The 115,343-nt window shown below is 58.7% G+C and carries 103 protein-coding genes, 1 other RNA gene and 1 riboswitch (1 of these 105 running past the window's edge); of the genes, 68 read left to right on the top strand and 36 right to left on the bottom strand.

Going from position 1 to position 115,343, the window contains the following annotated elements; genetic code table 11:
* A protein-coding gene (locus AC0YNU_RS20820; RefSeq protein WP_475760168.1) for a VOC family protein crosses the window boundary here: on the bottom strand, positions 1-427 show its 5' portion. 23 nt of this gene lie to the left of the window's left edge; the window shows 427 of its 450 coding nt (coding positions 1-427); it begins with the start codon at positions 425-427; its stop codon lies off the left edge, out of view.
* A gap of 164 nt (positions 428-591) precedes the next feature.
* Positions 592-936: a DUF3243 family protein gene (locus tag AC0YNU_RS20815; RefSeq protein WP_475760167.1), complete on the bottom strand. Its 345-nt coding sequence runs from the start codon at positions 934-936 to the stop codon at positions 592-594.
* Between the two features lie 236 nt (positions 937-1,172).
* Between AC0YNU_RS20815 and AC0YNU_RS20810 the strand changes: the two genes are divergently transcribed.
* Both AC0YNU_RS20810 and AC0YNU_RS20805 read left to right on the top strand, forming a co-directional pair.
* Positions 1,173-1,703 carry a sigma-70 family RNA polymerase sigma factor gene (locus AC0YNU_RS20810; RefSeq protein WP_475760165.1) on the top strand — a complete coding sequence of 177 codons (531 nt, stop codon included), beginning with the start codon at positions 1,173-1,175 and terminating at the stop codon, positions 1,701-1,703.
* Positions 1,696-2,982 (top strand): hypothetical protein, encoded by a 1,287-nt coding sequence (locus tag AC0YNU_RS20805; protein WP_475760163.1) that lies wholly within the window; start codon positions 1,696-1,698, stop codon positions 2,980-2,982. Before AC0YNU_RS20810 ends, AC0YNU_RS20805 begins: the two co-directional genes overlap by 8 nt.
* A gap of 156 nt (positions 2,983-3,138) precedes the next feature.
* Here AC0YNU_RS20805 and AC0YNU_RS20800 read toward each other — a convergent pair whose 3' ends face one another.
* The gene (locus tag AC0YNU_RS20800; RefSeq protein ID WP_475760161.1) at positions 3,139-4,119 is read right to left on the bottom strand and encodes a LysM peptidoglycan-binding domain-containing protein; all 981 of its coding nucleotides are present in this window, start codon (positions 4,117-4,119) and stop codon (positions 3,139-3,141) included.
* Between the two features lie 242 nt (positions 4,120-4,361).
* On the opposite strand from AC0YNU_RS20800, the gene AC0YNU_RS20795 reads away from it, so the two are divergent.
* From AC0YNU_RS20795 to AC0YNU_RS20780, 4 genes are all read left to right on the top strand, one after another.
* The gene (locus tag AC0YNU_RS20795; protein WP_475760159.1) at positions 4,362-4,802 is read left to right on the top strand and encodes a hypothetical protein; all 441 of its coding nucleotides are present in this window, start codon (positions 4,362-4,364) and stop codon (positions 4,800-4,802) included.
* A gap of 179 nt (positions 4,803-4,981) precedes the next feature.
* Complete coding sequence (locus AC0YNU_RS20790; RefSeq protein ID WP_475760157.1) at positions 4,982-6,028, top strand: GGDEF domain-containing protein; 1,047 nt, start codon at positions 4,982-4,984, stop codon at positions 6,026-6,028.
* Positions 6,029-6,310: 282 nt separating this feature from the next.
* Positions 6,311-7,864, top strand: coding sequence for an MDR family MFS transporter (locus AC0YNU_RS20785; protein ID WP_475760155.1), 1,554 nt, complete (start codon positions 6,311-6,313; stop codon positions 7,862-7,864).
* Between the two features lie 36 nt (positions 7,865-7,900).
* Complete coding sequence (locus tag AC0YNU_RS20780) at positions 7,901-8,524, top strand: acyl-CoA-like ligand-binding transcription factor (RefSeq protein ID WP_475760153.1); 624 nt, start codon at positions 7,901-7,903, stop codon at positions 8,522-8,524.
* A 375-nt stretch (positions 8,525-8,899) separates the two neighbouring features.
* Here AC0YNU_RS20780 and AC0YNU_RS20775 read toward each other — a convergent pair whose 3' ends face one another.
* Both AC0YNU_RS20775 and AC0YNU_RS20770 read right to left on the bottom strand, forming a co-directional pair.
* A complete protein-coding gene (locus AC0YNU_RS20775; RefSeq protein WP_475760151.1) occupies positions 8,900-10,528 on the bottom strand; it encodes a response regulator in 1,629 nt (542 codons plus the stop codon).
* Entirely contained in the window at positions 10,525-12,333 is a 1,809-nt protein-coding gene (locus AC0YNU_RS20770) for a sensor histidine kinase (protein WP_475760149.1), read from the bottom strand. Before AC0YNU_RS20770 ends, AC0YNU_RS20775 begins: the two co-directional genes overlap by 4 nt.
* A 219-nt stretch (positions 12,334-12,552) precedes the next feature.
* On the opposite strand from AC0YNU_RS20770, the gene AC0YNU_RS20765 reads away from it, so the two are divergent.
* The 10 genes from AC0YNU_RS20765 to AC0YNU_RS20720 all read left to right on the top strand — a co-directional run bounded on the left by AC0YNU_RS20765 (position 12,553) and on the right by AC0YNU_RS20720 (position 22,738).
* The gene (locus AC0YNU_RS20765) at positions 12,553-13,932 is read left to right on the top strand and encodes an ABC transporter substrate-binding protein (protein ID WP_475760147.1); all 1,380 of its coding nucleotides are present in this window, start codon (positions 12,553-12,555) and stop codon (positions 13,930-13,932) included.
* An 88-nt stretch (positions 13,933-14,020) separates the two neighbouring features.
* Positions 14,021-14,917, top strand: coding sequence for a carbohydrate ABC transporter permease (locus AC0YNU_RS20760; protein ID WP_475760145.1), 897 nt, complete (start codon positions 14,021-14,023; stop codon positions 14,915-14,917).
* Positions 14,910-15,758, top strand: coding sequence for a carbohydrate ABC transporter permease (locus tag AC0YNU_RS20755; RefSeq protein WP_475760143.1), 849 nt, complete (start codon positions 14,910-14,912; stop codon positions 15,756-15,758). Before AC0YNU_RS20760 ends, AC0YNU_RS20755 begins: the two co-directional genes overlap by 8 nt.
* Positions 15,759-15,837: 79 nt before the next feature.
* Positions 15,838-16,506: an RraA family protein gene (locus tag AC0YNU_RS20750; RefSeq protein ID WP_475760141.1), complete on the top strand. Its 669-nt coding sequence runs from the start codon at positions 15,838-15,840 to the stop codon at positions 16,504-16,506.
* On the top strand, positions 16,507-17,538 hold the full coding sequence (locus AC0YNU_RS20745; protein ID WP_475760139.1) for a zinc-dependent alcohol dehydrogenase: 1,032 nt from the start codon (positions 16,507-16,509) through the stop codon (positions 17,536-17,538).
* On the top strand, positions 17,535-18,290 hold the full coding sequence (locus tag AC0YNU_RS20740; protein WP_475760137.1) for a PIG-L deacetylase family protein: 756 nt from the start codon (positions 17,535-17,537) through the stop codon (positions 18,288-18,290). The genes AC0YNU_RS20745 and AC0YNU_RS20740 overlap by 4 nt, the downstream gene beginning before the upstream one ends.
* On the top strand, positions 18,287-19,444 hold the full coding sequence (locus AC0YNU_RS20735) for a mandelate racemase/muconate lactonizing enzyme family protein (RefSeq protein ID WP_475760135.1): 1,158 nt from the start codon (positions 18,287-18,289) through the stop codon (positions 19,442-19,444). The genes AC0YNU_RS20740 and AC0YNU_RS20735 overlap by 4 nt, the downstream gene beginning before the upstream one ends.
* Complete coding sequence (locus AC0YNU_RS20730; protein ID WP_475760133.1) at positions 19,441-20,307, top strand: amidohydrolase family protein; 867 nt, start codon at positions 19,441-19,443, stop codon at positions 20,305-20,307. The genes AC0YNU_RS20735 and AC0YNU_RS20730 overlap by 4 nt, the downstream gene beginning before the upstream one ends.
* A gap of 201 nt (positions 20,308-20,508) precedes the next feature.
* Positions 20,509-21,537, top strand: coding sequence for a lysylphosphatidylglycerol synthase domain-containing protein (locus AC0YNU_RS20725; RefSeq protein WP_475760131.1), 1,029 nt, complete (start codon positions 20,509-20,511; stop codon positions 21,535-21,537).
* Positions 21,524-22,738 carry a glycosyltransferase family 4 protein gene (locus AC0YNU_RS20720; RefSeq protein ID WP_475760129.1) on the top strand — a complete coding sequence of 405 codons (1,215 nt, stop codon included), beginning with the start codon at positions 21,524-21,526 and terminating at the stop codon, positions 22,736-22,738. Before AC0YNU_RS20725 ends, AC0YNU_RS20720 begins: the two co-directional genes overlap by 14 nt.
* Before the next feature lie 172 nt (positions 22,739-22,910).
* On the opposite strand, the gene AC0YNU_RS20715 is transcribed toward AC0YNU_RS20720, so the two are convergent.
* The gene (locus AC0YNU_RS20715) at positions 22,911-24,383 is read right to left on the bottom strand and encodes a methyl-accepting chemotaxis protein (protein ID WP_475760127.1); all 1,473 of its coding nucleotides are present in this window, start codon (positions 24,381-24,383) and stop codon (positions 22,911-22,913) included.
* Positions 24,384-24,601: 218 nt separating this feature from the next.
* Here AC0YNU_RS20715 and AC0YNU_RS20710 point away from each other — a divergent pair, with 218 nt between their 5' ends.
* The gene (locus tag AC0YNU_RS20710) at positions 24,602-25,198 is read left to right on the top strand and encodes a DUF3889 domain-containing protein (protein ID WP_475760125.1); all 597 of its coding nucleotides are present in this window, start codon (positions 24,602-24,604) and stop codon (positions 25,196-25,198) included.
* A 99-nt stretch (positions 25,199-25,297) separates the two neighbouring features.
* On the opposite strand, the gene AC0YNU_RS20705 is transcribed toward AC0YNU_RS20710, so the two are convergent.
* Positions 25,298-26,233 (bottom strand): LysR family transcriptional regulator, encoded by a 936-nt coding sequence (locus tag AC0YNU_RS20705; RefSeq protein WP_475760123.1) that lies wholly within the window; start codon positions 26,231-26,233, stop codon positions 25,298-25,300.
* A 66-nt stretch (positions 26,234-26,299) separates the two neighbouring features.
* On the opposite strand from AC0YNU_RS20705, the gene aroC reads away from it, so the two are divergent.
* From aroC to AC0YNU_RS20690, 3 genes are all read left to right on the top strand, one after another.
* Positions 26,300-27,355 (top strand): chorismate synthase, encoded by a 1,056-nt coding sequence (aroC, locus tag AC0YNU_RS20700; protein ID WP_475760120.1) that lies wholly within the window; start codon positions 26,300-26,302, stop codon positions 27,353-27,355.
* Positions 27,356-27,518: 163 nt separating this feature from the next.
* Positions 27,519-27,857 (top strand): PadR family transcriptional regulator, encoded by a 339-nt coding sequence (locus AC0YNU_RS20695; protein ID WP_475760118.1) that lies wholly within the window; start codon positions 27,519-27,521, stop codon positions 27,855-27,857.
* Positions 27,858-27,861: 4 nt separating this feature from the next.
* Positions 27,862-28,416 (top strand): DUF2812 domain-containing protein, encoded by a 555-nt coding sequence (locus AC0YNU_RS20690; RefSeq protein ID WP_475760116.1) that lies wholly within the window; start codon positions 27,862-27,864, stop codon positions 28,414-28,416.
* 192 nt (positions 28,417-28,608) lie between these two features.
* Here the strand turns inward: AC0YNU_RS20690 and AC0YNU_RS20685 are convergent, their stop codons facing one another.
* Genes AC0YNU_RS20685 through AC0YNU_RS20675 form a run of 3 tightly spaced genes read right to left on the bottom strand, consistent with a single transcriptional unit; the run spans position 28,609 to position 31,427 of the window.
* Positions 28,609-29,172, bottom strand: coding sequence for an NAD(P)H-dependent oxidoreductase (locus tag AC0YNU_RS20685; protein WP_475760114.1), 564 nt, complete (start codon positions 29,170-29,172; stop codon positions 28,609-28,611).
* Positions 29,173-29,215: 43 nt separating this feature from the next.
* A complete protein-coding gene (locus tag AC0YNU_RS20680; RefSeq protein ID WP_475760112.1) occupies positions 29,216-30,982 on the bottom strand; it encodes a DHA2 family efflux MFS transporter permease subunit in 1,767 nt (588 codons plus the stop codon).
* Positions 30,983-30,986: 4 nt separating this feature from the next.
* The gene (locus AC0YNU_RS20675) at positions 30,987-31,427 is read right to left on the bottom strand and encodes a MarR family winged helix-turn-helix transcriptional regulator (RefSeq protein WP_475760111.1); all 441 of its coding nucleotides are present in this window, start codon (positions 31,425-31,427) and stop codon (positions 30,987-30,989) included.
* Between the two features lie 251 nt (positions 31,428-31,678).
* Here AC0YNU_RS20675 and AC0YNU_RS20670 point away from each other — a divergent pair, with 251 nt between their 5' ends.
* Both AC0YNU_RS20670 and AC0YNU_RS20665 read left to right on the top strand, forming a co-directional pair.
* The gene (locus AC0YNU_RS20670; RefSeq protein ID WP_475760109.1) at positions 31,679-31,957 is read left to right on the top strand and encodes a DUF2277 domain-containing protein; all 279 of its coding nucleotides are present in this window, start codon (positions 31,679-31,681) and stop codon (positions 31,955-31,957) included.
* A gap of 319 nt (positions 31,958-32,276) precedes the next feature.
* Positions 32,277-32,927, top strand: coding sequence for a DUF2306 domain-containing protein (locus AC0YNU_RS20665; protein WP_475760107.1), 651 nt, complete (start codon positions 32,277-32,279; stop codon positions 32,925-32,927).
* Between the two features lie 127 nt (positions 32,928-33,054).
* Here the strand turns inward: AC0YNU_RS20665 and AC0YNU_RS20660 are convergent, their stop codons facing one another.
* Entirely contained in the window at positions 33,055-33,894 is an 840-nt protein-coding gene (locus AC0YNU_RS20660) for a DUF6597 domain-containing transcriptional factor (protein WP_475760105.1), read from the bottom strand.
* A gap of 129 nt (positions 33,895-34,023) precedes the next feature.
* On the opposite strand from AC0YNU_RS20660, the gene AC0YNU_RS20655 reads away from it, so the two are divergent.
* Positions 34,024-34,476 (top strand): SRPBCC family protein, encoded by a 453-nt coding sequence (locus tag AC0YNU_RS20655; RefSeq protein WP_475760103.1) that lies wholly within the window; start codon positions 34,024-34,026, stop codon positions 34,474-34,476.
* A 36-nt stretch (positions 34,477-34,512) separates the two neighbouring features.
* Here AC0YNU_RS20655 and AC0YNU_RS20650 read toward each other — a convergent pair whose 3' ends face one another.
* On the bottom strand, positions 34,513-35,721 hold the full coding sequence (locus AC0YNU_RS20650) for a low temperature requirement protein A (protein WP_475760101.1): 1,209 nt from the start codon (positions 35,719-35,721) through the stop codon (positions 34,513-34,515).
* 151 nt (positions 35,722-35,872) lie between these two features.
* Here AC0YNU_RS20650 and AC0YNU_RS20645 point away from each other — a divergent pair, with 151 nt between their 5' ends.
* The 3 genes from AC0YNU_RS20645 to AC0YNU_RS20635 all read left to right on the top strand — a co-directional run bounded on the left by AC0YNU_RS20645 (position 35,873) and on the right by AC0YNU_RS20635 (position 37,861).
* Complete coding sequence (locus AC0YNU_RS20645) at positions 35,873-36,304, top strand: universal stress protein (protein ID WP_475760100.1); 432 nt, start codon at positions 35,873-35,875, stop codon at positions 36,302-36,304.
* Between the two features lie 287 nt (positions 36,305-36,591).
* Entirely contained in the window at positions 36,592-37,449 is an 858-nt protein-coding gene (locus AC0YNU_RS20640) for an ankyrin repeat domain-containing protein (protein WP_475760098.1), read from the top strand.
* A 25-nt stretch (positions 37,450-37,474) separates the two neighbouring features.
* Complete coding sequence (locus tag AC0YNU_RS20635; protein WP_475760096.1) at positions 37,475-37,861, top strand: ankyrin repeat domain-containing protein; 387 nt, start codon at positions 37,475-37,477, stop codon at positions 37,859-37,861.
* Positions 37,862-38,036: 175 nt separating this feature from the next.
* On the opposite strand, the gene AC0YNU_RS20630 is transcribed toward AC0YNU_RS20635, so the two are convergent.
* Positions 38,037-39,176: an extracellular solute-binding protein gene (locus tag AC0YNU_RS20630; RefSeq protein ID WP_475760094.1), complete on the bottom strand. Its 1,140-nt coding sequence runs from the start codon at positions 39,174-39,176 to the stop codon at positions 38,037-38,039.
* A 2-nt stretch (positions 39,177-39,178) separates the two neighbouring features.
* Positions 39,179-41,020 carry an RNA polymerase sigma factor gene (locus AC0YNU_RS20625; protein ID WP_475760092.1) on the bottom strand — a complete coding sequence of 614 codons (1,842 nt, stop codon included), beginning with the start codon at positions 41,018-41,020 and terminating at the stop codon, positions 39,179-39,181.
* 321 nt (positions 41,021-41,341) lie between these two features.
* Between AC0YNU_RS20625 and AC0YNU_RS20620 the strand changes: the two genes are divergently transcribed.
* The gene (locus AC0YNU_RS20620; RefSeq protein ID WP_475760090.1) at positions 41,342-42,463 is read left to right on the top strand and encodes a tyrosine-protein phosphatase; all 1,122 of its coding nucleotides are present in this window, start codon (positions 41,342-41,344) and stop codon (positions 42,461-42,463) included.
* Positions 42,464-42,921: 458 nt separating this feature from the next.
* Here the strand turns inward: AC0YNU_RS20620 and AC0YNU_RS20615 are convergent, their stop codons facing one another.
* From AC0YNU_RS20615 to AC0YNU_RS20600, 4 genes are all read right to left on the bottom strand, one after another.
* On the bottom strand, positions 42,922-43,617 hold the full coding sequence (locus tag AC0YNU_RS20615; RefSeq protein WP_475760088.1) for a hypothetical protein: 696 nt from the start codon (positions 43,615-43,617) through the stop codon (positions 42,922-42,924).
* A gap of 125 nt (positions 43,618-43,742) precedes the next feature.
* Positions 43,743-44,555 carry a phytanoyl-CoA dioxygenase family protein gene (locus tag AC0YNU_RS20610; RefSeq protein WP_475760086.1) on the bottom strand — a complete coding sequence of 271 codons (813 nt, stop codon included), beginning with the start codon at positions 44,553-44,555 and terminating at the stop codon, positions 43,743-43,745.
* Positions 44,556-44,778: 223 nt separating this feature from the next.
* Positions 44,779-46,434, bottom strand: a complete 1,656-nt coding sequence (locus AC0YNU_RS20605) for a fibronectin type III domain-containing protein (RefSeq protein WP_475760084.1) — start codon at positions 46,432-46,434, stop codon at positions 44,779-44,781.
* 163 nt (positions 46,435-46,597) lie between these two features.
* The gene (locus AC0YNU_RS20600) at positions 46,598-47,470 is read right to left on the bottom strand and encodes an AraC family transcriptional regulator (protein WP_475760082.1); all 873 of its coding nucleotides are present in this window, start codon (positions 47,468-47,470) and stop codon (positions 46,598-46,600) included.
* Between the two features lie 153 nt (positions 47,471-47,623).
* On the opposite strand from AC0YNU_RS20600, the gene AC0YNU_RS20595 reads away from it, so the two are divergent.
* From AC0YNU_RS20595 to AC0YNU_RS20550, 10 genes are all read left to right on the top strand, one after another.
* Positions 47,624-48,421, top strand: a complete 798-nt coding sequence (locus AC0YNU_RS20595; RefSeq protein ID WP_475760081.1) for an HpcH/HpaI aldolase family protein — start codon at positions 47,624-47,626, stop codon at positions 48,419-48,421.
* A gap of 612 nt (positions 48,422-49,033) precedes the next feature.
* Entirely contained in the window at positions 49,034-50,491 is a 1,458-nt protein-coding gene (aldA, locus tag AC0YNU_RS20590) for an aldehyde dehydrogenase (protein ID WP_475760079.1), read from the top strand.
* Positions 50,492-50,624: 133 nt separating this feature from the next.
* The gene (locus AC0YNU_RS20585) at positions 50,625-51,662 is read left to right on the top strand and encodes a Gfo/Idh/MocA family protein (RefSeq protein ID WP_475760077.1); all 1,038 of its coding nucleotides are present in this window, start codon (positions 50,625-50,627) and stop codon (positions 51,660-51,662) included.
* Complete coding sequence (locus AC0YNU_RS20580; RefSeq protein WP_475760075.1) at positions 51,655-51,975, top strand: L-rhamnose mutarotase; 321 nt, start codon at positions 51,655-51,657, stop codon at positions 51,973-51,975. Before AC0YNU_RS20585 ends, AC0YNU_RS20580 begins: the two co-directional genes overlap by 8 nt.
* Before the next feature lie 61 nt (positions 51,976-52,036).
* On the top strand, positions 52,037-53,077 hold the full coding sequence (locus tag AC0YNU_RS20575) for an NAD(P)-dependent oxidoreductase (RefSeq protein WP_475760073.1): 1,041 nt from the start codon (positions 52,037-52,039) through the stop codon (positions 53,075-53,077).
* A gap of 14 nt (positions 53,078-53,091) precedes the next feature.
* Positions 53,092-53,907, top strand: a complete 816-nt coding sequence (locus AC0YNU_RS20570) for a phytanoyl-CoA dioxygenase family protein (protein ID WP_475760071.1) — start codon at positions 53,092-53,094, stop codon at positions 53,905-53,907.
* 64 nt (positions 53,908-53,971) lie between these two features.
* Entirely contained in the window at positions 53,972-56,068 is a 2,097-nt protein-coding gene (locus AC0YNU_RS20565) for a D-apionate lactonase family protein (RefSeq protein ID WP_475760069.1), read from the top strand.
* 47 nt (positions 56,069-56,115) lie between these two features.
* Complete coding sequence (locus AC0YNU_RS20560) at positions 56,116-57,585, top strand: DUF6298 domain-containing protein (protein ID WP_475760067.1); 1,470 nt, start codon at positions 56,116-56,118, stop codon at positions 57,583-57,585.
* Between the two features lie 1,344 nt (positions 57,586-58,929).
* Positions 58,930-59,442, top strand: coding sequence for a CYTH domain-containing protein (locus AC0YNU_RS20555; RefSeq protein WP_475760416.1), 513 nt, complete (start codon positions 58,930-58,932; stop codon positions 59,440-59,442).
* A 7-nt stretch (positions 59,443-59,449) separates the two neighbouring features.
* Positions 59,450-60,109, top strand: a complete 660-nt coding sequence (locus AC0YNU_RS20550; protein WP_475760065.1) for an HD domain-containing protein — start codon at positions 59,450-59,452, stop codon at positions 60,107-60,109.
* 122 nt (positions 60,110-60,231) lie between these two features.
* Here AC0YNU_RS20550 and AC0YNU_RS20545 read toward each other — a convergent pair whose 3' ends face one another.
* A complete protein-coding gene (locus AC0YNU_RS20545) occupies positions 60,232-60,996 on the bottom strand; it encodes an exodeoxyribonuclease III (RefSeq protein WP_475760063.1) in 765 nt (254 codons plus the stop codon).
* A 196-nt stretch (positions 60,997-61,192) separates the two neighbouring features.
* Between AC0YNU_RS20545 and AC0YNU_RS20540 the strand changes: the two genes are divergently transcribed.
* Positions 61,193-62,185: an MBL fold metallo-hydrolase gene (locus tag AC0YNU_RS20540; RefSeq protein WP_475760061.1), complete on the top strand. Its 993-nt coding sequence runs from the start codon at positions 61,193-61,195 to the stop codon at positions 62,183-62,185.
* A gap of 160 nt (positions 62,186-62,345) precedes the next feature.
* Here the strand turns inward: AC0YNU_RS20540 and AC0YNU_RS20535 are convergent, their stop codons facing one another.
* Entirely contained in the window at positions 62,346-63,740 is a 1,395-nt protein-coding gene (locus AC0YNU_RS20535; RefSeq protein ID WP_475760059.1) for a sensor histidine kinase, read from the bottom strand.
* A complete protein-coding gene (locus AC0YNU_RS20530; RefSeq protein WP_475760057.1) occupies positions 63,737-64,465 on the bottom strand; it encodes a response regulator transcription factor in 729 nt (242 codons plus the stop codon). The genes AC0YNU_RS20535 and AC0YNU_RS20530 overlap by 4 nt, the downstream gene beginning before the upstream one ends.
* A gap of 161 nt (positions 64,466-64,626) precedes the next feature.
* Between AC0YNU_RS20530 and AC0YNU_RS20525 the strand changes: the two genes are divergently transcribed.
* Positions 64,627-65,574, top strand: a complete 948-nt coding sequence (locus AC0YNU_RS20525; protein ID WP_475760056.1) for a hypothetical protein — start codon at positions 64,627-64,629, stop codon at positions 65,572-65,574.
* A gap of 276 nt (positions 65,575-65,850) precedes the next feature.
* Here AC0YNU_RS20525 and AC0YNU_RS20520 read toward each other — a convergent pair whose 3' ends face one another.
* The gene (locus AC0YNU_RS20520; RefSeq protein ID WP_475760054.1) at positions 65,851-66,351 is read right to left on the bottom strand and encodes a DUF5946 family protein; all 501 of its coding nucleotides are present in this window, start codon (positions 66,349-66,351) and stop codon (positions 65,851-65,853) included.
* Positions 66,352-66,428: 77 nt separating this feature from the next.
* Positions 66,429-67,619: a winged helix DNA-binding domain-containing protein gene (locus AC0YNU_RS20515; RefSeq protein ID WP_475760052.1), complete on the bottom strand. Its 1,191-nt coding sequence runs from the start codon at positions 67,617-67,619 to the stop codon at positions 66,429-66,431.
* Between the two features lie 133 nt (positions 67,620-67,752).
* On the opposite strand from AC0YNU_RS20515, the gene AC0YNU_RS20510 reads away from it, so the two are divergent.
* Positions 67,753-68,592, top strand: a complete 840-nt coding sequence (locus AC0YNU_RS20510; RefSeq protein ID WP_475760050.1) for an alpha/beta fold hydrolase — start codon at positions 67,753-67,755, stop codon at positions 68,590-68,592.
* 184 nt (positions 68,593-68,776) lie between these two features.
* Here the strand turns inward: AC0YNU_RS20510 and AC0YNU_RS20505 are convergent, their stop codons facing one another.
* Positions 68,777-69,748 carry an acetylxylan esterase gene (locus tag AC0YNU_RS20505; protein ID WP_475760048.1) on the bottom strand — a complete coding sequence of 324 codons (972 nt, stop codon included), beginning with the start codon at positions 69,746-69,748 and terminating at the stop codon, positions 68,777-68,779.
* A gap of 122 nt (positions 69,749-69,870) precedes the next feature.
* A complete protein-coding gene (locus tag AC0YNU_RS20500; RefSeq protein WP_475760046.1) occupies positions 69,871-74,643 on the bottom strand; it encodes a DEAD/DEAH box helicase in 4,773 nt (1,590 codons plus the stop codon).
* 318 nt (positions 74,644-74,961) lie between these two features.
* Between AC0YNU_RS20500 and AC0YNU_RS20495 the strand changes: the two genes are divergently transcribed.
* Complete coding sequence (locus tag AC0YNU_RS20495) at positions 74,962-75,381, top strand: hypothetical protein (protein WP_475760044.1); 420 nt, start codon at positions 74,962-74,964, stop codon at positions 75,379-75,381.
* A 125-nt stretch (positions 75,382-75,506) separates the two neighbouring features.
* Here the strand turns inward: AC0YNU_RS20495 and AC0YNU_RS20490 are convergent, their stop codons facing one another.
* The 3 genes from AC0YNU_RS20490 to AC0YNU_RS20480 all read right to left on the bottom strand — a co-directional run bounded on the left by AC0YNU_RS20490 (position 75,507) and on the right by AC0YNU_RS20480 (position 79,378).
* Positions 75,507-76,004 carry a C40 family peptidase gene (locus tag AC0YNU_RS20490; RefSeq protein WP_475760042.1) on the bottom strand — a complete coding sequence of 166 codons (498 nt, stop codon included), beginning with the start codon at positions 76,002-76,004 and terminating at the stop codon, positions 75,507-75,509.
* 4 nt (positions 76,005-76,008) lie between these two features.
* A riboswitch (cyclic di-AMP (ydaO/yuaA leader) is annotated at positions 76,009-76,169 on the bottom strand.
* Between the two features lie 357 nt (positions 76,170-76,526).
* A complete protein-coding gene (locus tag AC0YNU_RS20485; protein ID WP_475760040.1) occupies positions 76,527-77,348 on the bottom strand; it encodes a hypothetical protein in 822 nt (273 codons plus the stop codon).
* Positions 77,349-77,380: 32 nt separating this feature from the next.
* Positions 77,381-79,378 carry a M1 family metallopeptidase gene (locus AC0YNU_RS20480; RefSeq protein WP_475760038.1) on the bottom strand — a complete coding sequence of 666 codons (1,998 nt, stop codon included), beginning with the start codon at positions 79,376-79,378 and terminating at the stop codon, positions 77,381-77,383.
* 241 nt (positions 79,379-79,619) lie between these two features.
* On the opposite strand from AC0YNU_RS20480, the gene AC0YNU_RS20475 reads away from it, so the two are divergent.
* Both AC0YNU_RS20475 and AC0YNU_RS20470 read left to right on the top strand, forming a co-directional pair.
* A complete protein-coding gene (locus AC0YNU_RS20475) occupies positions 79,620-80,144 on the top strand; it encodes a YwhD family protein (RefSeq protein ID WP_475760036.1) in 525 nt (174 codons plus the stop codon).
* Positions 80,145-80,497: 353 nt separating this feature from the next.
* Positions 80,498-80,947: a flavodoxin gene (locus AC0YNU_RS20470; protein WP_475760414.1), complete on the top strand. Its 450-nt coding sequence runs from the start codon at positions 80,498-80,500 to the stop codon at positions 80,945-80,947.
* A gap of 90 nt (positions 80,948-81,037) precedes the next feature.
* Here the strand turns inward: AC0YNU_RS20470 and AC0YNU_RS20465 are convergent, their stop codons facing one another.
* From AC0YNU_RS20465 to AC0YNU_RS20450, 4 genes are all read right to left on the bottom strand, one after another.
* Positions 81,038-82,030 (bottom strand): anti-sigma factor, encoded by a 993-nt coding sequence (locus tag AC0YNU_RS20465; RefSeq protein WP_475760034.1) that lies wholly within the window; start codon positions 82,028-82,030, stop codon positions 81,038-81,040.
* Entirely contained in the window at positions 82,020-82,604 is a 585-nt protein-coding gene (locus tag AC0YNU_RS20460) for an RNA polymerase sigma factor (RefSeq protein WP_475760032.1), read from the bottom strand. The genes AC0YNU_RS20465 and AC0YNU_RS20460 overlap by 11 nt, the downstream gene beginning before the upstream one ends.
* A gap of 161 nt (positions 82,605-82,765) precedes the next feature.
* Positions 82,766-84,382: a copper amine oxidase N-terminal domain-containing protein gene (locus AC0YNU_RS20455; protein WP_475760030.1), complete on the bottom strand. Its 1,617-nt coding sequence runs from the start codon at positions 84,380-84,382 to the stop codon at positions 82,766-82,768.
* 113 nt (positions 84,383-84,495) lie between these two features.
* Positions 84,496-85,191: a C40 family peptidase gene (locus AC0YNU_RS20450; RefSeq protein WP_475760028.1), complete on the bottom strand. Its 696-nt coding sequence runs from the start codon at positions 85,189-85,191 to the stop codon at positions 84,496-84,498.
* 258 nt (positions 85,192-85,449) lie between these two features.
* On the opposite strand from AC0YNU_RS20450, the gene AC0YNU_RS20445 reads away from it, so the two are divergent.
* Complete coding sequence (locus tag AC0YNU_RS20445) at positions 85,450-86,985, top strand: ADP-ribosylglycohydrolase family protein (protein ID WP_475760026.1); 1,536 nt, start codon at positions 85,450-85,452, stop codon at positions 86,983-86,985.
* Between the two features lie 35 nt (positions 86,986-87,020).
* Here AC0YNU_RS20445 and AC0YNU_RS20440 read toward each other — a convergent pair whose 3' ends face one another.
* Positions 87,021-88,016: a helix-turn-helix transcriptional regulator gene (locus AC0YNU_RS20440; RefSeq protein ID WP_475760024.1), complete on the bottom strand. Its 996-nt coding sequence runs from the start codon at positions 88,014-88,016 to the stop codon at positions 87,021-87,023.
* A 111-nt stretch (positions 88,017-88,127) separates the two neighbouring features.
* On the opposite strand from AC0YNU_RS20440, the gene AC0YNU_RS20435 reads away from it, so the two are divergent.
* The 3 genes from AC0YNU_RS20435 (at position 88,128) to AC0YNU_RS20425 (ending at position 92,320) form a co-directional block, all read left to right on the top strand.
* Positions 88,128-89,888 carry an ABC transporter ATP-binding protein gene (locus tag AC0YNU_RS20435; RefSeq protein ID WP_475760022.1) on the top strand — a complete coding sequence of 587 codons (1,761 nt, stop codon included), beginning with the start codon at positions 88,128-88,130 and terminating at the stop codon, positions 89,886-89,888.
* On the top strand, positions 89,885-91,678 hold the full coding sequence (locus tag AC0YNU_RS20430; RefSeq protein ID WP_475760020.1) for an ABC transporter transmembrane domain-containing protein: 1,794 nt from the start codon (positions 89,885-89,887) through the stop codon (positions 91,676-91,678). Before AC0YNU_RS20435 ends, AC0YNU_RS20430 begins: the two co-directional genes overlap by 4 nt.
* 90 nt (positions 91,679-91,768) lie before the next feature.
* Positions 91,769-92,320, top strand: coding sequence for a cupin domain-containing protein (locus AC0YNU_RS20425; protein ID WP_475760018.1), 552 nt, complete (start codon positions 91,769-91,771; stop codon positions 92,318-92,320).
* A gap of 100 nt (positions 92,321-92,420) precedes the next feature.
* Here AC0YNU_RS20425 and AC0YNU_RS20420 read toward each other — a convergent pair whose 3' ends face one another.
* Complete coding sequence (locus AC0YNU_RS20420; RefSeq protein WP_475760016.1) at positions 92,421-94,526, bottom strand: transglycosylase domain-containing protein; 2,106 nt, start codon at positions 94,524-94,526, stop codon at positions 92,421-92,423.
* A 211-nt stretch (positions 94,527-94,737) separates the two neighbouring features.
* On the opposite strand from AC0YNU_RS20420, the gene speE reads away from it, so the two are divergent.
* Together speE and speB are read left to right on the top strand one after the other, a co-directional pair.
* Positions 94,738-95,565 (top strand): polyamine aminopropyltransferase, encoded by an 828-nt coding sequence (speE, locus tag AC0YNU_RS20415; protein WP_475760014.1) that lies wholly within the window; start codon positions 94,738-94,740, stop codon positions 95,563-95,565.
* A gap of 51 nt (positions 95,566-95,616) precedes the next feature.
* Positions 95,617-96,486 (top strand): agmatinase, encoded by an 870-nt coding sequence (gene speB, locus AC0YNU_RS20410; RefSeq protein WP_475760012.1) that lies wholly within the window; start codon positions 95,617-95,619, stop codon positions 96,484-96,486.
* A 150-nt stretch (positions 96,487-96,636) separates the two neighbouring features.
* Here speB and AC0YNU_RS20405 read toward each other — a convergent pair whose 3' ends face one another.
* Positions 96,637-97,092, bottom strand: a complete 456-nt coding sequence (locus tag AC0YNU_RS20405) for a GNAT family N-acetyltransferase (RefSeq protein ID WP_475760010.1) — start codon at positions 97,090-97,092, stop codon at positions 96,637-96,639.
* A 357-nt stretch (positions 97,093-97,449) separates the two neighbouring features.
* Here AC0YNU_RS20405 and AC0YNU_RS20400 point away from each other — a divergent pair, with 357 nt between their 5' ends.
* The 4 genes from AC0YNU_RS20400 to argS all read left to right on the top strand — a co-directional run bounded on the left by AC0YNU_RS20400 (position 97,450) and on the right by argS (position 101,002).
* A complete protein-coding gene (locus tag AC0YNU_RS20400; protein WP_475760008.1) occupies positions 97,450-97,701 on the top strand; it encodes a DUF7667 family protein in 252 nt (83 codons plus the stop codon).
* Between the two features lie 131 nt (positions 97,702-97,832).
* The gene (locus AC0YNU_RS20395; RefSeq protein WP_475760006.1) at positions 97,833-98,336 is read left to right on the top strand and encodes a DNA-deoxyinosine glycosylase; all 504 of its coding nucleotides are present in this window, start codon (positions 97,833-97,835) and stop codon (positions 98,334-98,336) included.
* A gap of 467 nt (positions 98,337-98,803) precedes the next feature.
* Complete coding sequence (locus AC0YNU_RS20390; protein ID WP_475760004.1) at positions 98,804-99,262, top strand: YwiB family protein; 459 nt, start codon at positions 98,804-98,806, stop codon at positions 99,260-99,262.
* A 60-nt stretch (positions 99,263-99,322) separates the two neighbouring features.
* Entirely contained in the window at positions 99,323-101,002 is a 1,680-nt protein-coding gene (gene argS, locus AC0YNU_RS20385; RefSeq protein WP_475760002.1) for an arginine--tRNA ligase, read from the top strand.
* Between the two features lie 69 nt (positions 101,003-101,071).
* Here argS and AC0YNU_RS20380 read toward each other — a convergent pair whose 3' ends face one another.
* A complete protein-coding gene (locus AC0YNU_RS20380; RefSeq protein WP_475760000.1) occupies positions 101,072-102,208 on the bottom strand; it encodes a S8 family peptidase in 1,137 nt (378 codons plus the stop codon).
* Positions 102,209-102,657: 449 nt separating this feature from the next.
* On the opposite strand from AC0YNU_RS20380, the gene rpoE reads away from it, so the two are divergent.
* The 15 genes from rpoE (at position 102,658) to AC0YNU_RS20305 (ending at position 115,090) form a co-directional block, all read left to right on the top strand.
* The gene (gene rpoE, locus AC0YNU_RS20375) at positions 102,658-103,236 is read left to right on the top strand and encodes a DNA-directed RNA polymerase subunit delta (protein WP_475759998.1); all 579 of its coding nucleotides are present in this window, start codon (positions 102,658-102,660) and stop codon (positions 103,234-103,236) included.
* A gap of 217 nt (positions 103,237-103,453) precedes the next feature.
* On the top strand, positions 103,454-105,058 hold the full coding sequence (locus AC0YNU_RS20370) for a CTP synthase (RefSeq protein ID WP_475759996.1): 1,605 nt from the start codon (positions 103,454-103,456) through the stop codon (positions 105,056-105,058).
* 133 nt (positions 105,059-105,191) lie between these two features.
* Entirely contained in the window at positions 105,192-105,590 is a 399-nt protein-coding gene (locus AC0YNU_RS20365; protein ID WP_161701028.1) for a response regulator, read from the top strand.
* Between the two features lie 130 nt (positions 105,591-105,720).
* Positions 105,721-105,927 carry a class II fructose-bisphosphate aldolase gene (locus AC0YNU_RS20360; RefSeq protein WP_475760412.1) on the top strand — a complete coding sequence of 69 codons (207 nt, stop codon included), beginning with the start codon at positions 105,721-105,723 and terminating at the stop codon, positions 105,925-105,927.
* A 156-nt stretch (positions 105,928-106,083) separates the two neighbouring features.
* A complete protein-coding gene (locus AC0YNU_RS20355) occupies positions 106,084-107,331 on the top strand; it encodes a UDP-N-acetylglucosamine 1-carboxyvinyltransferase (protein WP_475759994.1) in 1,248 nt (415 codons plus the stop codon).
* Between the two features lie 212 nt (positions 107,332-107,543).
* Complete coding sequence (rho, locus tag AC0YNU_RS20350; RefSeq protein ID WP_475759992.1) at positions 107,544-108,962, top strand: transcription termination factor Rho; 1,419 nt, start codon at positions 107,544-107,546, stop codon at positions 108,960-108,962.
* A 36-nt stretch (positions 108,963-108,998) separates the two neighbouring features.
* Positions 108,999-110,258, top strand: coding sequence for a radical SAM family protein (locus tag AC0YNU_RS20345; RefSeq protein ID WP_475759990.1), 1,260 nt, complete (start codon positions 108,999-109,001; stop codon positions 110,256-110,258).
* A gap of 129 nt (positions 110,259-110,387) precedes the next feature.
* The gene (rpmE, locus tag AC0YNU_RS20340) at positions 110,388-110,585 is read left to right on the top strand and encodes a 50S ribosomal protein L31 (protein WP_161701020.1); all 198 of its coding nucleotides are present in this window, start codon (positions 110,388-110,390) and stop codon (positions 110,583-110,585) included.
* A gap of 74 nt (positions 110,586-110,659) precedes the next feature.
* Entirely contained in the window at positions 110,660-111,046 is a 387-nt protein-coding gene (locus AC0YNU_RS20335; RefSeq protein WP_475759987.1) for a hypothetical protein, read from the top strand.
* A gap of 64 nt (positions 111,047-111,110) precedes the next feature.
* An RNA gene (gene ffs, locus AC0YNU_RS20330) (signal recognition particle sRNA large type) lies at positions 111,111-111,375 on the top strand.
* 243 nt (positions 111,376-111,618) lie between these two features.
* Complete coding sequence (gene dnaX / locus AC0YNU_RS20325) at positions 111,619-113,394, top strand: DNA polymerase III subunit gamma/tau (RefSeq protein WP_475759985.1); 1,776 nt, start codon at positions 111,619-111,621, stop codon at positions 113,392-113,394.
* A gap of 45 nt (positions 113,395-113,439) precedes the next feature.
* Positions 113,440-113,751: a YbaB/EbfC family nucleoid-associated protein gene (locus AC0YNU_RS20320; RefSeq protein ID WP_475759983.1), complete on the top strand. Its 312-nt coding sequence runs from the start codon at positions 113,440-113,442 to the stop codon at positions 113,749-113,751.
* Positions 113,752-113,780: 29 nt separating this feature from the next.
* Positions 113,781-114,380: a recombination mediator RecR gene (gene recR / locus AC0YNU_RS20315; protein ID WP_161701011.1), complete on the top strand. Its 600-nt coding sequence runs from the start codon at positions 113,781-113,783 to the stop codon at positions 114,378-114,380.
* Positions 114,381-114,557: 177 nt separating this feature from the next.
* Positions 114,558-114,830 (top strand): YaaL family protein, encoded by a 273-nt coding sequence (locus tag AC0YNU_RS20310; protein WP_475759980.1) that lies wholly within the window; start codon positions 114,558-114,560, stop codon positions 114,828-114,830.
* 5 nt (positions 114,831-114,835) lie between these two features.
* The gene (locus tag AC0YNU_RS20305) at positions 114,836-115,090 is read left to right on the top strand and encodes a pro-sigmaK processing inhibitor BofA family protein (protein ID WP_475760410.1); all 255 of its coding nucleotides are present in this window, start codon (positions 114,836-114,838) and stop codon (positions 115,088-115,090) included.
* The last annotated feature ends 253 nt before the right edge of the window (positions 115,091-115,343 follow it).

Raw genomic sequence — 115,343 nt, 5'->3', positions numbered from 1 at the left:
CTCCCCATTCCTCGGGTGCTGCGTCGCGCACATGTCTCGCAAAAATCCACGTGTGTCCCTCTAGATCTTGGGCGACGTACTGCTGCTCTCCATACTCCGTGACGTGAGGCTCTTCCACGATATGGGCCCCTGAGGAACGCGCGGCTCGGTAATGTTCCTCAAGCTCCTCGACGAAGATCATCAGCTGCTGCGAACCGCCGCCGAGCTTGGACGGACTCGTGGCCGACGAACCGGGGCTCTTGAGCATGACCCAGGCTTCTCCGCGGCGAATCATGGCGCCATGCAGTCCTTCTCCGTTCGGAAGACCGAAGCGCAAATACTCGGTAAAGCCGAAGGCATTCGACAGCCAGTGCAGCGCGGCAGCGACATCTTCATAGAAAACATGAGGGAGCACGATGTTCGCCGGAACGGAACGATTAGCGGTCATGGCCAGCCACCTCCGATATCATATTACTTCCAGTATACCACGCGGGAACGGTCGCAGCTTCCTCCGAGAGGCGCACGCAGACAAGGCCGGAAGCGGCCTCGATCGAGGTGCTTCCGGCCCTAAGCGCGGGTGTTTGATCTAGCGCATTGTCCGTCTTGCTCGGATTAATGGGAGGATTGGGCTAGTTTGACCAACAAGTGTGCGAGCTTATGCTGTTCGGCTTCCGTGCCGACTTTCCATAATTCCCTTAGGAGATATTCTTCGCTGTTCCGTGGCTCCTCGTGCTCTGCCAGATAGCCGGCGACCTTCTGGGCGATCACCGCCAGCTGTTCGTCGCCGAAGCCGAGGCCTTGAGCCATCTCGATCCGTTTGGCCAGATAGCTTCTGAAGGCCTCGAAATCCTGCAAAATCTGGTCTCCCTTGCCGTTGCTCATCGCCTGAACAGCCTGTTCGATCTGATCCGTCTGCACGTTCTGATCCTGATTTAACGTTTGGCTTCTCTCGTTCATCGCGCATTCCTCCTTGGAATCGAGTGATGGAGCGGTAGCTTCTCTCCTTGTTACCCGAGCTGTCCAGGGGCGAATCGCGGCAAGGGGAAGCCGGCTGTTACGCGGCATGAATGTCCCGTTGTAAAATAGAAGGACAGTGTGACATTCCGTCGTAACGAAAAGTTGTGCCGGGTTAAAGCCAAACGACGCGCATGCACGTCTAATGATTAGAAACGGATGCCAAGACGAAGCGGGTGATGACGATTGTAGAACAGGTGGTCAGGCGGGCTCGGCAGGGCGACGAAACGGCTTTTTCGGAGCTGTTTCAGCAGTACGAAGAGGATTTGTACCGTACCGCGTACGCCTACGCAGGCAATCCGGAGGACGCGCTCGATATCGTGCAGGAAACGGCTTACCGGTCCTTCAAATCGATCGCGAGCTTGGAAGAACCGCGCTATTTCAAAACCTGGCTGATCAAAATCGCCATGAGCTGCGCCGTCGACCTGCTGCGCAAACGCAGACGGCATGCGGCATGGAAGCCGGAATACGGCGATGCCGTTGCGATCGATGGCGAAGATGGCGGCCTTGTATTGTCCTTGTCGCTGCAAGCTTGGATCGAGGCGCTGGATGCCGAGGAGAAGCATGTCGTTATTCTGCGGTTCTATTACGATTATACGATTCGCGAGGCGGCGGAAATCATGAACGTTCCGCTCGGGACGGGCAAGACGCTGCTCTATCGGGCGCTGCGGAAGCTGAAGAAGCGAGCGGAGGAGGACGAATATGCGTGACAATCGACTGAAGCGTGAATTGCAGGCTGTTCCGATCCCTGCCGAGCTCCGCGAACGAAGCCGGCTGGGCATCCGGCAAGCCGCCCGCGAGCAGCAAGAATCGAAGAAACGCAAACGAAACCGGTGGAAGCGGAGCTTTGCGGCTGTCGCGGCGGCAGGGGGCATTCTTGTGCTGGCGGTACTGCTGCTGAGCCATACGACAGTATGGGCCTCGATCCAGAAGGCGCTGCAGTTCGTGCCGGGAATCGGGGTTGTGGAAGAGGATGAAGCCGCGCCGGAGCGGTATGTCATGAAACAACCGATTTCCGTTGCGATCGGAGAGGGAACCGTTATGATCACCGGATTCCAGACCGACGACGAGATGACTTATATCACGATGGCGGGCAGCGATGCGCCGCGATTCGAGAGCGTCACCCTGGTTAACGAGCAGGGGACTGCCTATCGGGTAAGTCGAGCTATTTCGTCCTGGGGAGGCTCGGAATGGACGGCATCCTACTGGCATAAGGGCAGGCTGGATCTGAAGGGACGCATTACGCTGCGGATTCCGCTGAAGCCTGACGTCGATGTCCCCGTACCGCTTGAACCGGCAAAGTCGGTAGCCAGTTATACGGAATTGGGCGAGACGGTAACGGCTAACGAGCTCCCCATCACCGCAATCGTGGACCGGCAAGGGGACAAAGGGAGAGTGTCTCTGGTGACGCCGCAGCGGAAGGACTACCAGATGCTCGATTACGGGATTTTCGGCGTCTACATGCACGATGAGCGCTTGAAGCTGCATGTCGTCGACGATAACGGCAAACAGGCGGCTATCGAGCGAATTCCTGGCGTGAGCAGTCCGGCCGACGAATTTTATTTTCTGTTGTCGCAGCAGGCCAAATCGTACACGCTCACTTTGCCCGAAGTCAGCGTCACGTACAACGACGAGGTCGAACTGCGGCTGCCGACGGAGCCGAATTCGCAGCTGAACCGGACGTTTGAAATCGCCGGCTTCCCCGTCACCGTCACGAAGGTGGAACGAGCGGACGATGCGCCGAACACGGTCCGAATGTATGTTGATCTCCATTACGATGAGCATGCCAGATCCTCGCTTTACGAATTCAGCATTGACGCCATGAGTCATATGGCAAAGCTGAACGAGCAGACCGGCGCGATCGAATATATCGAATTCGCCTTTGATCCCGGAAGCCGCTATGCGACATTGAAGCTGGTTCAACCCAAAGTCGTAATTCGCGGGCCGTGGACGTTCCATATCTCGGCGGAACAAGTGCAGGGCGGCTAATTAAGCGCCGGCTACAAGCCACCGCGCGAGCAGCAAGCAGGTCAATGTCGCCCGAACAGCAAGCAACGCAAGAAGGCCGCCATATCCCGATGGGGATATGGCGGCCTTCGCCGTATGAGTGCCCAGCAGTTGCGAACCGCGGGACAAACGTTTGGTTTATTTCGAAGCAGGCTTAGCAGGTATCGTCAGGGAGACGCCGGCCTTCAAGCCTGCCTTCTCATCCAGGTTGTTCTTCTTGGCAATTAGGCTCACGTAATCGCCCGATTTATAGAACAGGACGGATATTCGGTAGAGGGTATCTCCGGGACGAACGAGATAAGCGGCCGGCAGCTTGACCTTGGAGTAGTCCGCTTGCTCGTCCTTGCCGATCGTCGATGACCCGGCGCTAGCGGTCAGAGCAGGGATCTTGATCCTATCGCCCGGCTTCATGTCGTTCACGAACGCGATGCCGTTGCGTTCCGCCAAGAAGGAGACATACTGCTTGGAGCCGTAGAACTTGAGCGAAATCGTCGACAGCGTGTCGCCCTTCCGTACGACGTACGTCGTCGAAGGCTTCGAAGCCGGCTTCCCGGATGTCGAGGTATTCTTGCCGCCGTTATCGCCATCCGTCTGCTTCGGAGGGGAGGTACTGCCTTTGCCCGCATCAGGCTTGTCCGGCGTATTGACGGGCTCGAACACGGTCGACCCTTCGGTGCCGGCATTGCCGTTGCTGCCGCCGCCTGCAGCTGGATCGGAAGCGCCGGCGTCGTCCGATACGGCCGGCGTATCGCCGCCATCGGAACCGCTGCCTGTCGTGCTGCCGCCGTTATCCGTGCCTGCTCCATCGGCGTTATCGGAAGATACGGGCGTATCCGGACTAGTCCCGCCGCCGGAAGTGTTCGACGTTGTACTGGACGCGTCTCCGCCTTGATCGCCGCTATTCCCGGCACCGGCCGACTGCGTGTCCGCGGGTGACTTGGCTCCTTCGAGCGCCTTCTCCCCCGAGTCTTTATGCGACGCATACACGCCGTAAAGGATAACGCAAACCACGATCAGAAACGCCCCTGTCGTCAGCAGCATGCCGTGCGAACCGGCTTTCTTCTCTCGTGCGCGCGCGGCTCTCGAACCGCGCCCGGAATCTGTCGAATGTGGGCTCATTATGGGACCCTCCCCTTCATTAACGCTGTGTTTCTATCAGCAACGTTTTGTTCTATTAACCATTTTACTATAATTTGCTAAGTGAATAGAGGGCCGCCCGAAAAATCGGGCCGTTAGCCCTAAGACCCGGCTTGCGATTAGCCTGCTTCTGCCCGCATGGCGGCAATTCATTGCCGGTACGCCTTTCCCTTCTGCCTGAGACAAGCATAAACTAGCACAACTCTGCTAGGAGGTGATTAGGTATGGGGATTTTAATCGATGCCAGAACATCCATGAATATCAGCGCTCCGCTGGCTTCGCCGGATCCGTTTCCGGTAGACGAGCCGGTCCTCGTCGGTCAAGTGGGACTGAACGTTCCTGCCTCGACGATGGGCATGATTCGCGTCCAGTTCGATGCCGTTGTCGGCGTTCTGCTCCCTTCCCAGGAGAAGACGACGACCAGAGTAACCTTGGCGATCGTGAACGGCTATTCCATTGCTGCGCCGATCGTGTATCAGTCCGTTCAGTCGTTCTCGTTATCCGACGTCGATAGCCAGTTGGTCACGCTTTCCGCCTCCCATTACAACACGCCCGTTCCCGTCAGCGGATTGCTCGTCTACTCGCTGTTTGCCGTCGTCAGCACGAATACGTCGGTGCTTCGCTCAGGTCCGGAGAACTTCAATGCGTCGGTGTATGGCAGCTAGCGGGACCAAGGCGGTCGCGGTTTGGACAGGAGGCCAACCCTAAGCATTTCCCGTGCCTGGGACGGCCTTTCTGCCTAGGAACGCAATCCAAAAGTTTCAAATTTCGGCATTTCATGCTTTTACATGTTGTCGGGCATGGTATAGTAGAAGCATATCTTGTCGAATGGATGTGCATCATCATGATCGGGACACAGAAGAAGGATCGGATGCTGGAAATGCTGTTTTCCTTCGTGCGTTGGTTCTTTCTGCTGGCTTCCGTTTGGATGTACTACGGATACTATGATTCGCCTGCGACGCATGCGTTCTTCCTGGCGGCGTTCTGTCTGAGTACGCTCTACATGGGAGCTACGCAGTACGTGCTCTACAAGAATCAAACCGATCGAAAAACGTACGTCTACATAACGAGGGCCGGGATCCTGTTCGATCTCTGCGCGCTGACGGTCCTGCTGCTCTTGACCGGCTATGCAGGCAGTCCGATGTTTCCGATCGGCTACTTGATTATCCTGCATGCTTCCGTGTATTGGGGAATGAAGGGGGCAGTCGCCACCTCGGCTGCGCTTATCGCCATCTATGCGTCCCTGATCGGCGCGAAAGGCCATGTCCTGCCGGACAAGGAGCTTCCGTATATCGTGATGAATTTTACGTTCCTGCTGTTTATCGGCATCCTGGGCGGCATGATCGTCGCGCGGGAGCGGAAGCATCTTGGCGAGAAAAGCGTGTTCGAAAGCATGGCCAAGCGGGATTATCTGACCGGCTTATGGAATCATCGGACATTTCAGGAGCATCTGAAGCAGTATGCCGAACAGTCGCGGCCCATCGCCGTCATTATGGCGGATATCGATAAATTCAAGCGGATTAACGACAGCTACGGGCATCTGATCGGCGATCATGTGCTCCGGGAGCTGGCCGTGGAGCTCGGACGCGTATTCAACGGGGATAACGGCTCCGTCTACCGTTACGGCGGCGAGGAATTCGCCATCATCATTCCGCCAACGGAGATCGGGGCGGCGGAGACCGGGCTGGCCTTGCTGCGCAGCGCCTTGTCCGCCAAGACGTTCGAGGCGGGGGAAGGCGTCCGGTTCACCGTGACGATGAGCTTCGGCGCCGCCGTGCGCACGGGACAGGCTGTTCCGGAGCTGCTGCGGGAAGCGGACGACGCCCTGTATGAGGCAAAGCGCGGCGGCCGCGATCGCGTCGTATGGGCTAGGCAGGCGGCCGTTACGTAATCCGCTGTCGTTAAGTCTTCGGCAGAGTAGTTAAACTAGAACAGAGCGGTAGTCTCGGACGAGCGGATATGTCCTGGACTGGCGCTCTTTTTTGCATTTTCGTTCTTCATGACTCCGTGGCGGGTGAAATATTATAGTCGTTCATTTTCTGTTCATATAGCGAAGGTATTGTTGTCATGGAGATTGAGATTAACAGCATAATGGAAGTTAGTTTAAATTGACAGTTGCTATCATTATGTATAGACTGTCAATATATCAAACAAGTAAGGGGAGGCTACAGCCTTGGCACGAACGAATAACAAAGCATTGATTGTCATTGGCCTGATTATCGGCATTATTTTCTCGGAACTCGACGAGACGGTCGTTAGCACCGCGATGCCTACGATTATCCGCGATTTGGATGGCCTGTCGTTGTATGGCTGGGTGGTCGGCATCTATATGCTGACGATGACGTCCTTTATGCCGATTCTGGGCAAGCTGGCGGATCTGTACGGCCGCAAGAAGATTTATATCCTTAGCATGGGTTTGTTCATTGCCGGCTCCATCGTGAGCGGGTTCGCGGAGAACATGCCGACGCTGCTGCTCGGACGCGGCATTCAAGGAATTGGCGCAGGCGGGCTGATGCCGCTGGCCATGGTCATTTTCGGAGATATCTTCACCGTGGAGCAGCGGGCGAAGACGCAGGGGATATTCGGCGCGATCATGTTCGTGCCTCAGCTGCTCGGGCCGTTGCTTGGCGGCTATCTGACGGAGCATATCTCGTGGCATTGGATTTTCTGGGTGAACATTCCTGTCGGAGTCATCGCTGCAATCGTGTTGTCTGCGGGCTTGCGCGAATCTACCGGCAATAAGAACGCCAGCATTGACTGGGCAGGCGCGTTCCTGCTCGTCGGATCGATCGTCTCCTTGCTGCTGACCCCCGTGCTTCACGAAACGGAAGGTTACGCATGGAGCTCGCCGGCCTTGATCGGCCTGTGGGTGCTCGGCGCCGTCATGCTCGCAATCTTCGTATTCGTCGAGCTGTGGGCCAAAGAGCCGATTCTGCCGATGCATCTCTTCAAGAACCGGACGTTCGTCGTCCTGTCGCTGATCGTCTTCACGCTCGTGCTCGGGGTTATGGGATCGTTCGCTTCGTTCCCGTTCTTTGCCCAAAACGTACTCGGCCTGTCGCCGATCGCATCCGGCTACCTGACGGTGCCGCTGATGGTCGGAGCCGTCCTCGCGAGCATCGTCTCGGGACGTCTCATGACGAAAATTCCGTACCGCACGATCTTCGCCGTCTCGATGGCGCTTCCGGCAGTGGCGTTCTTGCTGATGACCAGCTTGAACATGCATACGCCGATTATCGCCATCGTCGCCTACTTTATTATTTTGGGCCTCGGGTTCGGGGTTCTATTCAACAATAATCTGATCGTGCAGGAGTCGGTCGCCAAAGAAAACAGCGGGATCGCCCTGACTTCGGTGACGCTCTTCCAGTCCTTCGGCATGACGATCGGCGTCAGCATCTTCGGCAGCCTGCTCGCGGCCAAGATTACGTCGGGCATCGGCGGCTTGGCGGGCAATCTGCCGGCGGATACCGCGAAGGAGCTGGGCAGCGCCGCGCAAGGGGGCATACCGGAGGGCCTTGATCCAAGCCTGGTCGAACAGATCAAGGACGTCTTCTCCGGCGCGTTCCAGCATCTGTACTGGGTATCGTTCGTGTTCGCGCTCATCGTCGTCGTCATCTGCCTGTTCTTGAAACGGGAAGTTCTGACGGTCTCCTCCGACAAGGATAAGGAGACGGAGCAAGCGGTTGAACCGGGTTCTTCCGGACAAAGCATGGAAGTGCAGCACTGAAATCGGTTAAAATGAAGGCAAAGAGGTGATGCGGCCATGTCTCCGGAATCCCCGGAACCCGCGAAGCTCGGCCTTCGCGAGAAGAAGAAATTGAAAACCCGCCGGACGCTGCAGCAGCAGGGGATGCGTCTTATGCGGGAGCAGGGCTATCACGAGACGACGATCGAGCAGATCGCGGAAGCGAGCGAAATCTCGCCGAGCACGTTCTTCCGGTATTTCCCGACGAAGGAAGCGCTGGTGCTCGAGGACGATTACGACCCGCTGCTGATCGAGTCGTTCCTGAAGCAGCCGCCCCAGCTGCGTCCGATCGAGGCGCTCCGAAAGGCCGTGCAGGCAGGCTTCGCCGAGATGACCGACGAGGAGAGGAAAGCCCTCGACGAGCGCATGAAGCTGATGATGTCCGTGCCGGAGCTGCGCGCCGCTTCGCTATTCCAGATGAACCAATCGCTGAAGATGATCGCGCAGCTCGCGGCCGACCGGCTGGGAAGACCTCGGGACGACTTCGAGGTTATGATGTTCGCCGGAACCGTGCTTGGCGTTGGCATGGCCGCCCAGCTGTACTGCGCGGAGCATCCGGACGCGGACTTCTACGTCGTTATGGACCGGGCGCTGGCGTTGTATGAGAAGGGCGTGCCGCTGGGGACGGCGGGGCAGTTATAGCATGGTTGCGGTGGGGGAAGTCGAAAAGCTGCCAAACAGCAGCTTTTCGAGTTCCACACGATCGGAAAGCGCGAAAAAGCTGCTGAAAAGCAGGTTTCCCGCCTTCATATGTGTCGATGTAGTCCTAAAAGATGCGAAATAGCAGCTTTTCATGTTCAAGGCGGCTCAAATACTCGTAAAACCTGCTGATTAGCAGCTTTTACGCCCACGTATGTGATGATGCTGGCCGAAGGATGCAAAAAACAGCTTTTGAAGCTCCAGACAGCTGATATGCACGCAAAAGCTGCCGAACAACAGCTTTCTCGCTTCTCAACACAACATCAAGGATGCCGCTACCCAAGGTAGCGGCATCCTTTTTCGTCGATCCAGCGCCAATCAACGGAGGGAGGTACTGCCGTACCGGTCGCGATATTGGGAAGGCGTCAGCCCGGTCAGCTTCTTGAAGATCTGGCAAAAGTACTTCTCGTTCGCGTACCCGACCTTGGCCGCGATTTCGTACGTCTTGTACGGATGGGCGGCAAGCCCTTCGCATGCCTGCTCGATCCGAATCTGATGCACGTAGTCGATGAAGTTGATGCCCATGGACTGCTTGAACAGCAGGCAGAAGTAATTCGGGTTCACGTACACCTGGTTGGCGACCGTCTCGAGCGTCAGCTCGCCGGCAAAGTTGGCTTGGATATAGGCAACGGCTTGCTCGACCGTCTTGTGGCCGGACTTGCGGCTGTTGATCTTACGGCAGACATCGTTCGTCGTTTGCAGCACGTTGTCCTTCAACTGGCGCATGGTGGGCACGCCCAGCAGCGCGTCGATCGAAGCGAGCCCTTGCCCGAAGACGTCGTCCGGATTGGAGCGGGTTTCAAGGCACAGATGATAGAGCGACAACAGAAGCGCCATGCAGCACCGGACGACATGCTCCCTGGATGGAGAGTCCGGAGACGGAGCAAGCGCCTCGAGAAACGCATTCACCTGACGCTCCAGCGCGGCTTGATTGCCGTTCTTTACGCTGTGCACAATTTGCTTCTCCTCCGTAAACGGATAGCTGGGCACGGACTGCCCGGGATCCTGGACCGACAATTCTTCGTACTGGACCAGACAGCCGTCCCCGCGCGCGAATCGGGCTTCCATGGCCTGGCGGGCTTCCGAATAGGAGAGATGGAGCTGGCCGATGCCGTGGTATGCGCGGCCGATGCCGACCGAAGCCGTAAAGCCGAACTGCCCGTGCAGCTCCCCCTGCATACGGCGTAGACCTTCCGCGAGAGGGGCCTCGTCTTCTTCGGAAGCGATATGCATGATCAGGGCAAAATCATCCTGGTCGTCGACGAACTCCATCGGCAAGCGGGTACCCAAGAACCGCTCCGCCGCGCTTCGGACGGAGAAGCGCCAATACGCGATGTCCCGCTCTTTGGCATCCCCGCACAGCGCGCCGTAGTCGTCGATGCGCACAAGCACGGCTGCTGTCTCCGCCGCCGGCATCGCGATTCCGTACAGGGCGAAGCCCTCTTGCGGATCTTCCGTCGCCGGGAGCTCGCCGTGCAGGCATTTCAGCAGGAAGCGCTCCTTCAGGAACGGCATCTGCGAATCAAGCATGGCCTGCAGGCCCGCGTATTTCTCCTGCCGTTCCGATTCCTCCCGGATCATGGCGGCTGTCTTCAGCACCGCGGCAAGAATTTCGTCCGGCATGCACGGCTTGAGCAAGTATTCCGATACGCCGAATTTCAGCGCCTGCTGCGCGAACGCGAAGTCGTCGTAGCCGCTGAGCAGAATCGCCTTGGACGCATGGCCCTCCCTCTGCATCGCTTCCGCGACCTGCAGTCCGTTCAGCTCGGGCATGCGGATGTCCATCAGCAGAATCTCCGGCCGCGCCTCGCGAATGATAGTCAGCGCCTGGAGGCCGTCCTCCGCTTCGCCGCAAACCTCGATACCGTTGCCCTCCCAGTCGATCATGCCCCGAATCCCGGCGCGAACCTCCTCTTCGTCGTCCACGATCAGCAGCTTCATGCTCATGCCGTAATTCCTCCCTTAGCCTCCGGCATATCGGCCGGCAGGACGATTTCCGCTCTCGTGCCCAGTCCGGGCGTGCTGGAGAAAACCATCTTATAGCGATCTCCGTAAATCAGCTTCAAGCGCTCCACGACATTGTGCACGGCGTAACCGCCGGGAAGCTCCGGCATCGCCGCTGCGGCGGGACGTTCGGCCGGCGGGGAGAACAGGGCTCGCAGCTGCTCCTCGTCCATGCCGACCCCGTCGTCCTCGACGGCGAAGCGAAGCTCGTCGCCGTCGCGCGCGGCCGTCACGATGATATGGCCGCCGTTCTTCTTTTTCTCCAAGCCATGCAGCATGGCATTCTCGACGAGCGGCTGCAGGATCAGCTTCGGGATCATGCACGGCAGCACGTCCTCCTCGAACCGGATTTCGTAGGTCAGCTTATGCTTGTGCCGTTTCTGATGGAGCAGCAGGTAATGCTCGATGAGCTCCTTCTCCCGCGCCGCTATGGTCATGCCTTCCCCGCGGTTGAGGCTGATCCGGAAGAAGCGCGACAGCGAATAGATCATGAGTGCGATTTCCTTGTCCCCGGAGGCCTGCGCTTTCCAGAAGATGAGATCGAGCGTGTTGTAGAGAAAATGGGGATTGATCTGGGCTTGCAGGGCATTCAGTTCGGCTTCCCGTTCGCGGATCTGCAGGACGTACATTTTATTGACTAAATCTTTAATGCTGGCAACCATCGTGTTGTAGCCCTCGGAGAGCTGGCCGATCTCGTCGTTGTTCATGATCTTCACGCGCTCGTCGAAGCGTCCGGCCTGGAATCGGCGCATCGAACGGAGAAGCCGCTTGATGGGCAGCGTGAGCAGGGAGGAGAGCAGCAGCATGACGGGCAGCAGAGCCAAGAGGCATCCGGCGACGATGTAGAAGGTGAACTTCTTAATGGCATTTAACTCCTTGGTCAGGGACACCATGGGCACCGCGTAATAGATTTTCCAGCCGACTTCGTTGAGGCTGCTGTAGGCGATCAGCATCGGTTGTCCGCCGACGTTCTCCACCAAGGTGCCTTCTTGATGACGTGCAGCGTCGGAGACAAATCGCGAGGTCTGACCGACGACCGGGTAGAAGTCCGGACCTCCGTGCGAAATCACGCTGCCGCTGCCGTCGACGATCGCGATGCTGCCGCCGTTCGTCTGCAGGTTGTCGGCGTACAGGTTCTGAATGTATTTCTCGTTCACGCACATGATGAGCAGGCCGATGTTGTGATAATCGTTAAGGTCGCGAACCATCCGCCCCATCACGATCTTGGGATATTTATTGTTTTGGATCAGCAGCTCGTCGTCGGAGCGGAACCAGTAGGGTTTTCCTTGCCGCGCGTTGATCTGCCGGTAGGTGTCGCTGCCCGAGAAGACGGAGAACGGATAGATGCCGTTGCTGCCGTCGTTGCTCATATGGAACGGGATTTGATCATCCGACAGGTTGTACAGAATCGTGAGGTTGATGTAGCTCTTCGCCGCGATGAGGCTCATGGTGAACAGCAGTGACTTGTCGGTGTAGAGCGGGCTGGCGCTTCCTTTGAGAAAAGACTGCACGAGGTCGTGCAGTTCGAGCTGCATGGAAATGTCGTCAATTTCATGCTGCAGGAAATTCAGGTTGGCGTCGATCTGCTTGACGGTGGCTTGGTTGGCGATGCTCACTTTGTTCACGACGTTGTCCGCGGAATATTGGTAGGAGAAGTAGCCCAGCACGGACGAGATGAAGATGATCGTGCCGTAGATCGATAGAATCAACTTGACGCGGATACTCAGCCCGGGAGAGAAGATCTTCATCGGCACTCGCTCCGTTGTTCGGATTTGGAAGCGGCCATCCGCTTCGGGAATAGAGAAATGTCTGCTATATGTTACTGAATATAACATGAAATGGACTTGCTGTTAGGTTTGTGTCATAATTTTCTGAAAATATTGAACTCGATGTGAATTTTGTTGCCTTATAAGGTGGAAATGCCTGTGCTATATTTTCACTAAGCCAATCAAAAAGGGGATGGATCCATGGTTTCAGTGAAAAAAGCATGCTCGGCCGTATTGGCGCTCTCGCTGCTGGCGGTTCCGCTTTACGGCTGCGGGAACGACAACAACGGCGGCACGACACCAGCGAACTCGGCGAACGATGCGGGCAACGGTTCCTCCGCGAACGCAGGCACGAACGCGCCGGCGGACGAACCGGCGAACGCGCCAGCGAATACCTCCGCGGACGAGAAGGTCACGCTCACGGTGTCGATGATGAGCTCCGACTGGGTGGACGCCGCGCAGGAAATCGTGGATCAGTTCATGGCCAAGTACCCGAACATCAAGGTCGACTTCTCACAAGTGCCGAACGACACGAACGCGGAGTACCTGCAGCCCAAGGCGGCGGCCAACTCGCTGCCGGATTTCATGACGATCGACGGCGGCACGTTCGGCGCGCAGCTGGCCGACACCGGATTGATCGCCGACCTGAAGGACAGCGACGCGGGCAAGAACACGATCGACGGGCTGAAGCCGGTGTTCACGTCTTCGTCCGGCAAGCTGTTCGGCATCGCCGGCGGATTGTCCACGACCTTGATCTACTACAATAAGAAACTATTCGACCAAGCCGGCATAAAAGAACTGCCGAAGAACTGGGACGAATTCCTCGCGGCCTGCGAGCAGCTCAAGAGCCATGACATCACGCCGCTCATCGTGGCGGGCGCGGACGGCACGGTCAACAACACCGTCTGGAGCAACGGGTTCTCGAACAACATCGTGGGCAAAGACCCCGATGCGCTGAAGAAGCTCGCGGACGGCACGTTCGACTTCAACACGCCGGAATACGCCGATATCTACGCCAAATTCAAGACGCTCTACGATAAGGGCTACCTGATCAAAGGCGTCACCAGCCTGCAGTACAGCCAAGCGAACGACGAGTTCCTGCAAGGCAAAGCGGCCATGTCCTTCAGCGGCATCTGGCTGGCGGGCACGATGATGGCGGCCGACTTCGGCACGGGCGTCATGATGCCGCCGTGGAACGACAAGGGGCAGGACCTGGTGCCCGTCGTGGCGACGGAGACGGGCTTCGCGGTCGCGGAGGGCAAGCACAAGGACGCGGCCCTGAAATTCCTCGACTTCATCATCGACGGCGACGGCTATTACATCTATCAGAACAAGCGCGGCAACATCCCGATGACCAAGTCGCCCGACGCCGCCAAGCTCAAGATCGACCCGGCCATCTCCGCCTACGTCGATGGCCTCAAGACGTACGCGAAGAGCGGTCCGCTCTGGTTCGAAGTGCTGCCGTCCGAAGTGCAGGCCTCGCTCGTGCAGACGTTCCAACGGGTGCTGACGGGCGAGCTGACGCCGGAAGGCGCGGCCAAATTCACGCAGGACACGTACCTGCAGGCGGTCAAAAAATAATCCGATCCCGGAAACGGCGGCGGAACGGCGGTCCGGCCAGCTCCGGAACGCCCCGCCGCCGGCTTCCTTCCGCGAAAGAGGTGGCAACATGAGGGTCTGGTACCGCAACAATCGTTCCGCGGTCGCGGGCGCGGCATTCGTCCTGCCGGCGCTCGCCGTCATCGGCGTCTTTTTCCTCTATCCGGCCTTAATGTCCTTCCGCTTCAGCTTTACGGACTGGAACGGCATCAGCCCGGACTTCGACTACGTCGGCTTGGATAACTTCCGCTACGTTCTGCAGTCCCCGCAATTCAAGCAGCTCATCTGGAATACGCTCTTCCTGATCGGCTTATATGTGCCCGTCCTGAATGTGATCTCGATGCTGCTCGCCGTGCTGATCTACGACGTCCGGCGGTTCGCGGGCATGTATAAGGTGATCATCTATTTGCCGAATATTTTCTCCATGGTCGTCGTCGGCATCGTCTGGAAGGTCATTTACAATCCGGTATTCGGCCCCGTCGCCCTCGTGCTCGAGAAGCTTGGGAAGGAAAGCTGGGCACAGGATTGGCTCGGCCAAACGGGAACCGTCATGCCCGCGATGAGCCTCAGCATCGTGTGGTATTCCGTCGGCTTCTACCTGATGATTTACTTGGGCGGGCTGAGCACGATTCCGCCGGATATCTATGAATCGGCCAGCATTGAAGGCATTACTTGGTTCCAGCGGCTGCGGTATCTCACGTTCCCGCTGCTGTCGCACGCGATCACGATTAACGTCGTCGTCTCCGCGATCGGCATCCTGACGATCTTCGATCTGCCGTTCGTCCTGACGGGCGGGGGACCCGGCTTCGCCTCCCAGACGATGGCGATCTCGATCTATATCTATGCGTTCAAAAGCATGCAGCAAGGCAGCGCCATGGCGCTTGCCGTCATCCTGACGCTCGTCACGACGGCGATCACGCTCGGCCTGCTGCGGCTGCTGAACCGAAGGGAAGCCGCCCATGAATAAGGCCCGCGGCGAAGGCCGCCTGCAGAAGCCGCAAGTCGCGACGAACGTCGTGCTCGCGCTCGTGGCATTGTTCTACCTGCTGCCGCTCTGGTATGCGCTCAACAATGCGTTCAAGTTCGCGGAATCGATTTCGGTGCAGCCCTTCTGGCTGACGAAGCATTCTTTTACGTTCGAGAATATAACAAGGGCTTACGAACAGCTGCACTTCAAAACCGCGTTCTTCAATAGCGCGCTGGTCCTGGCGCTGTCCTTGCTGCTGCTCGTAACGCTTGGCTCGCTAGCGGCCTATGGCGTCATCCTGCCGAACAACCGCGCGGTCAGGAGACTGTACACGTTCTTCGTCGCGCTGATCTCCGTGCCGCCTCAAATTACGATCGTGCCTCTGCTGCTTCTGCTGAAGCGGCTCGATCTGGTCAACAGCTTCCTCGGCGTCGCGCTCGTCTACGCGGGGATGTATCTGCCGTTCGTGATTTTCCTGTACGCCGGCTTCATGCGCTCGATCCCGAAGGAAATCGTCGAGTCGGCCTCGATCGACGGCTGCGGCCCGCTCAAAACGTATATCCACATCTACATGCCGCTGCTCAAGACGATTACCGGCATCGTGCTGGTCATCCGAGGCGTGAGCATATGGAACGACCTGCTGGTGCCGCTGATCGTGCTGAACAAGAACGCCATGTTTACGCTGCCGCTTCAACTGTATATTTTCAGCACCTCCAAGGTCGGACAGTGGGATCTCGTATTCGGCGGAACGGTGCTCGTCTGCCTGCCGATCACGGTTTTCTTCCTCGTGTTTCAGAAATCGTTCGTGAAAGGCGTCATGGCGGGCAGTCTGAAGGGGTAAAACACGCCTGTTTCGGGCCGTACGTCCATAATTCCGTAATTCCGCAAATGGACCGTTACCAACCAAGGAGGTTTGACAGATGGAAGCACGCGATGACAAGTCGTTGTTCGACTGGATGCAGCGGGAGCTGTATACGGCGGTGATCTGCGACAGCCTGGATGAGCTGGGCTACCGCAACCAAGCGATGAACGAACGCATTCGGCCGCTTGAAGAAGGAAATGCAAGCATGGCGGGCCGCGCCAAAACGATTCTGTCGGTGGACGTTTATCACATTCAAGACAATCCGTACGTGAAGGAGATTGCCTCGATCGACAGCATCCTGCCGGACGAGGTCGTCGTCGCGGCAACGAACCAATCGGTTCGCAACGGCATGTGGGGGGAGTTGCTCTCCACGGCTTCCAAGATGCGCGGGGCGAGGGGCGCGATCATCGACGGCCTCGTGCGGGACACGGGCAAGATCGTCGAGCTCGGTTTTCCGCTCCACTGCGCCGGTTACAAGCCGGTGGATTCCCGAGGCCGGGGCCTCGTGATCGACTATGATTGCCCGGTCGAGGCGGGCGGCGTGCTCGTTCATCCGGGCGACGTCGTCTTCGCCGACAGGGACGGCGTAGTCGTCATTCCGCAGGCGGTGCTCGTGGAGACGATCGCCCTCGCTTCGAAGAAGGCGAACAGCGAGCACCATACGCGGCGCGAGCTGCTCGAAGGCAAGCTGCTTCGCGACGTGTACGAGAAGTACGGGGTGCTGTAGATGCGGGCGATCGTATGGCAGCCGGACGGGTCGCTGGAAGAAGTCGCGGATTGGCCGGCTCCGGCGCCCGCGGAAGATGAAGTGCTCGTTCGCATACGCGCGGCAGGCATCTGCTCGACGGATTTGCACATGGTGTCCGGACGGCTGGATTTTGCGAAGCCGCCTTGGGTGCTCGGCCATGAAATGGCGGGCACGATCGAGAGGATCGGCACGCGGGTCGCCGGCTGGCAGGCAGGCGACCGGGTCGTCGTCGATCCCGTCGTCGGCTGCGGCAGCTGCCGGAGCTGCCTGTCCGGCCGCAAGTATCTTTGCCCGGACGGAGGCGAGATCGGCACGACGACCGGAAGCGGAGGTTACGGCGCTTATGTCGCCGTAAAGCCCGGCAATCTGTACCGGCTGCCGGATGGGCTGTCGTTCGAGGAAGGCGCGATGATGGAGCCGCTCAATTGCACGCTCGGCGCCATCGACCGGGCGAGGAACGTCGCGGGTGCCCGCGTCGCCGTGTTCGGAGGCGGGCCCGCCGGGCAATTGTTCGCGCAGCTTGCCCGCGTATACGGCGCGGCGTCCGTAACGCTGTTCGATAAGCGAGTGGAGACGCTGGCGCTCGGGCTGCGGCTTGGCGCCGACGAGGCCGTGCACGTAAGCCTGGGGACCGAGTCGCGCTACGGCGCCGGTGCCGTGTTCGACATCGTCGTGGAGGCATCAGGCAGCGTCGAAGCCGTTCGCTCGTGCCTGGACCGCGTCGCGCCGGGCGGCACGATCGTGCTGTACGGACTAAACGGCTCGGATGCGCCGTCCATTCCTTCGGATCGGATCGTCGCGAAGGACCTGACCGTCGTGACCTGCATCTCGGCGCCCTTGCTCTGGGACCGGGGCATCCGGCTCGTCGAGAGCGGCCGGATCGACGTTGGCGCGATCGTGTCCGACAGGGTGCCGTTCGGTGCCGGAGCCGCGTTCTTGAACGAATTGACGGGAAGGAAGCGATCGGTCATCAAAGCGATGCTGATCGAAGAGGAGGCGGGCGAGTCATGAGAATCTTGGCGATCGGCGCGCATCCCGACGATATCGAGCTGCAATGCGCGGGGACGCTCGCGCTATACAGGAAGCAAGGGCATGACGTCTTCATGGCGGTCGCGACGAACGGAGACATGGGCAACTTCGACGTACCTCCGGCGGAGCTGGCCTTGATGCGGGAGGCGGAGTTCAAAGAAGCATGCTCCGTGATCGGCGCCGCACCGATCTGGATGGGCTACCCGGACGAGAAGCTGGAAAACACGCTGGAGAACCGCATGGCCTTCGTCGACTTGATTCGCTCCGTCGATCCGGACCTCGTCATGACGCACGGGCCGAACGATTACCATCCGGACCATCGTTATACGCATCAGCTCGTCTGGGACGCGCTGCCGCTGGCTGGGGTGGGGAGCTTGAAGACGGCGCAGTCCGCGACATCCCGCCAAGTGACGCTCTACTTCATGGACAACGTCGGGGGGATCGGGTTCCAACCGACGGAGTTCGTGGACATTACGGAGACGATCGAGACGAAGAAAGCCGCGCTCGCCAAGCATGTCAGCCAGCTTCGGATCTTCCGCCAGCTCATGGACGTCGACCTGATCGACGTCGTGGAGACGGTGGGCAAGTTTCGCGGCTACCAGGCGGGCAGCCGGTACGCGGAAGGATTCACGAAAGTGGAAGCCTGGTACAGGGGCTTGTCCCGAAGGCTGCTGCCGGAGAGCGCCGGGGCTTCTACCTTCGACTACAAGACGCAGACGGGAGGCGCGCAATGAAAATCACCGCCATCGAGCTCGACATTCTGGAAAGTCCGTACGATTACGGCATGGCCGACGACGCTTCCGATTCGCGGGGGCCGAAGTATGCCCTGATCGTGCGGGTGCGCACGGATGAAGGCATCGTCGGTATCGCGGACTGCGATTCGCATCCGCATGTCATGAAGGCGCTTATCGACGCGCCGCGTTATTTGAAATCGTTCTCCGAGGGACTGAAGTACGCGGTCATCGGGGAGAACCCGTTCGAGTACGACAAGATCTGGGCGAACATGTACCAGTCCGCGTTCTATCAAGGCCGGCGCGGCGCGGCGATTCATGCAATGAGCGCGATCGACATCGCGATCTGGGACATCATCGGCAAGGCCGTCGGCCAGCCGGTGAGCGTCATGCTCGGCGCGCGCAACCATGAGCGGATCAAGGCTTATGCCAGCACGTTGTTCCGGCGCACGCCGGAGGCGATGAAGGAGGCCGTCCGGAAGTACCGCTCGCTCGGCTACCGCGCGATGAAGTTCGGCTGGGGCATCGTGACCGAGGATCCGAGGCGGGTCGTATCGCTCGTCGCCGCGGCGCGGGAGGAAGCGGGGGACGCCATGGACATTATGGTCGACGGCATGTGGACGTCCGACGTGAAGCTGGCCGTCCAGCTAGTGAAGGAGCTCGAGCAGTACGGCGTCTTCTTCGTCGAAGAGCCGCTGCACTCGGACAATTTGGAAGGCTACCGCAAGCTGTCGAACGCCGTGAACGCGCGCATTGCCTGCGGGGAGCAGCTGGGCGGCTTGTACGAATACAAGCAGCTGATCGCGGAGGCCGACATCGATATCATCCAGCCGGACGTCTCCCGCGCCGGCGGCCTGACGGAGACGCGCAAGCTGGTGACGATGGCGGAGCAGGCGGGCAAATTGATCATCCCGCACGCATGGACGTCCGATGTGCTGACCGCCGCTTCGCTGCATTTGAATGCCTATCAGAAGCATCCGCTGTTTCAGGAATTCTGCACGAACGACACGCCGCTTAGCCGAGACCTGGTGCTTGAGCCGCTGCGATTGGACGCCGACGGGTATGTCGCGGTCCCTTCGGGTCCGGGCCTCGGCGTCGCGCTCGACGAAACGGCCGTACGCAAATATTCGGTCGACGCGCTGAAGGTGACGATATGATTTTCGATGGGCATACTCATCTGTTCGGTCCGGGGCATGTCGGCGGCAGCTTCCTGTCCGATGCGAAGAAAGCATGGGGTGACGGGTACGAGCTGCAGACGACGCCCGAGGACCATTGGAACGTCTATCGCCACGCGGACGGGGCGATCGTGCTGGCCTTCGACTGCCCGGCGACCGGCGTCGTCGTGCCGAACGAATACGTCGCGACGTACGTGCAAGGCCATCGCGGCAAGCTGTTCGGCTTCGCCAGCGTCGACCCGCATGCCCCGGACGCGCCGGAGCAGCTGGAATTCGCCGTTAAGGAATACGGCCTTGTCGGGCTCAAGCTCGCGCCGATCTATCAGAATTTCTATCCCAATGACAGCGCGTATTTCCGCCTCTACGCCAAGGCCGACGAGCTTGGCATCCCGATCCTGTGGCATCAGGGCACGTCGTTCGTGTCGCAGGGATTTCTGGACGCGTCGCGGCCGGAGCTGCTCGATCCCATCGCCCGGACGTTTCCGTCGCTGAAGATGATCGTCGCGCATCTCGGCCATCCCTGGCATGCGGAATGCGTGTCGCTCATTCGCAAGAATCCGAACGTCTACGCCGATCTCTCCGCGCTTGTCCCGCGGCCTTGGCAGTTCTACAACGCCATGATGAACGTGACCGAGTATCGGGTGGCGCATAAAGTGCTGTTCGGCTCCGATTTTCCGTTCTTTACGCCGCAGCAGACGATCGACGGGGCACGCGCGATCAACGGCATGCTGGAAGGAACGAAGCTGCCGCGCGTCCCGGAAGAAGAGATCGAAGCCATCCTTCATCGGAATACGGCGGACCTGATGGGATTGGCCGATCTTGCGGAGAGACACTGGCATGTCTAATAAAACCGGAAACGAGCCTGAGGAGGGCTGGTTTCCGGTTTTTGCGCGTCTTCGACAGCATGCGGCGTCTTGGTCGTCTTCTTGCGCTGGCTGCGCCTTGATTTCGCTGGAAGCTTTATTTAAATCCTCATTCCGGGTAACACTAAGTAAACAGTTACCATTTATAATGGAGCGAGTTGCGCCGAACCGGGAGGGGATACGATGCGGATAGCGATGCTTCGAAGATGGGTGCCGACGGCGGTGAAGGTCGCGCTGGTAGGCTTGATTGTCTACTTCATTGCGGCCAATGTCCCGCTCAAGCTGGCGGATATCGAGACCTTTCTCGTAGAGGCTAACGTGCAGTTCTATACGTCCATGGTGGTATTCGCCTTCTTCCTCATGCTGCAGGCCGCGATCTGGGTGATGATCGTAAATGCCTCCAATGAAGGCGTCGGGGGGCTGCGGTCAGGCGCTCGTCTGGGTCTGCTGGCTGGACTACGGATCTTCAGCGACTCGCAATTTGCCAAATACATACCCGGCGGCTTCTGGAATTTCGCCGGCCGCGTCATGCTGACGACGCGCGCGGGCATCGCGCTGGACGCGCAGCTCGCCGCCATCGTCTATGAGAATATTTTGCTCGTCTCCGCGGCGCTCTGCTATGCGGTCGTGCTGCTGGTCAGCCTGGATATTGCGCCCGCCCTTTACATTGTCGCCGTTCTCGCGGTGTTCGCCGCCGCATACGTCTTTTATGACAGGACGACAACCTGGATCCGCTGGCTGTTCGTGCGCGCGTCGCGCTGGAAAACGCTGCGTCGCCTGCTCGGCCGTCTGACGGCGGCGCTGGGACAGGAGCTCGGCGCCGGGGCAGCCGTTGCCGGGTCGGAGGCGGGATTGACCCGCAATCGTTTCTTTGGCAGCTTGATCTGCTTTATCGGCAGCCATATGGTCATGGGCGTCGCCTTCTGGATGCTGACGAACAGCTTCGGACGGGGCCATGTCGGATTGTTTTATGCCGCGGGTACCTTTGCCACGTCTTGGCTGGTGGGACTGTTCAGTCCGCTGCCGGGCGGGCTCGGCGTTCGGGAAGGGCTGCTGGTTTATTTTCTGTCGCTGCGGCTGGGCGCGGAGACGGCGCTGTACATCTCCGTCATCGCAAGGCTGTGGAACATGATGGCGGAAGTGATGTTCTGGGCTGCGGTCCGAGCGGCCGGCTATTTGACGAGAAGGGGAAGAACCTATGACGAAGCGTAGAAAAATCGTTCTCGTGACCGGCGTGTTCCCGCCGGGCGTCGGCGGCATGCAGAATTACTATTACAACCTGTCGATGCACAGCAAGCATGACATGACCGTGATCGCTCCGGAATACCCGGGCAGCGGCGAGTTCGACAGAGGACTGCCGTTCCGGATCACCCGAGGTTCCTTCATGAGGGAGGAGCAGGCGGATCCCACTAGCTGGGGGCGTCTGTTGAGGCAGGTACGCAGAACGCTGCGCGGCGAGGAGCCCGACGTGACCATTTACGGGTACGTGCTGATCGGATTTATCGGCCTGCTGTTCCGGCTGATCGGCGGCCGGCGCTACGTCATCTCGACGCACGGGATGGATATGCTGATGTTTCGCCGGTTCGTCGGGCTGAACGCACTCGTGAAGCTCATTCTCCGCAGGGCCGACGGCGTGTTGACCAACAGCGAGTTCACGAAGAAACTGGTAGAAGACTATGGTGTGGATCCACGGCGGATCGGCATCGTCAATCCGGGCGTCGAGCGTATCTACGACAGGCTTCCGGTTAATGAGGAGCTGGTTCGGCGGCATGAGCTGCAGGGCAAATACGTCATCTTGTCGGTGGGGCGGCTGGTAACGCGCAAAGGTCATGACCGCGTGATTCAAGCGATGCCGGCGATTCTGAAGCAAATTCCGCATGCCGTCTATGTGATCGTCGGAGACGGACCGGATCGGGAGCGGCTGGAGCAGCTTGCCTCGAAGACCGGTGTCAAGGACGCGGTGCTGTTCGTCGGCAGCGTAAGCGGAAGCGAACAGGTGAACGAGTATTACAATCTCGCGCAGCAATTCATCATGGTGAGCCGGGAGCTGGAGAGCGGGGATGCGGAAGGGTTCGGGATCGTGTATTTGGAAGCGGCATCGGCTGGCGTGCCGGTCATTGCCGGACGGTCGGGAGGCGCTTCGGAAGCTGTGCTCGATGGCGTGACGGGGCTGCTGGTTGATCCGGAGTCGTTGGAGGAAATCGCGGAAAGCGTCGTTCGCCTTGCGAGCGATGCCGCACTTCGGGAACGGCTTGTGCACGATGGATACATCCGGGCTAAGGCTGAGTTTCAGCACGAGGTGCTTGCAGCGGGGTTCGATCAGTATATCGGACGGATTTGCGCGCTCCCGGCAACCGGTACGGCTCGCCGCCGGCTCGCGAGAGAGGCTGCCCGAGAGAATGTTCGGTCGTAAGCGGCAGGCTTGCGCGCGATGAAATGAATGAAATGAATGAGATGAAGTCAATGAAATCAATGCTATGAAATTAAATGAAATGAAATCAAATCAAATGAGGCTGGAAGCCCCTTCGCTTGGGGGGCTCCCAGCCTCGTTTCTTTATTTTAAGATGCCATGATTAATGCAACGCTTATTTGTCCTTCCCGGCCATGCGGTTGAGCTCTGTCGCCAGCTGGTCCAGCTGCAGGAAGCTGTTCATGACGTCGCCGATGCGGGCGTCCTGCGTGCTCATGTTGGCGGCGACTTCCTGAATGGCCGCCATGTTTTGCTCGGTCAGGCCGGCAATGGTCACGACCTGATCGGTCATGCCAGTATAGCGGACATGCAGGTCGTCCGCGGAGCTTGCCACTTCTTCCGACTGGCGCTCCACCTCGCCCGAGTTGCTCGCGATTGCTTGCATCGCTTCCGCGACTCCCTTGGCGGCCAAGCTGCTCTCGATGATCGCCGTCCGGCCCTGGTCGACCTTCTCCGCGGCTTCGCTTGTCTTCAGGCGGATCATTTCGAGGATCGACTCGATCTCCTCGGTCGATTGGCGGGACGATTCCGCGAGATTGCGGATTTCGCGCGACACGACGCCAAAGCCTCTGCCGTGCTCGCCGGCGCGAGCTGCTTCGATGGCCGCGTTCAGAGCCAGCAAATTCGTCTGCGTCGAGATATGCTTGATCGCCGCCACGATATCGCCGATGGCCGCCGTCTGCTCACGCAGCTCATCCATTAAGGCCGCGGAGGCGCGAATCGTCTCGTCGGCCTGGATCATCCGGCGTTCCAGCGCCTCGGCTTTGCCGCTGCCTTCATGCGACAGCTCCGCCGAGTTGGCGGACAGCGTACGCATCTCCGTCGACAGCTCCGCGAGCGAAGCGACGGCTTGCCGGGACAGCTGCATGGACGAACTGATGTCCGTGACGTTGGACGTCTGCGTCTCGATGCTGCCCGTGATTTCGCCGAACGAAGAAGAGACTTCTCCGGAAATAGCTCTCGTCGTGGCGATGTTCGTCTTGAGATTGGCGCTGAACGCATGCAGCGTATCGAGCGAGCCGGCCACGCGGTCAACGATGGCCTGCGAGCGGTTTTTCTCCTCGATGGCATTGTCGCTCTGCGCGGACACTTCCGACTGCAACCGCTCGCTGAACTTCGCGGATGCGAAGAGCGGCACGGCAATCAGGACGAAATACATCATGACGGAGAAGACGTCCTGATCGGGGAAGAGATCGGGCGCGTAATCGGTTTGGAACAGGCATACTGTCAAGACGGCGCCCGAGATTCCGGAGAACGCGATGGAGCGGGAATTGCTGTACAGAGTCATGATCACGAGATTGACGAACACGAGCAGGTACGTGGACCAGATCGGGCCCGTCATGATCAAGAGCAGGGTCAGCACCGTCACGATGGCGGAGATGAAGTACATGATGTAGTTCGACAGCCAGCGCTTGAAGGTCAACAATGTTGCGGTTGCGCATGAGAGGCCGCCGACGATAAGCAGCGTGATGATCGAAGACATCGGCGCTGTCGTCAGGGAATCGACAATCAAGCCGAGCCCGAGCATTGCCCAAATAATATAAACGAGCAGTTTATTGCGGTTATGCAGCGTTTGCGAAAGCTTCACGGCTTGTCCACTCTCTCTCCATCTATATAGTTAGGAAAATCTTACCATAGACGTATTCGCTCGACAATGAAATTACAAGCATTTTGTCGAAGTGGCGAGACTATTGGCGGATGTCGTCGATGGTCTAGAGGGGGCTGTGGTTGGATAGCTGAACGGAGTGGATGTTGCTGCTGAATGCGGGAATAATAACCGCAAATGCAGCAGAAGGAAGGTTTACCATGAAACGTCTGTTAGCTGCGCTGATCGCTCTCCTGCTGATATCCACCAGCATTACCTTGCCAACATCGGCGGCGCCGACGAAATACGATCCGGCAGACGGCTATCACCAGTACATCCAATGGATCGGTACAGCGAGGAATGCCGCGCAGGAGCGATATCCGAAGGCTGCCTTCGTGGACCTGCTCTATGTCGGCTGCAAAGCGGAATGGCCTGCGCCGAAGCAGTTCGTCTATAAGTTCTGGATGCGGGAAAACGAGCAGGAATTCGGGGTTTATGTCACTGTCGACGAGGCGGCGAGTCCGGGCCAAGCCCGCGCTTCGCGAGTCGAGAAGACGGATGCGAGCCTCCCGTCGTACGGGTATTGGAGCCGCTACGCGAACGAAGCTGTAAAAGCAGAGTATCCGGGTGCGGAAATCGTCAGCTGGCGGCCGTTCGGATGTGCATGTGTCGGAAAAGAGGCGTCGAGACAAGTCTTCCGGTTCTGGTTCCGCCAAGGAGGACGAAGCCAGGTCATGAAGGTCATCGTGGACTATAATCCGGTGACGGACAAGGCGCTTGGCGTCAAGTTCGAGCCGATACGGAGTTTCACGGAGTAAATGCAAGCAACTGCAAGCGACCGCACGACGCCAGAAAAGGAGCCGCTCGTCCTTACGCGAGAGGCTCCTTCTTCATGCTTCGGATAAGCTATTGTCCGCCTATTCCTGCTCCAACAGCAAGCTCATGAAATGCTGCCCGATAACGGGCAGCGACATGCCGCGCCGAATGGCCGCGCCTATGTGCCTCGCCGGAATAGGCTCTGCGGTACGCAGCTCGAACAGCTCGCCATCCTGCAGCTCCTGCCGGACGAACGCGCGCGTCACGAAGGCGGCGCCGTAGCCGCGCTTGGCGAATTCGACCAGCATCTCGGTGCTGTTCAGCTCGATCGCCGCGTCGACGGCTTGTCCTTGCGCCGCGAACCAGCGCTCGGCGAACTGCCGCGTGCTGCTGCCGGCGGACAGGAGCAGCAGCGGGAGCTCGGCCAGCTCCGCCGCGGTGAGCGGATGCTCCGCGCGCCCGCGATACTGCGGGGCGGCGACGAAGCAGTCTTGAATGGCGGCCAGCGGCTGCGTATCCAGCTCCGGATCGTTGGATGGCAGATGAACGATGCCGATGTCGATGCGGTTCTCTTTCAGCCAGGTCCCGATCTGGGCGGTATTGCCCTGGTAGAGGCGGAGATCGATGCCGGGATACTCGCCGCGAAGCCGATCGAGCGGAGCGAGTAGCTTGTGCTTGATGAGCGGTCCGCTGGAACCGATGCGCAGCTCGCCCGACTCGCGGCTTTGGAGCGCGGCCATTTTACGTTCCCCGGCTTCCAGCAGCGACAGCGATTGCTCGACGAAAGCCAGCAAAGCCGTCCCCTCCGGCGTCAGCGAGACCCCTTTGGACTGCCGGTCGAACAGCTTAACCCCGAGTCCTTCCTCCAGCTGCTTAATGGCATAGCTGACGGAGGGCTGCGTCAGATGCAGCTCTTGCGCGGCCTTCGTCAGGTTGCCGCTCTTCGCCGTGTGCAGGAACATCCGATACCATTCCAAATGCAGCTTTGCGCTGATATCAATCACCTCTATGACAAGCTGCGAAAATACCGATTTCATTTATCGATGTGCATTCATTATAATCATAACCAACGTAAGGGATCAATTCATCATGGAGGTCTTAATATGGCTGGGAGCTCATTCGGAGAGGCATTCAAAATCACGACGTTCGGGGAATCGCACGGCGAAGCGGTCGGCGTCATCGTGGACGGGGTAACCCCGGGGCTGGAAATTGACGAGCGCTATATCCAAATTCAAATGGATCGCCGCAAGCCGGGACAGTCGGCTGTGACGACGCCAAGGAAGGAATACGATCTCGTCCGCATCGTGTCCGGGATTTTCGAAGGGCGTACGACCGGGACCCCAATGTGCTTGATGCTGCAAAACACGGATATGCGGCCAAGCGCCTACGAGGGGATGGATCAGACTTTTCGTCCGGGACATGCCGACTACACGTATTTGAAAAAGTACGGTCTTCGCGATCACCGGGGGAGCGGCAGGGCTTCCGGCCGGGAAACGGCGGCAAGGGTTGCCGCGGGCGCGGTCGCGCGCAAGCTGCTGGAGGCGAGAGGCGTCGGCATCGTCGCTTATACGCGGGAGATCGGCGGCATTGCCTGCGCGACGTATCAGCCGGACGAAATCGAGAAGAATAACGTTCGAGCCTGCGACCCCGAGGCGGCGGTACGGATGGAAGCACGCATTACGGAGCTGGCTGCGCAAGGCGACAGTGTCGGAGGTATCGTGGAATGCCGTATCAACGGGGCGAAGGCGGGTTTGGGAGAACCGGTCTTCGATAAGCTGGACGCGGATTTGGCGAAGGCGATGCTGTCGATCGGCGCGGTCAAAGGCATCGAATTCGGCACGGGCTTCTCCGCTTCCGGGATGCTGGGCAGCGAGCATAACGACGGCATGGGTGCCGAGGGATTCTTAAGCAATCATGCAGGCGGCATTCTAGGCGGCATCAGCACGGGAGCGGATATCGTGTTCAGAGTCGTCGTGAAGCCGACATCCTCGATTTCCGCGCCGCAGCGCACGGTGAACGTGGAGGGGGAAGAGCAGATCATCCGGACGGAAGGACGCCATGATCCTTGCATTTGTCCGAGAATCGTGCCGGTGATCGAAGCGATGGCCTGTCTCGTGTTGGAAGACCACTACAAGCGGCAGGCGGCACTGCGTGACTGAGCAGCCGATGAATAGGTAGCGCAAAGCACAACGAAACGGCGGCCAAGACGGTCGCCGTTTTCTTATTTCCTCGCCAAACTATATTGACAGTCGATATAACAGATGTTAATGTATCAACATACGATATATCGATAGTCAGAGTAAATGGAGGTGAGCAGTCAAGATGGCCGACGTGAAAGGCATGCTTCCGCTTACGGAGGCGTTTTATTACATCTTAATCGCGCTTTATGCGAAGCCTGCACATGGCTATGGCATCATGCAGGACGTGGAAGAGATGAGCGCCGGCAGAGTGAAGCTCGGGGCGGGAACGCTGTATACCGCATTAAACACGCTGCTTGGCAAAGGGCTGATCGATCATTACCCCGTTCCGGAGGGGACGGATGCGAGACGCAAGATGTACAGCATTACGCAGGACGGCAGAGATACGGTCGCTGCCGAGATGAACAGGCTGGAGGAACTGCTCGTTTCCGGGCGGAGAATCGTGCATTCGGAGGAGGCGTAGGGAGATGGCGAATCAAGCGCGTACGGAGCGCAAGTACCATTTGTGGTTTAGCTGGCAGTACGAGCAGGAAGAGAAATGGATCAACGAGCTGTCCCGGCAAGGGCTGCATTGGAAGCGCGGCGGCATCATTCGCAACGAATTCGAACGGGATGCATCCGTTCGGTACACCTACCGTTTGGATTACCAGCTCGGTCTGGATAAGGAAAAGCGCGAAGAGTACCTGGGGCTTTATCGCGATGCCGGCTGGGAGTTTGCGGGCAATTGCACGCCGGCCTGGTTTTATTTTCGCAGGGAATGGCGGCCCGGCGAGGATCCGGAGCTCTATACGGACAAGGAATCGCTCGTCGAGCATTATAAGCGGCTGCGGCGCATGATGGCCGTCATGCTGCTGCTCAATCTGTTCATCATGTGTTTGAACGGCATTAGTTTGCTGCCGAGAGCGGACGATCACTTATGGGGAATCGTCGTGCCCGTGCTCGGGATCTATGCGCTGCTCTTCCTGCTGCTCGGGACCGGGGTCGTGAAGATGAATCGCAAAATCAAGATGATTACCTCGTGACGCCGCAGCATGCGCCAACGTTTTCGGCAGGAAATTGAAAAAGGGACTGACCAACAAGCCTAATGGCTTGTTGGTCAGTCCCTTTGTACCGGCCGCTATCCGCCGGAATCCGGCCGAATCCGGTTGATTGCACGCGGATGCATGGATGCAAGAAGAGCGCGACCCGTCTAGGGCCGCGCTCTCGCTTTTTGGTTAAATCGTCTCCCGAGTTTGCTTGCCCGCCGCATAGACGGTAGCCGCATTGGCCACGCGCGCCCCCAGCGCTTCTCCCAGCGCGAGGCCTTTCGCAAAGAGCGATTGACTCAGCACGTCATGGGTATCTTCGACGGGAGACGTCACCCCTACGCCGTAATAACTGCCGTACAGCGCATTCTCCGGAATATTGGCCGGCAGGCCGACGATCATCATCCCTTGGTGCAGCATCGGCGTAATCAGGTTCAGCAGCGTAGCTTCGCTCCCGCCGTGAATGGTTGCCGTCGTGCAGAATACGGCGCCGATTTTATCGACCAGCTTCCCGTTGGCCCATAAATAGCCGAGTTTGTCGATCCATTCCTTCAAGCCGGAGCTGATGGTGCCGAAGTGTCCGGGACATCCCCAGATAATCGCATCCATCCCTTCGAGATCATTGACGTTCGCCTTTTTGACGTGATTAATGAAAACCTCTGCTCCTGCTACGCTCTCGGCCCCTTTGGCAATGGACCTTGCAAGCTGTTCCGTATGCCCTGCTTCGCTATCGTAAACAATGTACATTTTCATCGTGTAAACTCCTCTCTTAGTTGGAAAATCAAGCATTGATTCCTTACTCGTTTTCTTTTACGGATTCGGTCAATTTCTTCAACGTCTCCCGGTATGCTTTATCGCTCATTTCTTCCCGACGGCCCTCGTCCTTGGAATTGCCTTGTAACTGAAGCAGCGCCTTCCGATATTCTTTATCGTTGAAATGTTCGTCGTCTGCCGCTGGGTCAGGCGTCCTGAGAAAACCTCGGATCGCGTCGCGGAATTCGCCGTCGGCGCCTGGCCGATCGGAACGATTGGAGTTCGCGGCTAGTTCCTCCCTTACTTCCGGTACGGGAACCGCCTGCATCTCTGTCGCAACCTGGACGGGTTCTTGCACCGCATCTTCGCGAGGCGATACCTTGCGGATGAAGAACGCGAGCACGAGCGCGGCAACGGTCAGCCAAGTGGCGACGACGAAGGAATGGTTAATCCCGTAAATCGTGGCTTGCTGCGCGATTTCGCCCATTTTCACGGTATCCGACGGATCGACTTTGCCTTCAATGGCCAGCGATTTCGCATGCGAGGCTGCGCTGTTCGTCATGAGCGTTACGAGAATGGCGGTACCGAGCGCGCCGGACACGTTCCGCAGCGTCTGGGACATGGCCGAGCCGTGCGCGTTCAAGCGGCGCGGCAGCTGATTGAGACCGGCCGTTTGGATCGGCATCAACAGCATGGACATCCCGAACATCCGCAGCGTGTAGAACAGCATCATATGATTGTACGAAGAATCGATTTCGAGATGGCTGAACTCATACGTCGTAATGGTCGTGATGATAAGGCCGATGACCGCCAGCCAGCGCGCGCCGATTTTATCGAATACCATGCCGGTAATCGGCGACATGATGCCCATCAGGATGGCGCCCGGCAGCAGCAGCAAGCCGGATTCGAGCGGCGTGAAATGGCGGATGTTCTGCAGGAAGATCGGCAGCAGGATCATGCCGGAATACATCGCCATCGTGATAATGGCATTGATTAGAGCCGTAAGCGAGAACATCGGATATTTGAAGACGCGCATCTCGAGCAGCGGCGCCTTCTTAAGGAGCGAACGGACAACGAACGAGATGAGCGAAATCGCGCCGACAATCAGGCAGACGGTGACTTCGACAGCGCCCCAACCCGCCGTGCCCGCTTCGCTGAAACCGTACAACAGCCCGCCGAAGCCGAGCGTGGACAGAATGACGCTGAGCACGTCAAGCTTCGGACGCGATGTCTTAATGACGTCCTTCATCGAGAAGGCGCCGAACACGACGGCCAGAATCGCCAGCGGCAATATGATGTAGAACAGGACATGCCAATCGTAGTTTTCGACGATCCAGCCGGACAGCGTCGGTCCGACGGCCGGCGCGAAGATCATCGCGACGCCCATCAAGCCCATCGCTTTGCCGCGTTCTTCAACCGGGAAGATCGTCAGGATGACGATAGTCATCAGCGGCATGAGAATACCGGCGCCGCAGGCTTGCACGAGACGGCCTGCAAGCAGAACGTCGAAGCCGCTCGACAGGGCGCAAATGACCGTGCCGATGGCGAATAAAATCGATGCGACCATGAATAACCTTCGGGTCGTAAAACGGTTGATCAGGTAAGCGCTGATCGGGACGAGCACGCCGTTCACCAGCATATAGCCGTTGGACAGCCATTGAATCGTGCTTTCTCCGACGTCGAGATCCTCCATCATTTTCGGCAGCGCGACGTTGAGCACTGTTTGCGCCAGCAGTGCAACGAATGCCGCGATGAGCAAGGAGGCCATGATCGGTCCTTTGCGCAATTGATTGGATACCATAGTTGTCATTACGTTAAGCTTCCTCCCTCGATTGTCTTAAGATGCGCAATACGTCTTGCTGAATGCGATCGAGCGCCCGTTGATCTTCTTCGGGAAGATCGAGCAGCGGACGCAGCAAATTCAGCCGGGTCGCATCCGTTTCGCGCCATAGATCCATGCCTTTATCCGTCAGCGTCAGCGTCATGGCCCGGCGGTCCTGTTTGGTGCGCTCGCGTTCCACGAGGCCAGCCTTGACCATGCGGTCCACGATGCCGCTTGTCGTGCTGTTACCGAGGTTCAGCTTCTCGGCAAGCTCCGTCAAGCGGATTTCGGGATGCTCGCGAAGCACGCGAAGCACGATGAGCTGAAGGGCCGTAAGCTTATGCTTGCTAGCCGCTTTGGACAGCAGCTGGAAGAAGGCTTGATTCACTTCGCGATAAGTCTGGAAAATACCCAAAATCCATTGTTCTCCCACTGGATACTCCCTTCGCAAGATATTTCGCATGCGAACTATTATCTACCCAAACCTATATATATGTCAATCGAGACATATAAATAACTTGTACCAATTCTGCCAACAATCCGAGAAAGACACAGTAATAGTACGTAGTATCTTCATCCCTTCATCAGGCCATCCTGACATATTGAAGAGAGGGGAATACTTACAAAAATTGTGAATGGATGCTATGATGGCGTCACGATAATAAATCATGGAAGGTGAGTGCCATGTGCAGAAATATAAAAACGTTGTTCAACTTCGATCCGCCCGCGACGGAGGACGAGATTCAAGCGGCGGCGCTGCAGTTCGTTCGGAAGCTGTCGGGCTTCAATCAGCCGTCCAAAGCCAATGAACCCGCGTTTCAGCTCGCTGTGCAGGAAGTTACCGCAGCCGCGGAAAAGCTGCTCTCCGGCTTGGTGACGAACAGCCAGCCGCGCGACCGTCAAATCGAGATCCAGCGGGCCCGCATTCGTTCCGTCAAGCGTTTCGGTCCGCGGGAGACCTGACTGTCGCGGCAGTCCGATCAGGAGCGTTTGCTTGTTTTCAAGCTTGGTGCCATGATGCAGCCGTAGCCTTGAATAGCTGCGAGGCGCCACGCCTTCGGCATGCAAGGCTTTTGGGCTTGTCCATGCTAGGATGGGGGCATGCGAAATAGCCGTATCCATGGGCGGATCTACGGCTGAGGGGTTTACAGCTGCTGGCGCTTGCGTAGCGGACACACTTTCGTGCCTTTCGTTCTCCCTGCGGGGGCGGTATACTGTGGTCCAAGGCGTCCATCTGCGCCCGGGAGTCCCTTCATTCTAACGTGCGAGGTTTCTGAATCCGATGTCCAAAACGAAACTGCCTTATGTACTTTTACTTGTTGTCGCCGCGCTTATCGCAGGCTATGCGTTGTACCGAAACATCTTGCAGGATCCTGAAGCAGCAGGCTTCCTGAGCCATAAAACCAACCCGCTCAAGCAGGTCGATTTGCCCGTCTGGTTAAGCGTTATGCGGGTGCACCTTGGATTCGCCTGCCTCGCGATGCTGGCCGGAACGGTTAATTTCTCGCCTTGGGTGCTGCGTCATTTCCGCCGATTTCATAAGAGGAACGGGTATGCCTATCTGATCTCCGTGCTTGTCGTTTCCCTTACATCCGGCTACATGGCGCCTTATGCGACGGGAGGCAAGGCGGTCAGCGTCCCGTTCAATATGCTGAATATCCTATGGCCGGCGTTTACGGTGCTTGCCGTCAACAGCATCCGCAAGAAACGGATCCTGCAGCATCGGCAGTGGATGGTCCGCAGCTATGTGTTCTGCTTTACGAACATGGCTGTTCATCTGCTCGCTTACGTGTTCCGGAAGTGGGCGGGATTGTCTTATGAAGCGGGGTACGCCGCCGCTGTATACGGGGCTATCGTGCTGCTTCTGCTGCTGGCCGAATTATTTATTCGGCTCTTTATGAACAGAACAACCACGGGGATCAAGCTATCTTAGCGATATCGGAGAGAAGCCCGTATAACGGTGAGAAATTCTTATCGTGTAGAGAAGTCACGTATTTATGAGATATAAGAAGGGCTGCAAGCCTGCTGCGACGAAGCAGCGGCCTGCAGCCCTTCGCGTCTCAACCGGGCTGTTGCAGTTCGGGCTTTCGCCCGAGCTCCCGGCTGTATTCTTCCGGCGATTTGCCGACGATGGCTTTGAAGCTCTTGATGAAATGCGCCTGGTCATAGAAGCCGAGGCTCTGGGACAGGGAGATCCAGTCCGGGATGCCGTTCTTCTCGATCAGCTCAGCCGCCTCCTGCAGCCGGAAGCGCTGAATGACCCACTTGGGGCTGACGCCGACGTAACGGTTGAACAACCGCTGCAGGGAGCGAACATTCAGGTCGAACATGTCCGCCAACTCTTCCACCTTCGTGAGGTCCCGGTTGTCTATGACCTGCCGCACGACGCTGTCGACGAGCGCGATGTTGTCGTCCGGCTCCGGGAGGCGAGAGCGGAAGAAGGCTTCCGCGATACGTATCTTGCCTTCGTCCGTGTCCTCGGCAAACAGCCGCGATTCGATCTCCTTCACTTCTTCGCCGAATACGTCGCTGAGCGCCAGGACGCCTCCGGTCAACAGGACCGCCGGCTGCTTCCAGAACGGATAGAAGCCGCCGGGCTTGAATTTGATGCCGAGCACCTCGCCTTCATCCTGCAGATGGCGGGTGTACGTGCGCCTCGGAACGCCATACACCCCTGCGAAAGCGCCGTTGTGATCGCGTTCGAACGACATATTGATGTTGGGGTAGGATAAAATCGTCTGCGAATAGGGAGGCTGTCCGCGCAAATCCCAACGGACGGTCCAATAGTTGCCGATATAAGGAGCCAGGTCGGGAGACGGTTCGAAACGGTTCAGCGCGAATTTCTGCCGGCCCGCTTCCGCCTTCAATATGCCGCGGTCGGTTTGTCGACGATCGTTCATGGCAAGCTTCCTTCCGTAAGCCCTGTCGCGTTTTTACAATACTTTGCTTTCGGGCTGGTTTATAGTCATAACTGACAGCTCGTCCGATACAAGTCCATGACAGTGGCGAATTTGAAGGGAGACAACATTATGGAAGATCTCAGCTACGAAATCTATATTGACGCGCCGCCGGAGGCGGTGTGGAACGTGCTCGTCACGCCGGAAGGAACACGGGCGATTTTCTTCGGCAGCGTGCTGGAATCCACGTTCGAGATCGGTTCCCCTTACGCGTATGTCGGTCCAGGCAACGATGGAGAGCGTACCGTTCATGTCTATGGCGACGTGCTGGAGTACGAGGCCAATCAGCGCATGAGTTATACGGAACATCCCGGCCCGTCGTATCGGGAGAACCATGCGGAGCTGGAGACGCGCGTCACGCTCACGTTAGAGGTCGTCGGTGCCGTTACGAAACTAACGCTTGTCAACGACCGCTGGCCGGAGGGGCATCCGTCCTACGCAAGCACGAAGCAGAGCTGGCCGATGATCGTGAGCAACATCAAGACGTACGCGGAGACCGGAAAAACACTGGATTTCGGCTGGTAGTCGACCGCCAACTGACCGCCCTCTCGGGCGGTTTTTTTACGCTTGCTCGTACACCGCCGCCGGCCGGATGCTGCATATCCGCTGCGAGAACGCCGATCCCCACAGCGAGACGGTAATCAGCACCGCAAGAGCGACGGCCGACAGCGCCAGTGCCGACAAGGAGCCGGCAAAAGGCGAGAGCGCCGCAAGCGCAACCAGACCCGCGATATACGGAGCGGGGAAGACGTTCGCGACGATGCGCAGGAACAGCATGTTGCCGATCAGGAACAAAGCCGGTCCGGCAAGCATGACCGCAACCGCTTTGGCTTCCAAGTGTCCCGTCGGATGGGCTAGCAGCAGTTCATCCGCGACGGCCGTGACGATAATGCCCGCGACCAGGAGCAGATGCGTGTACGTGTAAGCCGACCGCGCGACGCGGCCCGGATCCGCCGAATGGGCGATGAAGTGGTGGCCGGTTTTGGCGGTCATATCGAAATAGATCCACCACATCGCGACCGTGCCGGCGAAGGCGGCGGCAAAAGCGGCGACTGCGGCAGCGCCCCACTCCAACTTGGCGAACGTCGCTCCGGTGACGAGAATCGACTCCCCGAGCGCAATGATGATGAACAGCCCGCAGCGCTCTGCCATATGTGAGCCCTCGACGTCCCAAACGGCTGTCGGCGTCTTCCCTAGGCGCGGCGTCCAGAAGCCGACGGAAGGCGAGAGATACTCGATCGCAAGCGCCGCCGCCCATAGCCCGAGCCGCCAGCCGTCGTGCAAGAAGCCCCCGACGACCCAGCAAATCCCCGACATCGACAGCCAGCACAGGATGCGGATGAAGTTAATGCGAAGCTCGTCATGCCCCCCGCGCATCATCCACACGGTATACGCCGTGCGCCCTGTCTGAAATAGCGCGTATGCGACCCCGAAGTAAGCCCCGGATTGTTCGAACGCCTCCGGAATGGACGTGGACGTAATGAGGCCGAGCAGCATCAAGGCGATCAGCAGCAGCCGGACCTGAACCGATTCGGGATTCAGCCAGTTGATGACCCATGCCGTGAAGATCCACGCCCACCACACCGCCATCGTCAGCAGCCCGAGATGGACCGCCCCTTCCAGCGTGAAATGCTCCAGAAACGAATGAGACAGCTGCGTCACCGCGAATACGAAGATAAGATCGAAAAACAGTTCAATGAAGGACACTTTCCCCGAGTCGCTGCTTCCTCTGGTGCGAAATATCGCCGTGTCCGAAATCATTCTTTTCATAAATTCGCTCCCGTCGCTCGTTGTCGACCTGATTGTATCATGCGTCCATGCTGGCAGGCCATGGCGAATTGCACCACAATCAGGATGTTTAAAGCGATTTCGAAGCCGGGTAATAGAAGAGGAGTCGAACTGATCGAAGGAGGCGTTTACGATGAGCTTTTCCAATATACTTGTCGCGTACGACGGGGGACTGCCATCCGCGAAGGCGCTTGACAGAGCAATTGACATGGTGCAGCATTATCCGGAAGCGAAGCTGACGGTTCTGTACGTATACAGCGTGGCTGCGGTCGCGGTCGCGGATTCTATGGTGGTGGTGCCGACTTCCGTTCAGCGGGAACAGTTCGTTCAGGCGCAGCAGGAGCTGGCGAAGGTTGAAGCGCGGATCGCATCGGTTCCGTTCGCGAACGCGGTGCTGCTCGAGGGCAGTCCGGGAGAAACCATCGTCGACTATGCCAACCAGCATCAGTGCGACCTGATCGTTATCGGTAGCCGCGGGCTCGGTGCGATCCGCGAGTTCGTCCTTGGCAGCGTCAGCCATTACGTGCTGCAGCATACGCTGCTGCCGCTGCTCGTCGTGAAGTAATCCGCGGAGATGGCGCCATTATAGATTGGGTACTTGGTAGAAGATGCTGGATGAATACATGAATTGACGGAGAGCAGCACAATTGCTCCCGATTGCGAGAAGCCTCCGATTGCCGCGAATCATGCGGGGATGGAGGCTTCTTCTAGCTTTTTCATAGTTCCTTATTCGCTCCGATTCTATTGTGGAACATGAGGAAAATTATGGACATTACACGCTGCGTTTGCTATTGTAATTTTGTAATAAAAATTACAACTAATGCATTTCGCAGAAGTACGGGAGCGACGACTATGGCAGCTAAGAAGAAAAGCATGGTACTCTCCGTCCGGCTGAGCGGCGACGCGCTCGAAGCGGTCGATTTGCTCGTGGAGGCCGGATTGGAGTCGAACCGGTCCAGAGCGGTCGCGCACTTGCTAGCCGTCGGCATCGGCGCCTCGGAGGACCTGCTGGGCAAGGCGCGGTCGTTGGCCGACCAAGTGAAACGGCTGCGCAGCGAGATGGTCGAGGCGGTCAAGGAGGGGCGGGCCGATACGGTGTCCGCCTTGCTGCAGCAGGACGCCTCGCTGGCGAACGCCCGCAACGACAGCGGGGAGACGGCGGTGCTGATGGCCGCCTATTACCGGTCTTCGGCGATCAAGGAGCTGCTGCTCGACCACGGCGCGGAGCTCGGAGCCTTCGAGGCCGCCGCCGTCGGCAGCACACGGCGGGTCGCAGATTGGCTGGCGATATCGCCGGAGCTGATCGGCGCTTACAGCAACGACGGATTTACGCTGCTCGGGCTGGCGGCGCATTTCGGCAGCGAAGAGACGGCGCAGTTCCTCCTCGAGAAGGGGGCGGACGTCAACGCGCGCAGCCGCGACGGCAATTTGAACAACATGGCGATTCATGCGGCGATCGCGGGTAATTACGAACGTATCGTCAGGATGCTCCTCGAGCAGGGCGCGGATGTTCATGCGGTATGCGAAGGGAAATGGCGGCTTGGGTATACGCCGCTGCATGTGGCGGCGTATTTCGGTCGCAGCGCGATGATCCCGCTGCTGCTCGAAGCGGGCGCCGACCGCGCCGCGCTGACGGACGAAGGGCGAACCGCCGCCGAGCTGGCCGTCATGCGGGAGCATCCGGCTACGGCAGCTTTATTGCAAGTCTAATCCAACTTAAGGGAGAAGATCGCACATGGAGCCAAGACAAGGAATCGCACCGGAGCTGGTCAAGGAGTTCGTAGGCAATGCGCATGGAGATTTGAACCGCGTCCAGGAATTGCTGGCGCAGGAGCCGGGCTTGCTGAACGCAGCCTGGGACTGGGGCGGAGGAGACTGGGAGACGGCGCTTGGCGCGGCGGCCCATACGGGCAGCCGGGATATTGCGCTGTTCTTATTGGAGCGGGGCGCGCGGCTCGACGTGTTCGCGGCCGCGATGTTGGGCAAGCTTGAGATCGTCAAAGCGATGATCGCCGACCAGCCGGCGCTGAAGGATGCCCACGGCCCGCACGGCATTCCGCTTCGCGCGCATGCGCAGGCAGGCGGCGAGGACGCGTCCGGCGTGATTGCTTTTCTGCAATAGGCTTCGTCTGTGCGTACCTTGCACGATCGATATCGCGTACACATAAAAGAGCTGTCCAAGCGACCATGATCATGGCCCGCGGACAGCTCTTTTTCATTCATGTTCACTCAAGGAATCATGTTCACGCCAGGAAATCTTGGAATCCTCGATTTGTGCCTATCTATTTGCCGTACCTCTACGCGAAGCGCGTCCACGATTGAATCGTCTGCGCGATGTCCGCGTCTCCGGCGATCATCCTGCGAATGTCCTCATTAATCAGCTGCCGGGATGCATTCCATTTCTCGTTGACGTAGAAGCTGCTGATCTGCACATGGTCAAGCTCTTCGATATACCTGGACCAGATGCGATGCTCCGTCATGCCGCTCCGATCCGCAATGGACCTCGTAATCGGCAATGTCCAGGCTTGGCGGAACGATTCGGGACGACCTGTGACGTAGTGGCGAATGAACGACCAAGCCAGATCGGGATGCGTGGATTTGCTCGTGATGCCGGCAGCCCCTAAATAAATCATGTTCGCCGACTTCCCGCCAGGCATATGGGGCAGTCCGACCACGCCGAACTTCTCGTCCAGCCCATGATGAATCAGGTTGCCTGCATACCAGGTAAAGCCGAACGTGATCGCGAAGCCCTCGTGCAGATCGCCGGCCTCGGACGGCTCGCCCGGATTGCGGATGACGCGGTGCTTGCGATAGGCGTCGATCAGCAATCGGAACGTTTCGCTGACCTCCGGCCGGTCGACATAACCGTTCGCCGTCTTGCCGTCCTCCGAAGTATAGCGGCCTCCGCTTCGCATGACGAACGGCTCGAACTCCTCGATATCCACGCCGAACCCGAATCCGAATTGCCGGGCAACGCCGGCCTCGTTCCGGATGGTCAACTGCTTCGCTAATGCGATCATCTCGTCCCAGGTCCAGTCTTCGCGCGGGTACGGAAGTCCCGCGCGGTCGAACATCTCCTTGTTGTAAATGATTAGCGGCAGCGCAACGTCGACGGGGAGGCCCGGAAGCGTACCGTCCTTGCAGGCGACGCGCATGATGCCGGGATGGAGATCCTCCCGGAGCCCCGGCGTCTCGTCGACATATGGGAGGAGATCAACGAACATGCCCGGATCGTTGAAGAGTTTCCAGCCGCCGGATTCTATGATATCCGGCGCTTCGTCCGATCGATACGCCTGCAGGGACTCGTAATGATCGGCCGACTGCTCGATGATGACTTCCATGCCCGGATGCTCGCGTTCGAATGAAACTTTGGCATCCATGAGATTGTGCAACTGCTGAAATTCCGTTCGAAACACCAATTGAATCGTCTCACCCATGGTCAGATCTCCTCCACTACGGTTAGATAGGCGATTTCCAAATATTCGATCGCGGCGGCCTCGAAGGTTTTGGCCCTCTCCAGCAAACCGGCGCAGCGCTCACTCTGATCCGCCGTCAGCATTGCCGCCCCCCGCACGAACGGCACCAGCTCACGTAATTCCCGAAGTGCTTCGGCGGTTTGCTCGTAGGCTTCCGAAGCGAGCAGCGTCAAGCGCATGGCTTCTCCCTCCAAGGGCAGCCCGCGCAAATATTGCGCCGCCGTCTGTTTCGTGTCGGCATAAACGGAAGCGAGCTGTCCCATACCGTACCGGTTCGGGGGCGCCCCGGGACCTTGCCGCATATGGCGGATCCAGCAGTCGTATGCGGCGAGCCCGTACGTATAGCACAGATAGCCCGTCATGGGGCGGTACTTGCCGCCATATCTTGCGAGCGCCGCCGCGGTTCGTACGGCTTCCAGCGCATGCAGCGTCTCGGGCTTACCGCCGAGCAGACGCTCCGTCCCCGCGGCCGAATCGCCGGCGGGCCGCTCCAGCTTCCCGTCGATGCCGGCCAAGTATCGGACCGGGTTGCCGGCGACGTCGTCGTAGGACAGCGTTTTGCCGCCCGGAAGCATGCAGTCGGTCGCGTATACCTCCCGTCTATCGTCGTCGTAGCCGTACAGCAGCGACCATTCATGGACGTGAGGGCTGGTCGCCGCCGTATCGAAATAAAGCACCGGTTTGCCGAGATCGATGTACTTCCGGATAAACGGCAGCACGGCCTCCTCGATCGGCAGCACGACCGGGAACCGCTCCACCGCGCCGAGCAGCGGTACTGGCGTGCACGACAGCTGTCCGCACAGCAGCGTAACGGCGTATCCGACCTGCTCCATGAGCGAGCGCAGCTCCTCCCGCCAGTCGAACATGTAGATGCCGTCGCCATAAGTCGTTTTGTCGGACAGCTGCATGCGGAACGCAAAGCCCGACATGCCCATCAGCGCCGCCGTATCGCGCCGATCGCCGATGGCGGCCAGCATATGGCCGATGCGGTCGATAAACGTAAATTGCGTTGCCGCATGCGCCGGCCACTCGGGCAGTTCAAGCCGTTTTTCTCGATTCTTCAATCCTCTCTCCTCCTTGTCGTGCAGGAGGCCGAGCGATACGCGGATATGCGCTTCGCGGAGCTTGCGGCGGGATCGGTAGATGTACGTGTAGATGGATCCCGTCGTCATCTGGTACATGTCGGCGATTTCCTCCGGGGTGAGCTGCCGGAAGAAGTACGCCTCGAAGATGCTCCGCTCCTTGCGGCTCAAGCAGTGCATCAGCGCATGGATGGTCTCGAACAGCTCCTTGCGCATCAGATGTTCCGCCGGGTCCTGCTCCTTCAGGGAAGCGTTCGTCGCCGAACGGGTGAGGTGGAAGAGGATGCCGTCCAAGTCGTCCCAATGAACGGCGTCATGTCCGCCTTCCGTCCCGCCGCCCGAGCCCCCGGAAGCCCCGAAGGCAGCAAAAGGCCGCTCGCGCTTGTAGGGACCGCCGCGCCGCAGGCGCATATGCGCCTGGTTGCGCACGATACGATGCAGCCAGGGCAGGAATCGGCTCGTATCCGACAGCGAACCGACATGCAGAAATGCCCGTATGAGCGCATCCTGCACGACATCGTCCGCCAGATAAGGATCTCCCGTCAGCCGCTGCGCCCAGGAGCGGGCTTGGCTGCGGTGCTGCTCGATCAGCTCGCCGAATGCTTCCGTATCGCCGTGCTTCGCTCGCTCCACCAGCTCGCGGTGCATGATTTCGTCGTTCTTCGTAGATTCCTTCCCGGCAAGGCTTTCTTTTGCCGCGCCGCCTGCATCGTACATGCTCATCGCTAACCTCCGCGTATTCATTCGTCCTCGTAAGGAGTGATGCCGGCGGCGGAACCGTTTTGAACAAAAAGTTCCACGATTTTCAAAATCAACTATATCGTAGTGTATCATTCGTTCTCGAATCTGCGGAAGAGGGCAGAAAGGCAGGAGGCGCTGAATAGTGAACGTATAGGCAAACGAGGTAAATATGGATGTTTTTGTTGTTTTCGATAGATTAATATTTTATTCATAATTCCTTAACACCCGGCGAACAGTGGATTCGTATACTTTGGACGAAACGAAAGCGAATCTATAAACTACTATTCCTGGGAGGAATACCACGTGTCCAAAGTAACATCCGTATCCGCAGCCGTAATCGGCGCATCCATCCTGCTGTCCGCAGCGCTTCCATTATCCGCATCCGCAGCCGCTGCGTCGCCAAGCGCGAAAATTGGACAATTCCAATCCGCTTCCGTCGAGCGCAACGCCAAAGGACAGCTCGTTCTGCACTGGAAGACGGACGCGAACCTGGGCGCGGCCAAGATTTACTGGAGCACCTCCCCCGACAATATCGAGAAGAACGGCAAGCTGCTTGCCAAAACATATACGAGCTTCGGCGGTTACGTCGCGGCGGATCCCAAGCCGGGCGATCGCGTGTACTTCCTGGTCAAAGGCGGCAACGGCGATACGATTACTTCGGCGGAGCGCAAAGTGAACCTGCAGGGCGCATTTAATTTCCGCGACCTTGGCGGCTATAAGACGACCGACGGCCATACCGTCAAATGGGGCAAGCTGTACCGCGGGGAAGAGCTGGGGCACCTGACCGGCGCGGATCTCGCTTCTATCCAGCGCATGGGCATCAAGACGGATGTCGACTATCGCACCGATGCGGAAGTGAAGGCGATGCCGGATCCGACGATCGCCGGCGTGAGCTACGTGCGTACGGACGAAGGCAATCCGGGCGCTGGCTATAACATGAACGATATGATCGCTTCGGGCATGCTCAAGGACGAAGCGTCCGCCGTGCAAATGATGGTGGCCGGCAATAAATCGATGGTCGACAGCCCGAAATTTTTCGTGCAGCTGATGGAGTTGCTGAACGATCCGAATAACGCGGCGCTCGTTCAGCACTGCACGGCCGGCAAGGATCGTACGGGCTTGGGCTCCGCGATCATCCTGCTGACGCTCGGCGTGGACGAGCAAACGGTCATGAACGACTACCTGCTCAGCAACGTTTACCGTGCGGATGCGAACAAAGCGGCAATCGCCGGCTTGAAGACGCAAATTTCCGACGAGAACGTCATTGCGGCTTTGACGGCGCTGATGGACGTGCAGAAGGAATTCTTGCAGGCTTCCTTCGACGAGATGAAAGCCAAGTACGGCTCCATCGACGCCTTCATCGAGAAAGGTCTTGGCGTGACGCCGGCGGAGCGCGCGAAGCTGAAGGCTATGTACCTGGAATAGTCTCGATCTCGATCGATCGGTAGGCGGAACCAGAAACATGAAGGGAAACGAGAAACGGGAGGTCCTCTTTACGAGGATCTCCCGTTTTGTCCGTTGGTCCGTAGTCCATTACAAGAGCGACATTAGCTAGCAGCGAGGAATGATCACTGCGTCATCACGGCAACCGTAGAGCATTTGTTGTTTCAGTAGATTGGTTTGGCAAAATAACTGCGTCTATGCAGTTATTTACTTGGAATGCGGCCCATAAAGCAAAATAGATGCAACTATGCATTTATTCCCACTAACTTGTGAGAAACATAGAGGAATGAAGTGGAATAAGTGCATATTTACAGTTATTTTGGCTCTGAGAGAGGTTCTGGGGCGAAATAAATGCACATTTGCAGTTATTTTATTCATACGGGAGCCGAGTGCCGCTCTTAGAGCGGCGTTGATAAGGCGAAGGTTAACTGCCGGCGCGTTCAGTTCGCCTCGTCATCCGATTCTCCAGGCGAAACTCCTGAACCGGCCCTCTGCAGCGCGTCGTCCAGCACGCTCCGATACAGGGGGACATCCGGCTGCTGCTGGGCCAGCTGCTCGTAATAGTACGCGACTTTGCTGAAATAGTACGGGTACGCGTCCACGGCCGGCACGAGTCCGTTTATTTCCCAGCGATAGGTCTCGATGCGGTACGATTGGTCCGATTCCTGCAGCCAGAGCGCCAGCTCGCATTTGCCGTCCGGCCCGTTCGCGTCCGGCATATCCTCGATTTCGAGCCAGTCGTACGTGATCCCGTCCGGAACGATGCGCGACAAGCCCGCGCCCGTCCACTGCAGAATGTCCAGCTCGACCTCGCCGTCCTCGTGCTGCCAGCCGATCAGGAGGCTGTTCTGCCCGGCTCTGGCGACCGGGGCCGCGGCCATGTCCGCGACATAGACGCCTTTGCCGTTCGCGTGCGCGAACATATGCCAGTTGTGGCCGCCGGCATTCTTCAGCACGATGAGATTCTGCTCGCCTTGATAGCGGTACAGCGCGATCAGCTCGACATTGTAATCGTAATCGATATCGGCGAACAAGACGGCCGGCATGCCCGCGTGCCGCGATAGCGTGGCCAGCTCCGCGCCGAATGGAATGAATGGCTGAACGATCGATACCGCGTATTGGACATTGTTATTCATCCGGATGATTCCCTCCGTTTCAATGGCATTCAAGACAGCATATGCCGGGGAAAAGGGGTACATGTCACCGGGGGAATTTGAATCGCTTCAAGGGGAGCAGCCTGCAATTTCCGCCTGCTGCCCGACTACACTTTGAGATATTGAAACGCCGGTTTATCCTTCGTTACCGCGTCCCAGTCCCACAGATGCATGAACTGCTCGAGATGCTTCATCCGTTCGGGCGTGGCCGACTCCAGCATCGCATCGCCATAATAACGGCTGACGTTGGCGCCGACATGCGGCAAAATCATTTTGCGCAGAAATCCGATATCCTCGTCCTTGTACCGCTCGCACATGTTCATGGTGAACATCCGGCGCTTGGTGCCGCCGCCCCAGGCGGAGTGGAAGGTGCGATGGTTGAAAATCAGCAGGTCGCCGGGCGTCACGTCCAGCACCTGCGCCGGGATCTCGGACCCCGGAATTCCGAAATGCCCTTCGGGATTGCGCAGCGTCCGCATGAGATCCAGCGCGTAGCGGTCGGTCTCGCGATGGCTGCCCGGCACGACGCGCAGCGCGCCGTTCGAGCCGCCCAGCTCGTCGAGGTAGAAGGCCAGCTTGATATGCGTGTACTTCGGCTCGTTACCGTCCGGATGCCAAGGCGTATCGCCCGTGTAATAGTTGCCGTCGCTGCCCCAATAGTTGAAGTCGTCCCCAATCAGCGAGGAGGCGGCGCCCACGATGCGCGGATCGTCCAGCAGGCCGGACAGGTAGTAGCTCGAATCGACGCAGGGAACCATCAGTCTTTTGGTGCCGTCATGGAGGCCCATGACCTTCTCGTACGCCTGCAGCACTTGCTCGAAATGCGACGTGATCGTCTCGATCTCGTCCTTGAAGAGTCCCGGCAGTTTAAGAAAGCCGAATACGTTGAAAAAATCCACCTGCTGCCGCGAAAGCCTCATCGTGTCGCTGTCCCCTCTCTCAACCTCGTATGCACGCCATAGGATTGAAAATCAATGCTAGTATAGCGCCATTTCATCGCTTGTCAATTGGTGGAATTGACATGGGCTGGAATTTTATTTTGGAACGAGAGAAACCCCGCGTCTTCGGCGAGACACGGGGTTTCTTCGAGTCGATCGTTTTGCCGCATGATTATTTTCGCCTGTCCGTTCCTCGTATGATCGCTTAGCGATAGGAAGGCGTCAGCGCCGTCCCGCCGAGGCCGGTCGGTGCCGTGCTGGACTTCGAGAGATAGATTTTATCGATCTTCGCGCCGTCTTCGCGCACTTTAACGTACAGCGTGTGCGTGCCGGACGGGATGGAGACGGTGCTCGTTTTCTTCCAGATCCAAGAATTGTTGGACGAGGTCGTCACCTGCAGATTGCTGCCGCCGTCCACCGCGACATTGAAGCTGTCGGAGCTGCTGTCGGGGCCGCTGCCGAGCACGTGCACGTAGAAGGAGCCGCCGTTCGCCACGTCGATGCTGTAGGCGATGAGGTTCGTGTCCGCGTTGCCGGAGCCGTTCGACGTCTCCATGTCTTGGCTGCCGGAGCAGACGGAGCAGGATGCGGCCGCGAAATTCCCGTTCTTCGACGTGTAGGCTTCCGCTTCGATATAAGCGCCCGTGCTGCCGTTGATCGAATAGTACAGGATGCCGCCGCTGCCTGCCGGCTGCGTCGTTGCGCTTGCCGTGCTGCTTGCCGCGGAGACGTTGTTCGCCGCGTCCTTCGCTTTCACGTAGTAGCTGTACGCGGTCGAAGCGGTCAGGCCCGTGCTGCTATAGGTCGTACCGGTCGTAGAGCCGAGAAGCAGACCGTTCTGGTACACATCGTATCCCGTAACCCCGACGTTGTCCGTCGCTGCGGTCCAGGCCAGGTTGATTGCGCTGCTGGACGCAGCTGCGGCCGTCAGGCCGGCCGGCGCGGACGGGGCGGTCGTATCCGGCGCCTGCGGCGCTGGCGCGTAACGATCGATAATCTGGCTCGTGCGCAGCAGATCCTGCTCGACGAGCCAGCCCTTATCGCGAAGCAGATCGATGAGTTCGGCGCGGTCGGCGCTCGCTTCGCTGAAGCTGTCCGTCTTGAACGAAGCTTCGACCCAATATTCATTGCCTGTCTTGGCTTCATTGATGACCGTCCATACCTCGATGTCAAGGTCGAGGTCATTGAACTCGCCGGTATAACGCTTGAAGTCCACCGGTCCGTACACGACGGAGGCATTCAGTTGGTTCGTGCCCCAGCCGGTGCTAGTCCAATTCTTGAATTTCGTCGGCGCATTGCTGTTCGAGACGGTGCGGGAAACGGTTTGGTCCGGCATCTTCAAACCGCTGCCGCTGGAACCGGATACCGTGACGTCCTTCTCGTACTGGACGCTCAGCGTCTGCTGCGAATAGCCCCAGTCGACTTGGAAATCGAAGCCGGACGAGGAGTCGAGCCCTTCGTTTGCCGCCTGCGTCAGCGCCGCGTTAATATTGCCGCCGGTGACGGGATATCGCTTCTTGAATTGAATCTCATGCGTGCTCTGGTCGTCGCGCTTGCGGATGCGGTCGCCCCAGCCTGCCGTCTGCAGGTCCTGTTGAGCAGTATCCATGTACTGCACCCTGTATTTTTTGACGGAGGTGCCGGTACCGAACTCGCTGCGTACGGCGCTGGTCAAGTTTTGGCTGGCATCCAGTACCGCTGCAGGGTTCAAGGTCAGTTTCACTTCGTAGTTGGGCGTGCCATTGGCAGCGTAAGCATGCTTGGGCGCCGTCAACGGAACCGCGGCCAGCGTCAAGGCAAGCGTGCCGAGCGCGGCGGTTTTGAAGACATTCGAGAACGGGGCGATTCGATTCTTGTACACGAATTCATCTCCTCAAGTCAAAGTGTCATTCCATGCGAGAGTATAACGATGGAATATACAGGAAACGTCAACGGGAGATTGAGATTTCGTGAATGGACCGAGACGCGTTCAGCGTTCGGAGAGACATAACTGGAATCGCAGCGGGGCAATCGATCTGACACCGTCAAACCCCGTCCGCGTACAATCTATATTTCAACGGCGTCACGCCCGTCAGCTTCTTGAAGTCGCGGATGTAGACGTTGACGTTCTCGAAGCCGACCTCGTAGGCGACATCGGAGACGGATTGAAGGGTCTTCTTCAATAGATGCTTCGAGCGGTCGATCCGCAGGCGCATGAGATATTCCTGCGTGGAGGTGCCCGTCATCCGTTTGAACAAGCGGGAGAAGTAGCTTTCGTTGAACCCCGCGTTCCGCGCGACCTCCGCGACGCTGAAATCCCCGCGTCCCAGCTGCGTTTCCATGAAGGCAATCGCTTCCTCAATCACCTGCTGGTGATAGTCCGACTTGCGCGCGTTCCCGTGCATGCCCCGGTTCAGCGAGAGCTCCGTCAGAATGCGCATTATGAGGGCCGGAATCGCCAGATCGCTGCGATGGTCGCCGTCCTCGACGCATTTCATCAGCTTGTCGAAGCAGTAATTGAATTCCGAGGAATGCTGCAGGATGACCGGCTGCAGGCCGCTCGGGTTAATGGTTTCGTAGAAGGCCGGACAGCCCGTGCCCTTGATATGCATGAACCGGTATTTCCACGTGCCCGTCGCACCGGTGTGGTAGCGGTGGGAGCCGCCACAGTGGATGAGCACCGCTTGGTTTCTCTCCAGCACATAGCGTTTGCCCTCGTAATGGAGCACCCCGCTGCCCGATTCCGTGTAGATGATCTGGTAGTTTTTCTGCTTCTCGCGCTCCGTATAGAATTTTGCGGCAAAGTGGACATGGCCGATCGTGCAAAGCTGGTACGGAAGCTTGCTGGAGACAGGGAGCGGCGTGAAGGGAATGATGACAGGTTCCGCGATATTGTCGAAAAAAAACGTCGTTTTCATCTTCGAACACCGTCCGTTCATAAAGTCATATTTCGTATAGAACAGGTAAAGCAGGGTCAATGACTCCGTTCATGAAAGCGCTACAATTTAAGTATATACGCAAGATGCCAAGCAGCGAAATATCGTTTTGAGCATAAAGGAGGAGGAACCCGGTTGACACAGCAGGAGGGAGCGCGCAATCCGCTGCGCCGCAAATTGCAAGCGAAGCAGCAGACGCTTGGCGTATGGGTGACGCTGGAGAGCCCGTCGATTACGGAAGCGGCGATCATGATGGGCGCAGACTGGATCTGCGTCGATATGGAACACGGACATTTAGGACTGAAGGAAGTCATGGAGCATGTCAGAACGGTGCGCGGCTCGAACACGGCGGCGCTCGTGCGGGTGCCGAGCATCGAACAGGGCATCGTGAAGCGGGTGCTCGACATCGGCGCGCACGGCGTGCTGCTGCCGCTCGTCCGCGGGCACGAGGACTTGGCTCTCGGCATGAGCTTCGCGCGTTATCCGATGCAGGGCGTGCGCGGCATCGGCGGCGAGCGGTCGGTGAAGTGGGGCATGGGGATGCAGGATTACCTTAAGGACGCAAACGAGGAAACGCTGGTCATTCCGCTGATCGAGACGCGGCAGGCCGTCGAGGACATCGACCGCATCCTGCAGGTGCCCGGGCTGGAAGCCATCTTCTTCGGTCCGGCCGACCTGTCGGCGACGTACGGTTACTTGGGCGATTGGGAAGGGCCGGGCGTGGCGGAGAAAATCCTTCACGTCCGCGAGACCGCCGAGCGCGCGGGCGTCGCCTCCGGCATCATGAGCATGAACGAGAGCGACGCGCAACTGAGGTACGGCCAAGGCTTCAACATGGTCGGGCTCGGCTCGGACCTCGGCCTGATGATCCGCTCCGCGGAAAGCGCAATGCGGAGGCTGGGGAGAGAGACGAAGCCGCATTTGTGGTTTTGAGGTGAATGGTTTGCGTAAGGTGATTGGTTTGCGTTCTCCGACGGAGGTCGGAGAATGCAGCATTCACCAGCTTCCTCGAAAGGGTCGGAGAATGCAGCATTCGCCAGCTTCGTGAGCATGGATTGGTTTGCGTAAGGTGATTGGTTTGCGTTCGCCGACGGAGGTCGGAGAATGCAGCATTCACCAGCTTCGTGAGCATGGATTGGTTTGCGTAAGGTGATTGGTTTGCGTTCGCCGACGGAGGTCGGAGAATGCAGCATTCACCAGCTTCGTGAGCATGGATTGGTTTGCGTTCTCCGACGGAGGTCGGAGAATGCAGCATTCACCAGCTTCCTCGAAAGGGTCGGAGAATGCAGCATTCGCCCGCTTCGTGAGCAAGGTCTGGGCGATTGGTTTGCATTCGCCGACGGAGGTCGGAGAATGGAGAAAAAGTGGACCGGAGGGCGGTTTGGAGTCGGAGAAGCGAAGCGGTTGCCTTTGTAGTCAGATTTCTACCTCTACTCACTTATATAATCGAGGAAATCTGGACTACAACAGCAATCGTAGACCCATACCGACCGCAGGTCCATGCCTTTGCCATAAGATTTTAATAAACCAAAAAGAGGTGTGCGCATGAGCAAAGAGACAAGATTCGCGAATTTTATCGGCGGCGCGTTCGTGGATTCGACGGCTTCCGGCACGATTGACGTCATCAACCCTTCGACGGGCGAGATCATCTCTCGCATTCCGGACAGCACGGTCGAGGAAACGCGGCATGCCATCGATGCGGCCGAGAGCGCGCAAGCGGCTTGGGCGAAGCGTCCGGCGATCGAACGCGCGGGCTACCTGCGCAAGATCGCGCAGAAGATCCGCGACAACGCCGACCGCTTGGCGCGCACGATCGCCGAGGAGCAGGGCAAGATCATGGGCCTCGCCACGGTGGAAGCGAACTTCACGGCCGACTACATCGACTACATGGCGGAGTGGGCGAGAAGGTACGAGGGCGAAATCATCCAGAGCGACCGCCCGAACGAGCATATTTTCATGTTCAAGATGCCGATCGGCGTCGTCGGGGGCATCCTGCCATGGAACTTCCCGTTCTTCCTGATCGCGCGAAAAATGGCGCCGGCTCTGCTGACCGGCAACACGATCGTCATCAAGCCGAGCGAAGAGACGCCGAACAACTGCTACGAATTCGCCAAGCTGGTGGCGGAGACGGACCTGCCTCCGGGCGTGTTCAACGTCGTGTTCGGACGCGGCGCGACGGTCGGCCAAGAGATCTCGGCGAACGCGAAGATCGGCATGATCAGCTTCACCGGCAGCGTCGACACGGGTTCGCGGATCATGGCAGCGGCTTCCCGCAATATCACGAAAGTATCGCTGGAGCTCGGCGGCAAGGCGCCGGCCATCGTCATGAACGATGCCAACCTGGATCTCGCGGCAAGAAGCATCCGCGATTCCCGCATCATCAATAGCGGCCAAGTGTGCAACTGCGCGGAGCGGGTGTACGTGCAGCGCAAAGCGGCGGATGAGTTCATCAGCAAGCTGGCGGCGGAGATGAGCAGCGTGCATTACGGCAACCCGCTGACCGACCTGACGGTCGACATGGGTCCGCTGATCAACGAGCAGGGTTTCCGCAAGGTCGAGTCGCTCGTTGCGGGCGCGCTTGGATCGGGCGCGCAGCTCGTGACCGGCGGCAAACGGGCCGACCGCGGCAGCGGCTTCTATTTCGAACCGACCGTGCTGACGGGCGTGAAGCAGGATTTCGAGATCATGCACAAGGAGATTTTCGGACCTGTGCTGCCGGTCGTCGTGTTCGACGATCTGGACGAAGCCGTCGCGATGGCCAACGACTCCGAGTACGGCCTCACGTCGTCGATCTACACGCAGAACCTCGACATCGCGATGCGGGCCTGCCGGGAGATCAAATTCGGCGAGACGTACGTCAACCGCGAGAACTTCGAAGCGATGCAAGGGTTCCACGCCGGCTGGCGCAAATCCGGCATCGGCGGCGCGGACGGCAAGCATGGCCTGGAGGAGTACCTGCAGACCCGGATGGTGTACATCCAATATGATCTCGGCAAGCAATAACAGGTTGTTGCCGCTCGGCATTAGGCCAGTGAGAGTACGTAGCGGCATTTCACGATAGGCAAGGCCCGCAAGCATCAGCTTCGGCTCCAGCTTGCGGGCCGACGCACGAGAACATTTGAAAGGAGACCGGCCGGTGAAGAAAACATGGAACGTATGTCTGGTGGGGATGGGCTACTGGTCGGATGTGCATTTTCGCGCATGGTTGTCGGTACCGAACGTGAGGATCGCGGCGATCGTCGACCGCAATCCGCCGAAGCTGGCCAAGAAAGCCGCCATGTACGGGTTGTCGGAGGCGCAGCTGTTCACGACGCTCCCCGCTGCGTTGGAGGCGGCGGAGATCGACATCGTCGACGTCATCACGCGTCCGGATTCGCATCTGCAGTTGACCGAGACGGCGGCGAGGGCCGGCAAGCATGTGCTCTGCCAGAAACCGTTCGCGCCGACGATCGAGGAATGCGAGCGCATGGTCGCGACCTGCCAGGAAGAAGGCGTGCGGCTGATGGTTGCGGAGGGCTGGCGGTGGCAGGGCCACTATTTGGCGATGAAGCGGGTGTTGGATAGCGGCGTGCTTGGCGAGGTATCGTACGCGAAGGTGAGCGCGAAGTGGTACTTCACGCCGCGTTTCGACGATCCGGCCAAGATGACGCAGCCGTATTTTCGCGAGATGGACCGCCTGCTGCTGTATGAGATGGGTCCGCATTATATCGACAGCTACCGTTCGTTATTCGGTGATCCCGAAGGCATTACGGCAGTCGTGAAGCGGGTCAGTCCGCATATCAAGGGCGACGATCTGGCGATTTTGATCCTGCATCACCCCGCCATGACGGGCATGATCGAAGCCAGTTGGGCGGCGCGCGAATTCCGCGACGGCGGCTACAACCAGCCGGACGGCGAGAATCTCATGGAATACGTCGTCATCGAGGGAAGCGACGCGACGCTGCGCCTGACGGCGGACGGCGAGATGTTCCTGCTGCGCACGGACGGAAGCGTCGAGCAGGTGCCCCGCGAACCGGAGGAGTTTCAGGAGAGCCATAACCGGCTGCACCGGCATTTTGTCGCAGGACTGGAGAGCGGCGCGCCGTTCGCCACGTCGGGCGAAGAGTATTTGAAGACGATGCGGATTATCGAGAAAGCATACCAAGTGGGAGAGAAGGTCGAACGTATTGGCTAAGCGGAGATATATGTTTTTCTACGAGTGCAAGCCGGGGTCCGAGGAGGAATATGCCCGCAGGCACGACAATGTATGGCCAGAGGTCATCGCCGCGCTCAAGTCGGCCGGCTTCAGCAACTTCGTGACGTTCATGAAAGGCAACAAGCTCTACGCCACGATCGAGAACGAGCGGGATTTTCACGAAGCATGGGCGGAGTTCCAAGCCGATCCCGGCACGCAACGCTGGGAGGCGTACATGTCGGAGGTGCTCGTGACGGACGTGACGACCGGCGGCATGGAAGTGCTGGATAACGTCGTTTTCCTTATGGAATAGAGGGCCTTGGCGGCCTGATTAATAGATGCAAAAGCAACCTATAGACGATGGAGGTGCACCCGTGGCGCAATTTCAGCTGGGACTGACGCGGGATTTTCTGAACGAACGGGGCGAGCCCGCTTTCGGATCGACGGGAACGAAGCTGCTCTCCGGCGAAGCGGGAATCGAGACCGCGTATTTCAACGAGCACGTCAATCCGGTGACGGCCGAGCAGCTGCGTGCCTACGACGGCATCATCAGCCTGACGCCGCGGTACGCCGCGGAAGCGCTGCAGGAGGCAGCCGATCGGCTGATCGTCATCGCGCGCTATGGCGTCGGCTACGACATGGTGGACGTGCAGGCTTGCACGGAAGCCGATATCGCGGTGACGATTACGCCGCAGGGCGTGCGCAAGCCGGTCGCGTACGCGATCATTACGCATCTGTTGGCGCTGGCGCACCGGTTGCCGGTCAAAGGCCGGCTCGTCCGCGAAGGACGCTGGAACGATCGGACCGATTATCCGGGGTACCGCATTACGGGGATGACGCTCGGCTCGATCGGCCTCGGCAACATCGCGCGTGAAATGTTCCGTATGGCCGCGGGCTTCGACATGCAGCACATCGCCTACGACCCGTTCGTAGACCCGGCCGTCGCGGCCGCTGCCGGCGTCGAGCTCGTCGATCTGCAGACGCTCTGCGAGCGTTCGGACTTCATGGCGGTGAACTGCTTCCTCTCCAAGGAAACGTTCCACCTCATCGGCGAGCCGCAGCTGCGCGCCATGAAGCCGAGCGCATTCCTCATCAATACGGCGCGCGGCGGCATCGTGGACGAGAAAGCGCTCATCCAAGCGCTCGAAGAGGGCTGGATTCGGGGGGCCGGGCTCGACGTGTTCGAGGAGGAGCCTTTCGTCAGCGATTCGCCGCTGAAACGGATGGACAATGTCGTCCTGACGCCTCACAGCGTGTGCTGGACATCGGAGATGTACGAAGGCCTGTGGCAAGAGACGACCCAGGCGATCAAGGACGTATCGCGCGGCCTGCTGCCGACGAACGTCGTCAACCGCGATGTGCTGACGCGGCCCGGCTTCTTGAAGAAGCTGGCGCGGTTCAACAATGAATCCTAGGAGGATCGGCGCCAATGAACGTGCAAGCCAACACGGATTCGAACAGTCCCGTATCGCAGGAACAGGTCGATTTCTACCAAACGAACGGCTTCGTTCAAGTGGACAATATCCTGATGCCTGAGGAATTAGCGGTGCTCCGGGAAATTACCGACGAGCTGATGAGCATGGACAACGATACGCTGCACCATAAGCCGGACCGACAAAGCCTCTATTTCAAAGTGCTGAACCAGCGCGTGAACGTATGGCGCGACCATGCCCGCTATGGCGCGTTTTCGTTCCATCCGCGGCTCGCGGAAGCAGCGCGACGCCTGCTGAGAGCGGACGCCGTCCGCTTCTTCCATGATCATGCTTTGATCAAGAACCCGAAGGATTCCAAGCCGACGGCCTGGCATCAGGATTTTCCGTCGTGGCCGATCAAGGAATCCGGGGCGATTTCGATCTGGATCGCGCTCGACGACGTCGACGAGAACAACGGCTGCATGATGTTCGTGCCGGGCTCGCACAAGGTCGGCAAGCTGAAGCCGCATGACCTGACGGAGCACATCGATCTGGACGATTTCGCGAAGGGCACGGACGCGGAGAAACGCAATCCCGTCATCTGCCGGATGAAAGCGGGCAGCTGCACGTTCCACGACGGCCTGACGTTCCATTACGCCCACGCCAACAACACGGATCGTCCGCGCCGCGCGTTGGCCATCATTTATTATCAAGACGGCGCGACCTATGACGGCAAGGCGCATCTAGTCACTGACGGCTATAACCACCAAGTCGGCGAGCCGCTGACCGGGGTGCTTCATCCGATTCTAGCCCGTCAGCCGCAGGCCGAGTAAGAAATAGCGGAAATAGGGATTCGTTAGCTGCTTTTGCAAGCATGAGAGAGGGGTGAAGAAGCGCATGAAGAACGAGGAAGCTCTATTCGGAGGCGCGGGGCTGATCCGCCCTTTGCGCCGGCTGCGCGCCGGACGGATGACCGCCGACTTCATGGAGGACGGATCCTTGAAATATATCCGGTACGGCTCGGTCGAGCTGCTCCGCCACTTGCATCCCACCTTGCGGGACCAGGATTGGGGCAGCGCGATCGGCAAAGTTTCGGAGCTGCGTTTTCATGAGGACGAGGATGCGGTACAGATTACGTATCGGTTAAATTACCGTGGCGGCGAAGTGGATTTCGGCTGCGCGATCATCATTCGGCTGTCTGCCATCGGCAGGGTGTCGATGTCGATGGACGGCGAGGCGAGAAACGCGTTCCGCAAGAATAGGCTCGGCTTCTGCCTGCTGCATCCCATGGACAGCGCGGGCGCCTGCGTCGAGGCGACGACGCCGGACGGTATCGTGCTCGGCCGTTTTCCGGAGCTCGTATCGCCGGGTGACCCTTTCACGGAGCTTAAAGGCATGCGGATTCATGCCGGCGGCGTGACGACGCATATCCGGTTTCTCGGCGATCTGTTCCAGACGGAGGATCAGCGGAATTGGACGGACGGTTCGTTCAAAACGTTCTGCACGCCGCTTCGGCTGCCGTACCCCGTCGTCATGCAGCAGGGAGCGAAAGTCATGCAGGCCGTGACGATCGACGTATCGGAGGATGCCGGTTCGCGGGGCGGTCAGCAAGCGCGCGACGCCGGAGGTGGTCGAGAGCGGTTGCACGCTGTCGTCCGAAGGGAGCAGGCCTCCGCGCTTCCGGCGCTCGGCACGCTGCTGCCTCCGATGGACGGCGCGCCGCCCGCGCGCGTGGTCGGCCGCCTAAGCGAGCTCGGTCTCTCGCAGCTGCGCTGCGAGGCGGAGCTGGCGCTGCCGGATTGGAAAGCGCGCGTAGGAGCGGCCGCTCAGCTTGCGCGGGAGCTCGGCATCGCCTACGAGCTGCAGCTGATCGCGGGCCCGGGCGAGGAGGCGCTGCGGGATGCTGCCGCGGCGATTGCCGGGCTGGCGCCCGCGCCGGTGCGCGTTGCCTTATTTCCGGCAGCGGCGCTGGACGTGCCGCAGACCGCTGCGGAGCTGTACGGCGCTTCGTTGAACGCATGCCGTTACGTCACGGACGACGGCATGGTGGCGCTGTTCAAACGGCTGCTGGACGAAGCGGGCGCCGAAGCAGGCGCAGGAGCAGGTGCAGGCACCGGGGCAGGCGTCGGGACAGATGCCTGCATTGAAGCGGCGGCGGGTTCCGAAACCGGAGCAGTCACCAGTGCAGTAGGCAGTGCAGGGGCAGGCATCGAAGTCGGCGGCGGCTCGCGCGGAAATTTCGCGGAGCTGAACCGGGTGGTGCTGCCCTTGGGGCTCTCCTGGGATTTTGCGGAGTTCGCGATCAATCCTCAGGTCCATGCCTCGGACTTGGCGTCCATTGCGGAGACGCTTCCCGCCCAAGGCGTCGTCTGCCGAACGGCGATGGCAGCAAGGCGAGACATGCCGGTGCGCATCGGCGCCGTAACGCTGAAGCAGCGCATGAATCCCTACTCGGCGGGCGAAGAAGGCGTCCAACGCTCGCGGGACCGCGGGAATCAGCTGGATCCGCGCCAGCCGTCGTCGTTCGCGGCGGCGTGGCTGATCGGCTCGGTTGCGCAGTTGGCGCGCGAGGGGATCGCCTCCGCCAATTATTTCGAAGCTTTCGGGCCGCTCGGCTTCATGCAAGAGGATGGCGAGAACGTATATCCGGCACACGCAGCTATGAAGCTGATCGGTGAGTTCAAGAACGGCGAGGCGCTGCAGGTCGATGGGCTGGACCCATCCCGCGTGGCAGCGCTGGGCCTTTGCAGGCAGGATCGTGTCGTCGTCCTGCTCGCGAATTTGACGGCCGACGAGCAGTCCGTCTTGATTGATTTGAGCGAATGGCAGCAGCCAATCGCGGCCATCTCGCGCCTGCGAGACGATGCGGTACAGCCAGCGTCCGCGGCTGCAGAGGAAAGCGCCGAGCGAAGCGGGGGGCAGAAACCTCTATCGCAGGATGGCCCCGTAACGCTTCAGCCGTTCGAAACGTACGTGATCGAATTTCGGGCTTAGCGAATACTCAACGCTGCGTGCCTTAAACTTATCGCTTGGAGGTTATCATGGGAAACATTCCAATCCGAATTCACCCGGACAACAACCGAATATTCGAATTCCGGGGCAAGCCGCTGATGCTGGTTTGCGCGACGGAGCATTACGGGGCCGTCATGAACCGCCCGTTTAATTTTGAGAAATATCTCGCCGATGCCGCAGAGAAGCAGCAGACGCTGACGAGGCTGTTCGTCCTGTTCCGCGAGTATCAAATGACGATCAATCCGTATTCGACCTGCAAGCCGGAGTCGCCGGATTTCGTCACCCCGTTCAAGCGCACGGGGCCCGGCAAAGCCATCGACGGCCAGCCGAAGTTCGACCTGGACGCGTGGAACCCCGAGTTCTTCGACCGGCTTCACCGTTTCCTGTCACTCGCGTCGGACTACGGCATCATCGTCGAGGTCACCTTGCTCAGCAACACGTACCAACCTGCCGTGTGGGATCTTAATCCGCTCAATGCGTCGAACAACGTGAACGACGTCGAGACGATCGAGTGGATGACCTACAATACGCAGCGGAATCCGAAGATTCTCGCGTACCAGCTGGCGCATGTCCGCAAAATCGTGGAAGAGACGAACAAGTACGACAACATCATCTATGAAATTTGCAACGAGCCCGGCGGTCAGTTCGGCGGCGCGGAGAGCGGCCATCCATCGCCGGCGGAAGTGGATCTGTGGCAAATGGCGATCCGGGACGAGATCCGCCTCACGGAAGCGAACCTGCCGAACCGGCATCTCGTCGTCGGGCAAGAGGCATTCACCTACGAGCCGTGGGAGCAGTCCTCGGATTATTCGTTTGGCGTTTTCGGTATCGAGGTCGTCAATATGCACCCTCTTCCGAACACCACATACGGCGACAAGAGCTATCATATGGGCGAATTCATGTCCAAGCAGCTGAACCTGCGCGCGGTAAGGGATTATTGCCTGGCGACCGCAGGCGAATCGAAGCCGCTCAATTACGACGAAGACAACGTGGCGAGCCAGTACAAGGACGCCGAAGGCTGGACCATTCATCGCAAAAGAGCGTGGACCACCTTGCTGAGCGGCTGCCACTACGATTACATCGACTTCTCCATCAACATCTACGTGGAAACGGGCACGCCCGACTCGCAGCGCCATATCCGCACGTGGATGAAGCACTTGTCCGCGTATGTGCATAGTCTCGATCTCGTTCGCGCGCGTCCGCTCACGGACGTGGTCGCTGAAGAGCCGGCCCATACGCTGGCGGTGGTCTTCGGCATTCCGGGCGAGGACTACAGCATCTATCTGGCGGATGAGCGGGAGCTCACCAAAGCTGGCGCGGGCGAACCGCTGGAGACGGAGCTGCGCGTGCAGCTGCCTGAAGGCGCGTACCTCGCCAGCTGCTACGATCCGGTTACGGGAATGGCCTCTCCGGCCATTCGCATGCAGGGCGGGGCCGCGGTTCTGCCGCTGCCGGCGTTCCGGCATGATCTGGTTGTCCGTATCCGCATGTCGAACTGACGCTGCGCTTGGACGCGCATACAGTGTGCTAGCACGGAAACCCGTTTCCCTTCAGGGAGACGGGCTTTTGTTGTGCGGTCAGGATGCAGGAGCACGGTAGGGTTTGTTGTGCGTGCAGGACGCAGGAGTACGAAGGGTTTGTTGTGCTGGCAGTACGCAGGAGTACGTAGTGTTTGTTGTGCGATCAGGATGCAGGAGCACGGTAGGGCTTGTTGTGTTGGCAGGACGCAGGAGCACGCAGGGGTTTGTTGTGCGGGCAGAATGCAGGAGTACGTAGGGTTTGTTGTGCTGGCAGGACGAAGGAGCACGGTAGGGTTTGTTGTGCGGGCAGGATGCAGGAGTTCGGCAGGGCTTGTGGTGCTGGCAGGAAGCAGGAGTACGTAGGGTTTGTTGTGTTGGCAGAATGCGGGAGTTCGGCAGGGTTTGTTGTGCGGGCACATCGGCGAACGTAGGGACGCTGCCGCCTCGCTAGACTCGTTTAATTTGCCTGTCCTTGCCCTTTTCTGCTTATCCCTGCCTATTTGAATATCCGGCCCTGCGAAATAGATGCAAATATGCAGTTATTCCTAACTTGTAACGAGCCCTGAGCAAAATAGATGCAAATATGCATCTATTTATGTGATTCTGCCTCAAAAACGCAAGAAATAGGCCGATTAGCTGCATATATGCAGTTATTTCCGGGCTGTGGGCATTTAGCGGGATGAATAACTGCATATATGCACTTAATTTTGCGGGGCAGATCATCTCCCGCCGAGAGGATCGGCATCCGTCGTGAAAAAGTGGGCCCTTGCAGAGTCGGGCCGGCGCTTGCCGTGGCAGGTCGGCCCAAGCAGAGTGGGGTGGGCACTGCCGTGGCAAGTCAGCTAAAGCAAAGTCGGGCCGGCGCTTGCCGTGGCAAGTCAGCTAAAGCAAAGTCGGACCGGCACTTGCCGTGGCAAGTCGGCTAAAGCAGAGTCGGGCCGGCGCTCGCCGTGGTAAGTCGGCCAAACTGAGTCGGGCCGGCGCTCGTCGTGGCAAGTCGGCCAAACAGAGTCGGTCCGTCACTTGTCGTGGTAAGTCGGCCAAACAGAGTCGGTCCGTCACTCGCCGTGGCAATGGGCCTAAGCAGAGTCGGGCCGCACCCGTCGTGGCAAGTCGCCCAAGCAGAGTCGGGGCCGGCACCCGCCGCTTTCCAATTTGCCCTTGCAGAATCGGGCCGGTCCCGCCGGGTCCTGCCTTTACTGCTACTGCAGGATTCCTCGCGAACCTTCACAGTGCTCGGCCATCCGGAGCCTTCGCTAGGGATACCGCGCCTCGTGGTGGTATAATGGGGTCAAATTATTTTTGGCAGAGGAGCTGCGCATGATGGCATTGGAGATCGAACGGAAATTTTTGCTGGCGGACGAGCCGGAGAACCTCATTCAGTCTGGTGTGATTACGCTGCTGTCGAAGCGGCGCATCGAGCAGACGTACCTGGCGATCGACGCCCAGCAGGAGGTGCGGGTCCGGAGGCTCGTGGATGCCTCGACCGGAGAGGTGCACCACACGCATACGTTCAAGGCGGGAAACGGACTTTCTCGCGAAGAGATCGAGTACGGAATTACGGAAGGCATCTACGAGCAGTTGATGTCCGTTCGGGGACTCGTTCCGCTGACGAAGGACCGCATTACGGCGCAATGGGGCGACCGCGTGGTGGAGATCGATCGTTACGATCAGCTGCAATTGACCGTGCTTGAAGTGGAATTCGATTCAATCGAGGCGGCGACGGCCTTCGAGCCCCCGGATTGGTTTGGTCGGGACATCAGCTCCGAGCGGCAGTACAGCAACAAAAAGGTGTGGCGGGATCTTCAAAGCGGCAGCTTCCAAGGGAAAGGATGATCCGTCCGTGACGACAACGACAAACGATGCCATTCTCGCGGCCGCGGAGCAGTACGCTCGGGAAGAGCTGGGCGGGGATGTGACCGGCCACGATTGGTGGCATATTCACCGCGTCGTTCGCATGGCGCGGCATTTGGCCGAACGGGAGGGCGCGGATACGTTCATCTGCACGCTTGCGGCGCTGCTGCACGACGTGGCGGACGAGAAGCTGAACGATTCCAAGGAAAGCGGCCTTCGCAAAGTCCGGGACTGGCTCGCCGCCCAGCCGATGGACGAATCCGATCGCGCGCATGTCATGGACATTATCGCGAACATGTCCTATAACGGCGGCGCCAACCCGCCCATGCGGACGCTGGAGGGACGGGTCGTGCAGGACGCCGACCGTCTCGACGCCATCGGGGCGATCGCGGTCGCCCGAGCCTTTCTCTATGCCGGCTGGAAGGGCGATCCGATCTACGATCCGGAGCTAAAGCCGCGCGATGCGATGACGCCCGGGGAATACCGGACGGGCAAAAGCACGGCGATCAACCATTTTCACGAGAAGCTGCTGAAGCTGAAGGACCGCATCAATACCGCTTCGGCCCGAGAAATCGCCGAGGAGCGGCATGCCTATATGGCGGATTACGTGACGCGTTTCATGCAGGAGTGGGACGGGATCGGAAGCTGAGGCACGCTGTGCCCCGGCTCGGGTCATGTTTGGCAGCATCATTAAAAAAAGGCTTGCCAGACTGCGGAATGTTTCCGCAAGCCATGGCAGGCCTTTGTACGTAGTAGGACTTGTAGGACCCGTTATGCCTTCTCCAAATCAAGCTCCAGCACGACCGGACAATGGTCGCTGCCCAATACTTCGCAATGGATCTCCGCGTCGATCAGCGCAGGCGCGAGCCTCGCGGACACGACGAAGTAGTCGATCCGCCACCCCACATTCCGTTCCCGTACCTTCGGCATATACGACCACCACGAGTACACATCGCTGCGGTCAGGGTAGAAATGGCGGAAGGAATCGAGGAAGCCGGCTTCCAGCAGCGAGGTCATCTTGCTGCGTTCCTCCAGCGTAAACCCGGAGTTGCCCATGTTCGGCTTCGGATGCTTGAGATCGATCTCTTCGTGGGCGACGTTCAAGTCCCCGCAGAGAATGACGGGCTTCTTCGCATCCAGCTCCAGCAAGTAGTTGCGGAAGCGGTCTTCCCATTCCATCCGGTAATCGAGCCGGGCCAGATCGCGCTTGGCGTTCGGCGTGTAGACGTTGACCAGGTAGAAGTCTTCGAATTCGAGCGTAAGCGTTCGGCCTTCGGGCTCGTAATCTTCCTCGATACCGTAGCGGACGGAGATCGGCTCGGTTTTGGTGAATACCGCCGTACCGGAGTAGCCTTTCTTTTCCGCATAGTTCCAGTACGACTTATACGCTTCCCCATGCTCCAGTTGAATCTGGCCTTCCTGCAGCTTCGTTTCCTGCACGCAGAAAATATCCGCGTCCACGGATGAGAAATAATCCATAAATCCTTTGGTCAGGCAGGCGCGCAGCCCGTTGACGTTCCATGAAACCAGCTTCATTGCCGTACAGCTCCTCTATGCCATGTTGGGTTTACTGTACCCGTGATGCATGCGAGGTGTCAACTTGTCCGGAAGGCCAAGGTACGGCGCACACAAGGCTGTTTCGCCCGGCAACGCGCCCGATTTGACTGGCCCAATCCGCTCCTCTATACTATCTTCCAACAAGCATTTACAAGCAGATGGGGGATGGACGGGCATGTCAGCCAGAGCGGGCAAGAAGTTCGAAAATCTAGTGCCGACACCGATGGACATGAGTCTGCGGACGATCGTCGGCATGCTGCGGGAACAGTTCAAGCGGGATCCGCACCGACAGCCGGCCAAGCCGATTCAGATCGTGCCTTTGGCGTTGTCCGAGACGCCGAATGCGCACGGCATTCAGGTCACGTGGTTCGGGCATTCCGCCTTTCTGCTCGAGCTGGAAGGCAGGCGGCTGCTGTTCGACCCGATGTTCTCGGACTCGCCTTCGCCCGTGCCGAGTTTATTCGGAAGCAAGCGCTACAGCGGGATTTTGCCGCTCGCGCCGGAGGCTTTTCCCCGGCTGGACGCGATTATCCTCTCGCATGATCATTTCGACCACTTGGACAAGGCGTCGATCCGCAAGCTGATGGGCAAAACCGAACGGTTCGTCGTTCCGCTCGGCGTGCGGGACCGATTGATTCGCTGGGGCGTGGAGCCGGAGCGGGTGACCGAGCATGGCTGGTGGGACGAGCTGGAGCTCGCGGGGTTACGGCTGGTATGCGCGCCCGCCCGGCATTTCTCCGGACGCGGGCTGTTCGACCGCAACGGTTCGCTGTGGTGCTCGTGGATCCTGATCGGAGCGGAGAACCGGGTGTTCTTCAGCGGGGACAGCGGCTATGCGGCGCATTTCAAGGAAATCGGGGACCGGTTCGGCCCGTTCGATCTGACGATGATGGAATGCGGGCAATACGACGTCCGGTGGGCCAATATCCACATGATGCCGGAAGAAACGGTCCAAGCCCATCTCGACGTGCGGGGCGGACTGCTGATTCCCGTGCATTGGGCGGCGTTCACGCTCGGCTACCATGCGTGGGACGATCCCGTCGAGCGCGCCGTGCTGGCCGCCCGCGCCCAAGGCGTGCGGATCGCCACGCCCCGGATCGGGGAGACGGTCGATGCGCGATCGGACGATTACCCGCAATCGGCCTGGTGGCGGGAAGGCCGGAAATAACAAGAACCTCTATATCATCCAAAAGCTTGGCGTATGCCGGCTCTTGGTGGTATAGAGGTTCTTTAGTTTGCTATCCGAGGTTTGTTGTTCAAGGCTTGCGATTGCGGTGGTCGGACGGTCGTGTGCGGCCGCCCCCTCGGCATACTACGGGCTTAGCCTGCTACGCGCTCGGCAGGCTCAGCGAGATCATCGCCCCGCCGGCGGGGCGATTGCGCGCCGCGATCCGTCCTCCGCATCGTTCGACGATCGCGCGGGAAATCGCGAGGCCGAGGCCCGTTTCCCCGTCCTTGCCCTTCACGAAGCGGTGGAAGAGATGCGGCAGCAGGCTGTCTGGGAATCCTTTGCCGTCGTCGGCGACCGTTAAGGCTACCCGCCCGCCTTCGTCAATGCCGACCTCGATGACGATGATCCCGCTTGCGTACCGGGTCGCGTTCGAGACGATATTCAGCAGCGCCTGCAGCAATTTGTCGCGGTCGGCATTCACGTATAACCGTTCGGCCCGGACCTCGCCCTTGTAGACGGTTTGCAGCTCTAGCCCCTTCGCGACGAGCAGCGGATTAATCCGTTCGATGGTCTCCGTTACGATTTCCTGCACGCGGACGGCCGACGGATGAAAAATATCCTCTTCGCTGTCGAGCTTCGCCAGCAGCGTCATCTCCGTGACGATCTTCGTCAGCCTGCCGCTCTCGCTCAGGATGATGTCCAGTCCTTTGCGCGAGCCGTCGCCCTCGAATACGCCGTCGCGAATGCCTTCCGCATAGCCGGCGATCGACATCAGCGGCGTCTTGAGCTCATGCGACGCATTTTGAAAAAACTGCTTCTGCGCGCGGTTGTGCCGCTCCAGTTCCCCGGCGAGCTCGTAGACGGTTTGCGCCACGGCCCCGATTTCTCCGCCGGCCTTCACGAGACCGACGTCGCCGAACTTCCGCTCCCGCACTTTCTTCAGCTCTTCCCGCAGCCTCATGAGCGGACGGATCAGCTTGCGCGTAATCAGCAGGCTGAACACCAGCGCGAGCGCGCCGCCGGCGCCAAGCACGATGAGCAGCCTGGCGAACAAGGCCTGCTCGATCGACTTGATCTTGCTTAGCGGGGTCATGACCGTCAGCGTCCCTTGCGGCACCTTGTTCACGTTGACGATGTAACCCCCGGCTTTGCCGGTCTTCGTAATGCTTTGCACGCTTGAAGCCGTCAACTGCATGCTCTTGCCGACGAGTGCGCTGCCTGGTACGGTCACGGCCGCATCATTCCGTTGAAGCACGTTGCCCTGCGAATCCGACAGGTACACTTGGACGCCCGCCGGCGCCACGGATGTCATTTTCGTAGTAAAAGACGAGGCGTCGACCGCCACACCCGAGATCGAGCTCGTTATTGGCGTCGCGCTGGTGCCCTCCACGTACAGCATCGAAGCCATTGAAGTACCGATGGTGCGGAGCTCGTCTTTCTGGGACGATATAAAATGATTCATCAGCACGTAATGAATCATGATGGCCGTGAACCCAAGCACGGCGACAAGCAGCAAGCCGAACGCCAAATTGATTTGATGGACGAGTTTCATGGTTGTTCCCCTCCGTCCGCCCGCAGCCGATAGCCGTGTCCCCAGACCGCCTCGATCGGCAGCTGGCCCGCTTTCTTGCGCAGCCGTTTAATGAGATGATCCACCGCCCGGTCGCTGCCGAAATAATCGTCGCCCCAGACGAGGACGAGCAGCTCTTCCCGCGTGAACGCCCGGTTCGGATGCTCGGCGAACACCCGCAGCAGATCGAATTCCTTGAACGTCAAGTCGAGTTCTTCCTTCCCCAGAAAAGCGCGCCGCTCTTCCGGCAGCATCCGGATCGTTCCCGCGTCCACGCTAGCCTGTCCGGCAGAGGAAGCCGCACTTGCCGCGATGGCGGCCGGTTCATCGGCACGCTGCTTGTACCAGCGCTGCAGCTGGCGCTTGACGCGGGCGACGAGCTCGCGCGGGCTGAACGGCTTGACGAGGTAGTCGTCGCCGCCAAGCTCCAGCCCGAGGATCTTGTCGACCTCGTTGTCCTTGGCCGAAATCATGATGATCGGCACTTCCGCTTCATGCCGAATGCGCCGGCACAGCTCGTACCCGTCCATGCCGGGCAGCATGATGTCCAGCACCCATAGATCCGGCGGCTGCTCCAGCCAGAGCGCCCATGCTTCCTCCGCCGAACCGAGCCCGACCGTGCGGTAATTTTCTTTATGCAAATACGCCTCCACAAGCGCGCGAATATTGGAATCGTCGTCCACGACGGCAATCGTAAAATCGTTCAAGGCGCGAGCCTCCCTCTCAGGAATCTTCGTTCATTATATCAACTCGGCCATGCCGGATGGGCGCGTGCCATCGTTTTTCCACAATTCCACCAATGGCCTGCCACACTTCTTCGGTAGGATGGAACCAGTAAGACAAACCAACCCGCTTAGGAGTGATTCGAATGAAGAACAAACGTACCGCAGTTAAAATCGCCGCCGCCGCTTTGATGTTATCCGCCATCGCCAGCCCGCTCGCCGCCAATGCCGCCACCCTCGCGACCGCCCCGCTGTCGAAGGCTTACACGGCTGCGCTGACTGCCGCCGGCGAAGGAGGCCCGGTAACCGCGGTAACTTCGTCCGCAAGCAAGGAAGCCGTTCGTATACCGTTCGCGGACCCGCTCGCCCTGGCGAAGCAGTATGCGCCGGACACTGTTACGGCTTGGGAGCAGACGCTTGCTGCTTACGATAAGCTGAGCAAGGATAACTTTGCGATCTCGACGCTGAGCCCGGCGACGGGGGCGGACGGCGCGTCGTTCAGGGTAGACGGAGCCGCTGCAGGCAAGTTTGCGACCGTTACGGCCGTTGACGGCAACGTTGTGTTAAAAGATTTCAAAACAGTCGACGGCAAAGCAATTGAAGGGAAACCGGTAACCGTCACGACTGCCGCAAGCACGATCGCTCTTAAGAAAGTTGTCTCCGAGGACGGCAAGTCCGTGACCTTTACGGATGCCGATGGCAACGTCGTGTTCAAGGCGTCCAATGCCGGCGACGGCAAGCCCGTGAATACGATAAGCGCCGCAGGCAGCGCGTCGGGCGTATCGGTATCGTATACGACGGCCGTTAAAGCGGAGCCTGTCGGACAGCCGGGGGAACTCAAGATTGCTGACCAGACAAGCATTGCCAAAAGCGTTGACGCTGCAGGAACGATTACGATCGTGAAGGAAGACGGCGACGGCAAGGCTGCGTTCACGCTCCGTGCGGCGAGCCCGATCGACGATCCGTTCTTCAACGGTCAAATGGCGTTGTCGAAAGCGGCGGACGGCAAGGATGCCGAGGCTATCAAAGCCGCGTTGTCCAAGATGCTGGACCTGTACAAAGCGGAAATCGTCAAGCTGCAGCAAGCCGAATAGGCTTGGCTGGAATCGCTTCAAGCAAGGTCGCCGGGCGGCCTGCATGCATGATAGTTAAGCTTGACTAAAACGCACCGAGAAGCTAAACCGGCACGCCTCGAAGAACCTCTATCCCCCCGCAAGCGCAGGGGAGATAGAGGTTCTTTCGTTTTCGTTTGCACGGGGAGGTGAGCATATGTACTTGCGAGGAAACAGCCTCGTTTCGCCTTCCCAAGCAAAGAAAGAGACCCGCCGCGCGCCAAGCGGCGCACGGGAGTCTCTATCCTTGCCAATCGCTTAAGCCGGAACGACCGGCTTCGCGGCTTCCGTGACCCAATCGTGGACATGCGCCCAGCTGTCCCATACGGACCGGACCCAGGCGTGGATCTCGGCGTCGCGGGCTGCACCGGGTTCGGCCTGCAGCACATGCTGCACGGTGACGACGGCGGACGATGCGGGCGGCGCGAGCTCCGGCCAATCCGCCTTCAGCCTGCCCAATTCCATATGGGCCTGCTGCACCTGCCTGCCCGTGAAGCCATGCTCCACGACAAGGTAGAGACCGATCAGCGAGAAGGCAGCCGTAATCGGGCGCATCCCGCCTCCGCAATGCTGCGCGCCGTAAGCGTCCAGCGCCAACTGGTGGATGAAAGCCTCGTATCCGTGCGCGGTGGTGTAGACGGAGAGCTGGTGATACAGCTCCATGCATTCGCCGGAGGCATGAAAACGCGTCGGCTCCTCGTAAGACTGGTTCGGGAGCAGCAATCCGCAGCCGGGACATTTAACGATGGAAGATTTCATGGGCAGGGCACCTCCTGAGTGTTGAGCCATCCGGCGGGGAGTGGACAAACCATGCCGGAAGCATGAGCTATGCTTGCTTACAACGGAGCGTCGGACAGGGGCGGCGGGTCAGCGTAACGAATGCGATGTTCGCTTGCGTCGGCGGCTGCGAATGCGAGGAGCCTGGTGCCTTCCTCGGCCAGAGCGGCACGGTCGTTCTCCGCGAGCGGCGCAAAGGGCGAAATGACAAGCTCGGCGGCGTCCTTCTCCCGCTCGATCGTCCATAGCCCGCCTACGAAGCCGTCCACGAGAAAAGCGGACCGGATGATGCCGTTCTCGGTAAAGACCAGCCGGCGATAGACTTCCGGCATAATGCGCGAGCGATCGGCGTGCGACAGCAGAATCGTATCGAACTCCGCGAGGAAGCGCGCCGGAGCGGGCTGGGCTTCATCGGGCAGGGGAGCGCCAGGCACGTCGAACAGCTCGGCGCCCCCCTCGTCGCGGAAGACGCGAAGCTGCGGTCGCAGCGCTTCCACGACGCCGCGCAGTCCCGATAGGCCCGACCAAGCGGCCATGTCCTTCACGGAGGCGGGGCCGAACGCCGCAAGGTAACGCAGCAGCAGGGAGCCGGTATCCGCTTCGTCTTCGGCCGGATGGTTCTGCGTCTGCAGCCAGGCTTCGGCGGACGTATGCGCAGCAGGAGCGCTTGCGCCCCATATGCCGCGAGGCGTCACCTGCACGAGCGGCACATAGGCCCGCACTGCGTTGGCAAGCGCCGGCCCTTCGCGGTCCGGCCAGTGCCGCTCGCGCAGCCGGGCGCCGAGCTCCGCGAGCGTGAGCGGGCGCTCTTCTACGAGCGCGCGGCCCGCCGCGGCGAGCTCCGCCTGTTCCAGCCCCGCGAGCTTGCGTCCGAAATTGCCTTTTAGCGCGCGTTCATGCACGGATCGGAGGACGCTTCGCAGCCGCAGACAGTCCCGGGCGGATACGAGATGAATGGTCGAGCGCATGAGCGCGAGACGGACCGCTTTCCGGTCGGCCAACAGCTGGGACAGGTCATCCGTATGAAACTGCGCGAGTCTGGACCATAACCCGGCGTAAGGGGCGGTCGGCGCCTGCGACTGCATGCCGACAAGGTGCTCGAGGGCGGCGAGCGGGGATAACGTCGATCGTTCGAGCAGCAGCTGCCGGGACAGCAGCGCCCGGTTGAGCGCTCGCCGGCTGAGCACGGGAACGTGATCCGGCGATGCGCGCAAGCGGCGTTTTGGAGGAGCGGCGGACAGGTTTTCCATCAGAGTCACTCCTTTTCCGGATAGTAGATATACGCCGCCGAATAGGCCATGGGTTCATAATTTGGGAAACCAGGGAATGCTAGGTACTAACGATTGACGGCGCGAGCGAAGCGGCGGGAAAGCGAGAACGACGATGAGACGAAAGCAGGAATATAGCCTCCAACACGCGGTCTCCGCGGACGGCACGACGATCGGTTACCGCAGAAGCGGGAGCGGACCGGGCCTCGTCCTCATCCACGGCGCCTTCGTCTCGGGCCATGAATACGAGAAGCTGGCCGCGGAGCTCGCGGACGACTTCACCGTGTATAACGTTGACCGCCGCGGCCGGAAGTATAGCGGACCCCAAGGCGAACAATATGGCATCGAGAAAGAATGCGAGGATATCCTGGCGGTGCTCCGAGAGACCGGGGCCGCGTATTTGTTCGGTCACAGCTACGGCGGTCTGATTGCGCTCCAGACGGCACGGATTTATTCGAATGCGCTTTCGAAAGTCGCCGTGTACGAGCCGACGGTCTCCGTCGGCGGCAGCTTCCCCTCGGACTGGATGCCCGATTACAAGCGTGCCATGGAACAGGGACGCGGTTTGAGCGCGTTCGTTTATTTCATCAAAGGCGTCGGCGTATCCGAGCCTCTTGCGCGGCTGCCCGCTTGGCTGATCAAGCTCGCCCTGCTGCCGTCCTTGATCTTCTGGGAAGGGCGGAAGCTCAGGGAGAAGCTGCCGACGCTGATTCGGGAAATGAACGAAACGTTTCGGCTCGATTCCACCGTCCAGCATTACGAAGCGATCAAGGCCCGGACGCTCGTCATGGCGGGCAGCAAGAGCCCGGCGTTCATGCATGAAGGCGCGCGTGCGGCAGCCGATACCATCCCCCGAAGCAGCCTCATACTGCTGGAAGGGCTCGGGCATAATGCGCCGGATCTGTTCCGCCAACGGGAGATCGCGGAGCAGCTGAAGGCCTTTTACGAGGACTGAACCGTTCTTGCCCTCGATAAAGCGACAAAGAACCTCGGAATTCCGCTGCGCACGGCGGAGATCGGAGGTTCTTCTGGCTGACGTTCCGAAGGTATGGCCATCGTCTGCCTGCAGGCAGGCTTGGGCGATTTACTTACATTATAGCGGAACGGGAACCCCCGTCTACCGCTAGTTTTGGCGGAAATTAGCGAAATTGCTCGCGGAGGAAAAGAATCCGCTCGCGATTCTGGGCTTCGCTCACCTCATGCCCGCTGAACGGGTAATCCTTGATCGTCTTGTCCGCCGTGATGCGGTTGAATACGGCATAGATCGTTTCGGGCATGCAGACGGGATCCTTCCAGCCGACGGACATCAGCACGGGTACCTTGATCCGCGGGGCAAGATTCAGCATGTCGTAATGGGCGATCGTCCGCAGCACGTCTTCCAATCGTTCGGGATACCGTTTCAAGTATTGGGCGAGCTCCGTTAACGAGCTGCTGGAATTCAACACGCCGAAGTCCATGTGGCACAGGTTCGGAATATCGGCGACGATCGCGGTTACTTTGGGATTGAGCGCCGCGGAAATGAGCGCGAGACCGCCTCCCTGGCTGCCGCCCACGACGGCGAGCTTCGACGCATCGGTTTCGGGCTGCGCGGCAGCCGCGTCGATGGCGCGGACGGCGTCGATCGTCACCGCATGGTAATACGAGCTCAGCGGTTCCGTGATATTGCCGGACACCCAGCCTTTCACGGCGCCGCCGTGAAGCGGCAGGCGATTGCCGGTTTCGCCGCCTTGGCCGCGGACGTCGACGGCGAGTACGGCATAGCCTTGAAGCAGCCAGCTGGCGTGCCGCTCGGGATAACCGCGGTCATCCGTGTAGCCGGGGAAGATAACGACGCAGGGGAGCGGGGCTGCCGCATCCGCCTCGTTCCTGCCGGCATTCGGTACCATGAACCAGCAGTGAATCGGCGTGTCGTCGTAGCCTCTGTAGGTCAGGTGGTTGACCGCAATTCCGGGAAATGGCGACTCCGCCGGCTCGCGGCGCACATCAAGCGGTTTGTCGGCATACGCGTCAAGAGCGGCGTCCCAAAAGGCGTCGAGCTCGGCGGGATCGATGGTGAGCGGGGCCGCGAAGCTCTCCAGCTCTTTCTTGCGTCTGGCAATGGCATGATTCATTCGAATGATTCCTCCTACAGCCGTTTTCTCCACCTTATCACACTCGGCGCGAAGCATCCGCTAAAATGTTTATTCTTTCTCCGGCGGCTGAGCCATCGCCCGAGCGGCACTACCATGCGGTCTCACCGCAGGCCGCTCGGCCAGATCACGAGCGAGTGATTGTCGCGTTCCGCTCCGAGCGCCCGCAGCATGTCTGCCGCCTGCGACTCCAAGACGGGCATGCCATTCCAGCGGTCGATTCGGATCTTGCTCAGCTTCTGTTGGCGCAGCAGCGTGCGGAAGATCTCCCGCAGCGCATCGGAGAGGCCGTCTTCAGAGTGCCCGCGCTCAGACCGGCCGACTTCAGACCGACCACCTTCAACTCGTTCGCTTTCAGATCGCCCGCCTTTAGACCGACCGCGTTCAGGCCGTTCGCTCTCAGACTTGCCATTCTCAAGCCGTCCGTCCTCCGGCGAGCTGCCGGTCTGCTCCCGCATGTCGGCCAGGTCGACGATATGCCGGCCGTTGTTTTCGATCCAAAAGCGCCACTCGGCATGCTGCAGCACGAGGTAGCTGCCGCTCTTGCGCGCGAAGCCGGCGCCGCCGGCTGCCGGCCAGTCGGCCGCGAGCCCGAACGGGTTGGCCGGGTCCGTCGCGGCCAGCACCGTGATAGCTTCGCTGTCCGGGCCGGGCGGAAGAGGTCGCAGCGCCTCGATGCCCTCGCGCCTGGCGAACTGCAGCGTGCCGACGCCTTCCACGAGCAAGCCCCGCGTCACGGCGCCCCATTGCTCGAGCTGCTTCAGCACGGGGAGCAGCTCGTCCCAGGCGAAGGGCGAGAGCTGCTGCACGAGCTCCTTGGAGACGATGCCGCAGCTGTCCAGCATATGCTGCGTCCAGTGCAGCGCCGATTCCGACAGCTCGGAGCTTACGGAACGGAGCGCCTCTGCGCCCAGGCCGCCGCCCGGCAGCCTGTCCCCGTGCTCGCTGCCGGTCTCGTCTCCGCCCGGGCGCCGGCCCGCGGAGACAGCCGGCGTCGAATCCGCGCCAGCGACACCGCCGCCTGTGGTCTCGCGGATGTCCTCATCCGCGAGCGAGCCCGTCCAATACCAGCGCCCGAGGCCGGAGCCGGTGCGGGCAAGCTGCTTGCCTTTGGTCGCGAGCTGCAGCCGCAGGGGCGCGAATTGGTCATTGGAGACGGCGCCCTCCCAGACGAGATCGAGCAGGTCGACAAGCAGCTCCGACGGCACCTTGCCGTATTCGCGGCTCAGCTTCGTCAGGAAGCTGGCACCGCCTGTCCGAAGCAGCTCCAGCAGCCTCGGGTGCTTGGACGACTCGGCCGTCCGGGCGGCGGACTGCTTCAAGATCGGCGCGAGGAGGGGCTTGGCTTCCGAGAGGAAGAAGGCGATCCGTCCTTCTTTCTCGCTGTCGCCCTTGCGGCCGAGCCATATGATCTCGCCGGAGGCGCAGAGCAGATCCAGGTCCTCCTTGCGATAGCCCGTCACGCGCGCGGGGAAGATGAGCGTCTCCCAGTGCGAGGCGGGGAGGAAGAAGCCCTGCAGCCGCTCGATGACGAGGCGCAGGCCGTCGATGCCGCTCAGCTGCGTGCCCGACAGGACATGCTGCAGCCGCGACATATGCGTCATCCAGTCCACCGGGTTGATGGCTTCCGCCTGCTTCCGCGCTTGCTCCAGCGTAAGCCGGATCAGCCGCTTCGCTACGCCGCGGCTCGTCCATATGCGCTCCGCTTCATCGGCGAAAGGCGCATGTTCCGTCCGGTCTAGTGCCAGCAACACATCCGTGATATGCGCGGCGTCTCCGGCGGTCAGCTGCGGATAGCGTTCCCGCAGCTCCTGCTCGGTGAAGGAGAGCCGATTGTCCGCGAAGCGGCCGGCTATGAACGCAATCGAAGGCTCGCTCCGCGGGAACGCCGCGTACAGCTCGCGTTCTTCGGCGCAGATCCAACGCCGCAGCTCGCTGCCGAACGTCAGCGAAACGCCGAACGCCAGCTCGCTCGCGCGCCCGGCGGCCTCGAGCGCTTCCAGCCATGCGCCCGGATCGCGGCCAGCCGCGGCGGCAAGCTCTTCGCGCGACAGGTCGCCGCGGCGCTTCAGCAGCGTGAACAGCTCTTCCGCGCTTGCCGGAACAAGCTGCCCCGCCTCGAGCCGCATCTCCTCCGCGCGGGCGATGGCGGGATCGACCGCCCGCCGCACGGCGTCCTCGCCGAACAGTTCACCGGCCAGCGATTTGCTGACGCTGAGCAGCTGAAGCTGCGTCGCTTCGCTCAGTCCGTCGCCTTCGTACAGCATCGCGTTCGCGTAATCCGCGAGGAACTGCAATGCGAAGGGCGACGGCGCGTTCACTTCTTTCACCGACACTTCGATATCGCCGGCGGCGATCGCGCCCAGCAGCGCTTTGAGTCCGACCGTATCGAGCTGCGTATGCAGGCATTCCCGCATCGCTTCCTGCAAATACGGAAAATGCTCCGCGTACGGCAGCGCCTGCTTGAGCAGTTCCTCGCTCCGTAGCCGCTTCTGCCACATCGGCGTGCGCGTGAAGCTGCGCGAGAGCAGCAGCGACGTCTCCGCGATCCGGCGAAACGAGACGGCGAGCAGCGGCGAGCCCGCGATCGCCTCCGTCAGCAGGGGCTCCGCGCTGTCGGCCGTAATTTGCCAGAGTGTCTGCAGCCAGGAGGCGTCCCAATCCGGAACGACAAGCTCAATCCCGTTGTCCTTGGCGTTGCCGTACATCGAGTAGGGCAGCAGCCGCTGAAAATGCCGCTGAATGGCAAGGAGCCAAGTTCGGTTGATGCGCCGCCCGAGCGGGTTATGAATGATGATCCTCGTCTGGTTCATCAAATCCCGATAGTGCTCGATGATGATCCGACGCCCGGTCGGCAGCCCAAGCGCTCGATGCTGCGCCCGCACGAGATCGATCAGCTCGGAGGCGGAATAGGAATCGAGCCCGTACTCCTCGTCGAGCCAGACGACGGCGGCATCCTCCAGCATGCGGTCTCGCTCGGTATTCGTCTCCGAACGGCGATCTAGCTCGAGCCGATTGGAAAGCTGTCCCAGGAAATCCCCAAGCTGCACGCCGACCTCCACGCTCCGGCTGCCCGATTCCGCGCGCCAAAACGGAATTTCGCTGAAGCGGTTCGGCGCCTCCTGCACGTAGACGCGGTCGTTCTCGATTCGGCTGATCATCCACGAGCTCGTGCCGAGCTGAAAGACGTCGCCGACCCGACTTTCCGTGATGTACTCTTCGTCCAGCTCGCCCAGATGGACGCGGCTGTCCGCATGGTGAACCGGATAAGCGGAGCTCGACGGAATCGTGCCGGCACCGGTCACCGAGGCCATCGCCGTATTGGCGCGCTTGCGAAGCGTATCCGTATCCCGATCCCAATCGATGAGCGGACGGGCGAACGGATAGAAGCCAGACAGCACCAGCAGCACGGCTTCCAGCCTGGATCGGGGGAATGTGCGGTAGCATTCGCTTTGCAAAATCATCTCGTACAGCGCCCCTACCTTCATATCCGAGGCAGCGGTCATGGCAACCAAATGCTGCGAAAGCACGTCGAGTGGCTCGTGCGGCAGCACGATGGCTTCGATGTCCCGCCGCGAGATGTTGCGGCACAGGACGGCTGCCTCCGGCAGCTCGCCGCGCTGTCGCGCCACGATATAGCCGCGGCTGACGTCGCCGACGGCATGCCCGGCGCGGCCGATGCGCTGGATGCCCGCGGCGGCAGCCTTGGGCGAGTCGACCTGGATGACGAGGTCGACATGGCCGACGTCGATGCCGAGCTCCAGCGACGAGGTCGCGACGAGGCAGCGCAGCTCGCCGGCCTTCAGCATGCGCTCCACCTCGAGCCGCCGCTCGCGCGCCAAGCTGCCGTGGTGGGCGCGCGCGAACTCGTGGCCGGCATGCTCGTTCAGGCGCAGCACGAGCCGCTCGCAAAGCCGGCGGCTGTTGACGAACAGCAGGGCGGAGCGCGCGCCTTCCATGAGCGTCATGATCCGTTCTACGATCGGCTGCCAGACGCCGTCGCGCGAGCGCACGGGCTGGCTCAGGTCCGGCATCGTGACGCGTACCTGGATCGCCTTCGTCATCGCGCTCTCGACGATGACGACCGGCCGCGGCACGTAGCCCAGCGGATGGGCTTCTGCTGCGGACTCCGTAATCACGGCGGGAGCCGCTCCCGCCGCGGAGCCCGGAATCCCGTCCGTGCCAGGCGCCCAGCCCCCCAAGAACCGGGCGACCCGCGTAAGCGGCTTCTGCGTCGCCGATACGCCGATACGCTGCACGGCATGCGGCGACAGCGCAGCCAGCCGCTCCAGCGAGAGCGACAGATGAGCGCCGCGCTTGTCGCCGGCCAGACTGTGGATCTCGTCGACGATGGCCGTCTCGACGGTTCGCAGCATGTGACGGCCTTTGTCCGACGTCAGCAGCAGGTAGAGCGACTCCGGCGTCGTGACGAGCACGTCGGGCGGCCTATTGGCCATGCGGGCCCGCTCGCGCGGCGGCGTGTCCCCGGTGCGGACGGCCGTGCGAATGCCCGGCCAAGTGCCGCCGCTTTCCTCGGCGCCGTAGGCTTCGATCGTTTCAAAAAATTCCACTAAATGATGCTGAATGTCGTTATTAAGTGCTTTAAGCGGGGTAATGTAAAGTACGCGCACGCCATAAGACCAGCTCTCGCCCTGCGCCGCAGCCTGTTCCTTGGCCAGCGCAAGCCGGCTGAGGCAGGGGAGAAGCGCCGCGAGCGTCTTGCCCGAGCCGGTCGGCGCGGCGATCAGCGTGTGACGGCCGGCGGCGATGGACGCCCAGGCGTCATGCTGGACGGGCGTTGGCTCGCCGAACGTTCGGCTGAACCAGCCGGCAAGCGTCGTATGAAATCGTGCAAGGATGTCGGAAGAAGGGTTCATGCGAGAAGCAGCTCCTTTAGGATCATCGAGAACGAACATGGTTTGCTTTTATCAAGTCGGTTGTATTTACACATGTTCTATTACATCTACTCTTAGTCACGCTTGTTCTAATCATGTCTACTCTTAAACCTCTTGCTCTAATCATGTCTATATAACCAGTCTATCCCTGTACTATTCATCGTAACGCCATCCAATCCTTTTCAGACGTTGGACAAGCCCAAACGAAGCCAAATGACAGGTCAGTAAGCAAGCTCGTGCGCATACATATAGTTTTACGACAACAGCGTCGGTGCACAGGCAGCGGGAGGTATCGGGAAGATGGCGAAATGGCGGGACAGTCTCGAGAGAAGATTCAAGGAATGGAGGCGGCTCGAATATGCAGTGGAGGACACCTTGGCGGGGAGGCGCGTGCTGCGCGTCGCGGGGCCGAGAACGCCGAGGCTGACGACGCCCGTCTCCGTGGCGGTCAAACAAGCTGAACTGAGCGCGGTGGAGGAGAAGTTCGGCGCAGGACTGGCCTGCTTCTGCCTGGGCGAGCTCACGGGGGAGGAACGGACGGCGTTCCTGAAGGCCTGGCATGACCGGCTCGAGTCCGGCGCGACCGTCGTGCTGGCCGACCGCCGCGGCGAAGGCTGCGAGACGCTCGATCAACTGCGCGACTTGTTAACCCCGCACGCCCGGATCTTGAACGTCGAGGTTGGCCCGACCTTCTGGTGGGTCCGCTACGAGCGCGCCTAAGCGCCAAAACGAAACAAAGCCGCGGCAGCTTGTCCCGAAAGAGAAGCGGCGGCGGCTTTGTTCCCGTGACCGGCGGAGATGGGTGCAACCATTCCGGTCGGCGATCTTGCAATAACCGAAGGTGATTAATCTGAATCTCCATCGCCTGGCTCGTCGGATGGATCATTGGCATATTTCTCGAACGTTTGCGGGCTCATGACGCGGCGGCCTGTAACATAGCGTTTCGCGTAATAAGACTCGTCCAGTCCGTTGATTACGACGCCTCTGCTAGAAGAAGCGTGCGCGAATTTGCCGTCGCCGACATAAATGCCGACGTGCGAGATGCCATTTCCCGTCGTATTGAAGAATACGAGGTCCCCAGGGATCAAATCGCTTTTGGCGATTTTCTTGCCCAGCCCAGCCTGCGAACGGGATGCATGCGGAATGTCGACGCCGAGTTTCTTGAACACGTACATCGTGAATCCGGAGCAGTCGAACCCTTTCGTGGTCGTGCCGGAGTAAACGTAAGGCGTGCCGATCAGGTCATCGATGACACCGTCCATTTTCGAGTCGGCGAAAACGCTGCCGGCTTGGAAAACGAAAAGCATCGCAAGACCGATCACGAGTGCGGAAAGCTTCTTCAAAACGGGAAACTCCTTCCAGTGCCTACGAGGTTAGCTGTGGGGTTCGGTTGAAGGCTCCCTATGATCGCCTCTGGCAGTCGTCCAAGCGCATGAACGGCTGTCGGGATCAATTCACCCAGAATGGTTCCCCCGTTTCCCATATAGGGAATTCGGCAAAATTTTCATTTCTTACGGCTATGGATTCGATCATTTTGTCGCTTCTCCTTCCAAGTTCACATTTTGTTCACAAATTAAAATTATTAGAGTGAAACCTTTCTGCCCTAAGATTCGTATAGCGGCGCCGTTTTCCGGGGAAAACGGTCTATTCGGCGTGTTGTCGGAAAGACGGATGTCAATGACAAAGTGTGTCTGCTCAGCCTGCGCTCAAACGTCAAAAAACCCTTTCGAAGTCGAAGGGGCGAGGGCTCCTGTCGCAAATTTCGGGACGCCGGGCTGTCACGTCATTGGCCAATAGGCCGCCCGTCCTGCGCAAAATAGGCCGCCCGCCATGAGGCGGGCGGCCCATCGAAGCAGAATCGATCCTTAGGAGGACTGTTTCGACTGCCAAACATCGTATTGGGCGGCGGCCGTCCACACCTTCATGATCGTTCGCAGCAATTGATAGCCTTGGTGCAGGACCAGCGCCAGCAGGCCGGCCCACAGCAGCGAGACGGAGGCGACCGTCGCGCTCAGCAGGGCCCCGATGCCCCACATCATCAGCGAAACGCCGGCGAACGGGAGGAAGTTGGCCATGCTGCTCCACAGCGCGCGCATCGAACCGCTGCCGGTGACCGCGCCGAACTGCATCGAGAGGAAGAACAGATGCAGGAGGACCGCCCATAGGAGCCAGCCGCCCGCCCACGGTCCGGCCGCCTTCGCGAATTCCATCAGCGTGTCGCTCGAGAGCAGCAGCTTGAGCGCCCGGGGCAGCAGCCAGAGGGCGGGAGCGAGCGTGAGCGCCGTTTCCAGCAGGTAGAGCAGCGTGACCGGCTTCCAGGCTTTACGAATGCCTTTCAGGAACGTCGTTCCTTTCTCGTCGGTCGCATGGTGCAGCGAATGGAACAGGCCCGCATTCAGGAACGGCGTGATGAGCATCCGGCCCCCCAGCAGTCCGCAGAACAGCAGCGCGTAAGGCTGGAGCAGATCGGTCTTCATGAGCTGAAACTGCGATTCGGTCACGAAGAGCGAGATGGCGCTGCTGCTGGCCGCATACGAGTCGGGGAACCGCTTGAGCAGCGGAACCGCGATGCCCTCGATGGTGCGGTAGAGGAAGAAGCCCCAGATCAGCTCATACAGAAACAGCAGGATGATGATATAGAAATGCTTGATCGTCAGCCGCCAGCCTTGCTTGATATGCATCCTCATCCGTGAAGTCACCTCCTTCATTTATAGTGGCACTACCAGGCAAGCGAAGAGAACAGGGTCTCGACGAGCTTCGAGAGGCCGACGCTCCAGCGCGTGCGCGTTTTCTCGTCCAGATCGGCTTTCATGAAGTTGTTGATGTGCTTGTTGTCGAGCACGTTGTCGTTCTGCGGGTCCACCGCGGCCCAGAGCAGCTTCGAACCGTGGACGATTTTATATTGAATGTGGGCGTCCTGGCCGTCCCACACTTTGGGCATCACCGTGCCGTCGGCAAAATGGAACATGACCGACACGGGGCCGGCGCTGCCGCCGGTTCGCTTGATGAGCACCACGTTCTCGTACTGCGTCTGGCCGTCCTGCTTGACCGGCGTCACGTGGATCGCGGCTACGGAGTAGTCCGACATCGCCTCCCCGTAGACGAAATGGCTGAAGTAATCATTCCACTTGGTCTTCGTCACCGTTTCCACGACCTTCTGGAAGTCGGCGGTGGAGGGATGCTTGAACTTGTACTTCTGGAAGTAGGTTCGCATGATCTTGCGCATCGTCGCATCGCCGACCTGTTTTTCGATGCCGATCAGCACGAGCTTCGCGCGGATGTAGACGTTCTCGGCGTAATGGTTATTGCTGTGATAGGACCACGACAGCTGCTTGAGCGGCGCGGGATCTGTCATATAGCTTGATTCGACCGGCAGATTCGGCGCGACGCCGTATTCGCTCTCCATCACCTTGTCCTCGGCGTAGGAGGTGAAGCCCTCGTCCAGCCACGCCTCCTCGAATTCGTTGGAGGCCACCATGCCGTACCAATACTGATGGCCGACCTCGTGCACGACGGTGCGCTCCAGGTCATAGCCGGGGTTGTCGTTCTCCGCCGCGAACGCCGTAATGAGCGTCGGATATTCCATGCCGCCCGCGCCGTTGCCGCCTTTGGGCGGGACGACGACGGAGAGGGTCGTATAGGGATACTCCCCGTACCACTGCGCGTATTTGGCTAGCGCCGATTTGGCCGCGTGCAGGTACCGATCCTTGTACTTGGCATGCAGCGGATCCAGATAGAGCTTGATGCGTACGCCCGGAACGCCCGTCGTGGAGAACGGCTCCTCGGAATAGACGAAATCGGGCGAGGCCGACCAGCCGAAATCAATCACGTCGTCGGCGTAGAATTGATACGTCTTGCGGTTATCCGCCACGACCGACGCCTTCGCCTGGAAGCCGGTTGCCGCCACCTTGTAGGAGGCAGGCACATTGATTTTCACGCTGTAGATGCCGAAATCGCTGTAGAACTCGGAGTTGCCGTGGTACTGATGCACGTTCCAGCCTTCGGTCGCCCGGCCCCGCGTGCCCGCCGTTTCATAGACGGCCAGCTTCGGAAACCATTGCCCCGCCATGACGAAATCGCCGGCGTAGCCCATGCGGGCGAACACTTGAGGCAGCTTCACCTCGAACTTCATGCGCAGGGTGACGCTTTTGCCGGGAGCGACGGGCGTCGGCAGCTTAAGCTTGGCCAGCGTAAGATCGTTCGGATTGCCGTCGTCGGGCTGGACGAAATGCAGGCGCGGGAGCAGGCTGTAGCCCTCCGTCGTCTCGAGCGAAAGCAGGTTCATATAACCCGTGCTGTCCGCGGCAGCCTTGTCCTCCCGCAGCTGCCCGCCGGATTCGCGCATGAAGGTAGTGTTCTTGGAGCGGAAGGCGTTCGGATAGAGGTGGAAATAGAGCTCGGACACCTGTTGTTTGCCAGGGTTTGTCCACGTGACGGACTGCTCGCCCTGCAGCATATGCGCATTCTCCTGCAGCGTCACGTCGATGTGGTATTCCGTGACCCGCTTGCTGAGCGAGACCGGCTTCGGCTGCATGACGTTGTCCGGCTCCTGCGCGGGCGCCGGCGCCGGCTTGGGGGCAGCGTCTTTCTTCGCGGGGGCGGAAGCGAACGTATATTGCGACACCCAGGCATTCCCGAACCCCTGATTCGCCGTTACGCCGATGATCACGGCGGCGAGGGCGAAGAGCAGCATACGTTTGGCGTGACGTGGATTCATTCAAAGATTCCCTCCCGTTGACAAGCTTCTAAGGCATGTATATGTTTGCTTTTCCGAGATTATTAGCTAAAATGGAATTAAAGTGTGGACAGGTATGAAGATGCGTCTGACGCCGTTCTTGTAACGGAGCAGTACGTTTCTTTTACGAAAATAGAACTGCGGCATGTATTTCGGGGAAACCGCGCCGGACGCGGAATTCAAGGCTTTCCAGGAAGGCTTGGGACGGGAGTTGAACGATAGAATGAGTGAACAGGATAACGGCCAGCAGCCGCCGGAGAAGAAAGAGAAGAAGTCGCTCTCGCTCAACGTGGTGAGCAATAAAGAACATAGAGGTTTCGGGGCGGGCACGATCGACTTGAGCGATGTCGCTTGCGTCATGATCGACAACGGCCAGGCGTATATCGATGTCGGCGCCATGCATGCGAAGAGCAAGATCGAGAAGGGCATCAAGTTCAGCACGAACAAGGAAGACGTGCCGAATGGCCGCCTGTGCTGGATCGTATGGGTCGCGGTGGATCGGAACGAAGAAGGCGCGTACTATGCGGGCGCGACCGCTTGCCCGATGCTGGTGGATACGGAAGCACGCCGGGGATGGAAGATTCTCGCGCAGCACGTAAACAACCTCGATTACGCCATCAAACGCCGCTTCGTGCTCGACGAACTGTCCGCGGAAGAGAAGCAGGCGCTCAAGAGCTTGCTCGTCTCGAACAATCCGGAGTGGTGGGAACGCTCGCCGGATAAGCTGAAGGATGCATTGAACGTGTAAGACAGTTCGGCAAATGCCGTTAGTTGAATGATGCGGCGGGGACTGTTTGTAAGCGGAATTCACGGTAAACTTGCAAACATAATCGAAGAAAGAAAGCGCTGGCCTTAGGGCCGGCGCTTTCTTTTATCTAGCTACTACAACGGTAATAGTTGACAATCATTCTCATTATATTGATAATGATTATCAGTATCATCGTGATGGAATCACGGTAGCAAGTAGCAGACAACAAGTACCAGACAACAGAAAGCATATAGCAAGCAGCAAGCAGCAAGCAGCAAGCAGCAAGCAGCAAGCAGCAGTACAGTTACGGCCGCGAGCCGATAGGAGTGAGCGAATTGGAGCATAAAGCCTTGTTGATCTATGCCAGCATGACGGGCAATACGCAGGAAATGGCCGACAGCGTGGTGGAAGGACTGTTAGAGAACTTTGTTGCCGTAGAGGTGAAGGAAGTCATGGATGCGTCCGTGTCCGACCTGGAGTCGTACGATAATATTCTGTTTGGATTGTATACATGGGGAGATGGCGATTTGCCGGATGAATTCCTCGATTTCTACGACGAGCTGGGCAGCGTGGATTTGTCGGGCAAGCGGGCGGCGGTATTCGGCTGCGGGGACCGGGCCTACCGTTATTTTGCCGTAGCGGGAGACATCCTGCACGAATGCCTGGAGAATCAAGGTGCCGTGGTGCTGGATCAGACCGTCAAGGTCGACCGCTTCCCGGGCAAAGAGGAGCTGGCGGCATGCTGGAAGCTGGGTGCCGACTTCGCTGCCTTCATTAAGCAGGGAGCGGCCGTGAAAGCATGACGCCAAAGAAGCTGCTTCCGTTCATCTCCTTGTCGGAGAGACGGAGCAGCTTCTTTATTGCGTCAAGCGGACTATATCTTTGAATGGCGGTTAGAGGCTGATTTCGGCGCTCAGTACGGCGGTGCCTCTCGGCAATTGACCGAACGCGTCCGGTTCCTGCGTGATCGCGATTTGGTTATAGCCCGACAGATTGCGGTCCAGCGTCAAGTAGAGGCCGCCTTTGCCGTCCCGGGAGACGAACGTGCCGGCGTTGACGACGCCGCTGCCGTCTTTCATGAGCCATACCTGGAACGCTTCGTTGCCCCTCAGCTGCGGCAGCTTCTCCGCCTGCACGAGCAGATGCGTCCCCTTGCTGTCGATGACGATCGTCGCCAGCCCGTTCGCCACGATGTCCTTCGCCGCGGCGCTTAAGTTGACGGCTTCGTTCGGCCTTAGACCCTGGGGCGGTTCCGTCGTCGCCGTCAGCTGGCCGCGAAGATCGGAGAGCTGGTCCTTGAGCGAGAAGACGTAAATGCCGAGCACGATGACGGCTGCCGCAAGAGCAGCGCTCACCCAGACGCTCCAACCGCGCCGCTTGGCTGTTGGCCATTCGGCAGGGAGGGGCTGTCTTGGCTTCGCTTCACGCTCGAACTCCGGTTTCGATTGCGAATCCTGCGTTCGCCCTGCATTCGCTTGCATCAACAGTGAATCCGGTTCGCTCGTTGGCCTGAGATCGGAATCAAAGTTCGGTTCTCCGATTGCATCGGAAGCACGGTTCGGTTCTCCGATTGCATCGGCAGCCGAATCAGCCGACTGTTCTTGGGCGGTAGTATTGGAAGAAGCGTCGGCGGGTTGATCGGCCGTCGTGCCGGCCACCGCATCGCCAAGAATATGTCCCAATATCCGATCCTGCATGCCCGCGGGCGGCAATACCGGTTCTGCGGACAACGGCAGCAGATCCACGATGGCTTTCAGTTCCGCCACTTGCTGGGCGCATGCTTCGCAGCCCGCGAGATGGACTTCGAACGCTTTGCTTTCTTCTTCGCTCAGACCGCCGAGCGCGTACATTTCCGCGTTATCGCATTCCGGCGCGTTATGGACCATAGCTTAGCCCCTCCTTTCCGATATCCTCCAGCTGCGTTTTCAGGGCCTTCATCGCGAGCCTTACCCTGCTCTTGACCGTCCCCAAGGGAATGTCGCATTTCGCGGACACCTCCTGCTGGGTGTAGCCGGCAAAATAGATCAATTCCATCACTTCCTGCTGATCGTCGCTTAAGCTCCGAATCGCGGATCTGACTTGTTCCCCCACGACATTGGCGGTTGCAAGCCCCGCGGTATCCGACTCGGGATCCGGTTCCCGGTTCAGCTGCTCTGCTTCCGTTACCTGCTGCGAGGTTCTTGTCTGCCTGAGGCGCAGGGCGTCGATGGCGATGTTGCGCGTGATCGTGAACAGCCAGCTCGACAGCATGCCTTGGCCGGGATCGTACCTTTCGGCCGAATTCCATAGCCGCAGGAACAACTCCTGCACGACCTCCTCCGCCAGCATCGCGTCCTTGACGATTCGATAGGCGAAGGCATAAATCGGTCGTTCGTATCGCTCGTAAATGAGCTTCAGCGCTTCCGGGTCCTTGCCCAGAATCCGCGCCAGCAGCTCTACATCCGTTCCGTTATCCGACATAAGCGGGTCGTCCCCCTTCGGTACACCTCCCCATTATACAAAAATTCCCGATTCGGCATAAGGAGAGGCCGAATCGGGAGCGAAGATGGGCTGCATCGAGCGTTGGTGCATCGGAATTGCAGCCATTCAGCGTTACAGGAATACAGATGTGCAGGAATGGATTACATGGATTTCGTCAGCGTAATCGACCAGTCGGCCGTGTTCCACTTCAAATCCCAGCCCAGCAGCTCGGCGACGAAGCGAAGCGGCACTTGCGTGCGGCCCTCTTTGATAAAGAGCTTCGAGCCGGCGTCCATCGTTTTGCCGTTGACTTGCGCCTGATCGCTGCCGATCCAGAAGACCATCGTATCGGAGCCGGCCATGACCGTGACTTCGTTCTTGGCGGGGTTCCAGGCGATATTGGCGCCCAGCGCCGTCGTCAGCGTGCGAAGCGAGACGTACGTCGTCCCGTTCCATACGCTCGGCGCCACGTCCATCGCCACGGATTGCTTATCGACCGTCGCGGTCTTGCTGCCCACTTTCAGCCAGATCGATTTCACGGACGGCGTTATGGGCACTTCGGGTTTCGTTTGGAACATGGCCGGCTTCTGGGCGACGATCGCGCCGCCAAGCGCTTTGCCCACGCCGAACATGAAGCTGTAGCCCTTGTCATAGCTGGCGTATAGGCCGGATGCATCCTTCGCCATGTAGAGGTCGAAGGCTTCCAGGACGAGACGCTCGTGCTCTGCGACCGCAGCGGTAGCAGCGGCGGCGGGCAGGTTGCCTTCCGTTGCCGCGCCGAGGAAATTGCCGAAGTCGACGGCGAACTTGCTCAGCTTCGCTCTAGCCGCGGCGATATCGGCCGCGTTGCCTTTCAGCGTCGCTTGCACGATTTGATCTTGGGCGTTGATGTGATCGCCGACCCAAACTTGCTTGAATGCGTCGCCGCCGGCTTTGCCGTAGACGGAAGCAACGGCCGCCGTCCAGCTATCCGTATTGCCTTCTTCGGCCTTCAGAATGGCCGGGTAAGCGACGGATTTTTCGAAGCCCTTCTGCATGCTGAACGTTGCCAGCGCGTAATGTTCGGCAGCCAAGTTGTTTAGCGCGGAGCGGAGGTCGCCGGCAGGCGTATCGGGACGCGTGCCCATGAATTTATCCGGCATTTGGGACACGATGGCGCCGGAGAGCGCGCCGCTGATTTTGAACATGAAGCCAAGACCTTCCCGGTAAGTCGTTAGGGCGTCGCTATAATCGCCCGCCACATAGTCGTCGAACACTTCCTTTACTTGCGCTTCATGGGTGCGAAGCACGCTCTGAGCGGTCGCGGCCGGCAGCTTGCCGCCCGTCGCCGTGCCGAGGAAGCTTCCGAGGTTAACCGCGAACTCTTCGATCTCGGCGGCCACGTCGGCTTTCTCGGCGGCATTATTCGTTTGTACCGCGTCGACGTAGTCCTTCGTATAGTTCAGATGACCGCTGAAAATCGTGTCGAATGCCTTCGCGCCCGCATCGCCGTAAATGGACGCGATCGCAGGCACCATGTCTTTCGCATTCTTCTCCAACGCGGTTTGGGCCGCCGCCGCGTCGAAGGTATGATCGTACTTCTTGATCATGGCATCTACCGCGAGGGCGAAATGCTCGGACAGCAGATAGTCGAACGTTGCCCTCAGCTCCACGGCCGGCGTATTGGCCGTCGGCTTTGCCGATTCGGCGGCGCTTGCGGTCGATGCCGCGGCAATCGTCGGTACGAGTAAAGATAGACTAAGTACGGGGGTCAGCCATTTTTTCGTGTGCAGGTTCATCTTCGTTCACGCTCCTCGTTAATGGGCTATTTGCTTGCTCATTTAGGCTAACGGGGCGAACGAAGAGTTGGATCACCGATTTCGAAAATAAATTTCCGCCGTCCGTAAAACCGCTAATAAATCCGGCGCGCTCCCGCATACCGGGGTCCCCAGTACGAATTGTCCAGCTGCTGGACGTAGATGCCTTTCGAGCTAGTGGCGGAGATGAAGGAACCGTTCCCGGTATAGATCCCGACATGGTCGACGCTGCTCCCGCCGGCGATGCGGAAGAAGACCAAGTCTCCTGGGCGCAGCATCGAGGGGTACACCGGATACCCTTGTTGGAATAAGTTGACCGTGGTCGTGCGCGTCTGCGGTACGCCGAATTTCTCGTACATATAATAGACGAAACCGGAGCAGTCGAAGCCCGCAGCCGGTGTAGACCCTCCCCATGTATACGGCACGCCGAGATAAGCGCGCGCGTCTTGGACCAGCGATTGTTTGAGCACGGCACGCTTGATCGCCTCCGTCGTTACGGAGTCGGCTTGTCCGGTAACCGGGAGCGCGTAGGCAGCTTGGAAATCGCCAACGGCCGTCTTCGTATAGGAACCGAAGTAACCGGTTGCGGACGGATAGCCGAAATAACCGAGCGATAAGAGGTTCGATTGCAGCTGATGGACGTCGGCGCTGGCATCCCCGATAGCGAGGACGGCCAAGGCGGCATGCGCTTGTTCGGCTGCAGGCAGCAGCGCGGCAGATGCCGAGCCGGTCAACACCAAAGCCGCCGTCAGCAGCATGCGGACGGATTTTTTAGCGGATTTCTTCATCATCGTGTAGACTCCTCTGCGATGGATATTATGTAATCGTTATCATTCCAGTATAACAGCCTATTTCGCCGATTCTGACAAGCAAGTACTGGAAGGACGCGCGGTAGGCGGTTCCGAATCGAACCAGGTGCCGGGACGGTGATGGACAATCGTTATGTCTGCGGGAGCGAGAAACTCAGAATCCTTCATTTGAGCGCGGGAGGCCGCTTGCTATACTACGTGTAGCTTAGAAGATACCGATGAAGGACGGAGGATTCGACGATGAAATTATCGCTGGCGGATTATAAGGAAAAGGTGCTCGGCTGCTGGGTCGGCAAAAATATCGGAGGCACGCTCGGTGCGCCGTTCGAGTGCAAACGCGGGGTATTCGATTATGACTTCTATACGCAGGATCTGAACGGGGAGCCGCTGCCGAACGACGATCTCGATCTGCAGCTCGTCTGGCTGAACGTGGCCGAGAAATTCGGGCGCCGCACGGACGCGAAGATTCTCGGCGAATATTGGCTGTCCTACATCGTGCCGAACTGGGGGGAATACGGCGCGGGCAAGAACAACATGCGCCAAGGCATCGTGCCGCCGCTGTCGGGTTACGTGAACAACGTGTTCCGCGACAGCAACGGCGCCTATATCCGCTCGGAAATTTGGGCCTGCCTGGCGCCGGGAAATCCCGAAGTCGCCGTGCAGTATGCGTATGAGGATGCGATAGTGGACCACAGCCATGAGGGCGTCTACGGAGAAGTCTTCTTCGCGGCGATTCAAAGCGCGGCGTTCGTGGAGAGCGACCGGGACACGCTCATCGATATCGGCCTGTCCTATATTCCGGCCGATTCCGGCGTGGCGCGCGGCGTAGCCTCGGTCCGAGATGCTTATTCCCGCGGCCTTAGCTGGCAGGAAGCCCGCATCCAAGTATTGAACGACGTACCGGGCAGCTTCGGCATTATCGGCATGGAACCGCACGAGCTGCCGGACAACGTCCCTGTCGGTCCGATGGGCTATGATGCGCCGAGCAACGTCGGCATCACGATCCTCGGTTGGCTGTACGGCGAAGGCGATTTCGGCAACACCATCTGCATCGCCAACAACTGCGGGGAAGACACGGACTGCACGGCGGCGACGCTGGGCTCCATTCTTGGCATCATCGGCGGAGAAGCGAGCATACCGGAGAAATGGAAGACGCCGATCGGCGACGCCATCAAGACGTTCTGCATCAATACGGGCGAACAGGGGCTGAGCATTCCGAAGACGGTCGGCGAGCTGACGGAGCGAATCCTCCGCTTGACGCCTTCGTTCCTCGGCAGCGACATCGTCGACGTCATTACGGCGGAGAAAGGTTATGACATCACGGTGAAGGAAGGCCGTGCGTTATATGCAGGGAAGAAACGCAAGAATACGTGGGTATACCGAGGCTTCGAGGAGAAGCGGAATGAAGGTCCGTTCCAGGTGGCTTATGACTTCGTTATCTTCTCCGCGATCGCGGATTACGTGGACGCGCCGTTCGTGCAGGAAGGCGTGGAGAAGACGGTCAAAGTCACCATCGACAATAACATGTTCGCGCAGCAGTGGCTGACGTTCAAGTGGCATCTGCCGGCGGGCTGGAGCGTGTCCCCGGGCCCCGTGGTCGGTGCCGGGCTGGAACAATACCACTGCAACGTGGGCCGCACCGAGCTGACGTTCAAGCTCATGCCGCAGGAGATGCAGCAAGCGCGGTACGACGTGCTGCTCGAGATCAGCTCGCAGGGCCGCCCGACCAAGGGCATCATTCCGTTCGTCTTCATTAATGGAGTAGCGTCCATTTAATTTATTGCTTTCCGTTGAAGTTCATTTACCTTCGCTTAATTGCCGGCCGCATCGCTGCCGTTCATGGCAAGATCTCGATACTGCTGGGGGCTGACGGCCTCCAGCTTTTTGAATATGCGGGAGAAATAATAGGGGTCCTGATAGCCGACCTGCTCGGCGATCTCCTTGATCTTGGCATCGGTGGCCGCCAGCAGATGCTTGGCACGCTGGATCTGGAGCTGATGAATGTAGGTGACGATCGTCGTGCCGGAATATTTCTTGAAGACTTGGCACAAATATTCATAGTTGTGGTGCAGGCTCCTCTCCAGCTCTTCGCTGGAGGGGTTCTTGGCGTAGTCTTCGTCCAGCTGGTTCACGATTCGCCGATAGAGTAGGAAGGTCGGCGACAGGTCGCCGGCGGGCAATTCGCGCTCCAGCAGGCCGCTGGCCAGCAGCTCCAGCATCTGGCCGAGCAGCAGCGAGCAGCGATAGCGGTAGTAGCCGCGCGGTTCCGCCAGCTGCGCGTTCATGAGCTCGAACAGGCGCAGCAGTTCGTACCGATTGCGCGGCTTGAAGCGGCGGGGCAGCAGCAAGGCGTCGTCCGCTGCGCCGGCATCCTTGGCTGTCCGCAGATCCTGCGCGGCCAGCTGCGGCCGGTTCGGCATGGGGGCTCCGCCGGTGGAGCTGCCCTGCGGCCGAAGCGGCGGGTCGGCCGTGAATTGCACCCAATAGAAGCCGGCGCTTGCGGGGATCGGCCGGTAGCCGGCATGCGGCTCCCAAGGCAGCAGCAGGTAGCACTCCCCGCTCTGCAGCTCCATTTCGCGTCCGCCCGCTTGCAGGTAGATAGGACCTTCGGTAACCATGATCAGCTCGAAGTGCGGATTCGATTTTTGCTCGACGATATGTTCGTTGCCCTGCAGCTCCAAGCTCCACTTCACGTCCAGTTTCGTCAGGCGGGGCATCAGAAGTATTTCGTTCATCGTCTCCATCGGGTCACCTTTATTCCGGGGCGCGGGCATCTCATGGCCGGCGTCCGCTTCTGTTGCAGACATTATAGCATGATGCCCCGGCGCTACGTGCAAATTAAGGCTAAGAACCCTCTGTTCGGCTGCTGGGCTTCTATGGTATAGTCATTGGAATCTCAAGAATCGGGAGGATATGGAATGAACCGGCAATCGAAAGGCCGCACCCCCTACGCCGACCTGCTTCGGCGTTATTTGCTGCCTCAAAAACATACGCTGTGGTTGCTCGCGGCGCTGCTCGTCCTGACGATCGGTTTGCAGCTCGCCAACCCGCAGATTATTAGGTATTTTATCGACTCGGCCCAATCAGGAAGCGACTTGAAACCGCTTCTCGTTGCTGCGGCCATGTTCATCGGCTTCTCCGTCGTACAGGGAGGCATCTCCGTGCTTGCCACGTACTTCAGCGAGAATCTCGGCTGGAAGACGACCAACGCGCTGCGCAGCGACCTTGCGGCGCACTGCCTGTCGCTGGATATGCCGTTCCATAAGTCGCAGACGTCCGGCGCCCTGATCGAGCGCGTCGACGGGGACGTGAATGCGCTGGCGAACTTCTTCTCCAGCATGATCATTCATCTGATCGGCAACTTCCTGCTTATGGTGGGCATTATCGTGCTGCTGTTCCGGGAGAGCTGGCTGATCGGCGCGGGCATGACGCTATTCGTCGTTGCCGCGGTGTTCGTGATCCAGCAGATTCGCAAGTTCAACGGGCCCTTCTGGAAAGATTGGCGGCAGGTGAGCGCGGAGCTATACGGCTTCATAGGCGAGCAGCTGGAAGGCACGGAGGATATCCGGGCCAACGGCGCGTCGGGCTTCGTGATGAGGCGCTTCTATAACATGCTGCCTAATATGCTGCGGGTGAGACTGCGGGCTTTTCTAGGCTTCGCCTCCATGTGGAACACGACCATCGTCGTCTTCACGCTCGGCAATGCGATGGCGTTCGCGATCAGCGCGTATTTATGGAAGACGGATGCGATATCCCTTGGAACGGTGTTTTTGATTTTCTTCTACACGGAGCTGCTGGCTAAGCCGATCGAGAAGATCCGGACGCAGATGGAAGATTTGCAAAAGGCGGACGCCAGCATTTCGCGCATACGGACCCTGTTCGAGACGCGTTCCTCCATCGAGGACGGCCCCGGCGCGCCGCTGCCGGACGGGCCGCTGGCAGTCGCTTTCGACGACGTGACGTTCTCGTACGAGGATAATAGCGGGGATCCGACGCTTAGCGGGCTTCGGCTGCAGCTGGCGCCGGGAGAAGTGCTGGGATTGCTTGGCCGGACCGGCAGCGGCAAGTCGACGATCGCAAGGCTGCTGCTTCGTTTCTACGATCCGCAGGAAGGCGCGATACGCCTCGGGGGCACCGACATTCGGCAGTGCAAGCTGAGCGGTTTGCGCAAACGGGTCGCCATGGTCACCCAAAACATCGAGATCATGGAAGGCACCATTCGCGATAATCTGACGCTGTACGACGATTCCGTACCCGACGGGAAGATTGTCGAGGTACTGGAGCAGCTCGGTTTGGGAAGCTGGTATGCTTCCATGCCGGAAGGGTTGGATACGAGGCTCGCCTCCGGAGGCGGCAGCTTGTCCGCCGGGGAAGCGCAGCTGCTGGCCTTCGCCCGCGTGTTCTTGACCGATCCGGGGCTCATCATCATGGACGAAGCATCGTCCCGCCTCGATCCGCTGACCGAACAGCGGATCGAAGAAGCGATCGGCAGGCTGCTGGCCGACCGATCGTGCATCATTATCGCGCATCGCTTGGCAACGGTACAGCGGGCGGACCGAATCGCCATCCTCGAGGATGGCGTCGTGATCGAATCGGGCCGCCGCGCGGCGCTTGCGGCCGATCCGAAGTCCCGGTTCAGCGCGATGCTGGCGACGGGACTCGAGGAGGTGCTGGCATGACGACGTTTCAATTCTTGCGCAGGCTCATTATGCTCCGCCCGCTGCTGTATGCGGGCAATGCGCTGGCGTGGACGGTCATTTATTTGATCCCGATCGCGCCCGGCCTGATCACGCAGCAATTCTTCGACTCGCTGACCGGCGAGGACAGCTTGAAGATCGGCACGTGGGGCATTATCGCGCTGCTGCTCGCGGCCGCGCTGGCGCGCGTCGCCATGATTTACGTCGGCTGCATCACCGACGTGCAGTACCGCTTCCGCATGTCGATGATCCTGCGGCGGAACCTGCTCGGCCATGTGCTGAAGCAGCCCGGCGCGCGGGCGATTCCGGTATCGCCGGGCGAAGCGATCAGCTACTTCCGCGACGACGTGGATCAGACCGAGGAGGCCGTCAGCTGGTCGGTGGACGTGTTCGGCCTGACCTGCTTCGCGATCGTCTCGAGTTACATTCTGCTGAAGATCGACGTGCAGATGACGCTGCTCGTCTTCCTGCCGCTCGTGCTCGTCGTGACGGTAGCCCAGCTCGCGACCACGAGGCTGCAGAAGTACAGGGCCGCCAGCCGGGAGTCGACGGCACGCGTGACCGGCGCGATCAGCGAAATGTTCAGCAACGTGCAGGCGATCCAGGTGGCCGGCGCGGAGGACCGCGTCATCGCGCGGTTCAGGCAATTTAATGAAGATCGGCGCAAAACGATGCTGAAAGACAAGCTGCTCGGCGAAACGCTGGATACGATCTTTACGAATTCCGTGAACCTGGGGATCGGACTGATTCTCCTGCTGGCCGGCGCGAAGATGCGCGGCGGGAGCTTCACGGTGGGGGACTTCTCGCTGTTCGTCTACTACTTGACGTTCGTCACGCAGGTCATATCCAATGTCGGCAAGTTCATGACGTATTTCAAGCAGATGACGGTTGCCTTGGCACGGCTGATGGAACTGCTGCAAGGCGGGGCTGCCAGCGTGCTGACGAGGCGAGGTAAGCTGCTGCTCCGAAAGGGCAGCAAGCCTTCGGCGGAAGCTTCGGAGCCTGCCGTCGTCCGCGAGCCGCTTCAGGCCTTGGAAGTGACGGGTCTCAGCTATCGGTTCCCCGACACGGGCCGGGGCATCGAGAACGTGCGGCTGAGGCTGGAAGGCGGATCGTTCACCGTCGTGACGGGCGCCATCGGCTCCGGCAAAACAACGCTCGTCCGGACGCTGCTCGGTCTGCTGCCGAAGGATGAAGGGACGATCACGTGGAACGGGAAGCCGGTCGAGGAGCCCGGCACGTTCTTTACGCCGGCCCGAAGCGCGTATTCGGCGCAAATTCCGCGATTATACAGCGATACGCTGCGCAACAATATTTTGCTGGGGCATCAGGACAATGATGGCGAGCTTGCGCGGGCAGTCCACGATTCCGTCATGGAATATGACGTTGCCCATCTGCAGCAGGGACTGGAGACGATGGTCGGTCCCCGGGGCGTCAAGCTGTCCGGCGGCCAGATGCAGCGGGCAGCCGCGGCGCGGATGCTGGTCCGGGAAGCGGAGCTGTACGTGTTCGACGATGTCTCGAGCGCGCTCGACGTGGAGACGGAGCAGAAGCTGTGGGAACGGATCTTCGCAAGCCGCGGGAATGCCGCCTGCCTCGTCGTCTCCCATCGCCGCGCCGCGCTCGCGCATGCCGACCATGTCATCGTCATGAAAGACGGGCGCATCGAATCCGAAGGCACGGTCGAGCAGCTGCTGGCCGGGAGCGAGACGTTCCGGGAGCTGTGGTACGGGGATGAGCGGGGGAAAGACGGAAGGGTGCAGCAGGTATGATTTGACGATGGCGTTCATATGTTTTTCTAGGTCGGGCAAAGCAGGACTGTCGGTCTTGCCATTCCCGGTTCAGAAAGGCAGGCGTTCGATATGTCGCAGGACGGAAATTCGAATGTGCTGGGCTCGCCATCGTTGAATCTGAGTTTCGATCTGGCCAGTTCGCTATTCTTCAAGAAGAATGAACAGAATTACATCTTGTCCGAGTCCGCGGTACAGCAGCCGGCTCTGGAGAATTTAAGCCTGCTCGACATATACCTGAGCAAAGGATACAGCGTAGAAGCCCATTGGCATCCGAATGCGGCGGAACTGGTATACGTCATATCGGGCGAGCTGTACGTCGGGGTACTAAGCCCGCTGACGAATAAGGTGCTGGGCTACCGCCTCAAGCCGGCGCAAACCGTCTATCTGCCGAGGGGCTGGTGGCATTGGGAAATCGCGCTGACGGACCATATGCATGCCCTCGCCATATTCGATAATAAGATTGCCCAGGTCGAGTTCGGCTCGGATGTGCTCAAGCGGACGCCTCCCGAGGTGTTCCACGCCATTTACGGGATTGATCCTGCGATGCTGACAGCCACGCTTCAGCCGATAACGGGAACGGTAATCATTGGTTCGCCTCCCGTGAGGGAAGGGGAAGCATAAAGAAGGCTGCAAGCGGTTCGCCGCTTGCAGCCTTCTTTGCTATATTCACGCGGCGGCAGCTAATCCGCCGGGAAAGTACGCTAATTTGATGCGGCGATAGCTAATCCGCCCACCAGCGCTTCAACTGCTTCCACCAGCTCTTCGTCTGTGCCGCCTTCGCGTCGCTGTCGCCGCCGGCGGATGCCGCCGAGTCGCCGTGCGCGCCGCAGACCAAGGTCGGCTGCGTGCCGCTGACGAACGATTCCAGCCGCCGGTTCGGGCAGGTTTTCCCGGCCAGCTTGCCGGTCTCGGGATCGACGTAGACGGAGACGACGCCTTCCGGAAGCGGGAAGATCTTCGGCGGCACCGCGGACAGCGCATTCTCCGTATAGGAGGCGAAGATGGGCGCCGCGCGATGCGCCTCCAGGGGCGTCAGCTTGCGGCCTTTGTCATACCCGACCCAGACGGCCGTCGCCAGCTCCGGCGTATAGCCGACGAGCCAGGCGTCGGTCGCGGTCGTGCCGGTTTTGCCGGCGACGGGCCGTTTGATCGTCGCGGACACGCGGTTGCCCGTGCCGCCCGTGTCGAATACGCTCTCCATCATGCTCGTCAGCACGTAAGCATGCGCCGCGTCTACGACGGAGACTGCAGCGGGCTTCGCTTCGTAGAGCACCTCGCCTTTGCTGTCCTCGATCCGGAGAATCGCCGTCGGCTCGAACCGAACGCCGCCGTTCGCGAACGTGCCGAACGCGGAAGCCATCTCGAACGGGCTGACGGGGAACGTGCCGAGCGCGAGCGACGGCAACGGCTGCATCGGGCTGTCGATGCCGAGCTTCCGCGCCATGTCGATGACGTTCTCGGGACCGACCTTCATGATGGAGTTGACCGCATAGATGTTGTCGGAGGACGCGATCGCCTGCCGCATGTCGATGAGGCCGTTCACGTACTTATTGTTGTAATTGCTCGGCGCGTATGTCTTGCGGCCGTCGTCGTAGGTGAAGACGGTCGGCGCGCTTTTGAACTGGGACACCGGCGTCAGGGAACCCTGCTGCAGCGCCGTCAGGTACAGAACCGGTTTGAACGACGAGCCGGGCTGGCGCGTCGTCGCGAACACGCGGTTGTATTGGTTCGTCTTATAGTCGCGGCCGCCGACCATCGCTTTGATGTACCCGTTCCGCGGATCGATGGAGATAAGCGCGGCCTGCTGCTCGGATGCCTCCGGAATGCCGGCGGCGACGGCTGCCTCGGCGGCGCGCTGCGCCTCGGGATCCAGCGTCGTGTAGATGCGGATGCCGCCTTCGCTCAGCAGCCGCTCGTCGATGCCGAGTTTATCGACGGCTATGTAACGCACGTAGTCGCGGAAGTACGGCGCGATGCCCGCCTGCTTGCTTGTGCCTAGCGGAATGAAGCTCAGCATCTGCGCCCCGGCTGCCTTGGCATCGGTTTCCTGGATGATTCCTTGGTTCGCCATTGTCTGCAGAATCGTCCGCTGCCGGTCCTTGGCGTTTTTCATATCCATATAAGGCGAATAATATTTGGGTCCTTTCGGGATGCCCGCGAGCATGGCGCTCTCCGCGAGCGTCAGCTCGGAGGCATGCTTGCCGTAATAAAGCTCCGAGGCCGCTTCCGCCCCGTAGGCGCCGTGGCCGTAATAGATTTGATTCAAATACATGGATAGAATCTCATCCTTGGAATAATGCATCTCCAGCTGGATCGTGTACATGGCTTCCTTGAGCTTCCGCGACCAGGTCCGCTCATGCGTGAGATACAGGTTGCGCGCGAGCTGCTGGGTCAGCGTGCTGGCGCCTTGCCGGCGCGAGAAATGCTCCAGGTTGACGACCGCCGCGCGGGCCATGCCTTTCAAATCGAAGCCGAGATGGTCGAAGAAGCGCTGATCCTCGATAGCGAGCGTCGCTTCGACGAGATAAGGCGAGATGTCCTTGAGCGGTACGGACTGCCGGTTCTCCCCGGCGTGAAACGTATCCATGATATGTCCCTGCACGTCCAGCATTTGGGACGTTTGGCTAATAGATGAAGCAGGCAGCGCCTGCACGCGCAAATAATAGAGAAAGCCGAATGCCGCCATGAACAGCACGAGCAGCGTGCCGCCCGCATAGATCAGTCCCTTGCGCAATCGGCGAAGCAGCGGCATCCAACGCTCGGCTGCAATGGCGAACGGCGGCCGGCGTTTCCCGCCGCCGCTCTGCTTGATACGATACCAGCTCATACCTGATGCCTCCTCGTGTTTACCAATGCTATCCAACTAGTATGGAAAACATTGGGTCGCGCTATTCAAGCGAGGCTCGGCGGGATATGAAATTTTTGTGCGGGAATGGCAGAAGGTTGCTTTTTCCCCCCGTTAACTTATAATACAGATTGAAACATTTGACCTTATGAATCAATGGCAACCATACATACACGAAAGCAGGGATTAACCGATGGAATTGTGGTACACGGAGAAGCAAACCCCAAGTTACGGCATTACGGCCAAAGTCAAAGAAACGTACGTGAGCGAGCAGACGGAATTTCAACAGCTCGATATGATCGAAACGGAAGAATTCGGCACGATGCTCGTACTGGACGGCATGGTCATGACGACCGACAAGGACGAGTTCGTTTATCATGAAATGGTGGCGCACCCCGTGCTCTATACGCATCCGAACCCGCGCAAAGTGCTCGTCGTGGGCGGCGGCGACGGCGGCGTTATCCGTGAAATCCTGAAGCACCCTAGCGTGGAGAAAGCAGTCCTTGTCGACATCGACGGCAAGGTCATCGAATATTCCAAGAAGTACCTGCCGAACATCGCATGCGGCCTGGACGATCCGCGCGTCGAAGTCATCGTGAACGACGGCTTCATGCACATTCACGATCACAAGAACGAATACGACGTCGTGATGGTCGACTCCACGGAACCGGTAGGCCCTGCGGTCAACCTGTTCACGCGCGGCTTCTACCAAGGCATCTACGACTCGCTGAAGGAAGACGGCATCTTCGTCGCGCAGACGGACAACCCATGGTTTACGCCGGATCTGATCTCGAGCGTTAACCGCGACGTGAAGGAAGTATTCCCGATCGTGCGCGTCTTCTGGGCGAACGTGCCGACGTATCCAAGCGGCCTGTGGACGTTTACGATGGGCAGCAAGAAATACGATCCGCTTGAGGTCGACGAGACCGCCATTCCGGAAATCGACACCAAGTACTACTCCCCGCGCCTGCACAAAGCAGCGTTCGTTCTGCCGAAATTCGTCGAAGATCTCGTGAAGTAAAATAAGACTTGAAAACAAGTCTTCTTGAATAGGAAAGGAACAATAGCGACTATGAAACTCGATCAAAAATATTCCGGCAACGTGTTCATTCTGAGCTCGGAAGACTATAACGCGTCCAAAGCGGTCATTTACGGCATGCCGATGGACTTCACCGTATCGTTCCGTCCCGGCTCGCGCTTCGGCCCGCCGCGTATCCGCGAGGTGTCGATCGGCCTGGAGGAGTACAGCCCTTATCTGGACCGCAGCCTCGAAGACATCGAATATTTCGATGCCGGCGATCTGCTGCTGCCGTTCGGCAATGCGGCGCGCTCGCTCGACATCATCGGCGAGTTCGTGGCAGGCGTGCTGGAGGACGGCAAAATGCCGGTCGGTCTCGGCGGCGAGCATCTGTGCTCGTGGCCGATCTTCCAAGAGGTGTACAAGAAATACCCGGACATGGCGATCATTCATTTCGACGCCCACGCCGACCTGCGCGAGTCTTACGAAGGAGAGCCATTGTCGCACTCCACGCCGCTCCGCAAGGCAGCAGGCCTGATCGGCGGCAAGAACGTATACCAATTCGGTATCCGTTCCGGTTCGCGCGAAGAGTGGCAGTTTGCCCGCGAGAATATCAACTTCCATCCGTTCGAAGTGCTGGAGCCGCTCAAGAAAGTGCTGCCTGAGCTCGCCGGCCGTCCCGTCTACCTGACGATCGACATCGACGTGCTGGATCCGTCCGCGGCACCGGGCACGGGCACGGCGGAAGCCGGCGGCATCACGTCCAAGGAACTGATCGACGCGGTTCACGCGATCGCGCGTTCCGGCGTTAATGTTATCGGCTGCGACCTCGTAGAGGTGGCGCCTGCTTACGATCCCACCGAACAAACGCAGATCGTCGCGGCGAAAGTCATCCGCGAGATGCTGCTTGGTTTCATTAAGTAAAACAAGAACGCCGCAGACCGTGCGAAATGCACGGCTGCGGCGTTTTTTACTTGTGCGTATGCAAAGCGATACGGAAACAGTACGAAACGAAAAGATATAAAAACGAAACGATAGGAAAGCAACCCCCACCATGCTGCCAACCGAGGCCCCTTACAGCTCCAACGTCATAAACAGGCTGTTGGGATCCAAGGTGTAGCTCGAGAACGGACCGCATTCTTGGAAGCCGAAGCTGGCATACAGCCCTTTGGCCGGATCGAAGGCAGCCATGGAGCCCGTTTCCAGACTCAGACGCGAATAGCCGCGGCGCTTGGCTTCCTCGATGATGTGCGCCAGAAGACGGCGCGCGACGCCTTTCCGGAGATGGTCGGCGGCTGTCCGCATGGACTTGATCTCGCCATGCGAGCTGTCCAGCTCTTTCAATGCGCCGCAGCCCATCAGCTCTCCTTGCTCCCAAGCGCTCCAGAACGTAATTTCCGGCTGCTTCAATCCCGTCAGATCGAGCGCATGTACGCTCTCCGGCGGGGAAGTCTCGAACATTCCCCGCAGATGCTCCCCGATCAAAGCTATGATTTCAGGACCTGTCAAATCATCGACGATAATTTCCAAGACGATCTCCTCCAATACTGCGTCGCTTATCGCGTTTTCTTAACCTATAGAATGAGTATAAGGGGCATGCCGGCACGGACACAACGTAACGCGACGGCGGCAGGTGGAGGGTCTTTATGCGGAACTTGGGCGAAGGAGGTACTCCGTTCGCGGAATTCCGGTTTACGGCCCGTTCCAATTTACAAGGTCAAGGTACCGAGCGTGCATGCCCGCTGTAAAATAGAAGCAGAGCGGGTATTCCTCCCTGAATCCGAATGAACCGCAGTTGTCTCGGAAAGTCGCGCGGACGGCGCTTGGAAGCTTTCTTTTTTGGTCATACTGGTTAGTAGTGTGAGACGATAGAGGGAGGCGCAGAGCATGACCATATTGCCGATACATGAACGGCTTGCAGAGTTGTGGACGATTCGCGGAGGGCGGCACCTGACCGGGGAAGAGCAGGCGGACTTCGAGCACTGCCTGGCGGTCAATGCCATGCATGTCAGACAAATCGCCAATCTGCACAACCTTTCGCTGGCAGCATCGATGGTTGGAGACGTGGAGTGGCAGCATGAAATTTGCCGCAGGCTGGAGAAGCTGAGCGGACTTCCGCCGGGCTCGCCCCAATTGTAGCGCAGATCAGGCGCGTGCTCCGCTGTTGGACAGGCCGCCGGCATGGCCATCGTCTGTGCTCCATGCTGTTGCGCGGCTTGCAATGGGCGTCTTCCCCGGGTATCCTCGGAGGATAGAGGAGGCGATTCCCCATGCGCGTTCATTCGTTCCCGCCGATGATTCAAGAGGGGGCGACGGTGCTGGTGCTTGGCAGTATGCCTGGCGAGGCGTCCATCGCCGTGAACCAATATTACGGCAATCCCCGCAACCATATGTGGCGGGTGCTATACGGGCTTTTCGGCCTGGAGCCGGACGAGATCTACGAGGACAGGCTCGCGTTTGCGGCCGCGCACGGCATTGCGATGTGGGACGTCATTGCGTCCTGCGAGCGGGAGGGCAGCCTGGATGCGAATATTCGCGCGGAAATTCCCAACGACCTGCCGGGCTTGCTCGCGGATCATCCGAGCGTACGTGCCTTGATTTTCAACGGCGCCAAGTCGCATGACACGTTCATGAAATATTTCAAGCATCATCCCGCCGCGGCGGAGCTGGACAAGCTGAAGCTGCCGTCCACGAGTCCGATACCGACGAGAACGATGCGGACGACCGCCGATCGGATCGAGGCCTGGCGCGTGCTGCTTCCTTTTTTGAAATGACGATTGCCGCTTGCAATTTTTACGAGGTCGCATATAATAGGGAAAATAACAGCCACATACGATGAACGGGATAGTAGCTTGCAAGGCGCTGACAGCAGCGAGCCGGGATGGTGGAAGCCGGCGCAGCGGGGCAAGGGAAACGCACCCGGGAGTTGATCGACTGAATACGGCTACGGCGAATGTCTCTGTTGCAAGACAGGTTAGACGGCTCCGCCCGATGAACCGCCGCGCTAGGCCGATCCGGTCACCCCGTTATCGTGTTCGAGAGGTCGCGCCTTTATCGCCGTTTCGGCGGGAACGCGCCGGCCAGAAGAGTGGTACCGCGGATATTCACCTCCGTCTCTTTATTGAGACGGGGGTTTTCTTGTTGTTCGGGTTGTTCAGGCCTGCTTGGCCCGCCATTTGAAATTGCAGGTCCGCCTGATATAGTGGGGACAGGAGAATGAAGAGGACGGGAGACCAGGGCGATGAACGATAAGGCAAAAGTAAGAATCACGCTGGAAAGCGATATCGATGGCGAAGTGCAGCTCAATCACATCGACGGTGAATGGTACCGCAAGGGAAGCACGTTCTACCTGAAGTATGCGGAGACCGAGGACGGCAGCGAGGTGCGGACGATCGTCCGCTGGCGCGACGGCGAGCTCAGCGTTACCCGCCGCGGCGCCGTGGAATCCGAGCAGACGTTCGCGGCCGGCGTCCGCCGGGGCGGGCAATACGAGTCCAAGCATGCGTCGTTTGCGCTGGAGACGGAAACGAGCCTGCTGTGGGCCCAATTCGGCGATTTGTCCAAAGCCGGCCCAAGCGAGGATCGGCTGGTGCCGACCTTGCCGCTGCTGCTGGAATGGCATTATCGGCTGCTAGTCGGCGACGACGAGATCGGCAACTTCGTGATCCGGCTGCGCGCAGAGGAGCATGAGCGCAATTAAACGCAATGTTGAGAATGGCCGCCAAGGCTGCTTACTATGAATAGGGGGATATGATTGGATATGAAACCAAGTGTAATTGAACAGCTTCACCTGCAAGTGAAAGAAGCGATCGCCGATGCGGTCGTCGCGGCCGGATTGGCTGCGCGCGAAGAGCTTCCGGTCTTCGTGCTGGAAGTGCCGAAGGAGAAGGCGCACGGCGACCTCGCCACCAACGCCGCCATGCAGCTGACGAAGCTGGCCAAGAAGAATCCGCGCCAAATCGCGGAAGCGATCATCGCGCATCTGGATACGGCCAAGGCATCCATCCAAAGCGCGGAAATCGCCGGACCCGGCTTCATTAACTTCCGTCTGGACCGCAGCTTCTTATATCCGGTCATCGCTCAGACGGCGGAGCAGGGCGCCGATTACGGCCGTATCGGAACCGGCGGCGGACAACGCGTCCAAGTCGAATACGTCAGCGCGAATCCGACCGGCAGCCTGCATCTCGGCCATGCCCGCGGCGCCGCCGTCGGCGACGCGCTCTGCAACCTGCTGGATTTCGCCGGCTATGACGTCACGCGGGAATATTATATCAACGATGCCGGCAAACAAGTCGCGAATCTGGCACTCTCCATCGAAGCGCGCTATAAGCAAGCGCTAGGCTTGGAGGCTGCCATGCCGGAAGACGGTTACCATGGCGAGGATATCGTCGGATTTGCCAAGGAACTGGCCGCCTCTGAAGGCGACCGTCTATTGTCGCTGTCCGATGAAGAACGATTCACCTACTTCCGCGACTATGGCTTGGAGCGCGAGCTGGCGAAGATCAAGCGCGACCTCAGCGAATTCCGCGTCGGCTTCGACGTGTGGTTCAGCGAGACGTCTCTTTACCAGACGGGCCAAGTCGTGCAGGCGCTCGAAGCGCTTCGCGAACGCGGCCAAGTCTACGAGGAAGAGGGCGCGACATGGCTGAACACGATGGCCTACGGCGACGACAAGAACCGCGTGCTTGTGAAGAATGACGGTTCGTACACGTATTTGACGCCTGACATCGCGTACCACCGCGACAAATTCGGCCGCGGTTTCGACAAGATGATCAACATTTGGGGCGCCGATCACCACGGCTACATCCCGCGCGTGAAAGCGGCGATGGAGGCGCTCGGCAACGATCCGCAGAAGCTTGTCGTGCTGATTGCGCAGATGGTCAGCCTGTTCCAGAACGGCGAGAAGGTCAAAATGTCCAAACGGACCGGCAAGGCCGTCACGATGGAAGACCTGACGGAAGAAGTCGGCACGGACGCGATCCGCTACTTCTTCACGATGCGCAGCATGGATTCGCATCTCGATTTCGATATGGACTTGGCGATCTCGACGTCCAATGAGAATCCGGTCTTCTACGTCCAGTATGCGCACGCGCGGATCTGCAGCATCTTCCGCCAAGCAGAGGAGCAGGGCATTACGGTGCTGCCGCTGAACGAGGTGGATCTCGGCAAGTTGACGACGGAGCATGAGTTCGACCTGCTTCGCAAAATCGGCGAGCTGCCGCTCGAAATCGCGGAAGCCGCGGTGCAGTACGCGCCGCACCGCCTGATCCGCTATGTATACGAGCTGGCCTCGCTGTTCCACAGCTACTACCGCGCGGACCGCGTCATTACCGAAGACGCGGCGCAAACCCAGGCGCGCTTCGCGCTGCTCGGCGCTGCCCGCATCGCCATCGCGAACGTGCTGAAGCTCGTCGGCGTATCCGCGCCGGAGCGCATGTAGTTCCGCGTCCGCGCTTTCCGACGTTAGCCCGCAATGCCTAGTCCCATTACACAAACCAGGCCGTGGAACTTATCGTTCCACGGCCTGGAGCATGCGTATGACATCCAGCTCCCCGGTCAGCCGGGGAGTTTTCGTGCCTCGCAAAGGCAGCATCGATCGCTTGACGATCGCCTTGATGTCCGTCGGCGATATGCCGGGGCGATGGGCGAGCAGCAGCGCGATGGCGCCGCTGACATGGGAGGTGGCCATCGAGGTGCCGCTCATTTCGTTGTATTTGCCGCGCAGCCACGACGATAGGATCTTGTCGCCCGGCGCGTAGACGTCGATGTACATGCCGCGGTTGCTGAACGGGGCAATGCGGCGCAGACGGTTGGTCGCGCCGACCGCAATCGTTTGCGGGTAACGGGCAGGATAATCGATGGACTTGCGTTTGCCGTCGTTGCCGGAGGACGCGACGATGATGACGCCGGCGTTGAAGGCGTTATTGACGGCGGTCAGAAGCGACTTGCTGCGTGTTTTCATGCCGAAACTCATGTTGACGATATCCATGCCGCTGCGCACGCACCAGTCGATGCCGAGCACGATGTCGGAGACGAAGGCGCTGCCGTTGTGGTCGAACGCCTTGACCGGATGCACGGTGGCCCGGGGCGCGACGCCGATCATGCCGTGCAGCTGGTTAGCGGCGGCGATGGTGCCGGCGATGTGCGTGCCATGGCCGTTATCGTCATGCGGCAAGGAGCCGCGGTTCAATAAATTGATTCCTCTCCCGAGCGACTGCTTCAGATCGGGGTGGCTGAAATCGACGCCGGTGTCGATGACGCCGACCTTGATGCGGTGTCCCGTCGTGGTGCTCCAGGCCAAAGGCGCTTTGATCTCCTGCACGCCCCACGGGATGCCTTTCTCGCGGGCGACCGGTTTGTGCACGGTAGCGTGAACCGATACGTGGGGGTCATTTTCCATCCACATGCCGCTCGCTGGGGCGACGGCCAGCAATTCGCTCGTGACGGGGAGAGAGAAGGCTTCAATGGAGGGCAAATGCCGAACGGCTATCGAGGCGTCCTCGCTTGGCATGTCGAAGTTCGACCATTCGAGCAAGAAACGTTCGTAGTCGCTGCGCTGCCGGAAGCGGACGATTCGGCGCTTGACGGCTGATGCTGAGGGTGACGTCGCGCTGTGCAACAGGCGGAGAATTGCGGATCTGTCCAAATTTGGCTTCCCCTCCATGGCGAATCATGCTGCAGTATTGTATGAAGGAGGGCAACAAGCTGTATAAGCAACTTGCCTTTTTTCGAAGAATTAGGCTGCAAACCGTGTCATTCGCCGCACGGGGACATAGTATAGACCAAGAGTCCTTCCCGGACTCTTGTACCGGATACCGGCGAACGCCGCGGTCCGGAAGGATACAGTCAAAGCGGAGGGATCCCTTCCGCTTTTTCTTTTTTGTAATCGTCCGCAAGCCGATCATGAGGCTCTTTCGCGCCGAGGCTTTTCGGCGGAGCGGCCCTTCGCGGTCCGCCGCAGGGGGAGGCTTTCATTCCTTCTTTGTCCGCGCGGGAGGGACGGCTTGCTTTTTGAGATAAAATAGGTTTTACTATAGTTTGATAATGTATTGCTTGCGATCGGCAGGCAATTTGACATGAGAGGAAGTGTCCGAAATGAGCAGCGAGATCGTCTTGAAAATCGATCCGGAACGCGTCAAGGAAATGCCCATGGTTGACCTGGCATTTGAATTGCTTAAAGCGGCGAACACACCGTTTTACTATCGCGACATCATGATGGAAATCGCGAAAATCCGCGGGCTGTCCCAAGAGCAAATCAACCAAGTGATTGCGCAAGTATATACAGAAATCAACATCGACGGCCGTTTCGCATGCGTCGGCAGCAATATGTGGGGGCTGAAACGCTGGTACCCTGTCGAGCGTAACGAAGATCCGGTGGGCAACGCGAAGCGTTCGCGCATCATTAACGACGAAGACGACGACGACGATGCTTACGTGGACGAGGAAGAAGATACGTACGCGGCGGAAGACGACGATTTCGATTCGTACGACGAAGATCAGGAGATTTTCGACGAAGCCGAAGAAGAGGCGGAAGTCGACGAAGAAGTGCTGATCGACGACGAGGAAGCCGAAGAAGAGAGCATTGACGGAGACGCTGAAGGCGCGGAATCCGGCGCGGATGAAGAAGACGAAGACGGTTTGGACGACGACGAAGAGGACGAAGACGACAAGTAAAACAATGGCCTCTGCCGCCTGTTCAAGTTTCCTTGACAGGCGGTTTCTCAGTTGTTAAGATATTGTTTGGGCTTCAAGTTCGGACATAAGGTATAAGCCAAAATTAGAAAGTGCCCCGTTTATACGGGTGTCACTTTTTTCTTTTTTATGGACCATTTTTCTGATGGAATTGGGAGAACCTATATCATAACCATACAGGCGTTGGAGGGTATTATCAGTGACTAAGTACATTTTTGTAACAGGCGGTGTCGTATCATCGCTTGGCAAGGGCATAACGGCAGCTTCGCTCGGGCGCTTGCTCAAGAACCGCGGTCTTAAAGTGACGATTCAGAAATTCGATCCGTACATCAACGTCGACCCGGGAACAATGAGTCCGTACCAGCATGGCGAGGTATTCGTGACGGACGACGGCGCGGAAACGGATTTGGACTTGGGCCACTACGAGCGTTTCATCGACATCAACCTGTCCAAGAACAGCAACGTAACGACGGGTAAAATCTATTCGTCGGTCATCACGAAGGAACGCCGCGGCGAATACCTGGGCGGTACGGTTCAAGTCATTCCTCATATTACGAACGAAATCAAGGAACGCGTATTCCGCGCGGGCAAAGAGACCGGTTCGGACGTCGTAATCACCGAGATCGGCGGTACGGTCGGCGATATCGAGAGCCTTCCGTTCCTTGAAGCGATCCGCCAAATCAAGAGCGACATCGGCCGCGAGAATGTCATGTACATTCATGTCACGCTCATTCCTTATATTAAAGCGGCTGGCGAAGTGAAGACGAAGCCGACGCAGCATAGCGTAAAAGAACTCAGAAGCATCGGGATCCAGCCGAACGTTATCGTTTGCCGGACGGAGTATCCCCTTGCGGAAGACATGAAACGCAAGATTGCGCTGTTCTGCGATATCGACGAGAACGCCGTCGTGGAATGCCGCGACGCGTCTACGCTCTATGAGGTTCCTCTTAATCTGCGCGACGAAGGCTTGGACGAGATCGTCGTGAATCATCTGAAGCTGAACACGCCCGCGCCGGACATGACGGAGTGGGAAGACCTCGTTCGCCGCGTCAAACAGCTTTCCCGGACGACGGAAATCGCCATCGTCGGGAAATACGTTGCGCTGCACGATGCGTACCTCAGTATCGTGGAATCGCTCAGCCACGCCGGCTTCGATGCCGACGCGGACGTGAAATTGCGCTGGGTGAACGCGGAAGAGCTGACGGATCAGAACGTGGCAGACAAGCTGCAGGGCATCCACGGCATTCTGGTTCCGGGCGGCTTCGGAGACCGCGGCATCGAAGGCAAAATCGTCGCGATCCGCCATGCCCGCGAGAACAACGTGCCGTTCTTCGGCATTTGCCTCGGCATGCAGGTGGCCGTGATCGAATACGCGCGTAACGTAACTGATCTCAAGGACGCGAACAGCTCCGAGATCAATCCGCTTACGCCATATCCGGTGATCGACTTGCTGCCGGAGCAGAAGGATATCGAAGACATGGGCGGCACGATGCGCCTTGGCCTCTATCCGTGCAAGCTGACTCCGGGATCGCTGGCAGAGCGCGAGTACAACGACGAGCTTGTTTATGAACGTCACCGTCACCGGTACGAGTTCAACAACGAATACCGGGAGACGATCGAGTCCGCGGGCCTCAAAATCACCGGTACTTCGCCGGACGGACGTCTTGTCGAAATGGTGGAGCTTCCAACGCATCCTTGGTTCCTTGCGGTGCAATTCCATCCTGAATTCACGTCGCGTCCGAACCGTCCGCAGCCGCTTTTCCGCGGATTTGTGCGCGCTGCGCTTGAATTGGCAGAGAGCTAACATCGCTTGTCAGTCTTAAAGTTTTTTTCCAGCTAAGCAGGAATATGGATGCGCGGGCGCGAAATTATGCCATCATGGGATTTCAATCCAGTCGTGGCGATTGATCGTCGTGCATTCCTAGGAGGGTTTCAAGTTGGAAAACAAGAAAGTCTTGATAGTCGATGATCAGAACGGCATTCGCATTTTGCTCATGGAAGTGTTCAGCAGCGAAGGCTACACCACGTTTCAAGCGCCGAACGGCAAGATGGCGCTGGAGATCGTTCGGAACGAGTCTCCGGATCTGGTCTTGCTCGATATGAAGATTCCCGGCATGGACGGGCTCGAGATTTTGAAGCATGTCAAGGCGATCAACAAAGACATCAAGGTGATCATGATGACGGCGTACGGTGAGCTCGACATGATTAAAGAAGCGACCGACCATGGTGCGCTGATGCATTTTACGAAGCCGTTCGACATCGACGAGATGAGGATGGCGGTCAATTTACAGCTGCGCGGAGGCGAGTCCGGCGGTTGGTATGCAGTGGGATCCTGATTACAGGGTCCCTCTTTTTTTGTCCTGCGGATATCCGGCGATTGCCAGGACTTGTACCAAACGAAAGATGGATGTGGTATAATGACCGGGTGCGACAACAGAAGCGTGATGCGCGTAGCCGGACGAAGCGATTCGCTTGTCCATCGCGGCTGGCGCAGGCAAAATCAACGTGAACACGGAGAACCAAGTCGCTGCACGAATGCGATCCGCGATGTGCGCAGTTCGAACGATTCCGTTTACGAACGGTCCTCGTAACTACCTGGTTCCGGCGAGCGCAGCGATGCAAGCGGTCGTTCAAAGGAATATCCGTTTGTTCGACAGTAGCAACCAAGCGTAACTTCCGATAGTCAAGGGAATATAGCAGCTGCGTAATGCGCGAGAGAAGCAGGCGCCCCGTCCTTCAAGATCGCTTTGAGAGACGGAGCGCTTGCTTTATGGCATTATCGGCTGTTTGTTCCATTGCTCTCACCGGATGGGAGGATAACGAATACCGATGGAAAAATTGATGATTCGCGGCGGTCGCCCGCTGCGCGGCACCGTGCAAATCAGCGGTGCGAAGAACAGCGCCGTTGCGCTTTTGCCCGCCTCTATTTTGGCGGAATCGACGGTGACGCTTGATAATCTGCCTCATCTCAGCGATGTGGCGGTCTACAGCGAGATCTTGGAAGAGCTCGGCGGTGTCGTGGAATGGAGCGGAGACTCCATTGTCATCGATCCTTCCGCCATGGTATCCAAACCGATGCCGAACGGCAAAGTAAAGCTGCTCCGCGCCTCATATTACTTGATGGGCGCCATGCTCGGACGCTTCGGCGAAGCAACGATCGGCTTGCCGGGGGGCTGCAATTTCGAGCCTCGTCCTATCGATCAACATATTAAAGGCTTTGAAGCGCTTGGTGCGACGGTAACGAACGATCACGGATCCATCCGGATCGTTGCGAAGGAATTGCGCGGTGCCAAAATTTATTTGGATGTCGTCAGTGTCGGGGCGACGATTAACATCATGCTGGCGGCCTCGCGGGCCAAAGGCTTCACGATTATCGAAAACGCGGCGAAAGAGCCTGAAATCATAGATGTAGCTACGCTTCTTAACGCCATGGGCGCAAAAATCAAAGGGGCCGGCACCGAGACGATTCGAATCGAAGGCGTCGAACGGATGCACGGCTGCCGCCACTCTATCATTCCCGACCGAATTCAAGCAGGTACGTACATGATTATGGCCGCTGCTACGCGCGGCGATATGTTGATTGACAATGTCATTCCGAAGCACATGGAAGCTATGACCGCCAAGCTGCAAGAAATGGGCGTCCATGTCTACGAGATGGATGAATCCATCCGGATCGTCGGACAGCCGTCATACGAAGCGATTGACGTGAAAGCCCTTGTGTACCCCGGATTTGCTACGGATTTGCAATCTCCGATGACGAGCTTGCTCACCCAAACGGCAGGTGTCAGCATTTTGAGCGATTACGTGTACAGCAGCCGATTCAAACATGTGCCTGAACTGTCGCGCATGGGCGCCAACATTCGGGTGGAAGGCCGTTCGGCCATCATTGAAGGCGGCAAGCTTAACGCCGCGAAGGTCCGCGCTGCCGATTTGAGAGCCGGGGCCGCGCTCGTTGTTGCCGCGCTTACGGTAGAAGACGGCGTGACGGAAATCACGGGCGTTGAATACATTGACCGAGGCTATGATAACTTAGTCGAGAATTTGCGCATGCTCGGCGCTGATGTTTGGCGCGAATAACGCCAGGATTCTATTTTTCTATCAGATGCGGCGTCGGCCCGAATAGAGAGGGTCGATTCCGGCAATGATGGAATAGGCTTGGCATGTTTTTGTAATACCCTAACCTGTCCCGAGTCGATCTTCAGTTTGCGTTTTTATGGGAAGAAAGCTTCGCCGTCATGAGGCTGGCGACTGCCGACTCTTCTTGAACCTTGATAAGAAGTGGTGATATTATGTCTGAACTTCAGATCACCGATCTTGAAGTGATGAAGCTCACGGAGCTTTACAAGCTGGCCAAGCAGCACCAAATTCAAGGCTATGGTCAGTTGAAGAAGAGAGAATTGATATTTGCGATCCTGCGTGCGCAAGCGGAACAAAGCGGACTCATGTTTATGCAAGGCGTACTCGAAATTTTACCGGAGGGCTTCGGCTTCCTAAGACCCATCAACTATTTGCCGAGCAACCAGGATATCTACATTTCAGCCTCTCAGATCCGCAAGTTCGATCTTCGCATAGGGGATGTCGTATCCGGCAAGTGCCGGGCTCCCAAAGAGAATGAACGTTATTTTGGTCTCTTACAGGTCAATGCCGTTAACGGAGAAAGCCCCGAACATGCTGCAGAACGTCTTCATTTTCCAGCCCTGACTCCTCTCTATCCCGAGAAGAAACTCGTTCTCGAAACCGCCCAGCCCAAACTTTCAACGCGCATCATGGATTTGCTTGCCCCTGTCGGGCTTGGACAACGCGGACTCATCGTGGCTCCGCCGAAAGCCGGCAAGACGCAGCTCATTAAGGAAATTGCCAACAGCATTGCGATTAACAATCCCGAGATCGAGCTGATCGTCCTGCTGATCGATGAACGTCCGGAGGAAGTTACGGATATGTCGCGTTCGGTGAAGGGTGAAGTTGTTGCGTCGACGTTCGACGAGCTGCCCGAGAATCACGTTAAAGTGGCAGAGCTGGTGCTCGAGCGCGCGCTGCGGCTGGTCGAGCACAAGAAAGACGTCGTGATTCTGCTTGATAGCATTACGCGTCTTGCGCGTGCGTACAACTTGGTCGTTCCTGCGTCCGGCCGGACGCTCAGCGGCGGTATTGATCCTGCTGCATTTCATCGTCCGAAGCGTTTCTTCGGCTCCGCGCGTAACGTGGAGGAGGGCGGCAGCTTGACGATTCTGGCAACTGCGCTCATCGAGACGGGCTCCCGTATGGATGACATCATTTATGAAGAATTTAAAGGTACAGGCAATATGGAGCTGCATCTTGACCGGAAGCTGGCGGATCGCCGGATCTTCCCGGCGCTCGATATCCGCCGTTCGGGTACGCGCCGCGAAGAAATGCTGCTGACCAAGGAACAGTTGGATAAAGTGTGGAGTATCCGCAAGAATATGAACGATTCCATTGAATTCATCGACGGCTTCCTGAAGAAGCTGGCAGATACGAAGGATAACGAGGAGTTCCTCATGTCCCTGGACACGTCGGGCGTTACGCCTCCGGCGCCGAGAACTCGGCAGGGGACGGGAACGACCAGCAGAAGCAGCTCAAGCAGCAGCGGCAGCAGAAGCAGCAGTTCAAGCACCAGCAGAAGCAGCTCCGGAAGCAGCGAGAGCAGTGTTCAACGCCGTCCCGCATCACGATCGACTACGGTAACTTAGATTATATAAAGCAGGTTTGTTTTCAGGAGGTACATCATGAATCTCGTATATGCTGACGAACAAGGCAACTTGTTTGATCATCCCGATTGGATTGCGCTTGGCCGCAGCGGCGACATGGTCGTGGAGCTGATGGAAGACGAGTTGATTCCGTTGCCGGATGGCGCGACCATGGTTGGCTTGCCGCATACGCGTCCCATCGGCATCCATGCCGCGTCGGGCGACATGCGTCCGCTGCCTGGCCAGTATCAGGCTGTTGGCGCGCTATTGCCGCAGGGCTACACCCGGTTGTGCATTCCCGGCTACATGAAGACGGACAAGACGCAGAAGCTTCCGCTGTTCGGCTACTCGGCCGTCGTATGGAAGGACGGCGGATTTTACGTCGCCGCGCAGAAATGCGATGATCCGGAGCGCTGGAATCCGCTCAACTGCGATCCCAAGGAGCTTAACGTAGGCGTCGAACGTCTCTTGGCGAAATATCCGGAGAACCGTCTGTATCAACATCTGTCCAATTGCGCGCTCGGCTATGAATGCTTGACCGCTTCCAATACGTTCCTGCAGCGCTGGGAAGGTGCCGTGCCGGTTTCGTTCTCGTGCAATGCCGGCTGCTATGGCTGCATTTCCGAACAGCCGGACGACAGCGGGTTCCCTGCTCCGCAGACGCGCATGAACTTCAAACCGACGGTGCAAGAACTCGTTGACGTCATGCTGGAGCATTTGAATGCCCCGGATTCCATTATCAGCTTCGGGCAAGGCTGCGAAGGCGAGCCTTCCACGCAGGCGAAGATTATCATCGATGCCATGCGCGAGGTGCGCAGCCGCACGTCGATGGGGTACATCAACATCAACACGAATGCCGGGTTGACGGATCATATCCGCGGCATCGTGGATGCAGGACTCAATCTGATGCGCGTCAGCACCATCAGCGCGCTCGACGATCACTACAATGCATACTACAAGCCGCGCGGCTACAACTTGGCCAACGTCGAGAAATCGCTTCGCTACGCGACGGACAAAGGCGTCTACACGTCGATCAATTATCTGATCTTCCCGGGCGTCACCGACCGCGAAGAGGAGATCGAGGCGATGCTCGGTTTCGTGAAACGGACAGGCCTCAAGCTGATCCAGATGCGCAACCTGAACATCGATCCCGAGAGCTATTTGGAGCTCATTCCGAAGGCGCAAGGGGAAATTTACGGCATGAAGCAAATGTTGGAAATCTTCGCCGACGAGCTGCCGGACGTCGTCATCGGATCCTACACCCACGTGCCTCCGGCACCGGTCAAGCAGCCTCTTTGACCAAATATTCGATCGGCTGGCTGAGTTGTGGAAGGCATTGCGCCAGAGGATTAGCCATGCTATAATCGAAATTGTCTTTATAGAACTCTGGGTCCGCCTGTTGATCCAGGGCAGAAAGAGGTGAACGAGATGAAGCAAGGTATTCATCCGACATACCACGTCACTTCAGTAACTTGCGCTTGCGGCAACACTTTCGAGTCTGGTTCGATCAAACAGAACCTTCGCGTAGAGATTTGCTCCAACTGCCACCCATTCTTCACGGGTAAGCAAAAGTTCCTGGATGCCGGCGGTCGCGTCGACAAATTCAAGAAGAAATACGGTATCTAATCCGTTCCTGCCGGAAATTAGCAGAATACAAGAACCTCCCTCAGCCATCCTATTGGTTAAAGGGAGGTTTTTTTATGTCAAGCTCACGAATTCTGCTGGGCACGATCGCACTGGCCGCGGCCATTTCGCTCACTGCCTGCGGGAATAAGGACGCCACCAACAACTACAACTCCAAGTCATACGGAGATGACGGATATATGGGCTTATCCAACAGCAACCCGCATCTGCCGAACCGCAACGGCGAATTCTCGAATCAAGATTCGGACGGCGACTTTGCCCAAAGCAAGCTGAAGCAAATACCCGGCGTGGACAAGGCGACGATTCTATTTCAAGCCCCGGACATGTTTGTGACCATAACGCCCAAGAAGGGGTTTGACAGCGCGCAAGTCAAAGCGAAAGCCATCTCCGTACTGCGATTTAACATGCCGCGCTACGACGTCCATGTTAAGATGGCGCGCTGAACGAATCCTCTCCCATGGAAACGGCAGTTGCACTTTTGGATTGAACAAGCTATACTTATCTCTGCCGTGCTAGACGGGGAGGTAGCGGTGCCCTGTAACTCGCAATCCGCTGTAGCGAGGTTGAATTCCTTTCGTAGGTTTTTGCTGTGTGGGGCTGGTGTTCATGAACAGTGTTGACGGTTGGGTCCTCCGCAATGGGCGCTTGTGAACGGGTCAGGTCCGGAAGGAAGCAGCCATAAGCAAGTTTGCTCATGTGCCGGAGGAGTGCTTGACCAGAGCTGGGAGTGAGCGTTCCGCTCATGTCGCTTAAATCAAGGATAGGTGCACGGTCCTGAATTTTAAATGATAACATCCGAATTGACTCTTTGAAGTCATGCAGGGTGTTTTTTCATATTCAGAGGGAGATTCGGTAGGGATTTTGACGCGCTAGCGCGAAAAAATAGAATCCAACTTCGAATGCGGGCGCAATTCCGGTGCATGCAACGGTTTTTTTGACTGGCGGCATCGTGTATAATAGAAGAACGGTCAGCTGTACAGGCCGTGGATGACAACAGCCGAAAGGAACGGACTCGATGTCGCATATAGCCTTATACCGTGCCTGGCGTCCGCAGACGTTCCAGGATATGGTCGGCCAGCAACATATTATTCAGACACTGCAGAACGCGATTCGCGAGGATCGAGTTTCGCATGCGTATCTATTCAACGGGCCGCGGGGAACGGGCAAGACGACGACGGCCAAAGTATTGGCGAAGGCGATTAACTGCGAGCGCGGTCCATCGCCAGAACCTTGCAATATCTGCGATGCATGCCGGGGAATTACGGCAGGCACGGTAATGGACGTCGTAGAGATCGACGCCGCTTCCAACCGCGGGATTGACGAAATCCGGGATATTCGTGACAAGGTCCGGTATGCCCCGTCGGAAGTACGAACGAAAGTGTATATTATTGACGAAGTCCACATGCTTACTTCGGAGGCGTTCAACGCGCTTCTCAAGACACTTGAAGAACCGCCGGCTCACGTTGTCTTTATATTAGCCACTACGGAGCCGCATAAACTGCCCGCCACGATCATTTCACGCTGCCAGCGTTTTGACTTCCGACAGGTATCGCTTCCGGAGCAGACAGCGCGCCTGCGCCGAATTTGCGACGATGAGGGCATTTCGGCCGATGATGATGCGCTTGCTTACATAGCAAGGCTCTCGGATGGCGGCATGCGCGACGCGATCGGTTTGCTTGAGCAAGTATCCGCATACGGAGGCGAGCATATTTCGCTTCATGACGCGGTGGACGTGACCGGCGGCTTGGCCGCAGAGCAGTTTGAGCAGTTGGCGGAAGCGGTGCGCGACCGGGATGCCGGTGCGATCCTGCCGCTGGTCGAAGGGCTCATGCAGGCGGGCAAGAGCGCGGACAAGTGCCTCGAGAATCTTGTTTATTACTTCCGGGACTTGCTTGTGCTGAAGCTGGCCCCGCAAGGCAAAGCATCGACTGAACGCATTGTTGATCAAGATAAATACAGGCAGATGGCGTCGTCCTTCAGTGCGGAGCTGTTGTTCCGCATGATTGACGTGCTAAATCAATACCAGCTTGAAATTCGCCATGCCGCGCTGCCGCAGACGATTTTCGAAGTCGCGCTTATGAAAATTTGCACCCTTCAAGAATCCGGCGCCCAGCGGCCTGTCGATGGGGCTGCTTCATCTGACGGAGCATCATCCAGTGGAGAGGTTCAGCGGCTGCAACAGCGGATCGATACGTTGGAACGCCGGATTGAGCAACTTGTCCAAACGGGCGTGAAAGCGGATGTCGGCGCTGGACAGGAGCAAGGAGCGGCTCGCGGCGGAGGCAGCCGGGGAACGAACAACTTCGGGAAAAGCGGATCAGGCGGCGGTTTGGGCAACTCTATCGCCCGCGTGAAGCTCGATCCGTTTCTCGCGGCGGCGGAGAGTCAGGCTACCGGTCAAGTTCGCATGAAATGGGCGGACATTTTGCAACGCGTGAAAGGACACAATATTTCCACGCATGCTTGGTTCGTGAACGGAGACCCCGTCTCAGCCGCAGATAATACAATATTGGTCGCATTCAAAAACTCTATCCACCGCGAGACGACCGAGAAGCCGATTAATCGGGATGTGATCGAACGGGTGCTGCAGGAAGTCTACAACCGCCCGGTTCGACTGGCGACCGTCATGCTGAAGGAATGGCAGACGGCTGCCGAGAAGGGGCCAGCGCCGGCGGATGAGTTGACATTGCTGCAAGAGGATGAGCGGGCTGGCCCGCCTCCGGAACCCGAATGGGTGGAGGAAGCCGTGAAGCTCTTTGGCGAAGATCTCGTCGTCATTGAAGATAAGTGAGCTTAATGTTACACGACATCAACTAACTCAAGGAGTGGTCGAACGATGAACAACATGAACAATATGATGAAGCAAGTGAAGAAAATGCAGGAGCAAATGCTGAAAGCCCAAGAAGAATTGGGAACGAAGATCATTGAAGGAACCGCCGGAGGCGGCGTCGTAACCGTAATCGTTAACGGGCACAAAAACGTGCAAAGCATCACGATTAAACCGGAAGCGGTGGATCCGGATGATGTTGAGATGTTGCAGGATCTCGTCATGACGGCTATCAACGATGCGCTCAACAAAGCGGATGAGCTGGCGAACAAAGACATGGGCAAATTCACGGGCGGCATGAAAATTCCGGGCCTTTTCTAAATTAGTTTTACGAATAGAGGAGAAGCGCTTTGTATTATCCCGAACCGATAGCCAAACTTATAGACGCTTTCAGCCGCTTGCCAGGCATTGGTCCAAAGACAGCGGGCAGACTGGCCTTCCATACGCTGAAGATGAAAGAAGACGACGTCATCGATTTTGCGAAAGCGCTCGTGAGCGTCAAGCGTAACCTTCACTATTGTTCGGTATGCTGTAACATCACAGATACCGATCCATGCCGGATTTGCCAGGACAAGAGCAGAGATCAATCGATCATCTGCGTTGTTCAAGAATCCAAGGACTTGGTTGCAATGGAGCGGACGAAGGAATTTGAAGGGCAATATCATGTGCTTCAAGGGGCGATATCGCCTATGGAGGGTATTGGCCCTGATGAGATCCGAATAGCCGAGCTGCTGCGTCGACTTAGCGACGAGACCGTCCAGGAGCTGATTCTAGCAACGAACCCGAATATCGAGGGTGAGGCGACGGCGATGTACTTGTCGCGTCTCGTTAAACCTTTCGGCATTAAAGTGACGCGAATTGCCCATGGGCTGCCGGTAGGCGGTGATTTGGAATACGCGGATGAGGTCACGTTGTCCAAAGCACTGGAAGGCCGGAGAGAATTAGGTTGATACAGATGATTGGTCTCGAAGCCCTGTGGGAGAGTGTTCCCGCGGGGCCTTATTATTTTGTATGGCTTATCTTCAATCGTGCTAAGGCTTGTTCTAATTCTGAAGCACATCCTCATACATTCAACTATATGCCGTTTCTAAGATTAGGAGGAACGGACAAGCGGGAGGTTGAGTGGAATGTGGAATTGGTTGAGGAGGAAGAAACGGACCGCGGTTCTGAAGCAAAAGAGCGAGCAGCAGGAACAGCTGGAGCTTCTTGATGAAATTCAGACAGCTAAGCAGGAATGGGAAAACGCGCAGCGGTTTTTTGAGTATGCGGTGGACAGTGATCAGATCGATTATGCCATTTTCGCAATAGCTTCCGCTGAGAAGCGATATGAAATGCTTATTCGAAAGGCGAAACGCTTGCCTGTTCAGTGGGCGGTTCTGAAAGGCGGTGTTACGTATTGAAGACCGTGTGGATGATTATTATGCTGGCGTCGGCTTTATTGCTGCTTACGGTTGTTATTCGCAATCGCCTTTCCTTTAGATGGGTGAGAAGGTTTGCCTTGCATCTGGTAGCGGCTGCATTGGCGCTTTATGTCCTTAATTACTCTGGTGTCATATCAGGCTTCGAGGTACCGTTGAATCCCGCAACGATTGGCACGGTAGTGCTGCTCGGTTTGCCGGGGATCGCCTTAGTGTTAGGGCTGCAAATGACTTTGTTCTGAATGGAAAAAAGTTCAAAGTAGAAATTTCGGATTTAGGCTTGACCTCGGTGGTGGAGATATGTTAAATTATTTTTTGCGTCACAAGGGCAAGCAAGAATCTTCAAAAAGAATTAAAAAAAGTGCTTGCAATTGAACGACGCGATGTGATATATTAATCAAGTCGCCGCTGAGACATTGGGCGAACGACACTTGAATTTGTTCCTTGAAAACTGAACAATGAGCGACCTGTCAAAAGGTCATAAATCGCGAAATT

Source organism: Paenibacillus sp. J31P316 (assembly GCF_056269105.1).
Note: the sequence above shows the minus strand (reverse complement) of the source record. Positions and strands in the feature narration are given on the sequence as shown.

Coding starts and splice junctions, on each gene's coding strand:
- AC0YNU_RS20390 (WP_475760004.1), top strand. CDS start 98,804: ATGAACGATAAGGCAAAAGTAAGAATCACGCTGGAAAGCGATATCGAT.
- AC0YNU_RS20445 (WP_475760026.1), top strand. CDS start 85,450: ATGAAATTATCGCTGGCGGATTATAAGGAAAAGGTGCTCGGCTGCTGG.
- AC0YNU_RS20625 (WP_475760092.1), bottom strand. CDS start 41,020: ATGAGCATGTACGATGCAGGCGGCGCGGCAAAAGAAAGCCTTGCCGGG.
- AC0YNU_RS20430 (WP_475760020.1), top strand. CDS start 89,885: ATGACGACGTTTCAATTCTTGCGCAGGCTCATTATGCTCCGCCCGCTG.
- AC0YNU_RS20660 (WP_475760105.1), bottom strand. CDS start 33,894: ATGAACGATCGTCGACAAACCGACCGCGGCATATTGAAGGCGGAAGCG.
- AC0YNU_RS20685 (WP_475760114.1), bottom strand. CDS start 29,172: ATGAAAATGTACATTGTTTACGATAGCGAAGCAGGGCATACGGAACAG.
- AC0YNU_RS20725 (WP_475760131.1), top strand. CDS start 20,509: ATGCGGATAGCGATGCTTCGAAGATGGGTGCCGACGGCGGTGAAGGTC.
- AC0YNU_RS20800 (WP_475760161.1), bottom strand. CDS start 4,119: ATGAGCCCACATTCGACAGATTCCGGGCGCGGTTCGAGAGCCGCGCGC.
- AC0YNU_RS20765 (WP_475760147.1), top strand. CDS start 12,553: ATGGTTTCAGTGAAAAAAGCATGCTCGGCCGTATTGGCGCTCTCGCTG.
- AC0YNU_RS20730 (WP_475760133.1), top strand. CDS start 19,441: ATGATTTTCGATGGGCATACTCATCTGTTCGGTCCGGGGCATGTCGGC.
- AC0YNU_RS20805 (WP_475760163.1), top strand. CDS start 1,696: ATGCGTGACAATCGACTGAAGCGTGAATTGCAGGCTGTTCCGATCCCT.
- AC0YNU_RS20710 (WP_475760125.1), top strand. CDS start 24,602: ATGAAACGTCTGTTAGCTGCGCTGATCGCTCTCCTGCTGATATCCACC.
- AC0YNU_RS20690 (WP_475760116.1), top strand. CDS start 27,862: ATGGCGAATCAAGCGCGTACGGAGCGCAAGTACCATTTGTGGTTTAGC.
- AC0YNU_RS20460 (WP_475760032.1), bottom strand. CDS start 82,604: ATGTCGGATAACGGAACGGATGTAGAGCTGCTGGCGCGGATTCTGGGC.
- AC0YNU_RS20705 (WP_475760123.1), bottom strand. CDS start 26,233: ATGAAATCGGTATTTTCGCAGCTTGTCATAGAGGTGATTGATATCAGC.
- speE (WP_475760014.1), top strand. CDS start 94,738: ATGGAATTGTGGTACACGGAGAAGCAAACCCCAAGTTACGGCATTACG.
- rho (WP_475759992.1), top strand. CDS start 107,544: ATGTCTGAACTTCAGATCACCGATCTTGAAGTGATGAAGCTCACGGAG.
- AC0YNU_RS20510 (WP_475760050.1), top strand. CDS start 67,753: ATGAGACGAAAGCAGGAATATAGCCTCCAACACGCGGTCTCCGCGGAC.
- AC0YNU_RS20505 (WP_475760048.1), bottom strand. CDS start 69,748: ATGAATCATGCCATTGCCAGACGCAAGAAAGAGCTGGAGAGCTTCGCG.
- AC0YNU_RS20555 (WP_475760416.1), top strand. CDS start 58,930: ATGGCATTGGAGATCGAACGGAAATTTTTGCTGGCGGACGAGCCGGAG.
- AC0YNU_RS20655 (WP_475760103.1), top strand. CDS start 34,024: ATGGAAGATCTCAGCTACGAAATCTATATTGACGCGCCGCCGGAGGCG.
- AC0YNU_RS20775 (WP_475760151.1), bottom strand. CDS start 10,528: ATGAGCATGAAGCTGCTGATCGTGGACGACGAAGAGGAGGTTCGCGCC.
- AC0YNU_RS20395 (WP_475760006.1), top strand. CDS start 97,833: ATGCGCGTTCATTCGTTCCCGCCGATGATTCAAGAGGGGGCGACGGTG.
- AC0YNU_RS20600 (WP_475760082.1), bottom strand. CDS start 47,470: ATGAAAACGACGTTTTTTTTCGACAATATCGCGGAACCTGTCATCATT.
- aroC (WP_475760120.1), top strand. CDS start 26,300: ATGGCTGGGAGCTCATTCGGAGAGGCATTCAAAATCACGACGTTCGGG.
- AC0YNU_RS20795 (WP_475760159.1), top strand. CDS start 4,362: ATGGGGATTTTAATCGATGCCAGAACATCCATGAATATCAGCGCTCCG.
- AC0YNU_RS20545 (WP_475760063.1), bottom strand. CDS start 60,996: ATGAAGCTGGTTTCATGGAACGTCAACGGGCTGCGCGCCTGCCTGACC.
- rpmE (WP_161701020.1), top strand. CDS start 110,388: ATGAAGCAAGGTATTCATCCGACATACCACGTCACTTCAGTAACTTGC.
- AC0YNU_RS20760 (WP_475760145.1), top strand. CDS start 14,021: ATGAGGGTCTGGTACCGCAACAATCGTTCCGCGGTCGCGGGCGCGGCA.
- AC0YNU_RS20720 (WP_475760129.1), top strand. CDS start 21,524: ATGACGAAGCGTAGAAAAATCGTTCTCGTGACCGGCGTGTTCCCGCCG.
- AC0YNU_RS20645 (WP_475760100.1), top strand. CDS start 35,873: ATGAGCTTTTCCAATATACTTGTCGCGTACGACGGGGGACTGCCATCC.
- AC0YNU_RS20475 (WP_475760036.1), top strand. CDS start 79,620: ATGAGTGAACAGGATAACGGCCAGCAGCCGCCGGAGAAGAAAGAGAAG.
- AC0YNU_RS20485 (WP_475760040.1), bottom strand. CDS start 77,348: ATGAGGATGCATATCAAGCAAGGCTGGCGGCTGACGATCAAGCATTTC.
- AC0YNU_RS20500 (WP_475760046.1), bottom strand. CDS start 74,643: ATGAACCCTTCTTCCGACATCCTTGCACGATTTCATACGACGCTTGCC.
- argS (WP_475760002.1), top strand. CDS start 99,323: ATGAAACCAAGTGTAATTGAACAGCTTCACCTGCAAGTGAAAGAAGCG.
- AC0YNU_RS20650 (WP_475760101.1), bottom strand. CDS start 35,721: ATGAAAAGAATGATTTCGGACACGGCGATATTTCGCACCAGAGGAAGC.
- AC0YNU_RS20310 (WP_475759980.1), top strand. CDS start 114,558: ATGTGGAATTGGTTGAGGAGGAAGAAACGGACCGCGGTTCTGAAGCAA.
- AC0YNU_RS20560 (WP_475760067.1), top strand. CDS start 56,116: ATGGGAAACATTCCAATCCGAATTCACCCGGACAACAACCGAATATTC.
- AC0YNU_RS20320 (WP_475759983.1), top strand. CDS start 113,440: ATGAACAACATGAACAATATGATGAAGCAAGTGAAGAAAATGCAGGAG.
- AC0YNU_RS20665 (WP_475760107.1), top strand. CDS start 32,277: ATGTCCAAAACGAAACTGCCTTATGTACTTTTACTTGTTGTCGCCGCG.
- aldA (WP_475760079.1), top strand. CDS start 49,034: ATGAGCAAAGAGACAAGATTCGCGAATTTTATCGGCGGCGCGTTCGTG.
- dnaX (WP_475759985.1), top strand. CDS start 111,619: ATGTCGCATATAGCCTTATACCGTGCCTGGCGTCCGCAGACGTTCCAG.
- AC0YNU_RS20755 (WP_475760143.1), top strand. CDS start 14,910: ATGAATAAGGCCCGCGGCGAAGGCCGCCTGCAGAAGCCGCAAGTCGCG.
- AC0YNU_RS20750 (WP_475760141.1), top strand. CDS start 15,838: ATGGAAGCACGCGATGACAAGTCGTTGTTCGACTGGATGCAGCGGGAG.
- AC0YNU_RS20480 (WP_475760038.1), bottom strand. CDS start 79,378: ATGAATCCACGTCACGCCAAACGTATGCTGCTCTTCGCCCTCGCCGCC.
- AC0YNU_RS20745 (WP_475760139.1), top strand. CDS start 16,507: ATGCGGGCGATCGTATGGCAGCCGGACGGGTCGCTGGAAGAAGTCGCG.
- AC0YNU_RS20790 (WP_475760157.1), top strand. CDS start 4,982: ATGATCGGGACACAGAAGAAGGATCGGATGCTGGAAATGCTGTTTTCC.
- AC0YNU_RS20570 (WP_475760071.1), top strand. CDS start 53,092: ATGAACGTGCAAGCCAACACGGATTCGAACAGTCCCGTATCGCAGGAA.
- AC0YNU_RS20465 (WP_475760034.1), bottom strand. CDS start 82,030: ATGGTCCATAACGCGCCGGAATGCGATAACGCGGAAATGTACGCGCTC.
- AC0YNU_RS20615 (WP_475760088.1), bottom strand. CDS start 43,617: ATGAATAACAATGTCCAATACGCGGTATCGATCGTTCAGCCATTCATT.
- AC0YNU_RS20435 (WP_475760022.1), top strand. CDS start 88,128: ATGAACCGGCAATCGAAAGGCCGCACCCCCTACGCCGACCTGCTTCGG.
- speB (WP_475760012.1), top strand. CDS start 95,617: ATGAAACTCGATCAAAAATATTCCGGCAACGTGTTCATTCTGAGCTCG.
- AC0YNU_RS20815 (WP_475760167.1), bottom strand. CDS start 936: ATGAACGAGAGAAGCCAAACGTTAAATCAGGATCAGAACGTGCAGACG.
- AC0YNU_RS20450 (WP_475760028.1), bottom strand. CDS start 85,191: ATGATGAAGAAATCCGCTAAAAAATCCGTCCGCATGCTGCTGACGGCG.
- AC0YNU_RS20440 (WP_475760024.1), bottom strand. CDS start 88,016: ATGTCTGCAACAGAAGCGGACGCCGGCCATGAGATGCCCGCGCCCCGG.
- AC0YNU_RS20640 (WP_475760098.1), top strand. CDS start 36,592: ATGGCAGCTAAGAAGAAAAGCATGGTACTCTCCGTCCGGCTGAGCGGC.
- AC0YNU_RS20610 (WP_475760086.1), bottom strand. CDS start 44,555: ATGAGGCTTTCGCGGCAGCAGGTGGATTTTTTCAACGTATTCGGCTTT.
- AC0YNU_RS20670 (WP_475760109.1), top strand. CDS start 31,679: ATGTGCAGAAATATAAAAACGTTGTTCAACTTCGATCCGCCCGCGACG.
- AC0YNU_RS20695 (WP_475760118.1), top strand. CDS start 27,519: ATGGCCGACGTGAAAGGCATGCTTCCGCTTACGGAGGCGTTTTATTAC.
- AC0YNU_RS20735 (WP_475760135.1), top strand. CDS start 18,287: ATGAAAATCACCGCCATCGAGCTCGACATTCTGGAAAGTCCGTACGAT.
- AC0YNU_RS20515 (WP_475760052.1), bottom strand. CDS start 67,619: ATGGAAAACCTGTCCGCCGCTCCTCCAAAACGCCGCTTGCGCGCATCG.
- AC0YNU_RS20565 (WP_475760069.1), top strand. CDS start 53,972: ATGAAGAACGAGGAAGCTCTATTCGGAGGCGCGGGGCTGATCCGCCCT.
- AC0YNU_RS20810 (WP_475760165.1), top strand. CDS start 1,173: ATGACGATTGTAGAACAGGTGGTCAGGCGGGCTCGGCAGGGCGACGAA.
- rpoE (WP_475759998.1), top strand. CDS start 102,658: ATGAGCAGCGAGATCGTCTTGAAAATCGATCCGGAACGCGTCAAGGAA.
- AC0YNU_RS20400 (WP_475760008.1), top strand. CDS start 97,450: ATGACCATATTGCCGATACATGAACGGCTTGCAGAGTTGTGGACGATT.
- AC0YNU_RS20630 (WP_475760094.1), bottom strand. CDS start 39,176: ATGGGTGAGACGATTCAATTGGTGTTTCGAACGGAATTTCAGCAGTTG.
- AC0YNU_RS20425 (WP_475760018.1), top strand. CDS start 91,769: ATGTCGCAGGACGGAAATTCGAATGTGCTGGGCTCGCCATCGTTGAAT.
- AC0YNU_RS20420 (WP_475760016.1), bottom strand. CDS start 94,526: ATGAGCTGGTATCGTATCAAGCAGAGCGGCGGCGGGAAACGCCGGCCG.
- AC0YNU_RS20525 (WP_475760056.1), top strand. CDS start 64,627: ATGAAGAACAAACGTACCGCAGTTAAAATCGCCGCCGCCGCTTTGATG.
- AC0YNU_RS20345 (WP_475759990.1), top strand. CDS start 108,999: ATGAATCTCGTATATGCTGACGAACAAGGCAACTTGTTTGATCATCCC.
- AC0YNU_RS20740 (WP_475760137.1), top strand. CDS start 17,535: ATGAGAATCTTGGCGATCGGCGCGCATCCCGACGATATCGAGCTGCAA.
- AC0YNU_RS20520 (WP_475760054.1), bottom strand. CDS start 66,351: ATGAAATCTTCCATCGTTAAATGTCCCGGCTGCGGATTGCTGCTCCCG.
- AC0YNU_RS20335 (WP_475759987.1), top strand. CDS start 110,660: ATGTCAAGCTCACGAATTCTGCTGGGCACGATCGCACTGGCCGCGGCC.
- AC0YNU_RS20770 (WP_475760149.1), bottom strand. CDS start 12,333: ATGAAGATCTTCTCTCCCGGGCTGAGTATCCGCGTCAAGTTGATTCTA.
- AC0YNU_RS20680 (WP_475760112.1), bottom strand. CDS start 30,982: ATGACAACTATGGTATCCAATCAATTGCGCAAAGGACCGATCATGGCC.
- AC0YNU_RS20540 (WP_475760061.1), top strand. CDS start 61,193: ATGTCAGCCAGAGCGGGCAAGAAGTTCGAAAATCTAGTGCCGACACCG.
- AC0YNU_RS20535 (WP_475760059.1), bottom strand. CDS start 63,740: ATGAAACTCGTCCATCAAATCAATTTGGCGTTCGGCTTGCTGCTTGTC.
- AC0YNU_RS20355 (WP_475759994.1), top strand. CDS start 106,084: ATGGAAAAATTGATGATTCGCGGCGGTCGCCCGCTGCGCGGCACCGTG.
- AC0YNU_RS20455 (WP_475760030.1), bottom strand. CDS start 84,382: ATGAACCTGCACACGAAAAAATGGCTGACCCCCGTACTTAGTCTATCT.
- AC0YNU_RS20780 (WP_475760153.1), top strand. CDS start 7,901: ATGTCTCCGGAATCCCCGGAACCCGCGAAGCTCGGCCTTCGCGAGAAG.
- AC0YNU_RS20495 (WP_475760044.1), top strand. CDS start 74,962: ATGGCGAAATGGCGGGACAGTCTCGAGAGAAGATTCAAGGAATGGAGG.
- AC0YNU_RS20635 (WP_475760096.1), top strand. CDS start 37,475: ATGGAGCCAAGACAAGGAATCGCACCGGAGCTGGTCAAGGAGTTCGTA.